A 115,343-nucleotide genomic window follows, 5' to 3' on the forward strand; every position below is an offset into this window, starting at 1 on the left:
TAAAATGCGTAAATTAGCGTTATATTTGTAAGACAAAACATGCTGTAAGGGTTTACATACTATAAATTATAGGACAAATATACAATTAGGTAAAACTGCGCTAATACCACCGTATTTGATATAATTGTAGATATAGCGACACGCCAGTGTTCTATATCGTCAACAATTATGTCATAGCAGTATTACAGAAATGGTCGTTATATATGCTACATTATAGGACAATTGTAGCTATGATAACCTTTAGGCTTATTTCGGCAACGATATTATGTAAAAAGAAATTCTGCTAATAACTCCAACACTTTATCTCACCGTCAAATAAAATCATCTGCTAGATAATTTTATTCGCCACATATGTCAAACAGTTTTACAGGATATTCAATAATATATACGTCACTAAAAATTTTACGGGCAGTTCGTCAGCTTGCCGCAAAAGCTAAAATTTCCCTGCGAACCTATTTTTACATATTTTTTATTTGTGTAAATCCAATAAAAGTTTTCTTTTTAGAACATCTATATATTTAGTCTTAAAGAAAAGAAATCAACTTCAGGAGATTCACGAACTTCACTGTTAAAAATACCAATGCGTGAGCTAAACAAAAATCAAAACTTCAAAAACTTTAGAAACAATTAATGCGCCTTTTGTTTAGCTAAAATTCTATTAGGCTGGATACTTGATAGTCCAACAAAGATTAATATAATAAACAGTAATAAAAATGAAATGTATTTAACTTCTCTAATTGTAATTAAGTCTATTCGTGTTTAATATAAAGAAAACCGTAACCTGAAACTACTATTTTGCTTTTAGAAAAATTTATATGACTAATAATATCAGTTTCTTCAAATTCTAATTCGGTAGTCCATGTCTGTCCCGCATCTAAAGTCGAAATTACCTGATTTTCAGTAGATACTGCGTACCATTCATCTCTGCTTCTGATATAAAAACGTTTTATACCAGAACCTACAGTTGACCACGTTTTCGCTAGGTCTGAACTTCGCAACAAATTATTTTCAGAATCGATTGTAAGGATTAAATCAGTATCAAAAAAATTACCTCGGTAAAGGGTTCTTGCTGTGTTAACAGTTACAGAATCTATTACTTCCCAATTTTGATAATCATCAGATCTCATTATTAAATTCGTATCAGGTTCATCATACTTCCATCTTTTTCGATATACTCCAATACCGTAAATTTTACCATCAGAAGGAGCTTTTTTAATAGATCTTATTGATCCATAATATTGCGCTCCACGCATACCTTCATTTAATAACCAATCTGTATATTGTTTTTTGTAAGTAGTACCAAAATCAGAGGAATACCCATAAGTATACATAAGATTTGAATAAAATACTTGATTCTCGTCTAGTAATATTCTCATATATAAACCACTTCCTGGATCTTGTACAGCTGCGGCCTCATAAATATTCTTTTCCGTTTCGAATTTATTCTCAAATAATTGAAGGCTATACCCGTTGGAAACAGCTGCATTTCCCGTCATGCTATCGATTTCAAAGTTGCTAATACTACCATTCATTATATTAGGTACTTGGGTGGAAATGAATTTCTCAGGAGAAGGTGAGATTTTAAATAGTCTATTCGACGAACCGCTGCCGGAAATAAGGTCACCTAAAACGTATATATCATCTTCTTCTTCTAAAACCACTGCTTTCTTAAATTCACGATTTCTATCGAGAACAAGTTTGTTCCAACCTTTTTTAAGTACGTAAATGAAGGCACTTTCGCTAAGTTTTCCATCTACTTCCACGACGATTTCTGATGGTCCCTCCTCTTCGGGTTCTAGCATAAGTTTTATTTCCGTAGAAGATAATGAACTCGGTGCAATCAATTTATTGTTGACAAAAACTTTCGTTTCGAAATCGATTTGAATAAAATTAGCTCCATTGATAACTAACTCGTCACCCATGAATAAGTATTCTTTAGAAAGGCTGCTTATTGTAGGAATAATGGCTTCTGGCTCTTTATCAATTGGTACAGGAGCTTGAGTATCTGGGTCATCTTTTCCGCATCCTGTAAATAATACTATAAAGAGGGTTATAAAAACTAAGTTTTTAAGTTTCATATTGAGGAATCATTTTATATCCTTAAATAACTATAAATATACCCTATTATTGCTTATTAATGAGTAAACTTTTATAATATCGTATCTATTGATATTAGCCTATGCAATATACATTTCCTCCCTCCTACCGTCGTCGCATAAAAAGTGTTTATTCATGTCTTGTTATTTTTTTTAAAGGTATTCATGAACCTCCTGCGTCGGTTTCATTACCTTTTAGAAAAGATTTTTTACAAGAAATTTTTCTAGAAGTTACTGTGCGGCTTAATCGATTTAGTCGTAAATTTACCACTACTTTTAATGCGCCATCATACTCGTATCGCACTAAAATAGGTCCATACAATAAACAGTATTTGTAAAGGTATTCTAAACCACAAATAAGAAACACCATTACCGTCTAACGTTCCTTTTTGGTAATTCACATTATGTAAAGAAGCATATATGTTTGCCGGTAACATTAAAAGGAGGAAAACAATTAGTGTCCAACCAGATATCACTTTAAATTTTGGGATTAAAAGACCTATGGCAAGTACAATTTCAAAGATTCCCGTTAGGTAGACCATATTTTCTTTAAAAGGAATAAAGGGAGGTATCATCATTGACATGCCTTTGGTAAACACAAAGTGTCCTACAGCGGTGAACACAAGCATTAGGGCCATGGCAATTCTTGCTGCTAAGGCAAAGTCGTACTCTTTTCTTATAAACTTAATGGCAATAAGTGAGCCAATAAACGTGACAAAGAGTATAATTAAGGGTTTCATAATTTTTTAAATTGCTATGGCACAAAGATTAGAAAAGGATAATCAAAAAAAATGAACCCAAGTTAAGAAATGCGTTTTCGTATTCTACTTAAGGCTTGTGGCGTAACCCCAATATAGGAGGCAATATATTTTAGTGGAATTTGCTTTACTAATTTTGGTCTGTCTGAGAATAAGTCCAAATAGCGTTCTTCGGCTGTTTTATTTAAAAATGAAAGTTCTCTTTTCGATTTTATTAGAAACATTTTTTCAGCCATTTTTCTTCCAATAAGATTTCCGTTTTTAGTTTTTTTATAAACTTCCTGCAAATCGTTAGTAGAAATTTTCCACAAGATGGTTTCTGTTAACGTTTCTAACTGATATTCTGATGGGCTCTGGGTTAAAAAAGAGTCGTAGGCGGTAACAAACTCATTATCAAACACGAATCCAAAAGTTAAATCAGACGTTTCTTTTGGAATATATAGTCGGATTATACCTTGTGAAATAAAGGATAAGTACTTTTCCGTTTTACCAACTTCTAAGACTACTGTATTTTTCTCAAGCGCTACTTTTTGCAGTTTAGAAGCGAAAAACTCCCAATCAGAATCGTTCATTGGCGCTATCGTATCAATAAACTTTCTAATTTCTTTCATTTTTTTGCTTGTGTCTAACCCTTAACTATCCGTTATTATTCGAATAGCTGTATGGCATAAAACTACTAAATCTTAGGTAAGGTTTTTAGTCAAACTACATTCACCTCAAAAACAATTGGCCACACAAAAGTTATACAGTTCCAAAATACCCTGTAGTATCACCTTTTCTTTGGATAGGGCTTGCACTACTGCCGGACAATCATAAAAGTAAGCCATTAAGCGTTTCTTTTTAAACCCAAAAATGCCATGCGTAACCCGTACCAGTTCCCTAGAACCCGGTTTGTAGAAAAAGGGTATGGAATCCAAATAAGAATTGTCATCATCTAGGTATAACTGCTCTAGGTACCAAAGCTTAGGGCTGCGTTTTAATACTCTTAAAAATACCTTGGGAGCAGCAGCATCCGTATAATATCGGAACTTAAAAAAGTTGCTTTCTTCCCGTAAACGCATAGAAATATAGTGTTCATTGGCAAATCCGTAACCTAAAATGGCATCTGGGCTAAATTTTTTGGTTCGGGATTTTTCTTTTTGCCTAAACCGTAGGTTATCATAAAGGGCTACAAAAGGTTCTGGGGAACGGTCTTTAATAAAACCGTTTAAGGTATCTCCGTTTTTTGTTAAGATATACCCTGCTACAAACCCTTTGGGTTGTGCATATACCCAACCACTACCCCAACCCAAAACCAGCAGCAAGAGCTGTACGCCAACTATTTTTTTCATACCCTTTATGTAATTGCCAAAACATAGCACAATAGTTGTACCAAGATGGGTTGCGCAAACCTGGCTTTTAACCTACGCCACGCAACACCTCCAACGGCGAGCTTTTTAAAACAGGACGTATATTACTTAAACCAATGGCTACTACCAACAATACCAATGCAGGCAAAAACACCAATAAGGGCCAAATAGTGGGTGCAAACGTTTCCTCAAACAGGTAAAATGCCAAAGCGGCGCTGCCCGCCAAGGCCAATACTAAGCCTACCAAACACCCTAAAACACCTAAAAAAAGGTATTCTAGTATGGCTATGGTAACAATATGCTTGTTTTTTGCTCCCAAAGTACGTAGTAGTACGGCCTCGCGTATGCGCTGGTATTTAGAGGTGCGTACAGAACCAATAAGCACTATAATTCCGGTAAGTATGCTAAAAAAGGCCATAAAATTAATAACCCAAGACACCTTATCCAGTATATCCTCTATGATGGTGTATACCTGCCGTAAATCTATCAATGAAACATTGGGGAACGATGCTACCAAGTCGCGCTGCAAATAGGCAGAACGTTCCTCGTTAGGAACATGGGCGGTAAGTACATTAAATTGCGGAGCATTTTCTAGCACCCCAGCGGGGAAAACAATGGAAAAATTGAGTTGCAGGCGGGTCCAATCTACTTGTCGCACACTGGCCACCACGGTTTCCATTAAAACGCCCTGCACGTTAAATACCACTGCATCGCCCACTGCTAATTGGGCATCCCTAGCAATGTTATCAGATATGGATATTGGAATGGTGCCTTGCTCGTAATTGGCTATCCACTCCCCTTTTTGCAACTTTTCACTCCCTATTAAACTGTCCCTATACGTAGTTCTAAATTCATGGTTTAAAATCCACCCCCTAATGGTACTGGTGGTGTCTTTTCGTATCTCGTTAAGGCCAACCCCTTTTATACTGTGCATGCGCATGGTAACCAAGGGAATATTGTTGATAATATCAATCTTATTTTTATTGAATACCCCTACCACGGCATCCAACTGCTTGGTCTGTATATCCAAAGCCACCAGATTGGGACTTTTGGCATTGTTTTCTATACTGGTTTTGGCCAATAGCATATCCTTGCTCAAATACAACGTGCTAATTAAAAAGGTACCCAAACCAATGGCCACCAACAATACCATGGTTTGGTTGTTGGGCCTAAACAGGTTTAACAAAGGCTGCCGTAGGGTGTAACTCGCTTCTTTTGGAAAAAAGTACTTTACCAATTTCATGGTAAACAGCGCAATACCGGCCAAAATAGCAAAGGTAACCACTACCCCAACCACAAAAGCCAAAGCATACGCACCGTCTTGTAACAACCAAAACGAAAAACCATACAAAAAGCCAAAAATTAAGATACCCAAAACCCATCTGGCCAAAGTAGATTGTACCGTACCGCTATCATCAATACGCAATACGGCTAAGGGGGATACGTATAAGGTTCTCAACAAGGGCAATAACGCAAATAAAACGGACATAAAAACACCGAGCAACACGCCTAAAATCAAGGGTTGTGGTAGTAATTCTATGGTTACATTAAATGGCAATAAGGATTGCAATATATAGGGAAACATACTTTGAACGCCCACACCCAAGGCCGTACCCAATAAGCCACCTAATAAACCAATACCCGCAATTTGGATACCAAAAATCAAAAAACTTAGTTTACGGCTGGCTCCCAAACATTTGAGCACTGCCACAGCGGGTAACTTTTCCTTAATATAGATGTTCACAGAACTGGCAATACCCACGCAACCCAATAATAATGCAATAAAAGCCACCAAATTCAGGAATTTACCCACATTATCGTACCGCCGTCCTAACCGACTACTGGTACTGGTGTGGGTATCAATATCGGCATTTTCCATATCCAACATGGGGTCCAACGTTTTGTCCAATAGCGCCAAATCTACCGTTTCGTCCTTAAAAAAGTATTGGTATTCTTTACGGCTACCAAATTGGAGCAATTGGGTCTGTTCTACGTAGGCATAAGGAATAATTACCGGTGGCGCAACGGAGGTAGAAATAGCCGTTGTACCCGGTATGGCTTTTAGAGCACCGGCAATGGGTAAGGTAACCTCCCCTATCTTAATAGAATCTCCGGGAACCACATTGTATTGAAGCATTAAGGTAGCATCTACCAAGGCTCCGCCTTGCTGTTGATAGGTGTTTCCTGCAGTTGGAGGCTCCGAATCAATTTCGCCATAAAAAGGAAAATCGCCAGCAATACCCCGTACGCGTACCAAACGGGTACCGCCATTTTTTGGAAAAGCCACCATGGAAACAAAATTCACTTCCATGGCTTGCGGACCTAACGAATCAATTAGCTGCTGGGCCCTCTCCGTGGGTTCTTGGTCCGTATCTATTAGATAATCCGCGCCCATAAGGCTTTTAGATTGCCCTTGTATATTGTTTTTAAGGTTACCGCTAAATAGTTGAATGGAGACAACGGCCGCAATGCCTAAGATAATAGATGCCATAAACAACAGTAAACGGACTTTACTGGCCTTGGCATCTCGCCACGCCATTTTAAAAAGCCATGCCGTGTTGGCTTTTTGGGTTGGTTTTAGGGGGATGTTGTTCAAAATGCCGCTACTGGTTGGTTACTAACTACTTGGCCGCCTTTTAAACGTAAAATTTGCTGTGTTCTACGGGCCAAATCCATATCGTGCGTAATTATTACCAATGTGGTACCCGCATCCTGATTTAATTCTAACAAAAGCTTAATAACGGTTTCACCTGTTTCTTCGTCCAAATTACCCGTGGGTTCGTCTGCAAATAAAATAGAAGGTCTGTTGCTAAATGCCCTGGCCAAGGCCACCCGTTGCTGCTCCCCACCAGACAATTGGGATGGGTAATGGTCTAACCGATTGCCCAAACCTACTTTTTCTAACAACTCTTTTGCTATTTGGGAGGCCTTTTTATCTCCTTGTAAATCTAAAGGCACGCTTACATTTTCCAAAGCGGTTAGCGTAGGTAACAGCTGAAAATTCTGAAATATAAAGCCCACTTCTTGATTGCGAAGTTGCGCACGTTGGTCTTGGGTCAATTGTTGCAAATTGTGCCCGCAAAGGGTAACCGTACCGGCATCTGCCGTATCCAAGCCTGCACATAGACCTAACAAAGTGGTTTTACCACTACCAGATGGGCCAACTATGGCAAAGGTTTGTCCTTTGGCCACCTCAAAAGAAACGTCTTGTAAAACCGTAAGTTGTTTTGCGCCACTAGTGTAGTTTTTTTGCAGCCCATTAATCTTTAATATCTTTGAATTATTCATGTTAACCCCGTTATACGCCAATGTCTAAAACTAAACAATCATACACAGATACACCACTCCAAACCAACCCAAACTTCTTAAAATTCTGTTATTTACTTGCCGTTTTACTGCTGTTTTCTTGCAAGGAAGCCCCTAAAGGAGAAAAAAGGGAGGTAGCGGAGCCCAAAGAGGTTACGGAAGAAACGGTTGCCACCACGAACAACAAAGTTATCTTGTTCTTTGGTGATAGCCTTACGGCCGGGTATGGTCTGGACGATACCAAAGATGCCTATCCTGGGGTAATACAAACAAAAATAGATTCTTTAGGTTACCCGTACGAGGTGGTCAACGCCGGTTTAAGCGGCGAAACTACCGCAGGCGGTCTAGGGCGTATTAATTGGATATTGGCACAAGACATAAGTGTTTTTGTACTAGAATTAGGTGCCAATGATGGGTTAAGGGGTACCGCCCTATCTGAGACCAAATCTAATTTGCAAGGAATAATAGATGCGGTACGTAAAAAAGATGCGAATATTCCCATCATATTAACCGGGATGCAATTACCACCCAATATGGGAAAAGACTACACTACAAAATTTAGTCAACTATTTAAAGACTTGGCCGAAAAGAATGACCTGGTGTTGGTGCCTTTTTTACTAGAGAATGTTGGTGGCGTAGCCCAATTGAATCAGGCCGATGGTATACACCCCACAGCAGCAGGACACCAGATATTGGCCAATAATGTATGGCTTTACCTAAAACCGATTTTGGAACAGTAGTTTAAAAACGCCTACATTTTGGCTTTTGATTACGGATTAAATTGCAATTGCTATTAACCATAATGGTGCAACTAAAATATTGTGGGTAAAGCGTTTAAATCTATAAAAACCACAAATTATATGCCTTTCCCAACAAAACTGCAGCCAGCAACGAATTATTTATTTTATTTGTAAGTTTTGTATTACAAATAATCGCATATAGCCTATAATGATTAAAATTCCCCGAGTCATTTTTGCCTTACTCCTATGTTGGAGTTCTTATACATTGGGGCAAGCTACAAAAGATTCCATAGTCTTCCACCCTATTGGAGGCAAAGCGTTCCAAGGTTCCTCTACGCAAATTTATCAAGATAGTAACGGCTTTATGTGGATAGGAACTACCAATGGTATTTACAAATATGATGGTGGTAATTTTAAGTTGTTTGATGCCACAATTGACGGTAAAGTAGGTCTTACCGACGGATACATCAAATGCTTTATAGAGGACGACAAACAAAACCTAATTATAGGTACGTTATTCGGCTTAAACATCTATGATAGAAAATTGGACGTAGTTAAACCCTATACGTTTAAAGAGACAGCGCAATTTCTACAATCCAAATACATAAACGCTTTATTTCAAAAAGAAGAACAACTATGGATTGGAACTTTTAGAAATGGACTTTATAGACTTAATACAGAAACTGGAAATATTACCAAAATAACCCTCCCCAACCCCAAAAAAAGTGTAGATGTAGGCATTTACGGCATTCACGAACATCAAAATAGTAATAAATATATCGTAGTAGCTAGTGGAGCCGTATATTCCGTAAATAAAGACAAAGGAGATTTGGTATTCGAAACAAACGAGTACATTCAAAAGTCTTTCTTAACTCCAGATGGCAATACGCTTGTATTAGGTACCAGAAGCGGCAAATTATTGCTTTTAGACCTGCATGCAAATAGAAATCTAAACGCCAAAGAAGTAGCAATTACACCCAACCATACCATACTATCTTTAGCAACGGATAGGTATGGAAATATTTGGTGTGGCACCGAAAATAAAGGAGTTGTAATTTACCATCCTAAAACAGGTACCACTAGTAGATATATAAACGATTTAACCAAACCCTATGCCTTGCAAGGGAATTCCATTTGGAGTTTGTATTATACCAAAGACAATACCATGTGGCTAGGTATTTTTAAAAATGGGCTTAGCGTTTATGACTCCAATTACTTCAAATTTGAGCACGTAAAAGCAAATCCGTTTAAACAAGATTTACTCAACAATAATAAGATTAATTGCTTTTATGAAGATCAAACTGGTAATGTATATATTGGAACAGATGGTGGTGGTCTTAATTATTGGGATAGACAAACAAACACCTATACACACTACAATCTAGACAACAATAACTTTTACACCAACGTGGTTCTTTCTATTTTACCAGATGGCCACGGCAATTTATTGATAGGTTCTTGGGCAAACGGATTAGGTATTTTCAATTTAGAAACGAAGAAATTTAGAGTATTGACCAAAGAAAATTCGTTTTTGGATTCGAACCACATATTCGATATGACCAAGGATAAAAAGGGACGTATTTGGATTCCCACTTTTTATGGTGGATTGCATTGGTATAATCCGGTAACCAACGCTAGCGGTACTATACCTCTTAAGAGCAACAAAGGTATTGGTGATGCCAACAGTATTTCTAGAGTATTAACTGCAACGGATGGTACTATTTGGGTAGGTACCCAAAATACCGGACTTTATAAAATTATAGAAGCAGAAGACGGTAACTGGATTATAAAACAATTTCAAAAAGGAGGTGATAATTCACTTACCAATGATTTTATCAATTCAATTTACCAAGATAGGGACAGTACTATTTGGGTGGGAACGGAATCTGGTTTAAATACGTATAATGCTAAAGATGATATATTTACCCCAATTAACATCGAAAATACCCTAAAAGGTAGTCCCGTAAGAGCCATAATACAAGATGCTGACGGATACTTTTGGTTAAGTACGGACAAAGAATTGTTACAATATAACAACACTACCAAAGAAATCTTTAGGTATACTATTACAGATGGTTTGCAAGCCAATGAATTTAATAGAAGTGCTGTTTATAAGACCAGTAATGGCCAATTATTATTTGGTGGTAGTGACGGATTTAATTTGTTTTTTCCTTCAGAAATAAAAAAAAGTACAAAACAACCGCCATTGTATATTTCTAAGCTTAAAATTTTTAATCAGCTTGTAACGCCTAATGACGATTTTGCTGTGCTGGAAAAAGATATTAGCCAAACCGATTCTTTAAAATTATCCTATAAACACAATGTAATCGATTTTGAATTTAATGCCATTACCTATAAAAATGCAGCAAAAGTTAAATATGCCTATTATTTAGAAGGGTTTGAGAACGAGTGGAATTACGTAGAGAATAGAAACACGGCAACGTATACCAACTTAAATCCAGGAACGTATACCTTGCATATAAAGTCTAGCAATGCAGACGGTATATGGGTAGAGAATGCCGTAAGTGTGTTTATAAAAATTACGCCCCCATTTTGGGAAACCTGGTGGTTTCGTATAAGTATAACATTGGTATTAATTGGATTGGCCTATGCCTTTTATCTTCAAAGAACCAGACGTATAAAAGCGTATCAGCGGCGGTTAAAAAAAGAGATTAAAGCTAGGACCTTTGAATTGGAACAGCAGCAACATAAATTAATAGAAACCGCCAACCAACTTTCTGAAAGAAATGAGGAAATTAAACGGTTTACCTATGCCCTATCTCATGATTTAAAAAGCCCTCTTGGCAACATTACCTTGCTCACCCGTTTTATTGCAGATGATTTGGGGGATAAGAAATCCAAAGACACGGAAAAGTATCTAGAATTTATAGATGAAGCATGTACTACGCTACAGACCTTGATTGCAGATATCACTGAAATTGCCAAACTAGGACATATTAAAAATAAGAACGAAGCGGTAGATACACGACAAATTGCCCAAAAAGCAATAGCTATGATGGTTAGTCGTGTACAAGAACAAGACGTTAAAATTCTAATAGCCGAGAATATGCCGGTTCTTGTAGGTGATGCTAACCGATTCTTTCAAGTGTTCGAAAACTTGTTGGATAATGCCGTAAAATATATGGGTGATCAAAAAAATCCGTCTATTACCATTGAATCCCATACTACTGTTGATGAAATAAAGATTACAATAACGGATAATGGTTCTGGAATGGATAAAAATGCGCTCAACAAGTTATTTACGCCCTTTGAACGCTTTAATTCCAGCACAAAGGGTACCGGTTTAGGCTTGTTTATGACCAAAAAAGTTGTGGAATCGCACGAGGGGACTTTAACCGCTAGTTCTGCTGGTAAAGGAAAGGGCTCAACATTTGAATTAAGCTTTCCGCTTAGCCGTTTGCACTGCGCTTAAGGTAGTCCCTACTCCACACAAAGTTGGCTTTTTTTAAAGAACAATCATTTGGTTCTGCAAATGAATTGGCTTAAGTATTAGATGTTCTATTCCTGTGATTTACTAATGGATTATATCAGGTTTTATACTTTTGTTTAATAATTAACAAATAATATTAAACAATATCCGTACTTTTATAAAAAGAAATTTAATTGAACTGGGAACCAATAAGCCGTTCCACTGGAATTAAAAGCTATGAAAGAAAAAGATTTAGTATTAGAAGCATTAACGGGAACCAACGGGTATTTAAACGGACATACACATGAGGAAATAGGAGACGACCATCTTTATACTGGTGTGGAAACGCCTTTGAAAGCGAATGCCTTTGAACTTAGCAATCAAGAAAAGAAAAACCGTATTGCGGAATTGTTTGCAGAAATAATGGACGTTATGGGATTGGACCTCACGGACGATTCCCTACAAGGAACCCCTATGCGCGTAGCCAAAATGTATATAGATGAAATTTACTCTGGTTTGGACCCTGCCAACAAACCTAAAGTGGCCTTGTTTGAGAACAAATACCAGTACAACCAAATGCTGGTAGAAAAAGACATTACCTTCTACTCTAATTGCGAACACCATTTTGTACCTATTATAGGTAAGGCCCACGTGGCATACATATCTTCTGGTAAGGTAATTGGTTTATCTAAGCTGAATAGAATTGTGCAGTACTTTGCCAAAAGACCACAAGTACAGGAAAGACTTACCAACCAGATTGCACTAGAACTTCAAAAAATATTAGATACAGAAGACGTTGCCGTTATAATAGATGCCAAACATTTATGTGTTTCATCTAGAGGTATAAAAGATGATACTTCTGCTACGGTAACATCCTTTTATGGAGGTACATTCAACACCCCAGAAAAGATTCAAGAATTATATAACTATATAAACAATTAAAGCGGCCCTGAGCCACCTTAATTGTTTACAAATTATGCGCAGGCCTACCCTTTTTGTAGGTCTGCCGCTTTTTTAAAAGCCTCCTTTGCAGGTGCCTCATAACCCAATTTATCATAGGACTCCCCTAACTTTTGCCATACTTCTGGCTTATTGGGATACGATTCTGATAACAATTGGTATATCAATAAAACACCTTCATGTTGGCCTTGAAACGTCATGTTCTCCGCGGCTTGCATAAAGTGTTGGTCAAAAGGAATATGGGCATAGATTGGGTCCCTTAAAATTCTGGCAGATTCTGCACGCAGCTCTTCTATTTTCCCTGCAACGAATAAATCTGTTAAATGTGCCATGGGGTCGGCAATAAAACCTTCCAAATTGTTTTGTATTATAAAATCCACCACAGGATCTTGATTTTGTTGGTATTCCTTAAACGTTGGCTCAATAGCGATAACTGGCACCGTTGCATCTGCGTTTTCCCATTGCGGCATATCTTGCCACCAAGCAAAAGACAGATAGGCTCTAACTTTGGAATTGGGTAATTCTATTTTCTTATTGTCTCCATAAAAATTCTTGTTTTCTGCCGTTGGCTCGCCAATCATAATAGCATTGGTATAGTTTTCTATCTCATTGGTTAAATTTTGACAAGCCGAAAACGTTTGCCTACCGGTAATGAAAAAGAACTTACCCTTTTGGTTCAATTTAGGCCTAGCCAATATGGCCTGTATTAACCCTTTGTTATTATAGTTATTACCACCGCCGTTTAAACGAACATCGTAAATAAATTTAGTTACCTCATGTGTATCTGCAAAAGCGAATAATCGCTCATAAAAATCCTTGATAGTTTCTGTTTCATGATTAAAAACAGAACTCTGGCGAACGTAAAGTGTTTTGGATTCTTCCAAATACTCAAAGTTAAAATAAGTGTCGTTCAACTGTTTTAAATAGAGTGGCGTTTCGGACTGATTTCTTGCGCTTACCCAATTTTGGTTTGGTATGGTAAGTAAATAATCTGTAGAGCGGTCTTTGTACGCTATGTGTGGTAAAGTATAGGTAAAGCGTTTGCCTTCTTTTTCGAAAGTCATTTCCGTAGCGTCTGTATAGTTGGGTACCACCCCTTGGGCATGTAATACAGCAGGTACCGTTAAAAAGCGTAGCCCGTATGCCTTGAAATAACTGTTGTTCTCTACAGGCACAACAGGTCGTATCCGTTCTAAAGCTTCTGTAATTGGTGTTTCTCCAACTTTAATCACCTTAGCTCCTAGTATTTTTTTATGTTCCTTAGTAGTACCTTCTACAAAAACCCCATCTTTAAAATGGTATAGGTTAAGCGGTAACACTCCTTCTTTACCAAGGGTACTAAAAGGCACCTGGGTATGGCCGTATTGAAAAAGAGATACAGTTCTAGAGAACCCTACTTTAATTTCATGTGGCTCCAAGTTGGGTATTTCTTTATACAATTGCGCAACGGCCTTGTCCCAATTTTCTTTTGTTACTTTTTTAAATAGAAATGGAAAGTTGGCATGTACTTGGTCTTGAAGAAAGGTTAAATCTTCTTGCCATTGTGCAGATGTTAGTGTTGTTTCTGTTTGGGATTGTCCTTGGGCAAATACCAAAAGAACTAATACGATGATTGTTTTTTTCATGATGATTCTGATTTGTTAGTACATCACAAAAGTGCATCTTCTTATACATTACCAGCAATACAATTTACTGAATTGTAGAATTTAAGGCGCGAAATGTAAATAGTTAGAGACTGTATTTTACTTAATTAAAAGCTTCAAATGACGGTTGTAAAAACTTAAATACCAATATTATATTATTCTTTAGACTTAGCTACAACGGCTTTTGGTAAACTAAAGTGAAAGGTAGACCCCAACCCTTCTGTGCTCTCTAACCAAACCTCGCCTTTGTAATGTGTAACTATCTTTTTAACTATAGATAAGCCAATACCAGAGGAGCTTGCGGTATTATCTAGTTTGGTGAAAATTTTAAATATGCGGTCAAAATAGGCTTGGTTTATTCCTTTGCCATTGTCTTTAACATAGAACTCATAAGCCTCTGGCCTATCAAAATATCCGATAGCAATTTTACCCTTTTCTTTGTCGGAATATTTTATGGCATTCTGAATTAAGTTTTGGAACACTTGTCTAATACGCCATGTATTTCCATAAAGTTTAGGTAAAGGTTCTTGAACTTGCAACGTAATGTGTTCTGGAACCAAAAGGGTCTGTAGTACTTCATTTATAATTAAATCCGTACTAACCCAAGTGTCTTCTTCAGAAATACGGTCTACTGTAGAGTAGTCTAAAATACCTTTAATGAGCAAATCCATTTTCTCTACATTAAAAAGTACTTGTTTAAGGGTTTGCTTGTCTGCTCTATCCAAGCTCTCCCTCTTATCTTGCATATACCAAGAAAGTAAGGTATGCATATTTATTAAGGGTGCCTTCAAATCATGCGAAACCACATGGGCATATTCGTTCAAGGCTTGGTTTTGTTCTGAGAGCGATTGTAATAACTCTTCTTTTTTAGCCTCTTGTTCCTTAATTTTCTCTTCTTGTTCTTTACGCTGTATTAAATTGACCAACATGTTGGCATAAACAAAAAGAATATCTTTTTCGTTATCGTTGTATTTGTTGATTCTTCTAACCGAATCAAAACCAATAAACCCAATAAGTTCATTGTTTTTAATTTTAGGTATGGTTATAAGGCTCTGTATTCCTTGTGGTTCTAAAATAGCCCTTAGCCCCATTTCTCCGTCGTCTGGCAGTTTGCTAACATCTTCTACCCAAAAAGCCTCTCCTTTACGGTGGGCTGCTAGCCATTGCGGTATAAAATCTACCGGAACATTTTTTAGATTATCTATCTCTGGTGTTATGCCATCTGCACACCACTCATAGGTATTGGTGGTTGTATTGGTTTCAAAGTCATAAGAAAAAATATAGCTCCTATCAGATGCTACAAACTCTCCTATTTGTTTTAACGATTTATTGATTAGTTGGTCAATATCCGATAGGTCAGAATTAATATAAGTAGTAGAAATACTGATAAGTAGTTCTTGAAAGCGCAATTGGCGTTCAATGATTTGGTCTTTTTCTTGCTGACTTATAAGATTCTCGTTCATAAACCGATAGTGCTTAGGTTATTAAAAATACTACAAACCAAGATATTAATACAACTGAATTACCAGAAAGCTTTGTTAATTGAACAAAACGCAAAAAACCTGCGGTAAATTGTATCTTTTAAGAATGAAAACCAATTCTTTTACCGAACGTTTATACGACTATCTCAACAACGAGGAAGATGCACGTGCCTGTAGTGCTATTAGTGAAGATGCCTGCAAAGAAACACCCAACAACTATTTTCTGATTCTTTTGAGCAATACCCTTACCAAATTAGGTGACACCCTTAGCAATCCTAAAACTGTATTAACATGGGTAATGAGTTATGTTAACGCTCCAGTATACCTAATTAGTTTTATTGTACCTATACGGGAATCTGGCTCCATGTTGCCCCAGATTGTAATTGCCAGTTACGTTCGTACGCAAGAACGGCGTAAATGGATCTATGTAATAGGAAGCGTATTACAATGCCTGAGTATTGCCGCCATAGGTTTTGTCACCTTATACACAGAAGGTGTTACCGCAGGATACACTATAATTCTATTGTTGGTTCTTTTTAGTTTATCGCGTGGCTTATGCTCCATAGCATCTAAAGATGTATTGGGAAAGACCATTCCGAAAAAAAAGCGCGGTAAATTAAAGGGCTATACCGTTTCCGTATCAGGAGTATTGGTTTTGTTAGCAGGTTTATACATTATTTACAGGTCTAAAAGCGATGCAAACGTTACGTTTTATGCTGTTTTGTTATTTTTTGCCGCTAGTTTATGGCTATTTGCAGCACTGGTCTATGCTTTTATAACAGAAGAAAAAGGTGCTACGGATGGCGGTAAAAACGCTTGGAAGGAAGCATGGCAAAGAATGAACATAATAAAAACCGACAAGCATTTTAGAAACTTTGTTATCGCTCGATCCCTTTTATTGTGTTCGGCACTTACCGCACCTTATTATGTATTATTGGCACAAGACAATTTAGGTAAAGAAAGTTACTTGTTAGGGTTATTTATTTTGGCAAATGGTCTTGCTTCTATTATTAGCGCACCTATATGGGGTAGAATGGCAGATACGTCTAGTAAAAAAGTTATGGCCATAGCAGCATCTTTCGCTGCCATTTTAGGTATTGCCATGTTCTTTATCATCGCCTTTTTGCCCACTATTAAAAGTAGCTTTTGGCTGTATCCAATCGCTTTCTTTCTTTTAGGTATTGCCCATAGCGGAGTAAGGCTAGGAAGAAAAACATATATAGTGGATATGGCAGAAGGCAACCAACGTACAGATTACGTCTCCGTAAGCAATACATTGATTGGCGCCATACTATTATTAACCGGGGGTATTAGTGCATTGGTAGCCTTAATTTCTACCAAAGGTGTAATACTTGTTTTATCCGTTTTTGGAATTTACGGTGCATACCGTAGTTATAACTTACCTAATGTAGAATCCAAATAGATTTTATCAGAAGTAAATTACTTGTCCACACAATTTAAACGTAAGTTATTTTAAGTGTAGCTTTAACTATTTAGTTGTGATAAAACTTAAGATTTATCTAGATTTACACGAACAGCGTTCATTCCACGTTGGCCTTTTTCAAGCTCAAAGGTAACCTTGTCATTTTCTGTGATTTCGTCATTTAAACCACTTACGTGACAAAAATACTTTTCGTTATTTTCAGAATCAATTATAAATCCAAAACCTTTAGAGTGGTCAAAGAAAGACACTTTTCCTTTACGGATAGGGTCAAATTTATCCTCTTCGGTTTCTTCTTTCTGTGGAATTCCCAAAACTATTTCAGAGGCATCAATTTCTTCCTCTTCTGTTGGTTCTGGTGGTGTATCGGTAAGGTTACCAAATTTATCCACGTAAGCAAAAGGTATACCACCGTCGCTATCCTTAGATTCGGCACGCCTTGCTTCTTTCTTTTTTAGCTTTTCTTCTCGTTTTTTAAGCTTCTTTTTTTCTTTTTCCCTTTTATTAAAGGTTTGTTGTGATTTTGCCATATTCTGTGTTAGCCGATAAGGTAAGGCTTTCTATACTAATTTCCTTGTATTATCATAAAAAAAGCCCATCTGTTTCCAGATAGGCTTTTTGTTTTTGGTTCTATAGGGTTAGATGACCTTTACGTTCACTGCATTTAATCCTTTTCTACCTTGCTCTAAATCAAACTCAACTTGGTCACCTTCGCGAACTTCGTCAATTAATCCAGAAACATGTACAAAGTGTTCTTTGTTAACACCCTCTTCAACTATAAATCCAAATCCTTTGGTGTCGTTGAAGAATTTTACTGTTCCTTTACTCATGTTATTGTACTTAATATTAAATTGGCCGCGAATGTCGTACTAATAAATGATTATAGCACTATAAAAGACAATAATTCTTTAAAATAATAAACACTTGGTTGGTTGTGCACATAAAATTGTAGAAATAACTAATCCATTCATTATCTGGCGACTAGTACTTAAAGCTAGAAATTGTGAATATCTATTGCTTTTTTATACCAAATTGGCGTACCCTAAAACCTATATTTGGCACCCCAAAAATTATGAATTATGAGTGCAACTTGGTACGAGTGTAAGGTAAAGTATAGAAAACTAGATGAGGCAACTGGAATGCAAAAGGTAAAAACCGAACCCTTTTTGGTAGATGCAATATCTTATACGGAGGCAGAAAGTAGAATTACCGAAGAAATGCAAGCGTATTTAATGGATAGTGAAGAAATTAAGATCACCAACATTAAAGTGGCCAATTATGCAGAAATACATCCATTTGAAAATACGGACAGATGGTTTAAATCTAAGGTTGCCCTAATTGCATATGATGAGGAGAGCGGCAAAGAGCGGAAAACCAACATGTATTTATTGGTTCAGGCCAACGATGTTAAGGAGGCCTATGATAATACAATTGAGGTAATGAAAGGAACTATGGGTGAGTATACCATACCGGCCGTTTCCGAATCTCCTATCATAGATGTTTTTCCTTATTTTTCTGGCGATGAGGACGAAATAGAACGACTTGAAAAATTTAACGCAGCTAAAAATTCCGTACCAGAAAAATTAGAAATGGACGAGGACTTAGAAATGGCCGATGTGCTGGCAACTGTAGATGAAGAAGAATAAATTATTAAAACGATAATTAAAAGACCGCTAACCTAAAATTAGCGGTCTTTTTTATGCAATAAACTATCTTCGCGCGCATTATGTGGATGTATCTTGGATTATTAGCGGCCTTATTTTTAGGATTACACAACCTTTGTAAGAAACATGCCGTACGCAATAATGAGACTTACACCGTGCTGTTGGGCACTTTGGTTGCAGGCTTTTTGTTGCTTTTACCATTGTTCATAGGTTCTCTTTGGCAACCAGAATACCTGCAACAAATACAGCTTTATGTAACTCCATTATCTATTAAAGAACACGGATACATAATTATAAAAGCAATGATAATGGCTGCTTCTTGGGTTTTGGCCTACCAAGCGCTTAAGCATTTGCCTATAACCATTGTAACCCCAATACGCTCTGCAGGCCCTTTCTTTACTTTTATTGGCGCGATTTTAATTTATCAAGAACGACCAAATTTTTGGCAATGGATTGGGTTCTTTCTAATAATTTTATCTGTTTTTCTGTATTCCCAGATTGGTAAAAAAGAAGGAATAATTTTTAAAAGCAATAAATGGATATACGCCATTGTGGCCGCAACTTTTTTAGGAGCAAGTAGCGGATTGTATGATAAATTTTTAATTCAAAGTCTAAATCTTAATCCCCCTACCCTACAGTTTTGGTTCTGCACGTATACCATGCTCTTTATTGGTGCCATTGTACTTTATAAAAGAAATAAAAGTATTGCCGTTAAGCAAAGTTTTCAGTTTAGATGGACCATACCTGCGGTTGGCGTATTGTTGCAAATGGCAGACTATTTTTATTTTAAGGCCTTACAAGACCCCGAAGCACTAATTATGTTGTTATCTGCTATCAAAAGAAGCCAGATATTAATTGCGGTAGTTTTAGGTGGTCTACTCTTTAAGGAAAAGAACAAACGAAAAAAATTGGTACCCCTATTTGGAATTCTCATTGGGGTGTTCCTTATACTTTATAGCAACAAATAGTTTATCTACACTAATCCTAAGAGAATGCTAAACCTTAAATAAAAATGAATGTTCATTCTTTTTTATGGCTAAATTTGCTTAGAAAACATTAGGAATGGCACGGTTACAAAAAAGTTTAGAAAAGAAAGATAGACTACTACAAGCTACAATAAGCCTGGTAAACAATAATGGATTTCATGCTGCGCCAATGAGTAAAATAGCCAAAATGGCACAGGTATCACCTGCTACCATTTATCTATATTTTGAAAACAAACAGGACTTGGTAAATCAAGCCTACTTAAATGTAAAAGCAGATTTTACCTCTTATATATTTAAATCGGAAACCGCACACCTACCCCTTAAAACAGCCTTTGAACGTATCTGGCGCGCTATATTTAATTACAAGCTAGCCAACCGTGCAAACGCTTTATTTTTAGCACAGTGTGACAGCACGCCCATGATAGATAAAACTATTAGAAATCAAGGAATAAAACATTTAGAACCCTTATTAGAACTTTGGGAAAAGGGAAAAAAAGAAAATCTAATAAAACCATTAAGCAATTACTTGCTCTATGGCTTTACAATTAATCCTATTGCCTTTTTAATATTAATGGATGAACGTGGCAGTTACCAAATAAACAATACAATAATAGACCAAGCGTTTGAAACGGCTTGGCAAAGCATAAAAGTTTAACTAAGAGAAATGATTTATTATGATAGATACTATTTTATTTAAAAGTAGACCGGTTGGAGAACCTACTTTAGACAATTTTGAATTTACCCAAGAAGAAACGGCTGAACTTAAGGATGGACAGCTTAGGGTTAAAGCAGCATATATTTCTGTAGATCCTTATCTAAGAGGTAGAATGAGTGCCGCCAAGTCTTATATACCTCCCTTTGAAGTAGGCAAGCCCCTACTATCTGGTATGGTTGCCGAGGTAATAGAATCTAAGAACGAAGGGTTTAAAAAAGGAGAATTTGTTTCAGGGATGCTTCCATGGAAAACCGAACAAGTAGTAGCTACTGAAGGATTGCAGAAGGTAGACCCAAATTTAGCTCCCTTAAGCGCTTATTTGGGCATAATTGGAATGACAGGACTAACAGCTTATTTGGGCTTACATGAAATAGGCAAACCAAAAGAAGGTGAAACTCTGGTCGTATCGGGAGCGGCTGGTGCAGTTGGTAGTGTTGTTGGGCAAATAGGCAAAATATTAGGACTTAGGGTAATTGGTATTGCAGGAAGCGATGAAAAAACAGCAATGCTAAAATCTAAATTTGGGTTTGATGCCACTATCAACTACAAGACCACGGAAAATATGCAACAAGCTATAGCGGAAGCCGCTCCTAATGGCGTTGATATCTATTTTGATAACGTTGGAGGTCCAATTTCAGATGCGGTACTATTCAATATCAATCGTTTTGCACGTATGATTATCTGCGGTGCAATTTCTGTATATAACAACACAGAAATACCAACCGGTGTGGCAGTGCAACCCTTTTTAGTAAAGAATAGCGCACTAATGCAAGGATTTATAGTTTCTAATTATGCAGCTAAATTTCCAGAAGTAGCAAAACAGTTGGCAAATTGGTTGCAACAAGAGAAATTAACGTATACCGAAACTGTTGTAGAAGGCTTCAAAAATACACCACAAGCGTTTTTGGACATGATGAATGGAAAAAACAAAGGAAAAATGGTTGTAAAGGTATAGGAGTTGTTGGTATTCTTAAAATAAAAAAGCCCGCAAACTGCGGGCTTTTTACGTATTATAAAAATTCTATTTCTTTTTGGTGCTTACAAAACCAATTGGTTGTAGCAATACTTCTTTTTCTGCAATATTAAGTCCGGCATCACCACCTTCTGCCGTAAGCGTATTTGGGTCTACTCCTTCGGTACCTTTGGGTAAATCATAAGATTCTCCAACGCTTGCAGCTCCATAACCCAAATCTTTCATAGAGCCTGCTGTTATCCTACTTAAAGGATTTTCGCCCAAGTTTAAGAAACCTGTCATTAATTCATTATTTAATACAGACTCTCTCCAATGGCCAAATGCAGTCCCAGGACCACCTACATTTTCTATCGGTAATTCATTTAAACCACCTTCTGCATTCCAAAATACATTGGCTTTACGTCCTGCAAAGTAAGGTTCTTCTAAAGTACCTTGTAATAATTCTCTATCCCCAGCATTCCATAAAGTACCTACGCCCAATACGTGTCCCATCTCATGAACAATTACTTCTTCGAACAAATCTATTTGGTCTAAGAAGCCCAAATCATCCACATCAAAAAACATAACACCAGATAGCGTTAAAAAGTCGCTAGTACGCACAAATCTAGGACCTGCTTGTCCTAAAATACCTCCAGGGCCATCAATTGGTGCCAACGCCACTTCAATGATGATATCATCAACGGTTTCGTTATCCAATACTGGTGGCAAGCCATTAAAAGCAGATGGTAATGTACCTGTAAAAGAAGGTACGTCTTTAATAATAATACGTTCCCATCTTGCCGCTGCTGCTTCAAAAACGTCTATTTGACGTTCAGTAGGTGGTACAATATACTTTAAGGTTATATTGAAACGGCCACGATCCGGGCCAGGTGCCGTGGTTGTTTTTCCTATTAAATTATCGGTATTGGTTCCTTCTATGTAAATATAATCATCTGGGTTTGGTGCAATGGTTAAACTAGTTTCCTTGGCCGCTTCTACAAACGTTTCTGGTGTTTCTTCTACTTGCTCTTCCGCGCAAGAACCAAAAAATAAGGTAACAGCCATTGTTCCTATTCCCATGTAAGAAAATAGTGTTTTGTTTTTTTTCATAATTAGTCATTAAAGTTAGTAATGGATTCTAGTGCAGTAGAACCGTTCTCGTTTTGTTAAATATAGTTAAAATAGTCTAGTTACAACTTCTTGTTAACCATTACCATCATTGCATTGCATCAATTTTAAGTGTATTACCGTCAATACCTTGCAGCCATTGCTACTACATTTAAACAAAAAATTAGATGGTTAACGTATTAAAAAATCAAACCGCCTTGATAACGGGTAGCAGTTCTGGGATAGGCAAAGGTATAGCAGTTGCAATGGCCAAAGCTGGCGCTTCCGTAGTCCTTATTTACCATAATAATAAAGAGGGGGCAGAAGAAACGGCACAACTAATTAATTCGTTAGGTGCAAAGTGTATTGTATTACAAGCAGATGTGAGCAAAGAAGCAGCAGTAAAAAAGTTATTTACCACTGCCATTAAAGAGTTTAACACTGTTGATATTGTAGTGCCCAATGCAGGCATCCAAAAAGACTACCCATTGCATAAAATGCCATTAGCGGCTTGGCAACAGGTATTGGATATAAACTTGACCGGGCAATTTTTATGTGCCAAAGAAGCCATAAACCTATTTCTAAAACAGGGTATTAGAAAAGATATATCCAAAGCGGCCGGTAAGTTGATCCACATAAGCTCCGTTCATGATGTAATTCCTTGGTCCGGACATGCCAATTACGCAGCGGCGAAAGGGGGTTTGGATATGCTAATGCGAAGTATTGCTCAAGGATATGCGGCGAATAAAATACGGTGCAATGCCATAGCGCCCGGGGCAATTAAAACCAAGATTAATGAAGACGCAAGAGATACGAAGGAAGAACGAGAAGCCATGCTAAAATTAATACCGTATGGGCGTATTGGCGAACCGGTAGATATTGGTAATGTAGCTTGTTGGTTGGCAAGCGACTATTCTGATTACATAAATGGTGAAACAATATATGTAGATGGGGGTATGACAACCTACCCAGGATTTAAGGGTAATGGTTAAAAAACCTTTAAATAACGGTTAACGATAACATTAAACCTATTCGTGTTAATAGCAATTTTTGATCTAGAATATCTTCGAAGAAACAGACACTTAAAAATAACGCTATGACACTTATTGAAAACGAAATTACGCCTTGTACGAGTTTCTTATCCAGAGAGAAATTTGAGGATAGATTAGAAGATTTTTTAGTAAAGGAAGACCATCCTTGTATTATGGCACAGACCGTACATAAACTGGATAAAATGACCTACCACCTTTATGACGATATGCGCAAAAATAGTACTGCAGGTAAGTTACTTAAGCATTTAGAAGATTATTTGAACAATTATGATTTTAATACGAATAAATTCGAGTCTTTTTTGGCCGTATTCCCTTTAAATGGATTTAATAATGAAGAAGAATTTGAAAACGCTTTATGGCAATTGCTACAAAACATTCACTTACAAGACAATGAGCCCTGGGACCCCAGCGTATCCAGTAATCCGAACGACCCGAATTTTAGCTTCAGTATCAAAGGAAAAGCATTTTACATTGTAGGCATGCACCCATCTAGTTCTAGAAATGCCAGAAAGAGCCCTTATGTAATGCTGGCCTTTAATCTACATTGGCAGTTTGAAGAATTACGTAGGCAAGGTCTATATGACAATGTAAGGGATACCATTAGACAACGAGATTTAGATAAAAACGGTAGTATAAATCCAGTATTGAAAGATTTTGGTACGGCCAGTGAGGCCCTACAATATTCTGGTAGAAATAATGGAGCCAATTGGAAATGTCCGTTTCATAAAATTTAATTGATGAATAGAATAGCACCCAGAACCGGTACTGCCTTTTTATTACATAAAGGGCAGTACTTAACGGTAATAGACATTAATGGCCAACAGGTTTCTGATATGGTGGTCTTTAATGCAGAAGATACCGGTGAATATATTTCGTCGGGAAAATCAATAGATTTTGAGGAAACCATTCGATTTACTAAAGGTAACTTTATATGGAGCAACCGCAGCAATAAGCTTTTAGAAATTGTGAAAGACGATGTTGGCGTACACGATTTTCTACTGGCACCTTGCAGTAAAGAAACATTTGAAATAATGTACAAAGACCATGATACACAATTTAGCTGTAGAGATAATTTATATAAAAATTTGAGGCCATTTGGTATTCAAAGCGATGCCATACCAACCGCTTTTAATGTGTTCATGAATGTTAAAATCAGTAATCACGGGGCCGTTTCTGTGGAAGCCCCTATATCCAATAAAGGAGATAAGATAATTTTTAAAGCCATGAAAAACCTAATTGTAGCCTTGACCGCATGCAGCGCCAAGGATAGCAATGGCGGTTCTTTTAAGCCTATTGGTTATAAAATTACCACGGACTTGGATTAATGGATTGAGTTAAGCTATTTTTTAAATGCGTTCATACTTAAATACGGCTAACTCTAAATTTGAGGCATACTAAACCGATTAATTTTTACACAAGAATGTCATTAATAACAATACTCTTAAACATATTTTTACCGCCATTGGCAGTAGGGTTAAAACATGGAATTGGATTAACCCTGCTTATTAGCATCTTGCTAACGGCCCTGGCATGGTTGCCTGGTGTAATACACGCCTTTATGGTAAATAAATAGGAACACTCACTTAATTACTTATATATCCAAAAAAAGGACTCAATTATGAGTCCTTTTTTTATGCCATTTATTCGAATTTGATAATTAGAGAAAAGAAAAAACCGCTTACCTAAAAGATAAACGGTTGACTGGTTTAAGTAATTAAAAAATAATGTATTAAGTGGTTACCGCCATTTTAATTTTTGATTTATATTCCACAGGAGAACAGTTGTATTTTTCTTTGAATATTTTAGAGAAATAACTTCTACTGCTAAAACCAATGGTATAAACAATTTCGGAGATGGTAAAATCTGTTGTTTTTAAAAGCATCTCAGCCTTATTAATTCGTTCGTTTCTTATAAAATCGTTAACCGTAGTTTTGTGCATCAATCGGAAACCTTCTTGAAGTTTCGCTGGCGAAATACCTACCTTAGAAGCCAAATCCACCACTGTTTTGTTGGTTTCTGGATAATTTTGAATAAAATCCGAAACTTCTTTTACCATTTTACGATCTCTACTATTTAAAGAACCAAGCGCTTCGTCTTTTAATAGACTGTCTCTTTGGTGTTGCTGTATTTCCATGGCCAATATGATATGCACCAAGCCTTCGGTCATTAGCGCCCTAACCATACCATTCATCTTAAGGTTGTTTAGTTGTCTAATACTATCCGCAATCTTTAAATTATAAGACCCTACAAAACGATAGTCCTCTTTCTTGTCTTTTATAAAAGTCTCCTTTAATTGATATTTTATGGTTTCAGGATTATCTGCCTCTTGCATACCATAAACACCAATAATACTTACATTGGTTGGTTCATTTGCTTTAAACTCCAAAACGTTGATAGGAGAAATACTATTTGCCATGATAGCTGTTTGGAATGGCTCCAAAACAATAGTCTCACTATGCTCACTAAATTTATGGCTTAAACTACCATCTACACAGTAAGCAAAAAAGAGTGAATTTTGGGTTTCTGTACCCAATAATACTTGAGTATCTTCTTTAAAGGTAACATTGAATTCTAAATAGTTGATTCTTCCCTTTAAAGCTACACCTACTATTTGCCCTTTTCCAAGCACATTATTAAAGGTAAGTTGCTTTTCCTTAAAATTGGAAACAGCTTCGGCGTTTAATTGTTCCTTAAGTTCTAATAATCCTTTGTTAAGCGTATTTGAATGTATTGTGAAGGTATTCATACTGTTGTTTTTAAAGGTTAATGACTTTTTTCTACTAATTGGTTTTTTACCACGGGAATTGTAGGTTGCGGAAAGTATTTGGATTTTTCGATAGTCCTCCCTACTCGGGCGAACAATCTTGATGTATTGGAAGGTTGATTTTTCATGACTTTTCTTTTTCTTAAAATTCGATGTTGTAAAAATCGTTTAAGTAAAAGCAAAAAGCATTACACAATTTTTAGCTTGTGTTATAAGATTTTTAGATTGGTCTTAAAGTATGCTAAAATTATGTTAAGAAAGAATTCTTGTTAACATTTTATTAAGATGTGACTGGTAATTCTATAGTAAAGGTGGCCCCCTGACCTAGGGTACTGGAAGCGTAAATTTTACCCCTATGTTTGCCCACAATTTTTCTGCAAATAGCCAATCCAATTCCTGTACCTGTGTATTGGTGCTTTTGGTGTAAGCGCTGAAAAATATCAAATATTTTTTCTCGCTTATCATTGTCAAAGCCCATACCATTATCCGCTACGGTAATTAGATGATAATCTGTGGTAACTATTAGACCATCGTTCATAGCAACTTCTTGTTGAATAAAGTCTGATTCTATCTTAATGGTAACGCCACGTTCCTTTACCCTATATTTAATAGCGTTACTTATAAGATTGCTAAACAACTGTTCTAGTTGAAAGGGAATACCTCTTACAACTGGCAATTCTCCCAGAATGATTTCAGAATTGGTTTCTTCTAATTTTATGGAATAATCATTTATTAGACCAGTTAATACATCGTTTAAATCTACTTTTTCAAACACCTCTCCCCTTTTATCGATTCTGGAAAAAGAAAGTAAATTGTTTATAAGAACACGCATACGCGAACAAGCATCCATGGCTCTATTTACATAAGCCAATTTGCGTTCCGGTAGCGCTTCTTCTTGATTTCCCTCTAAAATTCTAGATAAGTACATCTGTACCTTACGTAAGGGTTCTTGCAAATCGTGACTGGCTACCCTATTAAAAGATTCAAGTTCTGTATTCTTTTTTAGAAGGCTATTATTTTGGTTTAATAGGCGTTTATTTAAACGCACTTGCTTACTAATATCTTGGATTACACCAATCATTACCCTTTCTTCTTGAGTATCATCAAAAACGCCATGTGTATACAAGTGAATCTCTTTACCCGATTTTTTAATGCCCCTAAAGTTAAAATCTAACGGCTTTTTTAAGTCAAACGCGTTTTGTACGTGCTCTTCATACTCCGCCAAATCATCCTCATGCACAAACATTTTAAATTTCTCGGCAGACATATCCATGTCTTCCTTTTTATAACCTAAAATACGGTATACGTTATCAGAAAGTACACTTTGGTCTTTATCCAAATTCCAAATGTAACTACCCATAGATGCAATTTTCTCCGCTTCGTTAAGAAGGGAGTTGCTCATTTCCAATTCGGTATTCAATCGTTCTAGGTTTGCGGCATACATCTTATTTTCCGTAACGTCTGATACCAATACCTTTACATTGTTTTTAGAGGGGAAATACCTTACCCAGAAGTAGCGTTGCTCTTTAAATATTTTAAAATCTAGAATATCGTTAGCTGGTACTTGTTCATTAAAACAATTGATTAGACGATCTAGTTCTCCTGTAGTTTTTAAAAAGGGGAACGCTTTGGAAACTAAGACTCCCCGCAATTTTTCTGCTTTAAAATTGGTGATATTTTCATTGGCTTTACTCGCATATTCAATTTTAAAATCTATAACCTCCCCATTTTCATTGTATACTGGCAAATAAAGATTGGCAATTTCTTCTGTAGCCTCTAGCACACTTTCTAAAAATTCGGTTGTATTTACAATGTGTTTGTTATCTTTTATAATACGCGTAAACGCCAGAATAGAAATTAATAAGGATATAAAACCGGCGGCAAAAAATAGAATGGCATAGATACGGTTGCTTTGTTTTACCTTCTCTTCGCTTTGTGTAACGTTGCGTTGCTGTTCTGCTATTATTTTGTCTTTAGTGGCGTCTATAGAAGATAAAATGGTATTCATCTCTTTAAAAATACGCCGCACATCTAAACTATTACTGTTTTCAGCGCTTACAACTAAATCTAATTTGGTATAGGCTTTGAGCAAACTATCTTGTTGGCCTTGCAACCTAGACAAATGATTTATTTGTGTTGGGTTATCCTTGAAATCTATTTCTAGATCCGATATAATTCGTTGACAACTATCTAACAAAGCCTGAAATTGCAAAACAGGTACCTTTTCCTTTACAAAAGAAGATTGTAACTGGGCAATTTGTAGCTCGTTATAGGTATTAAAAAGCTTCTCTGCCTTAATTTGTTCTTTAAATTGTGCAGACGATTTTGCCCGATCACTATCCAATTTAAAATACCTGTTGTAAGAAAAAATAAAAACGGCCAATAAGACAGCAAATGCAACCAACATTGCAAATGTAGAAGCCTTATTGGAACGTTGTAACGCTCTATTTGGCATAATTTAGACCCTTAAAAGAAAGTTTTCTTTATTTAAAGAAGAAGTATGGTATTGCCAATTCATTTTTAGTACCCGTTGTATGGCGTTCTTTAACTCAGTAAAAGAACTAGGTTTGGTCAAATAAATGTCTGCACCTTTTATAAACGTATCTTCAATGTCTTTTTCTGATGAAGATGTAGAGTAAATAGCCACTACAATATCTTTTAGCAAGGGTGAGGATTTTATTTGCTGTAGACATTCCATACCATTCATAATGGGCATGTTTAAATCTAGGAATATTAAATCTGGTTTGTTGGCCAAATTAGCGTTTAAAAACTCCATAAGTTCCGCGCCATGACAGAAAGTAGTTAATTCCGTATTCATTTTAAGGTCGTTAATGGCCTCTTCAAAAAACAAACGATCGTCTACATCGTCATCTGTTAAATTAATTCGTAATCTGTCCTGTAACATCGTGGTGGTTAATTAGGATTAATACTATTTCTTTTTTGAATAATTCTTTGAAAGGCCGATGGTGTTAAACCAGTGGTCTTTTTAAATTGACTTGATAAATGTGCTACGCTACTATAATTTAAATCGAATGCTATTTCTGTTAATGATTTATCTGTTTTTAGTAATAGATCCTTTGCCATTTCTACCCTTCTTAAGATTATAAAACTTTCTATGGAAGAATAGGTTGCCTCTGAAAATAAACTAGACAAATAGGCATAAGAGTAATCCAATTCTTCTGACAAATAATCGCTTACATTTTTTGTTTGTACCTCTTTATGTTCTAAATAAAAATTAATTAAAAGCTTAACCCGTTGTACTAGACTTAGCTTTTGATCATCTACAATAGAAATGTTGAATAAACTCAATTGTTCTTGTAACTCTACTTTCTGTGCTAAGTCCAATGCTTCTTTTAATCTTATTTCATTTAGATTCACCAAATAATAATCAATACTTAAATTCTTTAAGACAAACTCTATTACAGATTTATAGGTCTGTGATAGGTCGTATTTAAGATGTAATGTCATACACACTAAATTAGCTACACGCTTTTGTAAACTTAGAACAAAACTATAAACAAGATTCTGATTTTAACAGAAAAAATGTTTAACGCTAAGTAAAACTAAATAAACAAAAGTAAAAGGTTAAACAAAATTATCGTTATAATAAACGATATATGAAATTATACCTGAACTCAACCTATTGTTATTCTCGTTACTTCTATGATGTTGTTTAATTTTCTTACACATCTGTATTAAGATACAAATTTTGTTTAAGCTTTAAGAATTTTAAGAGAAAGGCTTTCATAAAAAAAAGATTGCACGGAAGTGTTGTGCAATCTTTTTCAAACCAAACTAACCAAAAAACTGTATTCTCTATTTATTCTCTTTCAAGCAATTTCTTTTTTACACTTACAAATTTGTAGCAAATAGATAAACCACTTTAGCCCTATTAACCAAATAGTTAACTCATTTGCTTCTTATTATAAAAACGCAAATGAGCACCCAAATTTGGCTTTTGCGCTAATAAGTATTACTAAAAAGAAGGAATTTGTGCCGTATTTAAATAATTAGGATATGGGTTTTTTATCATTTAATCAGCAGAAAATTATATTGTTCCATTCTAATGATTCTTTTGAGATTAAAGCATTGGAAGAAAAAGTTAGTGGCGGAAAAGTAAGACTTATAAATTTAGCCAAAGAGCCTATTTTACCAATTATCTGGCAAGAAATTGAAGCGGCCCTACGTGATAAGATTTACATTAAAGAACAGGATATTGTTGCAGTAGATAAAAACAGCGTAAGCATTTTAAACGGAATAAATGCTTTAGAATCCTTTTTAGCTACTAAAAATCAATTCAGTAAGACAACTACCAAAACATTAGAAGCCAGTTATTCTGAAATAGCATAAATACTAAGGGAATAATTTGAATAATCTGGTTTGCTTTTGGGCAAATTAATCCATGCTTCATAGTAACTTTAAGACAGCCAATTAAATTCTTAATACTAATTGGACCTGGTATAATACGTTCACTACTATAAAAAGCGTAGTGAAACTTAACCGCAAGAATATCTACACTTTATCCATATTGATTATTCCATCCAACTAAATTTATAAACCCACTTAAAACTGTTTCTCAGGTTTAATATAGCAATACCTACTATATCTCTAAAAAGAGTATTTAGTTGACAACCGCTAACTTAATTTATAGGCAAGTATACAACATAAAAAAAACCGCCCTATCACAGACGGTCTTTTCTCCTTCACAAAATAATATTTTTAGAACGCATTCTCTAAATAATTTGCACGATTATAGCTTTGTTCAATTTTATTTTTTTGATTGGTCAACACGTTAATTGTACTTGCTGGTAACGTTGTTTCCTTCAGTACGTCCTCATAATCTTCTAAGGCTACTTTTTCGCCATTTCTAACTTCTTCTAGCATAGCCTCTTCATCCGCATTGGAGAACAACGCTTTGGTATCCATCCACGCTCTATGTACTGCTCCTTTAAAGGAACCGGTATATTTGGTCACGTCCATTCCCTTGGCTGTAAGTTCATGCTCCAATTCGGCTTTAAACTGATTGCGCTCATTGGCTTTCTGTTCAAATAGACGTTGTAAAGCTTTACTTTCTACTTGATTTGCAGCTTTGGTAAATCCTTGCTCTGCATCATAGGCCCTAGCTAAAAGACCGTTTAATTTTTCTTCTGTATTCTTTTCAAAAACTGACATAGTGTTATTTTTTTTGTTCAAAACAAAGTTGAGATTATTTACAATTAGACGTTAGTTCATTTACACATTGGTTTGACTCTTTAAACTAGGACACAAACTTTTAGCTAATTCAGGTTATACAAGGTTTAACATCTAGCAAATACGCTAAGGTTTTCCGTATTAAAGCAAAACTTTACAGGTAGCTACTTATACTTTTGAGGCGAATTAAAACAATAAAAACAGATCGTATGAGAAAGACATTTTTATCTTTAGTAGTAGCTACCCCAATTTTGTTAGGAAGTTGTAAAGTAGACCAAAAAAAAGAAGCAGAATTACCAGAAGTGGATGTTGATATAGAAACAGCAGCCGGACAATTACCATCTTACGATGTGGATTGGGCAGATGTAAACGTAGGTACAACCACTAAGACCATGGAAATACCCAAGGTAGTGGTAGTAATGGAAGAGGAAGAGGTAGAAGTACCGTACTTAGATGTAGATATGCCAGAAGATTATGGCGAGAAAACTGAACGTACACTACGCGTTGAAGCAGAAATTGCAGACACCACCCATAATTTGGATATTGAAAAAATATATGCCAATGAGGATAATTTAATTGTGGTTTCGTCCCTGGAAAAAGGTGAACAGAGTCTAGGCAATAAAACGATGCGTATTTCTGACCAAGTAACATTAAATGCACCAGATTTAAATGTAAAGTATTACATAATTGGCGAAAGACCAGAACAAGTATTTAACTCCTCCTATACTTATGTAAAAGACATGGAGACCTTAAAAAATAAATTGGAAGGTTACCAAGTAATCTATGAGAGTTAATATATTTTGACACCCTCAATAAAAAAAGACCGTTTGTAAACGGTCTTTTTTTGTTTTAACAATTAGAAAAATCTTAATCTACCCAAATGGTTTTTGTATTGGTAAATTCTCTTATGCCGTAACTAGACAATTCTCTCCCATAACCACTATTTTTTATTCCTCCAAAAGGTAATCTAGGATCTGATGCTACTAGTTTATTTACAAACGCATTACCAGCTTCTAATTGTAAGGCAATTTTTTCACCTCTCTCCTTATTACCAGTTAATACCCCTGCCCCAAGTCCAAAATTGGTGGCATTTGCCAAACTAATAGCCTCTGCTTCATTTTTTGCTTTGATTACGGAAGCAACCGGTCCAAAAAGCTCCTCGTCAAAACCAACCATCCCTGGTTTTAAATTGGTGAGAATTGTTGCAGGGTAATAAGCCCCTTTTCTATCCGGTACTTCACCACCCAAATGTAACGTGCCTCCTTGCGATACGGTTTTTAAAACTTGTTGGTGCAACTCATCCCTTAAACCCACTCTGGCCATTGGGCCATAAAAGGAATTTTCATCCTTAGGTTCTCCAAGAATGGCATTTTCCATACGTTTGGTGAATTTTTCCAAAAACGCATCATACACTTCTTCTAAAACAATAAAACGTTTAGCTGCGATACATGTTTGCCCATTGTTTTGTAATCTACCAAATACCGCAGTTTCCACGGCAGTATCCAAATCCACATCATCTAAAATAATGTAGGCATCACTACCGCCTAATTCCAATACCGATTTTTTTAAGTGTTTGCCAGCTATTTTTGCTACAGACCGCCCAGCAGGTTCACTGCCAGTTAAGGTTACTGCAACTATGGTATCGTTGGCAATAACGTCCTCAATTGCGGAAGACCCAACATTTAGATTAGCAAACAAACCTTCTGGAAAACCTGCTTTTTCCATTGCAGCTTCTATGGCATAGGCACAACCCTGCACATTAGAAGCATGCTTTAACAAAGCTGCGTTACCCGCCATTAGCGCTGGGGCCAAAAAGCGAATTACTTGATAGAAAGGAAAGTTCCATGGCATTACGGCCAGTACCACACCCAAAGGCTGAAAAGTAACATAACTTTTTGTGGCTTCCGTTTTAACTTCCTCCTTAGCTAACAATTTTTCAGCATTATCTGCATAATAACGGCATACCCAAGCACACTTCTCTATCTCGGATTGGGATTGTTTTAAAAGTTTACCCATTTCATCTGTAGCTAATTCTGCGTAAACTTCTTTATTCTTTTCAAGAACATCGGCCAGTCTATGTAAATATTTGGAACGCTCTGGTAAGGTTTCTCCTTTCCATTTTAAATACGCATTATTAGCCTGCTTTATTTTCGAGATAACTTCTTCTTTTGAATGTCTAGGATATTCCTTAATCAGCTCTTCTGTTGCCGGATTAATACTTTTCGCTACTTCCATGATTCTACATTTATCTTCAAAATTAAGCACAACAATTGGTCTAACAGGCTCCGTTTAGCAAATTGATTAGCCGTATTGCGCTCAAGATATTTCACTTGGTAAGTGTCCGTAGAATTTTTTAAAGGCTACGGTAAAATGTTGCGGATTCTTATAACCTACCTGTTGGGATATTTGCGCTATACTCAACTCTTTAGCCAACAACAAACCGTATGCCTTTTGCATACGTAGTGTGGTTAGTTGTTTAAAAATGGTTTTTCCGTAAACTTTTTTAAAATCGGTTTTTAATTTGGTGGTATTTATACCTGCAAATTGAGCCAACTCTGGAATGGTTACGGACCGGTGCAAGTTATAGGCTAAATAGGCATTTACCTTAGCCATCAAAGTGTCTAATTGCTTTGGTGGCCGTGCTGTAATTATGGGCCGCTGTTTTTTTTCGTTTTTATGGAATAGTAAACGTAAAAGCTCAACCGTTTTGGTTTGAAGATAGGCCTTTTTTAAGTCGCCCTCCAAAGTAACCGTATCAAAATCATTTAAAACATTGCAAATGGCAGCATCAAAAGGTTTGTTCTCTTTCCAATAAGTAGTTAGTTCGTTAGACATGTAGAGTTTATTTAAAGAAGAAAGTAGTTCATTGTCATCTTCAAATAAATGGGCCATAAATGCTAATTGAATAGTTAATATGTAACAAGCAATGGTTTTACCAGCTGCATTAACAGATAGGTTACCGGCTGGGTTTACAATTAAATTATAAAAACCCTCTTCTACAGCAACTACCTTTTTGTTGAATTTTAAGTGATTGCTACCAGATACTTGAAAAACAAACTTTAATGCTTTTTGCTCTTGTACTAGTTGGAGCCGTAACTGTTCTTTGGGTTGATAATACAAACCCAATAAGACACAACCATTTAACTGATATCTTTTTTGAATTCCATTTTCTCCAATAAAAGCAAGTTGTGTTCCATTTTCCTCGAATTTTTTTAATAAAAATTGAGGCGCATTAGTGCCTTTAAATTGCATTTTTTCCTTTTTACCCATTATAAAACTTCCTTTTGGGTCATTTTAACTTCCGTTTGCGTTATCGTTTGCTTTTAGTTGCCTTTTACTTTTGCAAACCTAATTATTTTAAATCGTTCTAAATAAAAATAACGTGCGTTTTTATTATTTAATCCTACTAGCCCTTTTCAATTGCATTTTTATGCAAGCCCAAATAAACCGTACTATTTCTGGTAAAATAAGTGCTGCCAACGGCGAACCACTTTTTGGAGCCACAGTGGTTATAATGGGTACCCAAAAAGGAACGCAAACAGATATTAACGGGAAATATATACTTGAAAACATTACAGAAGACACCTTTGTATTACAAGCTTCTTACATAGGTTATTATAACAAAAAACAAAATGTAACCTTTCTTGCAGAAGAGAATAATATAACGGTAGACTTTGCCTTAGTAGAACGAACCAATAATTTGGATAACGTTACGGTAAATGGAAAATCTAAGAAAACTGCTTTAGAAACTGAAGGCTTTGCTGTTACTGCGGTACAGACGGAAGAAGCGAGTATACGTAACATACAGACCAATGAACTATTGAACACCACCGTTGGTGTAAAAATTAGACAAAATGGTGGTTTAGGCGCTAATGCAGAATACAGCTTAAACGGATTGTCTGGGAGTGCTGTGCGTATATTTATAGATGGTATACCAATATCTATTTATGGTAATTCTTTTAACCTTAATAGCATACCGCCTTCTTTGATAAAAGAAATACAGGTGTATAAGGGAGTTGTGCCAGGCCATTTGGCAAGTGACGCCCTTGGCGGAGCCATTAATATTGAACTCCACAGCCAAGCAAGAAACACGTTAAACGTATCTGCTTCTTATGGATCGTTCAACACCCTACAGACCAACGCGAATGCCGTTTATAGGATGGACTCTTCTGGTTTTACGGTTAAAGCATCCTTATTTCAAAACTATTCTGATAATGATTATGAAGTTTCTGGTCGTAGCGTTGTAGTAACAGGTCTTGGCGGGGTACAAACACCAATTACCGCAAAACGCTTTAATGATGCCTACCGTTCTGTGGGCGGCATTGCCCAATTTGGTTTTACAGATGTTTCTTGGGCAGACCAATTCTTTTTGGGTATCACTGCTTCAGATGATTATAAGGAGGTGCAACATGGCGCTTTTATGACCATAACCCCTTACAAAGACCGTTATTTAGAGTCCGATGCCTTGTTGGGTAATCTTACCTATAAAAAGAAAGATTTGTTTACCAATGGTTTGGATTTAAATATTATAGGACTTTACGGTAAACGCAACAGACAGGTGGTAGATACGCTTGCAGCCGCCTATGCATGGAACGGGCAGCGGGCCATAGACTTTAGAGGAGATGAGTATGAATACACTTGGGGCTCACAGCAAGAAGGTGGTCCTACCCTAGCAAAAATTAAAAGAAACGTGGCTTCGGTAAGAAGTGGAATTTCTTATGCTTTTAATAAAAACCATAAGATGCTGTTCAATCATGTTTTCAGCAGTATTGATAGGGAAGATAGTGATGCCCTAAACACCTTGTTAGAAAATATATTTGTGGGTACAAGAGACTTGCGCAAGAATATATTTTCATTAACCTATGATGTTTCTGCGTTTGAGAATCGATTTAAAGCGAGCTTATTTGGTAAGTATTATCAGCAAAAAAATATTAGCAAAGACCCAGCAATAACAGAAGATGAAGAGGGTAATTCTACAATAGTTGAAGAAGTTGTAACCAATAATACTACTAATGAAGGTTATGGATTTGCAGCGTCTTACGCTATTTTACCAGAGGTAACCTTGCTTACCTCTGCGGAAAAAGCCGTGCGTTTACCCAATGAGACCGAAATATTTGGCAATGATGGGGATAACGTCGTCGCCAATTCTAGTATTAATCCCGAGCGTAGCGATAATTTAAACGTGGGGTTCCGCTTTGGTTCTTTCAATATCAAAAAGCATCAGTTTTCTGTATACACCAATTTTTTTACCAGAAACATTAAAGACCGTATTGGCCTACCAATAGAAACTTCTTTAAACGTGAATGATGAACTAATTGTTTACGTAAACCAAGGTAGTGGTACCTCTAAGGGTATTGATGCCCAATTAAGCTATACCTACAATAACAATCTGGCATTAAATTTTAACGTGTCCAAATTCGATTTAAAAATAGAGAATAGAGGCACTGAGATAGATGTGCCAAACACACCCTTCTTAACCATGAACGGTAGCGCCAGGTATCGTTTTAATAATGTAATCCAGAAAAACGCACAATTAAACCTTTTCTATAACCTATACTACACAGACGATTTTTCCTATTTGGTTCCTCAAGGTTCTAACACCACGGGAGACGATTTCTTTAGGGTTCCTGAACAGCTGGTCCAAGATTTAGGGTTTAGTTATATGTTTCCTAAAAAGAACATCATTTTAAGCTTTGATGCCAAAAATATATTTGATAAGCCGGTTTACGATAATCTATCTGTTCAAAAACCAGGAAGGGCTTTCTATCTAAAATTAAACTATAACCTAAATAATTTTTAATACTTACAAATACACTATACAAAATGAAACGTACTAATTTAAATTTTAAAACAGTTGTTTTAGCCATACTTACTGTCGGTCTTTTTACCGCTTGTAGCAATGAGGATGATGGTCCAGGAACAACACCAGACCCAGACCCAGACCAAGAAGACGCCAGATGGATTACGGTTGCAGCTGCTCGTATGGGAGAAAATCCTGGAGATGGTAACGGCGGTACGCTAATTTATGCTTTAGATAGTGAAGATGCTAAAGACCCTTCCGTTTCTATTGCTCCTTTTGATAATGGCTTTATTGTACCCTCTAATAGAACGGCCAGATTACAAGCTTCTGAAGATGGAAGTACTATTTTTAACATAAGCTACGCAGGCGATACTGGCGGTAATTACACCAAATATTTGGTAAATGGTGGGCAAGATTTTGAACAAACAGGTTCCGAAATAAGTATTGCTCCTTATGTAGGATCTGCCCCCAGATGGATTAAATTATTTGATGGCGATAAAACGGGTGCCGCTGTTTATGTATCTACGGAAAATATGTATGATGATAATGATACCCCGGATGACGAGACAGATGACACTTATATAAATACGGTTTCTACTATGGGGGTAGTAACTTTAGATTTGGAAAATTCTGCTATTATTAATTTTGAAGAATCTACCTTTACTTTAGATGCTGAAGATGCTGCAAACGGCTATTATATTGATAGGATAGATATGCCAACTTTAAACACAGCTGGAGACAAATTGTACATAGGAGCACGAGTTAGAAAGTTAGATCCGGCAACTGGAGAAAGAGAGAGCGATTATGAAATTCTAGGTTCTAAAACCATTGTTCTAGACTATCCATCGTTAACAAATCCTACAATTATTACATCAGGAATTAGCAATGGAAACACTAACGGTTACCGTAGTATCAATTCTTTTGAGTACAATGGAGCGGTATACCAAGCCAACCAAAGTGACCCAAATGGTTCTTATATTCTAAAAATTGGTGCAGACAACCAGTATGATGATTCTTATGTTTTTAATCTGGATGATGCTTTAGGTGTAGAAGGTGCATATGTTTTGGCATGGAGACCTGCTGCAAATGGTAAGGCTGTATTAGCTTATAGGCATAACGGTTCTGAAGAGGGTGTTGCTGGTGCGCAAGGCTTCTTTGCGTTGGTAGATTTAAATGCCAAAACAGCAACAACACTTACAGACATTCCTTACGACCCAGATTTCTACTTATTCCAATATCAAAGCTTTGCGGTAGATGGTAATGAAATTTACCTTACACAAGCCCCAGTGGGCAAAAACGGAAATATCTATGTAGTAGATACAGAAACTGGTGCCGTTACCAAAGGTGCAGAATTGGTTAACGTAGAAGGAAGCCATTTTATAGGCGCTTGGTAATAGCCATTTAAATAATAACCTATTAAAAAAGGGTTTCTAGTGTATAGCTAGAAACCCTTTTTTTTGTCAAGTTTAGATATTATTTTACTTCAAAATCGCCGTTAGAACGAACGTAAATTACCGTTTCAACATCGGTGCTTAAAAATGGTGATGCGTTTTCTTCTGCACCAAAATAAGAACCTGCTTCCAATTCATTTTTAGAATCCTTTTTAGAAAATTGATGGGTTATTTTACCAGAAATAACCACAGCTCTAAAGTTTGGACTTAAATTTTTGATACGTCCTTTAAAGCCTGCTGGTAATTTTAATAGTGTTGCTCGTAACTTGTCAGCATTATGACTTCCCCATAAAAAAGCGGTTTCTACATTACTCTTTTCAGAAACCCACTCCATATCCTTGGCATGTAACCAAACTAAGTTGGATTCATCCATGTTAATGGGGCGTTCTCCATTATCAAAAGCCTCATCTGTAGGTTGTACCAAATACGGCCCTTCTTGTATATCTAAAAAAGCCATATTTTCTTCTCCATCTGCAGCGGTTACGTGTCCTTCACCGGCAGGCTGCTGCCAATAGCTACCTGCGGGCAACCACATTTCTTCTGCCTTTGGGTCATCGTTATGTAGCAATCCCTTAATAACCACTGCTCGATAGGTAATATTATGAATATGCGGTGGGGAAGAAAATCCTTTCTTGAATTTTACTAGAAAACCGGAAGGTTCATTCTTGGTACGGTCTCCCCATAATTGCCCTGCAGCAGGACTTTTATCGCCCCTAGCCGGGTTTAACCAACCCCAATTTATCTGGTCTTCTGTTACTACCTCATTTTTACTTTTTGTAGTATCCGTGGTTGGTGTTTGGGCAATAGCCGTACCCGTTAACGCTAAGACAAAAATGCCTAATAGTATATTTTTCATTTTTAGTATTCCTATTTCCATGTCACAATATCGGACTTCTCCCTTCTTACCTTAGAACGTTCAGGATTTGCTTTTCTATAGCCAAAAGCGACCATAAAGGCTAAGCCATATTTATTGGTATCAATACCAAATTTGTCTCGTAATAGTGGCTCTATATCTGTTTGATGAAACCCTTCTATTGGACAACTATCTATACCCACTAAGGCAGCAGATGTCATCATATTTGCCAAGGCGATGTAGGTTTGTTTCGTAGACCAGTCAAATAATTTTTTATCGGTGTCCAAGTTAAAATCGCGTTCTTGAAATTCTCTATAGAATTTGGAATACATTTCTACCACATCTTCTGGAAATTGCTTCACTTTACGCATCATATCATCTATATATTGTGCATCGTGCTTTACCATGGGGGCTTTCATGGCCAACCCGAGTACAAAGTGGCTTGCCGTGTCTAATTTTAAAGGAGCGCCCCATGCAAAGGGTTTTAAAGATTCGCGCAAATCTTTGTCTTGTACCACTACAAAATGCCATGGTTCAAAACCAAAAGAACTGGGCGATAAATGTGCAGTATCTAAAATAAAATCAAAATCTGTATCTGGTATTTTTTTAGTCGAATCAAATTCTTTTGTTGCATGTCTAAAATTGAACGCTTGTAAAATGTCCTCTTTTGCTATCTGAAATGTATCCATGAAAAATGTATTATTTAAAATTGAGGACACGAAATTAAGGATATAACTATCATTTTAATTTGTACAAAAAGAGGTTTGCATGGTACATTTAAAGGTTGTTACATAGTATTAACAATAGTTTAAGGTATTTTTAAACTATTTTTGTGTCCAAAATAGCGTTATATGGAAGTTTTACAGGCAATAAAACCTTTAGATATACAAGAAGTGCGACTAGATATGTGGGAACAACGGCCCATTAAAAACAATTTTTTTGAGTTGGTTTTGATTAAAGATGGAAACGGGTCTCAGTGTATTAATTACAATGAATACAAGTACACCAAGGGCGATATTTTTCTACTACCACCGTTAAAATGCCATTCTTTTACCATAGTAGAACCTACTACATTTATCTTTCTTAAGTTTTCTGACGCATTTTTTAAAACCACTAGCAAAATAACCATAGACCGCAATGCTTGGTTTAAAGAAGCTGCATACATTCTTTCTAATTACAACCAAATACCGGGAGATATTATCACCTCTAACGTAGACCGAAAGTATATTACTAATCTTGTTGATATGATTTTACAAGAGTCTCGTAATTTTTCTGAGGATTCCCATAACCTTATTACCAGCTTAATGACCAGTATTTTGGAATTATTGATGCGTAATATTAAGAAAAGTATCTTTTTAGACAGTACTTCTAATTCTCTGGGCGATGAACGTATTGGTAAGATGCTAAACTACATTAATGAACATTTGGATAAACCTGCTCTCTTAAAAGTTGAAAATTTAGCAGCAGTTTTTAATATGTCTTCGACTTATGTAAGCGAATTTTTTAAGAAGCAAATGAATCTATCCTTACGGGAATACATTATAAAGGCCAAACTTAAATTAGTAGAAATTAGGCTTCTAAATAGTGATTATACGTATACGGAAATAGCAGACGAGCTGGGTTTTACAGATGTGAGCCATCTTTCTAAAACCTTTAAACGCTATTCTGGTTCAACACTAAAAGAATTTAAACAAAACGGAGAATACCAGTTGTTAAAACGTAGCGTTTGTAGCGCTTAAAATCGTATTCCCAAAGCATTAAACAAATGGCTCATGGTCCATGCCGGACCAATCATTAGAAATTGTAAATCTTTTAAAAAAGACGGCTTTTTACCTTCATGATTGTGCCCAATAAATTGACCAATCCAAGCTACTACAAAAATACCGAGCATTAGCGCCCAAAGCGGTGCAAAATTTAGTTGTGCAATAGCATAAATGCCCCAAAGTACGCCAATAGAAAACAACAGCATCCCAACAAACAAAACTATAGATAAGCGTAGATAATAGAGCAATCCAAAAATAATCAGTAAAGTTCCTACGTGAGAAAAAGGTCTTAAGAATGTGGGTAATTCCGATGTTAGGGTATCTGGTAACGGAATACAAGCCAATAGCCCTATTAAGCTAAAAAAGATAAGCGGCACGCAGATGTAATGTATACTAATATTTAATTTGGTTTGGTGGCTTTCGGCATATTCAGATAATAAAGCATCTATAGTTCTCATTGGTAATTTTTTTAGTTAGTAATTAGGTAATGTAACAAACTGGCGCATTTGCTGGTATTCTTCTACCCCCTTTTCCGTTAAATGTGGAATTATGAGCTGCCATAGTAAGGATATACTACTTGTTTGGTTTACTTTATAGTTGGGGTTATTAATTGCGATTTTTTGAGATTGCCAAAAAGTGCTCAACATCCAAATAGCGTATATCACTTGGTCAAAATCTACGAGACCATGTGTTGCTTTCATTCTTCCTGTTTCTATGTAATAATCTAACAGTTTACGGGCTGCCTTAAAACGCTCTAAATTCCCTGCCTCATAACGCTTGGCAATAGTTGGATGGGTTTTAATGATGTTTACCAAATCGTTAAAAAAGAAGGCATATTCTTGTTGCAACGCATCAAATTTGCCCATCATTTCTTCCAAATGAAACAAGGTTAGATAGGTGTTTTTAGGCAAGATATAATCAAGGGTCACCGTGTACATATCTTCATATAGCGCTTCTAACAAATCCGATTTGGTATTGTAATGGTACTTTAAATTACCTGCACTTATTCCCATGTTGTCTGCCAACTGTTTCATAGAAACATTTGACATTCCCTCCTTATTAAACAATTGTATTGCTGCTGCCTTTATGTTGGCTTTCATTATAGATTTTTAAATCAATTACGTAAATATATAAAATATTAGTAAACGTTTACTAATTTATATCCACAGGCCACATTGCCTAGCTTAAACCTTTAAGATTAGCAGGGTAAAATTTTAATGGTTATATCTACAAGATTATAAGATTACATCTTGCAGACCCTTTTCAATATTCTTGTAGAGGTAATTAAAAGGTGACTTGTTTTTATCCCTGCTGACGTTTATGTGGCTGTCTTTATACCTACTATCCTTGTTTTTGGTATTATTAGGCATAAAAAGATTCAACAAGGTATTCAACACCTTTTTACGTTTATAACTGTCTGGATGCAGTAAGTAAACACTAACATCCTCATAGGCAATTTTTAAATCTATGGTAGAATTATCGTTTTGTCCGTAAATAGTAAAATATAAATCTGTCATCTGCCCTTCTACCTCTGTGTAGGCGGCTGGTATGGTAAACGCATTAACCTTAGCAAAATCTAAATCGCGCAGTTTGCCTTTAAACGAAAAAGTATCCTCTTGGTCATTTGGGTCAAATGTCCAGTCTGCTACAAATGGGGCTGCATTCATAAACTTACTTTTAAAATGCACTTGAACCGGTGCTCTATAACTATTCCCCAAATTAGTTATGGTGGCGTCCAACGCGTTAAAGGTTAGCTCCCCTCCTCCGTTATTGGGCTTGCTCTTTTCTATGTAAATGATGTTAGCCGCATTTAAGCTAAAAGTATCTACGGCAATACCAATTGGAGCCTCTCTCAAAAGAGAACCATAAAGTGGTTTAATACTAAAGTCGTCCGCTATTAACTTGTTCCTATAAATAGTAACCTCTGGGTTATTAAACGTGATGGAATTAGATTTTAAGGCCAATTCTTCATTTATGCTTTCCAAGCGTAGATTTTTAAATAAAATGGTATTTACTTGGACGGAATAATGGTCTCTTTCTTTTACCAATTGCGCATCAAAGCGTTCTTTGGATAATGCTGTCTTGTAATTAACATTGTAAACATGCGTATGGTTGGTAGTTCCATTTATAGAATCTATTGTAATATTTTCAAAAGGAGTGGCTTTAATAAAAACGGGACCAGATACTATCTGATAACTTTCGCCAGTAAAAGGAAAACGTTTGGCCAGGGTTTTATCCGAGACAAGAATATTTTTAATGGTAAGATTAAAGTCTGTTAAACGTAACAGCTCTTCTTTTTTGTCGGCATCAAATACCGTAAGTTTCGTATTGGTTAGGATAAGTTCTTTTAAATTAATTACAAAGCCTATTTCTTCTTTAGTAGCCTTAGTGGCGTTAACCGCATCTTCGTTTTGCTTTAGCTCTATTAATTGGCCATCTAAGCCATTCATTTCTATATATTCAATAGGAAGCTTTCCTGTCAATAATAAGCGTACATAACCAATATCCTTAATTATTATGTCTGTCAAGGATAAGTTACCGGTGAATCCAGAATTGGTTTCTTTAGAAAGTAAAATAGTAGGTTGTATAAACTTGGCGGTACCTTGAAAAAGTTTAAGTTCCAAGCCCTTATAATTCACTAGAACCCCTTGGGCCTCTTTGTTGGCTAAAAATTGCTGCAACCTAAAGCGCACGCCTTGGTCCACTGCAAAATAAGCAAGCACTATTCCTAGCAACGGAATAATGAAAAACCGAATTAGTTTGTTTCTAAAAAGCAAGAATTTTGTTTTAACTAAAGATACCTAAACCGGTATTACTTTCCCTTTTTCTTTTCGGGTTTTACTAGTTTATCATTTTTCCAAGTTCCGCTGGTTATAATCTCTCCAGTTTCCCCGTAAAAAATACCCGTTCCGTTACGTTTATCATCTTCCCAATGTCCCACATATTTTTCTCCATTGGGCCAGAAATAGGTTCCCTCTCCTTCTCTTTTGTCTTGGTTATAATTACCAATATAGTATTCCCCATCTGGCCAGTAAAATGTACCTTGGCCATGTCTAAGGTTTTGCTGCCATTGACCTTCGTAACGGCTGCCCGTCTCTAATAATGCAATACCATACCCGTTGGCTTTACCGTTTTTTACCTGACCAACATAATGTAGAGCACTCCCTTTTTTACTTTTAAAAGTTAAGTATTCACCAGCAGCGGAGTTTTGCAATTGTTGTTTTAAACGGGTAATCTGTACTTTGGCTTTCTGCAACGCAAAGGCCATAGAATCTAATTGCTTTACGGGCAATTGGGTATTAGAAAAGCGCATTCTTAGACTATCTAATAAAACGGAATCCAATTCTTTTTTTGGTACCACAGGTCCACCACCTAATGCCCTCATTTTTTGGGTTAAGGCAATTCTCATTTTTAAATCTTTATCGTAACCCTTGGGTTCTTTTTCCAGTTCTTTGGTGTAAGCCTGTAACGCATTTTCATAATCACCATTAACCAGCATGGTATCTATACGAAGTACAGCCTCTCTTTCGTTCAGGGCCTGTTCTAATGCCGTATTCGTCTTTTGTTCTTCTTGAAGCTTATTGCTTAATGTTGTGGATTTTACATAGAAAAACGTGGCCATTCCTAAGGATACTACCGTTAGGGCTATTACCGCAAATAAAGTTCTTTTCTTCATGGTTTAGTCATCTAAATGAATGTCTGGTAATTTTTTTCTGACACGTCTAAAATCTGGCGAATAATACATATGAAAACGCATAGTCCACGCCTGTTTGTATTCACCGCCATTTTCTAAGGCCTGCCCTTGACTGTACATGAGGCCTGCCGCTACGGTTAACCTAGGTGTTAAAATATAACCTACGGTAGTGGTAAGTCGTAAATCTTCCATAGGACTAGCAACCACAGCCTTGCCACTTTGCATTATTAATTCTGCTTCGGGAGAAACGTAAAGCGTCTTAGGTTCTAATTTATGACTGTTCAAAGGTATTTTAGCACGAAACATATACCGCCATCTATTTCTAAAAATATATTCACTGTCTTCTGCAAAACCTTGTGTCCATCTATGTTCTATACGTATTCTATGATAGATCATAGCACTATACAAGGGCATTGCAAATTGGTATTGGTGCCAAATACGCCATTCTGGAACCACATTTCTATCTATGGAGTCTTCATCCGTATTAAAGTTTACCCTTAAAACTCCACCTAGACTAAAATTTACCTTTTTGTTGTAAATATAGCCAAGGGCATGTCTATTATAGATTTGGGCTACCTGACCAACAAATGGGGTTGCTTCTGTTTCTTGAAACCTAAAATGCGTTTGAGCGTCCCAAAAAAATCGTTTCCCAATCCTTATTTTCCCGTACGTATTTACCCAAACTTTAGAGGTTGGATCTTTATACTTAGATTCTTTGGGTAAGTACACTTTATCTTCCTCTTCCTGTGCAACGGTAATAGAACTACCTAGTAATACCAATACCAAACCAAAATATTTGAAATTAAAACTTTGCATTACTACTTGGATTTTTTGGTATTAACTTCTTCAAAAAGTTGTAAGACTTTTTCAGGATTTTTTTCTCGTTTTAATTTTCGTTCCAGTTTATGTGTATCTAAGTTTCTTAGCTGAAGCATGCGGTTATAAGCAAATGTCATTTGGGTGTGGAGTGCCGCTGCATTTTCACAATTTAATTCTTGTTGACTCTGCTTATAGAAATAAGGTACAAGCACCTTTTTATAAGCACTCGTTATTCGCTTTTTAATTTCTTCGTTCATTACAGTAGCCATAAACGGATTCCATATGGGATCTAAATAGGCCTCCTCTATGGTCTTGACATTTTCTGGTAATTTGCTAATTTGATTTGCAATTTGCAGTAGTGTTTCCGTACAGGTTATTTGATCCTCTGCAAATGTTTTTTTATCCGCTATGGTTTCTAAATTTGCATAAACTCCTAAATTGGTTTCTAAGAGTTCTTGAATAGCGGTCAAAGCCCTTTTTTGGTTGTTATTACCATATTGTTCTAAACTATCTTTTACCAGTAGAATGGCCTCTTGTTGTTTTAGCCACTGATCTTCAATTGCTAGCAATTGTTGTTCGCCCTTTTCTTCACGAATTAAACGCTGTAGCTTTTTATTGATTTCGGTTATACTTATAGCGGTGAATTCTGCCATCTGCGAAAAACCCTTATAGCTATTTAATGCTATGGTTTGTAGCTCATAAGACTCTGGTTGAAATTCTTTAACCACTGTCTTGTCTTTAGTAGTAGCTTTTACTTCAAAAGGAACCTTTGGTGCTCCATTCTTCCAGAGACTAGCGTATAATTGCGTAACGGATAGGTTATCTATTATCCCAGTCTCATTCAAAGTTTTTAATTCACTGAAAGGCTCAATAAAATTTTCATTGAGATAGGATAAAACATTGTACTGAAAATAAACATTGTCATCCGTTCTCTTTAAAATATTTAAATGCGCATTAGATAGTAGGGAATCTAGCGTAGGTTTATATGTAGAAGCCGTTTCAATTGCCTGTTCTATGTAATCTATATCAGATTTTTCCAATGGAAAGTAAGGTGCCTTAACTTTAAATTTAGGTTTAAAACCGTCATAATTCAAGGCCAAGAAAAAGTTGTTGATTTTTTGATACCGATTTGCATTTTCTGCCAGCAATCGTTGCATTAAACCTTTAGAAAAGTCTGCATCCGCATTCTTTTGGGTTAAATTGACCAAATTTAAATAACCTGTGTTTAGGTCAATAATTTCAGTTTCAGCTGTGTTGTTTTCAAAAACAGGAAAAACATTGGACGTGTTCCCTTCCTTTTGAATTACTTTGAGCAACAAACCATTTTCAAAAATCCAGCTTTCTTCCGTACCGGCTCCAGCAGCAGAAAATAACTCCCAATTATCGTGGGCAATACCATCTCTTAAAAAACGACCTACTAAGGTGCTGGTACTATTGGCAATACTAAAATCTTTAATAGGCAAACCTGCCTCATAGCCAATAGAGCTGGAATAGCGTTCTTCCTCTATTTCTGAATCTTTTATTTTTGAAACTTTGTAAATCCAGTTTCCTTGTAGCTTTCCTTCTAAAAAGTCTCCACTTACTTCTTCTTGTAGCCCACTTACTAGAACACGATATTGGTAATCTTCTACTTCTGTTTGCTTATTGGAATTAAATGCTCCAAAAGAAAAGGTCCATCTACCAGTAGGTACACCTGCGCTAAAATTTCCTTTTATAGTAAATGATTCGTCTTCCTTTTCTAACAATGCATCTAAACTAGACCGCTTAAGCATAAATGGTCCTTGAAATACGGTATCGCCGTCTTTAAGCATATAGCTAAAATTGGCATTACCTTGATAGCCGTTTACGGTATAGGGACCTGTGTACTCTTGAAGCTTTTGCGCACAAACAGGTAATGTAAAGCCCACAAAAAGCGAAAAGGCACAAATTTGAAAAAGAACTTTATTTAAAAGATTCATTAGTGTTAGTTTGATTCTTTAGATTGGCAAATCTGTTTTTATCTACGCATTAAATGCCATTTTGGACGTTTTGAGCCCTAATATTTTAAGATAATTATGGCAATCGCATAATAATGACTTTCTAATTATAAAAAGACAAAAGAAAAGCCCCAAAGATGGGGCTTTTCTTAAGCTTCTCCCCTAGCGGGATACTCATTTTTGATAATATACTTTATGCCTTTTAGCAAGGCATCAAATTCAGGTCTTGCAAATGGCATTGTCTGTATGCTTGCACTATAAAGCGTTTGGTCTGCTTTAACTAAAAACAGTCCAGGCTCTATAAACATTTCCGGTTCTTTTTCCTTTACTCCCTTAGAAATATAGAGGCCCCATTCTCTTGCCCCTTCTATAGGCATTTCATAACCAATGGGGATGTCTGCAATTTCCCATTCTTCGTACGTCTTCATTGCGCGTTCTTTAGTGTCTGAACTTATGGCAATTACATTAACCCCTATTTCTACAAATTCATCCAGCATAGATTGTAATTCTTCTAAGTATGATTTGCAGACTGGGCAGTGTTTTCCTCTATAAAATATCACCATCGTAAAATGGTCTGGTTCTTGATCTTCCAAACTATAACTGGTGCCATTGACCAAATTGATTTTTAGCGAAGGAACTTTATTTCTTGGTTTTATCATTTTATTTGTGGGTATTTATCGTATCTAAAGCTTCTCCAATCAACGTATTACCAGATAAAATCTCGAACGTTTGGTTAACAGGGGCATCATCATGTAGAGATCGCACCAATGTTTGTGCCACATCTGCTCTTGTAATTTCTCCTCTTCTGTTTAGCTTTTCGGCAATACTAATAGTCCCCGTAGCCTTATCATTGGTTAAAGAACCCGGTCTAACAATTGTATATTTTAAGTTGCTTTGTTTTAAATATTCGTCTGCGTTGTGCTTTGCTTTTAAGTAATCTTTCAATTCTTCTGCTTGCTCTGGCTCATCTGCACCCATAGAGCTTAGCATAACAAACTTTTTTACGTTGTCTTTGGACGATTGCTTAATCAAATTTTTGGCGCCCTCTTGGTCTACACCAACAACATTTTTACCACCAGAACCTGCGGCAAAAAGCACTTTATCTATATTCTTTGTGGTATGTGACAAATCGTTCTCCAAATCGCCCAATACGGTTTCAATATTGTCTTTTTTAAACTGCTCCATTTGAGCCTCTTTCCGAACCATGGCAACCGGTTCAAAATATTGTGATTCTTTTAAAAGCTTTACTATTTGTTTTCCTGTTGTGCCATTGGCACCTGCTACTAATACTCTTTCCATTCTATAAATCTTCCGTTATTATTTGTTCTTTTTCAACACCTATTTCTAGCAAATCTTCTTTTACTGAATTTATCATGGGTACAGGTCCGCAGATGTACACATACTTATCTTTGTCTTTTAAATTTTTCTTTAAAAATTCCTTATCAATTCTCCCGTGTGCGTGCTTAGGATTATGCTCTTCGGACAATATGTTTACAAAGTCTGCACCCAACCATTGGTTAAATTTAGAATCTAGGATAATGTCCCTTTCGCGCTTGTTGGCGAACAACAGTTTGTTCTCGTCCAATTGATTTCTATCTGCCAAATCTTTAAAAATAGAAATGAATGGTGTTACCCCTGCCCCACCTGCAATAAACGTTCCCGGTCCTTTATAAGAAATAGCACCCCAGGCATCACTTATTTCTAGTTGGTCTCCTTGTTCCAAGGTTTGTATTTTGTCTGTTACCCCATTATGGTCAGGATAGATTTTGATGGTAAATTGTAAAAATCCATCTGATGGCAAACTGGTGAACGTAAACGGTCTTTTCTTATTGGAATAGCCATCTTTTAGAACGGCTACTTCCGTTGCCTGCCCAGGTGTAAATTCAAAATTTGCTGGCCTATCTGTTTTAATTTGTAAGACATCATGGGTTACAAATCCCGTGTCTTGTATACTTACGGTGTGATTCATCATTTTTTCTTTTTCATTTTAACATCCACAAGATAATTTTGAATCCTTGTAATCTTTAACCACTTTCCTTTTATCCTTGACCCAAATGAAAGAAACGGTAACTAGAACTTGAATTTCCATTATTTTGCATGTAATTGGGTTAGGTATAAAAATTTTCTAAAGGAAAATAGAGCTATGAAAGTAATTATAACGGGTGCAACAGGTATGGTAGGAAAATCTGTGCTATTAGAAAGTATAGAAGACCCTAGAGTTTCTGAAATACTGTTGATCAGTAGAAATAGTTTGGGAACGCCATACCGTAAAGTAAAAGAAGTTTTACATACTGATTTTACTGATTTTTCATTAATAGAAGACCAGTTAAATGGGTACGATATATGTTGCCATTGCATGGGGGTTTCTTCTGCAGGACTGAATGAAGAAAAATTCAATCATTACACCTTTATAATGACAAAAGCCTTGGCAGATATTCTACACAACCTAAATCCGAATATGGTTTTTGCTTATGTGAGTGGGCAAGGAACAGATAGTAGTGAAAAAAGTAAATCCATGTGGAAAAGGATTAAAGGAAAAACAGAGAATTACTTATTGGCAAAAGGGTTTAAAGATGCCTATATGTTTAGGCCTGGTATTATTTTGCCCGAAAAGGGCATTACCTCAAATACCAAATGGTACAATCTATTTTATAGAATCTCTAAACCCCTATTTCCCTTGATGAAAAAATTAAAAACCGTGACCACCACCACAAAAATGGGCAGGGCAATGCTCAATTGTTATTTCTTTTCTCAACAAACCAAGCACCTAGAAGGCAGTGCTATTAACGCACTTGCGGAATATAATTAGTCTTAACTTGATACATAAACACGGTAGATAGCATCCCCATAATCATCAGAAATTAATAAGGAACCATCCTTTAAGAATAAAAGGTCTACCGGTCTGCCCCAACGCGTTTGATTTTCTTGGTTTAACCACCCTTCTATAAAAGGTTCATATTTTACCGCCTTATTACCTTCTAGTGTAACTTTAGTTATACGGTACCCAGACTTTTTACTTCGGTTCCAACTACCGTGCTCTGCAATTAAAACCTGTTTTTGGTATTTATCTGGAAACATGGAACCCTCTACAAACTTAACGCCTAAAGGCGCTACATGTGCATCTAAATTTTGAACCGGAGGTACAAACTCATCACAAGAGCGCTTGGCTCCAAATTCTGGATCCGGAATGGTGCCGCCATGACAAAAGGGATAACCAAAGTGCTGGCCCACTTCAGAAACCCTATTTAGTTCACAAGGAGGAATATCATCTCCCATCATATCCCTACCATTATCCGTAAACCATAATTCTTGGGTATCTGGGTGCCAGGTAAACCCAACAGAATTTCTAACGCCCCTTGCAACGATCTCTCTGTTACCACCATCTTTGTCCATACGGGTTATAGTAGCAAAACGTTCGTCTTTATCCGTATCATCACAAATATTACAAGGTGCTCCTACAGGAATATATAGCTTATCGTCAGGGCCAAAGGCTATATATTTCCAACCATGATGAAATTCATCTGGGTAATCTTCATAAATAACCACGGGCTCAGGCACAGCATCTAAGTTGTCTTCAATATTATCGTACCTTAATAATCTATTTACTTCTGCAACATATAATGCCCCGTCTTTAAATGCAATACCATTGGGCACTTCAAGAGTTGTATCCAAAACTATTGTACGGTCCGCAACAAAATCATTATCACTATCTACCAATGCATACAATTTATTTTCGGTTCGTGTACCCACAAATAAGGTTCCTTTATCACCCATGGCCATAGACCGTGCGCCGTCTAACCCTTCTACAACTGTATGTACCTTAAAGCCATCTGGCATAATTAAACTATCTAATGGTAAGTTAGAAGTGTATACTTTTTCTTTGGTTACCTGTTCTTTTTGCTCCTTTGCTTTCTCTGCACAACCTATTAAAAAGGCCCCTGTAACAAAAAGTATACTTAGATATCTTAGTTTTTTCATTTAAGTGTGTATTTTTTTAATCAATAAATTTAAGCTTATTCATAAAAAAAGCGGTCTTTTTAAGACCGCTCTTTGCTTTTTAGTAAACCAATTTAATTTTTTAAAGATTCCATATCAATTACAAACCGGTATTTAACGTCTGCTGCCACCACCCGTTCAAAAGCATTGTTAACGTCTTGCATGTTTACCATTTCTACATCTGAGGTAATGTTGTGTTCTCCACAAAAATCTAACATTTCTTGCGTTTCTTTAATACCACCTATTAGAGAACCAGCTACACGCTTTCTACCCATTATTAGTCCACCGCCATTTACAGAACCTAAAGGTTCTACCGCTCCCACTAAAACCATAGTGGCATCTATTTTAAGCAAATTTACGTATGGATTTATGTCGTGCCCAACAGGTACCGTATTCAAAATAAAATCAAAACTATTGGCATGCGCACTCATTTGTTCTTGGTCTTTACTTATCAATACTTCGTGAGCACCTAATCTTTTAGCGTCTTCCGCTTTGTTAGGAGAGGTAGTAATCATTACCACATGTGCCCCCATGGCATTGGCAAATTTAACCCCCATATGGCCTAATCCACCAAGACCTACAATACCAACTTTATCTCCTTTTTTAACGTTCCAATGGTTCAAGGGAGAAAAGGTAGTGATTCCCGCACAAAGGAGTGGCGCAGCACCTCTTGCATCTATATTCTCTGGTATTTTAAGTACAAAATCTTGATTTACCGTTACCCCTGTGGAATAGCCTCCAAAAGTATGTCCACCAAGATGCTTATCTGGACTATTATAAGTAAAAGTGGCGCCATTTATGCAGAATTGCTCTAAATCTTGATGGCAAGAATCGCAATTTTTACACGAGTCTACCATACACCCAACACCAACCAAATCTCCTTGCTTATATTTGGTTACTTCGCTACCAAGTTCAACAACCCTACCTATAATTTCATGGCCCGGAACAACGGGGTATTTAGAATTTTTCCAATCGTTTCTTACCTGGTGTATGTCACTATGACAAATACCACAGTATAAGATATCTATTTTCACATCATTGGCACCTACTTCCCTCCTATCAATTTCCATTAATTCTAGGTCTGCGGTGTTTGTACTTGCTCCGTATGCTTTATGTTTAGTTGTTTTCATAAATCTAATTGTATTTAACTGTTTTGTTCGTGTTCATAAGTTGGATAATCTAAATATCCTTCCTTTCCTGGCGTATAAAAAGTGTCCTCGTCCCAATCACTTAATTCGTAATTATTTTCAAATCGATGTACTAAGTCTGGATTACTAATAAAAAGCTTACCAAATGCTACCAAATCTGCCAAACCTTTCTCTAAAACGGCATTGCCCTTGGCTTGGTCAAAACCAGCATTTATCATTAACGTGCCCTTGTAAATTGGTCTAAAATGTTCCGCAATATTGGTTATTGCATAGTCTACATCAGAAACATCATTAAAAGGTTCTGACAAATGCACATAGGCCAAATTGTAATTGTTTAGACGGTCTATAACATATTCAAAAGTTGGGATGGTATCTTTATCTACCGTTATTCCAAAAATATTATGGCAAGATGGATTAAATCTTGCTCCTATTCGGTTTTCTGGCACAACGCTTTTTATAGCATCCAAGACTTCAAAAAAGAATCTTGACCTGTTCTCTATACTACCACCGTATTCATCTTCTCGGATGTTAGCCGTACCATTAAAAAATTGATGAATTAAATAACCATTGGAAGAATGTATTTCAACACCGTCAAAACCAGCTTCCATGGCATTCTTTGCCGCATTTTTAAAATCTTGAACCGTTTGCTTTATGTCTTCAATACTCATGGCCTTTGGTGTAACCGTATCCTTAAAGCCATCTGGCGTATAGGTTTTTGCATTTGGGTTTATAGCAGACGGCGCTAAGGGTAAGTTGCCGTCATGAAAATCTGGATGGGACATACGCCCTACGTGCCACAGTTGCACAAAAATCTTACCTCCGTTCTCATGTACTTTATCCGTTACTTTTTTCCAACCGGCTACTTGTTCTTTTGTGTGTATACCCGCTGTATTTACATAACCAATGGCTTGCTTAGAAATTTGTGAGCCTTCTGTAATAATTAATCCTGCTCCAGACCGCTGCGCATAATAGGGAACATGTAAATCTTGCGTGGGTACGTTTTCAGTATTGGCCGCCCTACTTCTAGTCATGGGCGCCATAATAACACGATTTCTTAATTCTATATCGCCCAAAGTGTAGGGCTTTAGTAAAGGTTGCATAGTTGTCATAGTAATTTGTTTTTGTCGAAATTACTGGACAAATAAGTTTCTATGGTTGACCTACATCAATATTTAGCCCTTCCTCCGTTAATGTTTTCCTAATTCTACTTAGACTTTCTGGAGATAGACCAAGGTAGTTGGCTATATGATAATTGGGCACCCTACTTTCTATGTTGGGATAGGTTTTGCAAAAATCCAGATACCGCTCTTTTGCATTCTCTTGCAAGGTAGATAGCACCCGTTTACGTTGAGAAATAAATCCTCTAGTAACTAAAATTCTAAAGTACCGTTCAAAAATTGGATGGTCGTGATATAATTGTTCCAAATCATTAAAACTTATAGACCATAATTTGGCGTCTTCTATAGCTTCAATATATAGTTTAGAAGGAATTTTATTGTAAAAGGCATCAAAATCGCCAACCCACCAATCTTCTATTGCAAATTGTATAATATGCTTGTGCCCTTTTTTATCTAGGTAATAAGCAATTAAACAACCAGACTCAACAAAGAATTCGTGTTGTATGTAGGTGCCAGGATGTATTAAATTTTCCTTTTTTTTAAGTTCCAAGGGTTGTAATACACTGGTAAATGCCTTAAGCGCATGGCTGGTTGGGGTAACATATTTTTCAACATGTGTAATTATCTTGGAATACATGTTGTAAAGATGTATAAAATTTATAGGCTTGGCAAGGTAAACCAACAATACTACATATCTCCCAAAATATAGGCAGCCACCTTTTGCTCCATTAAATTAAACTTTTTTAAAGATAATTTTACCTGTTCATAGGCTGCTTCTGGATCTAGTAGCTGTTTTTGTAGATTGTTGAACAACAATAGCTGATCCTTGGCTAGCTGGTTAAAGCCTTGTTTTATCTCTTTAATTTTGTCAAAACCTTGCGGGCTTTTTGGTTCAAATTGATACGAATTTAACTTACGCACCATTCGTAAAACACAACGGTGATTTCGCTCTAAACGAAACACCAATTGGTCATAATCATTGTTAGCAGTTTGTACATCCATAACGGTTTAGTTTTTTGTGAATAGCCTGTCCTTTAAATTTACAGAAAATTCTTTCAAATTAGACATGATATTTATCATATTCCAATACTTTAACACTGTCTACCTTTGATTTTAAACAGTTATAACATAGCCCTAACAGATTTTTAATCTTGATATGTTTAACTTAACTATAAACTTTAAAATAAAGAATCATGAATATTACGTTTGAGTACCACGATGTAAAATCGAGTGAGCGTTTGGAAAGCTTAACCCGTAAAAAACTAGAACATTTAGAAGAGAAGTTTGATTTTATAGTGAAAGCTTCTGTTTTTATAAAACATGAAAACACTACATCTCCATTAAAAGGAAAAATATGTGGTATACAACTTAGTGTTCCAGGGCCTAGATTATTTGCGGAAGCCGATGAAGAAAGTTTTGAAAGCGCCATTCATAAAACCATCCACGAATTGGATAGGCAACTTAGCAAGAAAAAAGAAAAAATGAAGGCACATCATTAATAGCAGTCTATACTCAATAAGCAATAAAAAACCCCGGTACGATGAATACCGGGGTTTTTGTTGTGAATTGATTCAAATGTATTCGATTAACCTTTGGTCTCTCTCATAGCTTCTTCCTTAAGTTCATCGTTAGCTATGATAGCTAACTCTACCCTTCTATTCTTTGCTTTACCTTCTGCGGTATCGTTAGATTCTCTTGGTTGTGTTTCGCCATACCATTTAGTAGAAAATCTAGAGGGACTAATACCTTTGGCAATTAAATAATTGGTTACAGATTCTGCCCTTCTTTGAGAAAGGGACATATTATAATCTTCTGCGCCCGCACTATCTGTATGCCCTTCAACTAAAATATTAGACTTTGGATACTCAGTTAAGATATTTGCCATTTTATCCAATGTGGTAGCAGACATGCCTTTAACATCAGACTTATTTGTGTCAAAATACACACCAGCGTCTTGGGTAAATGTTACGTTAATACCTTCTCCTACACGCTGTACTTCTGCACCTGGAATTTCTTCCTCTATACGTTCTGCCTGCCTATCCATTCGGTTACCAATGTAACCACCAGCAGCACCACCAATTGCAGCACCAATAATTGCACCAAGGGCAGTATTGCCACCCTTACCTACATTGTTACCTATAACTCCTCCAATTACCGCACCACCAGAAGCACCTATCACGGCTCCTTTTTGCGTATTGTTGGCATTTCTAACAGTACTACAGCTAACTACTAAAACCAAGGACATGGCCAGTGCTGCTGCTTTTATTTTATAATTTTTCATGCTGTTTTTATTTATAATTGTTTAGTAAAATTGTAAACCAAGGTTACCATCTCACCTCCAGCGTTTACACGTGATTTTAAGGTCATCTGGTTTTCCGTAAGATTGGCTATATCCAATCTATACCCAAGTCCGCCAGAGATATCCTTGTTTTTTTCGTCTATGAACTTAAACTGTAACTGACTTACAGAATTGGTAGGCTCTACAATAGTCCATTTAATAAAACGGTCACCACCTTGACAAAGACTTCCACCTTGGATAGTGTAACGCCCTGTATTGTTATTGTCCCTAAAAAACCACTGACTGCCTTCAAAACATATTGCTTGGCTATCATTAAAAAGAACAGATTTGAACATGCCGTCGGTACCCTCATAGGATACGTTATTCAATATCCAGCTGCCACTTAAGATGTTCTGTTGTTGTCTGGATGATTTAGATACGGAACATGAAACCACTAAAAGGGCAAATATGGCCATACCAATGTATTTTCTTGCTTTCATAAGATTAGATTTGTTATGCTATATACGTTTGTTATACAATTTGGATCTTTAAACATTGTTAATAAATGTTAAAGTGATATAGCTTAATTCTGAAGGCAAAGGAACATGCTAATTGTAATACCTACTGGTTCAAAACCTTTAATTCTTATCTCTATTGATTATGCACATTAATTCGAAGCCTTGTAAATACGGTAGCTTACCCTAAAATTTGTTCTGTTATTCAGAAGTTTGTGTAAATTTGATTTGACTAATTTTTAAAATAGTAAAATGAGTGCTATACCAAGTGTTGATTTGAAGGATTTTACCTCTAATGACCCTGAGCGAAAAGAAAAATTTGTAGAAGAAATAGGTGCCGCATTTGAAAATATTGGCTTTGTAGCACTTAGTGGCCATTTTTTATCGGACCAGTTGGTAGATGATTTATATGAGGAGATAAAAAAATTCTTTGCTCTACCGCAAGAAATCAAAGATTCTTATGAAATTGAAGGAATTGGTGGTCAAAGAGGCTATACTTCTTTTGGAAAAGAGCATGCAAAAGGTAAAAAAGAGGGAGATTTAAAAGAGTTTTGGCATTTTGGGCAATATGTAGAAGATGATCCGAAATTAGAGGCGGAGTATCCAGATAATGTTGAGGTTAAAGAACTGCCTAATTTTAACGCTGTAGGTAAAGAAACCTACAAAATGTTAGAGAAAACGGCCAAATATGTTTTAAGAGCTTTAGCGATACACTTAAATTTAGAAGAGACTTATTTTGATGCATATATTAAAAATGGTAATTCTATTTTAAGGCCTATACATTACCCGCCTATAAAAGAAGAACCCAAAAACGCTGTTAGAGCCGCAGCTCACGGAGATATAAATTTAATAACTTTGTTAATGGGAGCCCATGGCAAGGGACTTCAAGTTAAGGACCATGAAGGCAATTGGGTAGATGCTATTGCTAAACCAGACCAGTTAATGATTAATGTAGGTGATATGCTTTCTAGGTTATCTAACAATAAATTAAAATCTACCATACACCAAGTGGTAAACCCACCTAAAGAGTTATGGGGAACTTCAAGATATTCCATACCGTTTTTTATGCATCCTGTTAGCGATATGCCGCTTAACTGTTTAGAAAATTGCATTACCAAAGATAACCCTAAACAATTTGAAGATATTACCGCGGGTGAATACCTGTATGAGCGTTTGGTAGAATTAGGATTGGTAAAAAAATAAGATGGATTTACAGGACCAATTAAAAAACCTTTTTCCAGACCACGAACCGGAACCAGCGGCAAAGAAACCAGATAAACCCGATTTTTGGTTGCAAGAACAGCCGTTGATCTGCAAGTACGAAAAACGAAAGGGAAAACCCATTACTATTATTGAAGGGTACAATGGAGCGCCAGAAGATTTTAAAAAATTGGCCAAAGCAATAAAACAATTGCTTAGCGTTGGAGGAAGCCATAAAAACGAAACTATAATTGTGCAAGGCGATTATAGAGACAAAATAATGGGTTTCTTAAAAGAAAAGGGGTTTCAGGTAAAACGAGTTGGGGGCTGATTATCAAAAGCTTAAGAAAGTCCAATTTTAATCGATTATCTGTTAAAATTATCGCTTTCCGTAATAGGTTTTAGAGCTATTGTTTTGCATTTTTTTCTTTAAGCCTTACATTTAATTCTCTTAACCAACGAAAACAACGAACTTAAAATGAAAAATTTATTACACATTACCAATGGTGATAGCTTCACACAAAGGCTCCAAGGGCTATCCGTAGATGGTGATATCATTACATGGCGAGAAATGTTATGTGAAGGTAAAACCGTGAGTACGGTTGGTAGTGAAACATTCTGGAAAACCCGTTTTGAATTCTTAAATGAGAATTATAAGGTAAGTAAGTCCTGGTTTATTGAAAAAACGCTCAAAGAATACCGTTCTCTTTGTAACCACAAACAACAAGACCAAATTGTTCTTTGGTTTGAGTATGATTTGTTCTGCCAAGTAAACATGCTAGCTGTAATAAGTTGGTTAAAAACCCATAGAAGACACGCAGAAATATCCTTGGTCTGTAGTGGTAAAGAAAATAGCGGTGAAAAACTTTATGCGCTGAACGAACTGAGTGATGAAAGGCTTCTAGAACTTTATGCCAACAAAATTATCTTAACCCAAGATGATATTGAATTTGCAGATTATGTATGGCAATTGTACTGTAGTGACAACCCCATAAGACTGGAAAATTTAGGGGATTTTGAAAATTATCAATTTAATTATTTAGAAGATGCCATTCAGTTACACCTTAAACGTTTTCCAAGTATTAAAAACGGGCTGAACGAACTGGAAAATAGAATCCTTTCTATTGCCGCTAACGAAAAACCAAAATCGAAAAAGGCCTTTTTGGGCACCTTGTTACAAGTTCAGAACGATTATGGTTTTGGAGACTCACAATATGATCGCATGCTAAACAAGCTTAAACCATTGATTTCTTCTTTTAACCCAGCAAGATTATCAAAAATGGGGAAAGAGGTTTTAGCTGAACAAACCAATTTTTACGCTAATCTTAGGGAAGGAAATGATTATTTAGGAGGAGCCCTCAAATACAACTTTCTTTACAACACGGATAATAAACGAATTCTTAAACTTTAATAATATTTATGCCCATAGCGGATTCCGAGCTAATTTTAAATCCGGATAATAGCATATATCATTTAAACATCTTACCGGAAGATGTTGCAGATAACATAATTACGGTTGGGGACCCAGATAGGGTCTCTGCTGTTTCTAACCTTTTTGATACTATAGAGTTGAAAAAAGGAAAGCGTGAATTTGTTACCCATACTGGTTATTTTAATAAAAAAAGGATTACGGTTATATCTACCGGCATTGGAACGGACAATATAGACATTGTTCTAAACGAGTTGGACGCCCTAGTTAATATAGATTTTAAAACACGGGAAATAAAACCCAATAAAAAAAGTCTTAATATTATAAGAATTGGCACCTCTGGCGCAATCCAAGAACACATACCAATAGATAGCTTTTTAATTTCAAAAAAAGCCATTGGTTTAGACGGGCTCATGCATTTTTATGAGTTGAACAATAAAGAAGAGTCTAGCTTTACAAATGCCTTAAAATCGCACTTAAATTGGCCCCTTGCCATCTCCCCTTATACCTATAGCTGTAGTAACAAGTTGGCTAACCTATTCAAAGATGATACAGTATATGAAGGTATAACGGTGACAAACGCCGGTTTCTATGCTCCACAGGGTAGACAATTACGAAAAAAACCTGTGCTATTAGATTTTCACGAAAAGCTAAGGGGTTTTTCATTCCAACAGCAACAAATAACCAATTTAGAGATGGAAACAGCAGGTATTTATGGCTTAGCTAAACTATTGGGGCATAAAGCTGTATCCATGAATGCTATTTTAGCAAATAGGTACAATGGCAACTTTAGTAAAACACCACAGAAAACAGTAGACAATCTAATTGCGTATTGTCTAGAAAGACTTACTTAACATTTGTTTAAAAAGTAAGCTATTTCAATTTTATATTTTTGGCAAAAGACCTACATGAAAAAACAGCCGCTAAAACATAGAGACATAAACTGGCTCTATTTTAATGAACGTGTGTTATTAGAAGCGCAATGTAAAGACACACCATTGCTAGAAAGGCTTAAGTTTTTGGCCATTTTTTCTTCTAACCTTGACGAGTTTTTTAAAGTTAGGGTATCCCAATTAAGGCAATTAAAAGATGTTGAAAAAAGCCTAAGGAGAAAATTGGCCTTAAAAGGCAACAAAACGTTAAAACAAATTTTATCCACTGTAGCAGAACAACAACGCCTCTTTGGAAAGGTTATTGAAGAAACGTTGACAGAGCTAAGGGATAAAGGTGTTTTTTTAAGGGAAATTCAAGAATTAGACCCAGAACAACATCGATTTCTACAAGAGCTTTTTAACAGAGAAATAAAAGAGCAATGCCAATTGCTAGATTTTTCAAATCCAAGATTAATTAAGGACGGGGCGCTATACTTGGTTATAGAAACGGCTTCATTACCTCTACAAATAGTAGAAATACCGTCTAAACAAATAGGTAGATTTATAGCGCTACCCGGCATACAACACAATTACATCTATCTAGATAATGTGGTTAGGCTTTTTCTATCAGAATTGATACCAAACGAAAAAGTATTAGGCTCCTATTCCATAAAAATTTCTAGAGATGCGGAATTGTATCTAGACGATGACTACACGGACACACAATTGGTAGAAAAAATATACGATAGTTTAGGGCAACGTAAATCCGGACAACCTACTAGGCTATTGTTTGATGCGGCAATGCCAGCAGCGATGCAACAACAGATACAAAAAGCCCTGGACCTAGGACCGGTAGACATGGTTGCTGGTGGGCGCTACCATAATCTCTCCGATTTTTTTGAATTTGATATTGAAAGTGCAGGGCCAGAATTAAAATATAATCCTTTGGAGCCACTACCCCACCCGGTTTTAAGTACTTGTAAAGACATGTTTAAGGCTATACAGGGAAAGGATCAATTGGTTCATTTTCCATATCAACAATTTGATACCGTTGAACGCTTTATAGCACAAGCGGCTCAAGATGATAAAGTAAATAGCATAAAAATATCGTTATACCGTATTGCTAAAACATCGGCCTTAACAGATTCTATTTTAAAGGCCCTTGAAAACGGAAAAGAGGTGCTCTTGTTTGTAGAAGCACAAGCTAGGTTTGATGAGGCCAATAATATAAAATGGGGGCGTACATTTGAAGATGCTGGAGCAAAAGTACTGTACAGTGTGCCTAACATAAAAGTACACTCCAAAATAGCGCTCGTAACACGTATAGTTAATGAACAGGTAGAACACTATGCCTATATTGGAACGGGTAATTTTAACGCAAAAACAGCTCGTATCTACTGCGATCACGGCCTTTTTACAGCACATAATAAAATAACTAGCGAACTAAATCAAGTTTTTGAGGTATTAGAAAGAAAATTAATCATTCCTAAAACTAAAAAACTGCTGGTGTCACCATTTAGTACTCGAAATACGTTCATGGAGCTCATTCAAAATGAGATTACCAATGCAGAAAAAGGTTTGCCCGCAAGAATTACTGCCAAAATGAACAGTCTAGAAGACACTAAAATGATTACCGCTATAGAAGCAGCCAGTAAAGCAGGTGTAGAAGTTAGACTTTTGGTAAGGGGTTTTTGTAGACTAATACCTAAAGAACCACATGAGGTGAAGGGTAAAGAAAAACCTATTTATATTACAAGTATTATAGACCGTTTTCTTGAGCATGGTAGAATCTATTTGTTTGAAAATGGAGGAAAGGAAAAAATGTATATTGGTTCTGCCGACTGGATGACACGTAATTTAGATCGTAGAATTGAAGTTTTAACCCCTATTTTAGATAAAGATGTGTTTGAAGAATTGAAGGATATATTACAGCTTCAAATGGCAGATAATTTTAAAGCAAGGGTTCTAGATGCAAATGACACCAATAGAAAGGTACAGGTAGATACAGATAGAAGTATCCGGTCTCAATATGCCATTTATAACTATTTAAAAAACAAGTACAATGCAGAAAGTTAGAATAATAGGCGTACCAGAACATTTTAATCTGCCTTGGCATTTGGCTATAGAAGAAGGAGCTTTTGAGGAAAGAGGTATAGACCTTGAATGGACAGATATACCAGAAGGTACTGGTAAAATGGCTCAATTACTCAAGAACAATGAGACCGATTTAGCCATTATCCTTAGCGAAGGGATAGTAAAAAGCATTACGGAAGATGCAAATGAAGCTAAAATCGTTCAAAAGTTTGTGCAATCACCATTGCTTTGGGGCATACACGTTGGTGCAAATAGTAGCTACACTAAATTAGAAGAGTTAGCCAACACTAAAGCTGCTATAAGTAGGTTTGGTAGTGGCAGCCATTTAATGGCTTTTGTAAACGCCAAAAACCTAGGCTGGAAAACAGATGAACTAAATTTTGAGGTTATCAATAATCTAGACGGTGCCATAGCAGCTTTAACAAATGGTACGGCAGATTATTTTATGTGGGAACATTTTACAACTAAACCACTTGTAGATAGCAATATATTTAGACGATTGGGAGACTGCCCTACCCCATGGCCTTGTTTTGTAATAGCTGCAAGTGCTTCGTTTTTAAAAGAAAAATCCAACTTAATAGCTCATATTCTAGAAGTAATAAATACTTATACCGTAGAATTCAAAACTATTCCAAGTATAGACAGAACATTAGCCAATAGGTACGGTCAAAAGTTGGAAGATATTCAGCAATGGTTATCAAATACTAGATGGAGTCAAGAACAATTAACACTAACGGAATTACATAAAATTCAAGACACGCTATTGCAACTTAATATTATAGAAGAAAAATTACCTTCGGGAAATCTTCTTTTTTAAGGCTTAAAAATGCTTGCTAAATAGTTTACGAAACAACCGATCAGACAATGGTTTTTGCGCAATATCCTTTACATTAGGGTCTGCTAAGGTTTTGCGTACCATCTCTTCATTCTCCAAGGCGGTAATCATAACAATAGTAATATTACTTTTAAAACGCTCATCTAACTGAGTCTCGTAAGCTTCTAAGAACTGCCATCCATTCATAACGGGCATGTTGGTATCTAACAACAATAACCAAGGGAATTCCATATCCTGGTCAGGATTTTCTAAAAACTCCATAGCCTCCTTTCCATTGGCAACAGAATGTATAACTATAGATGAGTCGATCTGTTTTATAAAAAACTTATTAAGAAAGTTGGTCGTTTCATCATCATCGACCAATAATACAGATTTTAATTTCGCCACCTTTTTTAGGAATTTTCTTATAGCATAGTAAGATACAAACCTACTATAATTATTTATTTTTTAAAAACAATTAAAAAAAATCATTACCAATCAATAGTATTTTTTTCAAGTTGTTTAAGTATCGTGTTGGTTTTACTAAAATGCTTGTTTCCAAACCAGTATCCTCTATTGGCACTTAATGGTGAAGGATGACCACTTTCCAAGATATGGTGTTTATCCCGATTTATAAGTTTTTGTTTCTTTTTGGCAAAACCACCCCACAATAAAAACACCACGTCCGCTTTTTGGTCAGAAATCTTTTGAATAACGGTATCGGTAAAGCGTTCCCAACCTTTACCTTGGTGACTACCCGCTTCTCCAGCTCTTACGGTTAATGTAGCATTGAGCAATAAAACACCTTGTTGGGCCCAGTGGGTTAAATTTCCGCTTACAGGATACGGTTTACTCAAATCTGCCTCTTGTTCTTTAAAAATGTTTACCAAAGAAGGCGGATGGGCAATACCATCATTAACGGAAAAGCATAGACCATGTGCCTGTTTTGGACCATGGTAAGGGTCTTGACCTATTATAACAACTTTTACTTCTTCAAAAGGGCAAACATTAAACGCTTCAAATATTTTGCTGCCTTGCGGATAACAGGTGTTGTTTTTGTACTCACCTTTTACAAATTCCACTAAATTTTTGAAATATGATTTTTCAAATTCTTCATTAAGAACAACTTTCCAACTTTCTGATATTGCAACTTCCATTTAAATTATCCTTTAGATGCACATTTTTAAGTTCATAAGGCTTACTAATGTAAAAACGAACCAAATTGATAACTAAAATAATGTAGGCTTATCTACCTTAATTATTAATCTAGTTAGCACTCAAAGTTAGTAATTACGCTATATTTACTACTAAGTATTAAGCAAATAATAATGGAGATATCCTATCAAATTAAATATTTAAAAAAACGATTTCCCCTTCGTATTAGTAGAGGAACCAGAGACGGGCAACACAATTTATTTATCCAGGTAACGGATAACGGATTAACAGGTCTTGGTGAAACTTCTCCCGGAGCCTCAGAAGGAGCAGCTACCGCAGAGTTGGCACAAGAAAGCTTGGTAAAGTTTTTAGCCAATCCACACGACCTAAACGCTATTTTTAGCACTTATGACAAGGCAATAGAAGCTAAGGTTGCTCCTTGTGCATTGGCTGCCTTAGATATGGCTCTATGGGATTTAAAAGCCAAAAAAGCCCGTATGCCGCTATATCAAATGCTAGGGTACAAAAAACCCTCAAAAGCTACCTCTATAACCATTGGCATTATGTCTCCTGAAGAAGTAAAGGAGAGATTACCTCTTATTTTGGAACAAGATGCTATTAGAACTTTAAAAGTAAAGTTAGGCAACCCAGCGGGTATAGAAGCGGACAAAGCCATGTATAATGAGGTATTGAATTATCATAAAAAATACCCTATTGCTATACGCGTTGATGCCAATGGCGGATGGTCTGCCAAAGACGCTAAACACATGATGGGTTGGCTAGCACAAAGAAATTGTGACTATGTAGAGCAACCTTTAAAAGAAGGTGAAGAAGAAGACTTGCCCTATTTGTATAAAAATAGGGCCTTGCCCATTTTTTTAGATGAAAGTTGCCGTTTTGCAAGCAATATCCCCAATTGGGCACATACAGTTGATGGTGTTAATATGAAATTGATGAAATGTGGAGGTATTACCGGAGCGCTACGCATAATTGCTACAGCAAACGCCTTTGGTCTTAAAACAATGATTGGTTGTATGGGCGAGAGTTCTATTAGTATTGCGGCTGGCGTAGCAGTTTCAGGAGCACTGGACCATATAGATTTAGATTCACATTTAAATCTAAATCCAGACCCTTGTACTGGAGCTCCATTAGTAGATGAAGTAATTACGCCTTTAGAAATTGCCGGTCATGGCGGACAATTTAGAACGGATTTATAATTTAAAAAGCTAAGAATTAAATGTTTTCAAATAAACAACCTATATGCATCTTCATGGAAGGCGCATTAGATAAAGACGCGGGTAAAATGGGTTACGGACTTATGCGGTTTTCCAAACACCCTATTGTCTGTGTAATTGATTCTAATTTTGCCGGCAAAATGGTCAAGGATAGCGTAGACTTACCCTATGAGATTCCAGTAGTAGCCAATATAGAAGAGGCTTTAACGTATAAACCAGAAATAATGGCTTTAGGCATTGCACCAAGTGGTGGTAAATTTCCAGATGCTTGGGACCAACCAGTAATTACAGCTCTACAGAATGGGTTATCATTAATAAATGGCTTGCATGACGATTTAAATGCTCGTTTTGGCTCGTATTTAACAACAAATAGGATATGGGACGTAAGAAAACCTAAATCTAGTTACCCTATAGCATCTGGTAAGGCAGCTACCCTAAAAGCCAAACGCGTTTTAATGGTTGGCACCGATATGGCAGCAGGTAAAATGACAGCAGGACTAGAACTATACGCGGCTTTAATGGAACAAGGCGTTAATGTAGGCTTCGTCCCTACCGGGCAAATTGGAATTACACTTATGGGTAATGGAATTCCTCTAGATGCGATAAAAGTAGATCAAGCAGCGGGTGCCGTTGAGGAGGCTGTTATGGAACAGGCAGATAAAGACATTATTATAATTGAAGGCCAAGGTTCTCTGGCCCATCCCGGAAGCACCGCTACCCTACCCTTAATGCGCGGATCACAACCTACACATTTAATTTTATGCCACAAGGCCGCACACACGCACTTAAGACCTCCGGTAGAACATGTAGCCATACCAGCATTGGATGCATTTATTCAGCTAAATGAAGCGGTGGCAACAGTTTGCGGATCTTTACAAACAGCCAAGACCATAGGTATTGCTTTAAATACGGTTGGTTTGTCAGAATCCGAAGCAAAAGATAAAATAATGGCAACGGAAAAAACGACTAATCTGCCAACTACAGATGTGGTTCGTTTTGGTGTTGAGAAATTGGTACAGACCTTGGCATAGCCTTTAATACATGTGGGGTAAAAGTGCCAAATAGCGTATCTTTGCCCCGCTAGAAAAAGAATATGCAAGGCGTACACCAAAAGACACTACAAGATTTAGAATTTCCTACGGTTCTACAGCAATTGGCAGCAAGATGCAATACCGAAAAAGGAAAAGAAGCTGCCAAAACGGTGGGCATAATTGAGGACAAGAAACAGCTCTTGGACTATTTAGGGCAAACCTCTGAATATTTAGCTTCGTTTACTAATGAAAATAGGATTCCAAATCACGGTTTTGATAGTATAGATAAAGAACTACAACTGCTGAGAATAGAGAATACAGTTCTAGAACTTTCTGGATTTAGAAGAATATCCCACTTGTGCAATACCATTGGGTTGCACAAGAAATTTTTTAAAAAGTTCAAGGAATACTATCCCTTACTACACGCATACATTGATCCTATTGAGGAAAACACATTTATACCCAATGCTATTGCAGGGATTATAGACCGTTTTGGCGAAATCAAGGATACTGCCTCGCTAGACTTAAAGCGTATAAGAATGGATATCAATACTGTTCGCGCAAAAATAAATTCAAGTTTTGGAGCTGCCTTGTCCAGATACAATTCATCTGAATTTTTGGACGATATAAAAGAGTCTATCGTAGAAAACCGTCGTGTATTGGCGGTAAAGGCCATGCATCGTAAAAAAGTGAAGGGTACGGTTATGGGTAGTTCCAAAACGGGAAGTATCGTCTATATTGTACCAGAAGCTACCTTACAGTTTAGCACGGAACTTTCCAATTTAGAATACGAAGAGAAAGAGGAAATCCGTAAAATATTATTGGAACTTACCAATAGCATACGACCAGAAACCGAAATTTTAGCCTTATACCAAAAGATTCTAACGCATATAGATATTACTGCTGCTAAAGCAAAATATGCTGCGGAAATGGATGCTGTACTGCCAAATATAAATACAGCAAGAACACTTTTTTTAAGAGAAGCTTTTCACCCTTTATTGTTGCTGAACAACAAGTTAAAAAAGGAAAAAACGTGGCCACAAACTATTGAATTGCAACAAGAAAACAGAATCATTGTAATTTCTGGACCCAACGCTGGCGGTAAAAGTATTACCCTTAAAACCATTGGCTTGTTGCAAGTTATGCTCCAATCTGGTTTTCTGGTACCGGTGCATGAGCGTAGCTCTATGTGCTTTTTTGATAAGGTTTTAACGGATATTGGCGATAACCAGTCCATAGAAAACCACTTGAGCACGTATAGTTACCGTCTTAAGAATATGAACTACTTTTTAAGGCAATGCAATAAAAACACGCTTTTTTTAATAGATGAGTTTGGAACCGGGTCTGATCCAGAATTAGGCGGTGCTTTGGCAGAATCGTTTTTAGAGGTGTTTTATGAAAGAGAGGCATTTGGGGTAATTACAACCCATTATGCCAATTTAAAGCTATTGGCCAATGAATTGCCGCATATGACCAATGCCAATATGCAATTTGACAATAAAACCTTAGAACCCACTTTCAAATTGATAATGGGCGAAGCGGGAAGCTCCTTTACCTTTGAGGTAGCCCAAAAAAATGGCATTCCATACAGTCTAATTAATAAAGCGAAAAAGAAAATTGACCGGGGTAAGGTGCGCTTTGACGCCACCATTTCCAAATTACAGAAAGAACGTTCTAAAATGTCTAAAACGGAATCCCGTTTGCAGGATAAAGAAGCAAAAGCCAAGGAAGAAGCAGAACGACTAGAAAAACTAAATGCAAAAATCAAGAATAAGCTAGAAAACTACCAAGAATTGTACGATCATAATCAGCGTATGATTTATCTAGGTAACAAGCTTAACGATGCTGCAGAGCGTTATTTTCATGATAAAAAGAAACGTGCGCTCATATCTGAAATGCTCCGTATAGTGGAAACAGAAAACAGCAAGCGTAAAAAAGCGACCGCAAAAGAGGCCAAAGCAAAAAAGGCAATTAAAAAACAAACCGCTAACGAACTAGAGCAAAAAATTGTGAAGGTTCGTGAAGAGAAAAAAGAACAAAAAGCAAAGGCGGTTAAGCAAGAAAAGGCCAAGCCAAAAGCAATCCTAAAACTAGGAGACCGCGTGCGTATGCAAGATGGTAAAGCCGTGGGTACCATAGATACTTTAGAAAAAGGCAAAGCCGTGGTAAATTACGGCCTATTTACCACCAATGTAAGTGTAGACCAATTGGAGTTGGTAGAACGAAAAAAATAAGCAGATGGAAGCAAAAAAAATTATTCTTTTTGACGGCGTCTGCAACTTATGCAATGGCGCGGTGCAATTTATCATTAAACGGGATAAACGTTCTGTATTTAAATTCGCTTCGCTTCAAAGCGAAATTGGTAAACAACTAACAAAAGAGCGTGGAATAGATACCGAATTACTAGATTCCATCATCCTAATAGAGCCGGGCATTGCCTATTACAGCAAATCTACAGCTGCTTTGGAGATTATGAAATCTTTTGGAGGTATTTGGAACCTAACTCGCCTATTTACAGTACTTCCGGAAGGTTTTAGAGATATCGTATACGATTTTATCGCTAAGAATAGATATAAATGGTTTGGTAAAAAGGATGCCTGTATGATTCCAACACCTGAGTTACAATCCCGATTTTTAGATTAACTCATCCAAACCCAGTTTTCCCTCACTATTAACCACCACCTTACTCATTTTTGGTTTTAAAAGCCATTTACCACCATTAGGTTTAAGCAACTTTTAAATTACCAATCATGAAAAAACTATGCTTATTCCTACTTCTTATACCAATTGTTCTATTTTCTCAAGAACACGAATTACAATCAAATATTGACTCCGTAACCATTTACCTGAGTGGTGCCCAAGTACATCGTAACGTTAAATGTACCTTAAAAAAAGGTGCTAATGCGATTAGCATTAAAGGCGTATCCGCGGATTTGGATGAAAACACCCTACAAATTGCTGGTCTTAAACAAGCTGCTATACGAAGTATGAAATATGAAATCAATTATTTAGATACGGCAACAAAAAGTCCACAAATAGCTTCACTTTCCAATAAACTTGAACAATTTAAACAGGAACAAGCTTATCTAGAAAACGCAAGTCAAGGTTTACAAAAAGAGGTAAAACTAATTGAATTGAACAGACGTATATCTGGTGACAATGAGAATTTAGACCTTAATCGTTTAAAAGAAATAAGCGCCTATTACCGGGAAAGAACGCAGGCAATTTATAATGAAATCTATTCGAATTCCATTAAAACAAATAAATTAAAAGACAGCATTCAACTGTATACTAATGAGCTGGTTAAATTACAAGGAAGTCCTAAAAAAGCAGTAGGCGAAATTAAACTTATCCTAGACTCGCCTATTACGTTAACTACCAATCTTAGTATTTCTTATCAGGTAGAAAAAGCTGGTTGGGTACCCACATATGACATTCGTTCTACAGGGATAGATAAACCCTTACAATTGATATATAAAGCACATGTATACCAAAATACCGCAGAAGATTGGGAGAATGTAGAAATAACTTTAGCTACCAATAAACCCAGCAGCAACATTAGTAAACCAAAATTGGAAACCAAATATTTAAACTTTTCTAGTTCTTATACCAAAAAGTATAATTCTGCCACTAAAAAAAACGGCTACAGCTACAATCCTATGGTAAAACGAGTGTTTGGCACTATTACAGACCCAGAAGGAGAACCGCTACCGGGAGTAGCTATAGTAATAGAAGGCACCAACCAAGGTACCCAAACTGATTTTGATGGGAAATACACCTTAGATATCCCTAATGGTCGTAGCTTATCCTTTTCCTATATTGGATTTAAGCCTGTTGACCTACCCATCTATTCCTCTATCATGAATTTGCAACTAGAAGAAGATATACAAGCGTTAGACGAGGTAGTTGTTATGGGTTACGGTGTTAGTGGTAGGGCATCCAGCGTACAAATAAGAGGAGCTGGCTCCATGCCACAAAAAATACAAACGCCCGAACCATTGTATATTATTGACGGAATTCCGGTAGAAGGCTTTACCGAAGGAGATTTAGATGCCAGTGAAATTGCTTCTATAGAAACCTTAAGAAATGAAAATGCTACCGATTTGTATGGCTCTAGAGCCGCAGACGGTGTTATCATCATCAACACGCATAAAAGTAGTACCCAAACCGATGGAAAAAATACCGTTTTCCGCATTCCAAAATCGTATACGATTAAAAGTAATATGGAAATAACCTCAGTAGACATCAACCTTTACCAGTTAAAAGCTACCTATCAGTATTTGGCGATTCCTGTAATTGATACCAATGTATTTTTAACGGCTTCTTTTACAGATTGGGAACAATTTAATCTTTTACCTGGCGAAGCTAACATCTATTTTGATGGTCGATACGAAGGAAAAACAGTGATAGACCCCTATCTAACCAAAAAAGAAATGACGGTTTCATTAGGGATAGACCACAACATTCAAATAGAACGTAATCAAGAACGCAACTTTAAATCCAAATCCTTTTCTGGCGGAACCAGATTGGTAGATAGAAGATATAGAATCACTATAAAAAACAACAAAAATATACCCATCAATCTAAAAGTAATGGACCGTATTCCCTTATCTGAGAATAGAGATATTAAGGTAGATGATATAGTTACTGGGGATGCATCATACGATGCTAAAAAGGGAATTTTAAGCTGGAACAATTTCATAGAGGCCAAAGCCACCACAACCAACGAATTTAGTTTTAGGATTAAGTATCCAAAAGGGAAATTCATATCGCTATAAATCCATAAAATGCGCAATTTTAACACGTTAAACAAAATAAATAAAATATTGTATTTCAAATTAATAAACATCATCACCTAAATTAAAAAATAAGCAATTCAATTGAGTTCGTTTTTAGTGTGATTGGATTAAACTTAGCAAGATAATTGGCCTTACTTGCAATATGAATTCCACTAAAAAAAAGCATAAAAAGAGTTGGTTTAAAAGAAAAAGGACTTGGATACCGTTAACGATTATCCTTGTCCTTTTAACTTTTAGATTGGCACTACCCTACATTGTTAAAGACTACGTAAATAAGGTACTGTCTGAGATTCCCGGTTATCATGGGCATGTAGCAGCTATAGATATTGCGCTTTACCGTGGCGCCTACGTAATACACGATTTAAAGTTGAACAAAGTAGCCGCTACATCACAAGTTCCTTTTCTTTCCATCAAAAAATCCGATATCTCCATTGAATGGAATGCCTTGTTTAATGGGGAAGTGGTGAGCGAACTTACACTCTACCAGCCTGAGTTTATCTATGTATTTGAAGACCAACAAGCTAAAGGAGTTGACCCCGAAGTAGAGGATTGGACCAAAGCACTTACAGATATTGTACCGATTGATATTAACCGTTTGCAACTCGTAGACGGAACTGCGGCATTTATTGAGTTACAGGCCGACCCGAATATAGATTTACATTTAAAAAACATTGATTTAGTTGCCTACAACTTGCGTAATGTGGTTCAAAAAGAACGAAACCTGCCTTCCGAGGTCCATGCCACCGCCACATCTATTGGCGATGGTAATTTAGAACTAGACGGGCGTTTAAATCTTGTGAAGCAAATACCGGATATGGATATTGCTTTTGAACTCACCAACGCCAATGCTACTGCTCTCAATGATTTCACCAACCACTACGCTGGTATTGATTTTAACAAAGGTACCTTCGAGGTTTTTGGCGAAATAGCTATAGCAGACGGCTACTTAAAAGGTAGCATAAAACCAATTTTAACCAATGCCAAGTTATTGGGCAAAGAAGATGGTTTTCTTAATAGCCTATGGGAAGGATTTGTAGGGTTTTTTAAATTTTTATTTAAAAATCAAAAACATAATACGCTTGCCACCAAAGTTCCCATAGAGGGCAATTTAAATAATGCTGGGGCTAAAATATGGCCTACGGTAACCAATATTTTTAAAAATGCTTGGATAAAGGCTTATAAAGGCGTTTTAGACGATGATATTGATTTTAAAGATGCCGAGGAAGCCGTAGACAACAAAAACAAATAAGGGAAGCTTAAAATGGCTTATTTTAAATTGTTTAGGATAAAGTCTAAAGTGGAATTTGTATTTCTGTTGGCATCAAAAGAATGGCTTTGATGCGTGATTGGTTTTGCTAAGCCTAATTTTTGCAAGTATACTATTTTGTCCTCGAACTCTTGTGCTACCTTTCCGGTTAAAAATACATCAAAACTTTGCTGCTTTTTATACCGTTTGTACATTTTGCTTAATCCACTTAAATACAATCGGTCTTTGGTAAATCCACCTCCACGGTGTGCCCGCAGTGTAATGTTAAACGCAGCTTCCCTGTCCAATTTATATTGCCCATGTATCAAATCAAAGGTATCTGCAAAACTGCAACCTTTAATTAAACTATCACTAGCTAAAACTCTATAAGCCAATATTTTTAATCGCTCCAGAGTAAGAGCTCCGCTCATATATTCACTCAAAACCGCCATCCCCTCCTGTGTTTCTACATTTTTTGGCAAACCGTTGGCAAAAATGCGCAGCGGTTGCTCGTTGCCATTAAAAGTAGTAACCAAATGCACGCCAATTTCATGGTTGGCCAAAGTTTCCATTCTGTTCTTGCTAAACTTTGCATTTCTCTTTAGCAGTAAACTTTTATCCCGATTCCGTACCATGGCCTCTGCAGCAATCTGATTACTGAATTTGATATGCAATGGAAACTGGTATTGAGACATGAACGCTTCAAAATAAGCCTTTGCCTCCAAGGCAGAATAGCTAGAAATCATGTCTTCTCGCGGCGCTTCATCCTGAAAGTGTAAAATATACCGTGCGTTTTGAACATCTCTTTCCCTAGGGGTACCATACAAGCGTAGCGAGTTGTAATAGAAAGATTGCCCTTTCCCTATTGTTTCTATACACTGTATCATATTGGCATAGTAATACACAATATCTCGATACATTTTCTGTATTTCTTCGTCCTTAATACGTTCTAAACGTTGTGAAAAGAACAAGCGTTGCAACTTGTAGGCATCGAATTTTAACTTAGGATACTTAAATTGGGGCTCCTCGGTATATTTTGAACTAAAAAAACGTTGCTTCTCTTTTTCTATGTTAGCGGGATTTACATAGCTCAACAACTCAATTTTTCGTACCAATCGGTCTAAATTGGAGTCTATATCGAATACATTAGGGTAGTCATTGCGTAATGCGTGTAATTCTGCTGCACTCATCTTAAGTATGCTTTATTAATCGCCAAATGTATAAAGTCTTTCATTCTAAAAAACATTAGGCAAAAAAATATCAGCAAAACCTTGGTCCTACTGATATTATTTATTTTATCTAGAACTAAACTATTATTTCACGTCCTCATAATTATCGTCCCATTCTTTTACATCGGGCTCTCCTAGCTTACCAACAGATTTAGCTACAAGCATAGAAACAGTTGCATCTCCTGTAACGTTAACAACCGTTCTACACATATCTAAAGGCCTATCTACAGCAAATATTAAGGCCAAACCAATTGCTAATTTGTCTGAAGGAAAACCAATAGCCTCAAGAACAATTACCAACATTACCATACCCGCCCCAGGAACTGCTGCTGAACCAATAGAGGCTAGTAAGGCCGTTAGCACAATAGTTAATTGATTGGCCAAAGTCAACTCAAACCCTAATGCCTGAGCTATAAAAACAGCCGCTACACCCTGGTATAAACTTGTACCATCCATATTTATGGTAGCACCAACCGGCAAAACAAAACTAGACACCTCTTTATCTACCCCAATATGCTCCTCTACCCTTTCCATAGTAACTGGTAAGGTTGCAGCACTAGAACTGGTAGAAAATGCAAGTAATTGAGCTGGACTCATTTGCTGTAAAAACCAGAAAGGATTTTTTTTAGTGATGGTTCCCACCAAAATGGCATAAAATACAATCATTAAAAACAAGCCACCCACAACTACACCGGCATATTTTAAAAGTGCCAATAACAAATCTGGATCACTGGACGAAACCACAACAGCGGCCAAAAGTGAAAACACGGCATAAGGCGCCGTTAACATGATCAAGTCTACCATTTTTAAGACTACATCATTTAAAGAATCAAAAAAGTCTTTTAAGGGCCTTGCTTTTTCCTCACCAATCAATAACATAGAAATTCCAAGAAAAATAGTAAAGAAAATAACTTGAAGCATAGCACTATTATTCCCTAAGGCATTAATTGCGTTATCTGGCACCATATCTACCAAAAACTGCAACGGACCGCTATCTTTTTGTCTGGAAGCCTCCTCTAATTTAGAGGTGACCCCAGCATCATTGGCATAGGTTTCGGTTAGTTTAGCAACCGTTTCTTCAGAAATACCGGAACCAGGATTCAGCATGTTCACCAACACCAAACCAATGGTAATGGCAACAACCGTAGTTAAAATATAAATACCAATTGTTCTTAAACCAATATTTCTAAACTTAGAAATATCTTTTAAATCGGAAATCCCCTTTACCAAAGAGGCGATAATAAGCGGAATAGCGATGAGCTTGAGTAGCTTTACAAAAATTGCCCCTAAAGGCTGTATCCAGTCAGACACAATGTCTTTTCCCGTAGGAACTTTGGTCATTACAAATCCAAAAACAATACCCAGCAACATTCCTATAAGAATCTGCCAGTGAAGTTCCAGTTTACGCATATAAAGTTGGTTTTGGCTTGGAAGATACCAATTTGCCCAAAATGCCCCAAATAATGCGGTTTAGATTTTATTGCCTTTTGCCAACAAAGTGTAATCTGCCAATACCAATGCCGCCATTGCTTCTACAATGGGCACCGCCCTAGGCACTACACATGGATCATGCCTGCCTTTGCCTTGGGCAGCAACCTTGTTACCCTCTTTGTCTATAGTATCGTACCCTTGAAGCACCGTGGCAACGGGTTTAAAAGCCACAGAAAAGTAAATATCCATACCATTACTAATACCACCTTGTATACCACCACTTTTGTTGGTTTTAGTGGTACCATCCGTATTATACTGGTCGTTATGTTCACTTCCTTTTTGGGTTACTCCTTCAAAGCCGCTACCATATTCAAAGCCCTTTACCGCATTTATGGACAGCATAGCTTTACCCAATTCTGCATGGAGTTTATCAAAAACAGGTTCACCTAGTCCAATTGGTACGTTTTGAATAACGCAAGTTATAACCCCACCAATGGTATCCCCTTCTTTTTTGATGGATTTAATGTATTCTTCCATTTGGCTTGCCATTGTAGGGTCCGGACAACGAACTGGATTTTTCTCAATTTCAGAGAAATCTAATTGCTGATAAGGTGTTTCCAATTTTAAACGCCCAACCTGACTAACGTAAGCAGTTACTTTTATATCCTTCAAAAATTGCTTGGCAACAGCGCCTGCAACAACTCTGCTCGCTGTTTCCCTAGCCGAAGAACGCCCGCCACCACGATAATCCCTAAAACCATATTTATGGTCATACACATAATCTGCATGACTAGGGCGGTATGAGTCTTTAATGTGGGAGTAATCTTTAGACTTTTGATTGGTGTTATGGATAGCAAAACCAATAGGTGTACCGGTAGTTTTACCTTCGAACACACCAGAATATATTTCTACCGTATCTGGTTCCTTACGCTGCGTTACAATTGCAGATTGCCCGGGTTTTCTTCGGTTTAATTCCTCTTGTATGGCTTTTTCATCCAATACAATACCAGCAGGGCAACCATCTATAATTCCACCAAGGGCTCTGCCATGGGATTCTCCAAATGTTGTTATTCTGAATAAGGTTCCAAAAGAATTTCCGGCCATTGTCTAAAAATTAAGCGGTAAAGGTAATTTTTATCACTCTTTTAAAAAAGGGAAACAGCACTTAAAGATTTGGCAACATATAAATACCAGTCATGACATTAATTTAACAGAATTCTCATATATACTTCATTTTAAAGTAATATTAAGTTTATTCCTACACGTTTAATTTGCAAGTAAACTTTTACACTTTGAAAAAGAGGAAGATAGAAATAGCCGTAATTTCTGATGTTCATTTAGGAACATACGGCTGCCACGCAGATGAACTCATAACCTATTTAAATAGCATTAAGCCCAAAAAACTTATTCTAAATGGTGATATTATAGACATCTGGCAGTTTAAAAAACGGTATTTTCCATCGGCACATTTAAAAGTTCTAAGAAAAATAATAGGAATGGCTTCTAAAGGTACAGAGGTCTATTACATTACCGGCAATCATGATGAAATGTTACGAAAGTTTGCCCCAACAGCTATGGGGAACTTTAATATCGTAAACAAAATGGTTTTGAATTTAGACGGTAAAAAAGCTTGGATTTTTCACGGCGATGTTTTTGATATCTCTATTCAAAAAGCAAAATGGTTGGCTAAATTAGGTGGTTGGGGGTATGACTTGCTGATCTTGATGAACAGCTTTGTAAATTGGTGCCTAATTAAAATTGGAAGAGAAAAATACTCACTCTCAAAAAAAATAAAAAACAGTGTTAAAGGCGCGGTAAAATACATCAATAATTTTGAAAAGACCGCTGCAGAGTTAGCCATAGAAAATGACTATGATTATGTTATCTGCGGACATATACACCAACCTAAAAAAGAGATTATTGAAACCAAACAAGGTAGTACCACCTATTTAAACTCTGGGGATTGGATAGAAAATTTAACTGCCTTGGAATACTCCTTTAAACGTTGGCGAATATACCATTATAGCCATGATAAGTTATCTCCTTTCTTTGTAGATGAAGACCTTAAGGAAATGGATATGAACGAACTTATAGCATCTATAACCGAGCAAGCCGAAGAAAACGGATACAACTACCCAGAAAATCCAACCAACCCTAAAGATGGTGATGATGATTTGTTAGATAACCAAGGCTTCTTTAAGGATAGTGATGGGATGTAGGGCCTCTCTACCCGTGCCATCTTTAATTTGATGCCTACAACTGGTGCCATTGGCTGCAATTATAGTTTCAGAAGATGACTTTCTTACAGCCGGGAACAACTTAAGCTCTCCTACCTGCATACTTATCTGGTAATGTTCTTTCTCATACCCAAAAGATCCAGCCATTCCACAACAACCAGATGATATAATGGTTACGGAATAGTTCTCTGGTAGGTTCAAAATATCAAAAGTTACCTTCTGGTTAGAAAGTGATTTTTGATGACAATGACCATGCATTTTAACCGTACGCTTTTCCTTGGTAAACACATCTGACGACAAACTTCCGTTTTGTAACTCTTGAGACAAAAACTCTTCTATAATAAAACTGCTATTGGATAATTTTACAACCTCATCTTTATCTTCAACCAAGCGCTTGTATTCGTCTCTAAATGAAAGTATTGATGATGGCTCAATACCAAGTATGGGTATATTATTGGCAACCATAGGCATTAAAATTTTGGTGTTTTTCTCTGCCAAATTCTTTGCCTGCTTTAGAAATCCTTTAGATAAATATGTTCGTCCGCTATCACCATAAAACAGCTGTACTTGGTAACCTAGCTTAGTTAGCAAAACAATAGCATCTTTACCAACATTAACATCTAAGTATTTGGTAAACTCGTCTATAAACAAAACCACTTTTTTTCCATTAGGGTTTTGGGTTTGTTTGGTTAAGAAAGCATCAAAATTAAAACGATACACTGGCGGTAGCTGACGTTCTTGGGCCACCCCAGTAACCGATTTAATAAAAGTACCAAGTGGCGATTTATAAACCGCATTTACAATTCCTGAAACCTTACTGTTAACCGCGTTTATTTTTGTATTGTGGGCAAATAATTTAGAACGTAGCGTATAACCGTTGGTCTCTTGGTATTGAAACTGAAATTCTGACTTTAATGTTGCAATATCCACATTACTGGGGCATTCACTAGAACAAGCCTTACAGCTTAAACACAGGTCAAAAACCGCTTTAAGTTCCTTGTGGTCAAATTTATTTGGCTTTTGGGATTGTGTTAAAAATTCTCGCAAAACGTTAGCCCTACCCCTTGTAGTGTCTTTTTCTTGCTTGGTAGCATGGAAACTGGGGCACATGGCACCTTTCATCTTTTCTGTTTTTCTACAATCACCACTGCCATTGCATTTTTCTGCCGCCCTTAAAATGCCTTGACTATCAGAAAAATCCATAAAGGTTTCTATAGTTGGTTCTTTGCGGTCTACTTGGTAGCGCAAAGACTGATCCATAGGATAGGCATCAACAATTTTACCTGGATTCAATATACCATTAGGGTCAAAAAAAGATTTTACCCTTCGTAATAATTCATAATTCTTTTGACCTATCATTAAAGGAATAAACTCTGCTCGTACTATTCCGTCTCCATGTTCCCCACTAAAACTACCATTATATTTTTTGGTTAAATGGGCAACATCTGTGGTAATTTGCCTAAATAGTTTTACATCTTTAGACTGTTTCAAATCCAATATAGGCCTCAGATGTAACTCTCCTGCCCCTGCATGTGCATAGTAAACGGCTCTTTGGTCATAGTTTGCCATTATTTGGGAAAACTCTAAAATAAATGCTTTCAAATCTTCTAAGGCAACTGCGGTATCTTCTATACAAGCCACCGCTTTTTTATCACCCACCATATTCCCTAAAAGGCCCAAGCCCGCCTTTCTAAGCTCTATAGCTTTTTGAATATCTACACCATATAACACGGGTTGGGCATAACTTAAACCCGATGCCGTAATAGTTTCTTGCAGCTCTGCTATTTGCTTATCTAATGCTTCTTTGTTGTGCGCCCTTAGTTCTAGCATTAATATGGCTTCTGGATCCCCTTCAACAAAAAATCGATTGGCCAACTGCTGACGGTTGTTTTTTGTACAATCCAAGATAACCTTGTCCATCATTTCGCATAAATGCAAACTATGGTTCATTACAGGGACTACATCAGATAAACAAGCCTCAAGACTTTTGTAGTGGGTGCAAACCATGGCTGCAAAAGTTGGGGGTAAATCGTCTAATTGTACCGTTATTTCCGTTGTAAAAGCCAATGTGCCCTCACTACCCACTAATAATTTGGCAAGATTAATTTTGGAGTTCCCATGCCCAAACACCTGGTTGTCCAATAGCTCATCTACCGCATAACCCGTGCTTCTTCTATGAATTTTAGGATTAGGAAATTCCCTTTTTATTTCTTTTTGGGTATCCTCATTGCTTAGCTCTCCATATAAATTGGAATAAATTGCCCCTTCTAGTGTGTTTTCTTGGGTTTTCAACAAAAACTCCTCCTTATCCAATTCTTTAAAAACAGCCTCACTGCCATCAGACAAAATGGTTTTTAATTTTACCACCTTATCCCTAGTCACACCATACTGAATGGAGGTTGTTCCGCTAGAATTATTACCTACCATACCTCCTATCATACAGCGGTTAGATGTAGATGTATTAGGGCCAAAAAAGAGGCCCATTGGTTTTAAGTACAGGTTTAATTCATCTCTAACCACGCCTGGTTGTAACGTAACTTGTTTCTTTTTCTCGTCTACGCTAAGTATTTGATTAAAATATCTAGATGTATCTACTACAATACCGTCACCAACACATTGCCCCGCTAAAGAAGTACCTGCGGTTCTAGGTATTAATCCTATTTTATTATCTTTTGCAAACTGTAACAGTTTTTTTAAATCATTATCATTTTTAGGAAAAGCTACCGCTTTTGGCAGTTTTCTGTACACAGATGCATCCGTGGCATATAAAGTTCTAATAAGAGCATCATACTGAAAATCACCCTCAAAGGCGTCAGCAATTTTTTTTAAGATAATTTTATCCAAATTGGAACAATTTTTGGTCCGTTAGACTTGTTTTAAACGAATAGCTAAGGTAAAGCTATTTTATATTTTAAACTTAAAGAGAAACCTATGAGAATTACCACATTTTTCTTTGCGTTGTTTGCAATTGCAACAACAGCAGTTAGCGCGCAGAGTATTTCTGAACACACACTAGGGTTGCGTTTGGGAGATAGCGATGGCTTTGGTGCCGAAATTTCCTATCAAAAATCTATTGGACGTACCAATAGGGCAGAATTTAACCTTGGTTGGCGAGATAGCCGTGAGTATGATGCTTTTAAATTGGCCGGTGTTTACCAATGGGTACACAACATAGATGGCGGTTTTAATTGGTATTATGGTGTAGGTGGCGGACTTGGAAATTCTGATTACGAGCCAATACCAGATAGAGACCGTGATGACGGCTTATTTGTATTTGCTGCTGGTAACCTAGGTATTGAATATGATTTTGATATTCCCCTACTAATTTCATTGGATATAAGACCAGAGATAGGATTGGTAGGTTTTAACGAATTTGATAACGATTTTTTATTTGATATAGCATTGGGCTTACGTTACCAATTTTAGATTTTAAAAATTACGTTAAAAATAGAAAGTGCCTTTAGGGGCACTTTTTTTATGCAGTGGTTTGTGTACCTTTAGCCAAAATTAAATATACACATGAAAAAAATCCTATCTATTTTTTCCTTAGGACTTTTAGTATTTTCCTGTTCTACCAAACCCGAAGGTTACACAATAAGCGGTACACTTACTGGAGAGGTGAAAAATGGAACACAAGTATTTCTAAAAACTACGGACTCTTTAATGAGGGGGCTAGTTGAAATTGATACGACTACCGTAGAAAATGGCACTTTTACTTTTACAGGTACGGCAGACAGCCCACAAATGTATTACCTATTCTTTGATGGGTTAAGAGGAAACACCCCAATAGTATTAGAAAATGGGTCCATTTCTTTTGAAGCACAAAAAGATAGTTTGGGTTATGCCGATGTTAGTGGCACCGAACAAAATGAGATTTTCATGAAATACATGGACGAGTCTAGAAAAATGGGCGAAATGAGCCAGTCCATGAACGAAGAATTCAAAAAAGCGAATGCCGCTAGGGATACGGCGATTATAAAATCGTTACGCGAAGAATACATGGAGCTACAGGAAAAAGCCAAAACTTTTGAGCTAGATTTTGTTAAGGCGAACCCAAATGGGTTGATCAGTGCATTAATTTTGGATAAACTGTTAAATACAAAAGCGCTCCCTGTTTCTGAAATAGAAGAAATGTACAACGCTTTAACCCCAGCAATAAAGGCAACAAGACCTGGAAAACGAATTGGCAAACAATTAGAAATTGAAAAAACCACGGCCATTGGTTCTAAGGCACCCAACTTTAGTGGCCCAACCCCAGATGGTGGTGAGCTAGCTTTTAATCAAGTAAAAGGCAAACTTACCCTTATAGACTTTTGGGCGGGTTGGTGCAGGCCTTGTCGTATGGAGAATCCTAACATTGTAGCGGTTTACAACAAATACAAGGACAAGGGTTTTAATGTAGTAGGTGTTTCCTTGGACCAAAAGAAAGAAATGTGGTTACAGGCCATTGAAGACGATGGCTTGGCATGGAACCATGTATCTAACTTACAACGCTTTCAAGATCCTATAGCAAAAGCTTATAATATAAATGCCATACCAGCTGCTTTCTTGGTTGATGAAAATGGGGTAATTGTTGCTAAAAACCTACGTGGACCTGCCTTAGAAGAAAAAGTTGCGGAACTATTGAATTAAATTCAAGGTTAACTTCTCCTAAAATAAAAACCCCGCGGAAAGCAATTTCCCGCGGGGTTTCTCATTCTCATCTAGTCTATTTTAGAACTTATTGTTCATATCTTCAAAATCTCCTGTTACAGAGGCATCTTCTTCAATAGTAACAGTCCCCGTTATATATGCTCTGTTAGCATCTCCTAGAAACTCCAATTTTGCACCTTTCTTTAAAGTAAGGTTTCCGTATACCGCAAAATCCCCTTCTATTCGTAAAGTGGCATTTTCTTCTACCACAACATCCTTCCTACTATTATTTCTACCTACAATGAGTGTTCCTCGCATATCAAATGCTCCTGCAACATCAACTTTCACATCGTTCCTAACAGTCCATGAACCACATAACAACAAGGTTCCTTCTACAGTTACACTGTTAAATCTTTTAGACCCATTATAACGTAAGTCTTGGTTGCTGGCCACGTTTAAAGTTGAACTACCAGAATACCTAGAAGTATCGGTACAAGCTTCTTCTAAACTTTGGGCAGGCTTATTCATCTTAATAATTTGTAAGCCACCTCTACCCGATGCTGCAAAAATATAATCGTCCTTGGTCTCCACATAATTGATACTACCATCCAAAGCAATGATACCAACAACATCTACTCCATTTTCCTCTTCGGATAAGCAAAGACCAGCACCACCATTGGCCATTAACAAAACGTTTTCGTTAAAAGCGGCCGAATTAGTAACCACATCACCCACGGCAACATTTTCTGGACTAATTGGTATGGCCACTCGTTCCACTAAGTTGCCTGTTTGGGAATTATATACGCCTGCACCGTTTTCTCCTTCTGCAACCACTATAAGGTCTCCATAATAATCTAAGGTACGTTTGTCTGCTTCTCTAAAATCTCCAGAAATTGCAATATTGCTTACTTCGGCAAAATCTGAATTAAGGATGCGAACACCATAACTGGCATCTAATAGCGCATATTGACTTCCATTATAAGCCAAAGAACGTAAATCCTCATAAGCAGCTTCTTTAACAATAGTTAAGTCTGCTTTATTATATTCACGCAGATATCCTTCTTTACCAGACGTTACTATGACACTGTTAGGTTGTATCAACACATCCGTAGCGTTATAACCTTCTTGAAAGGCATAAGAAATACCGGCATCAAGATTAAATCTATTATTGCTTACTTGAATTTTAGCTAAAAAAGAGTTTGCCGTAGCGGTAGCAGATTGTTCAGCATCTACGCCACCTGCCACATATACAAAGCCATTATCATATTTAATGGCATTGATATCTGCATTGGTATAATACAATCTAGAAGTAACCCTAGGTTGATATGGGTCTCCTACATATATAATATCCAGTGCACCTGCATAATCATCTTGTGCAGTATTGTAAGACACATAAACATAATCATCTACTAAATGTATATGTGAAGCGGTTAAATTTTCGGCACCGGCATAGGAAGGTGGTGTAACTTGTGCAACTAAAGACAAAGGATAGTCACCGGCTTGTTCTTCTCCTTCTCTTGCATATTTTCCAGAATTGGAACTTTCTGCATAGATGTCTAAAACACCGCTAGACTCAAAATCAATACTGTTTTCTAAAACTGTAGCACTAGTTTCAAGACTTACATTATCCTTATTTTCTTCGTAAACTGTAGTAGAATCACTACAAGAAATTACAATTGCAGCCAATACTGCAAGGGGGAATAGTAATTTTCCTTTCATAACAAGTAGGTTAAATAAGATTTGGTCAAATTTGAACGTGCAATTTGTTAAATTATTTCAATAACAAATTCTGTTTTCGATGAAATACGCCTTAAGTGTAGGTAGATGGCTAAAAAGTATCGGTAAATAAAATCCTAAATTTTACCAGTTTTAGCCAAAACGAACAAAATAACTATAGGTATTGCTAGTAAGAACACCATTAAAGGATCAGTGGTTAAAAGACTTGGCCTAAACAACAGTGTGGTAGCATACCCCCCAATTGCCCCGCCAAAATGTGCTGTATGCCCAATATTGCCCAACCTACTTTTCATCCCATAAATGGAATAAAGCAGATAAGCAATACCAAATATATAAGCTGGCAAGGGTATGGGTATAAATAACAAACCCAATTGCATATTAGGTTGTAATAAAATTGCAGCATATAAAATTCCTGTAACTGCCCCACTTGCTCCAACCGCACTATAATACGTTTCGTTCTTATGAAAATATAATGCCAATAAACTACCGGCCAACAAACTAATTACGTAAACGATAAAAAATTTAGGTGGCCCAAACCAAGCTATTACAACATCCGCAAAAAAATATAGGGTAAACATGTTAAAAAACAAATGTGCAATGTCTACATGAAGAAAACCAGAAGTGAACATGCGTTCTTTTTGACCGGCTTGTATAGCACCAATCTGAAACTTATAGCGATCAAAAAACAATTGGTCTTTAAACCCTCTCAGAGACACCAATACATTGGCCACTATTATAGCAATTGTTGCAATGTGCAAATTGAGCATAGTTCTAGGCTTTGGGTCAAATATAGCTATATTTGTGCATTCTTATTTTGTATGCAATTACTGATTTTTATTATAGCCTATCCTTGGATATGGCTGGTTTCCAGACTACCTTTTAGAGCACTTTATGCCCTCTCGGATTTTGTGTTCGTGCTCCTTTTTTACGTGATAGGTTATCGTAAAAAAGTAGTCTTCAATAATTTACAATTGGTTTTCCCAGACAAGCCAACAGAAGAACTATTAGTCTTACAAAGAAAATTCTATAAACATATGTGCGATATGTTTTTAGAAATGGTAAAGACCATGGCTTTAAGTAAAGCCGAAGTAAAGAAGCGGTATGCGGTACAAAATATTGAATTGATAAATAAATTAGAAAAAGACCGCAGTGTACTAGTAGTTTGCGCACATTACGCCAATTGGGAATGGAACGTGAGTATTAATAATTATGTAAAAGCTAAAGGCTATGCGGTTTACCAGCCCGTGTCTAACAAGTATTTTGACAATTTTGTTAAAAGTGTCCGTGCCAAATGGAACACAACACTTATTACACAGAACCAGACCGTAAAAACCGTGGTAAGGGATAAAAGAGATGGAATTAAAGGTGTTTTTGGAATGGTAAGTGATCAATCGCCCCAAGCGCATAAGGCACAATATTGGACCGACTTTATGGGAATCACGGTCCCTATTTTCAATGGTGCGGAAGTAATGGCAAGAAAATTAGACTTGTCCGTGGTGTTCTTAAAGGTAAGCAAGGTTAAAAGAGGTTATTACAAAGCAGAATTTATACCCATAGCCGAAAGTGGTAAAGAAACACCGGAAAATTACATAACGGATACGTTTTTAAGACTAACGGAACAGCAAATAAAGGAACAACCAGAATACTACTTTTGGACGCACAAACGCTGGAAGCACAGAAATAAACAACCTGCGCATTTTGCCAAAGTATCCTAAAAAAAAGCCCCATTTAAGGGGCTTTTATCTTTAAATACCGGCAATAATCTTAATCTCCGATATTATCTTATCTGCCAACCCATCTGCTTCAGACTGGCTTTTTGCTTCGGTATATACGCGAATAATAGGTTCTGTATTAGATTTTCTCAAGTGAACCCAATTCTCTGCAAAATCAATTTTTACACCATCTATATTGGATATTTCTTCGTTTTGGTATTTTTCATACATGGTCTTTAACAAACCATCTACATCTAATTCTGGTGTTAACTCAATTTTTTTCTTACTCATAAAATAACTAGGATAACTGGCTCGCAATTCTGCGACCGTGCCTCCCCTTTCTGCCATTAACATTAAAAATAATGCCGTGCCTACTAAGGCATCCCTACCATAATGACTTTCAGGGTAGATAATACCACCATTACCTTCACCTCCAATAATTGCTTTGTTTTCTTTCATTTTGGTAACTACGTTAACCTCTCCCACCGCAGCAGCTTCATAGCTACCACCATGTTTTACCGTAATGTCTCTTAAAGCCCTAGAAGACGATAAGTTAGAAACCGTACTGCCCGGTGTTTTACCTAAAACATAATCTGCACAAGCAACCAAGGTGTATTCCTCGCCAAACATTTCCCCGTCATTGCTAATAAATGCCAAACGGTCTACGTCTGGGTCTACTACAATACCAAAATCTGCTTGTTCTTCTACCACTTTTTTACATATATCTCCTAGATGCTCTTTTAAAGGTTCTGGATTGTGTGGAAAATGACCTGTAGGTTCACAATACAATTTTACCACTTCTACATCTAAAGCTTCCAGTAACTTTGGTATTGCAATACCGCCGGTAGAGTTTACCCCATCTACCACTACTTTAAACTTTTTGGCTTTAATAACATCGGCATCAACTAAGGAAAGATTTAATACTTCATCCACGTGAATATCAAAATAAGCGTCGTTTTTTGTAACCGCTCCCAAATCATCTACTGTAGCAAAATCAAAATCGTCCGCTTCTACAATTGCAAGTATTTTGGCTCCCTCTTCCGCATTTAAAAATTCACCTTTTTCATTCAATAATTTTAGTGCATTCCATTGTTTTGGGTTATGACTGGCCGTTAGAATAATGCCCCCATCGGCTTTTTCTAAGGGTACCGCAATCTCCACGGTTGGCGTAGTGCTTAAATCCAAATCTATGATATCTATACCCAAACCTACCAAAGTTGAAACCACTAGATTCTGAATCATTTCACCAGAAAGTCTGGCATCTCTACCAATTACAACGGTTAGTTTTTCTTTTCCTGAATAGTCTTTTAACCAAGAGCCATAGGCAGCTGCAAATTTTACCGCATCAATTGGTGTTAGGTTATTGTTTGGAGCACCACCAATGGTTCCTCTTATACCAGATATAGATTTTATTAATGTCATTTGTTAAGAAAGTTTGTGCAAATATAAAATGATGTTACGTAGTTCGTGTTTCTTCTTTGTAAATTCGGTTATTGATCATATAAAATAGGTCTATGAACTTTTTGGCCCATGTTTACCTATCGTTTAACCATCCAGAAATTACCATTGGTAATTTTATTGCAGACCAAATACGGGCAAACAAATACAAACACCTACCTGTTAACATTCAAAAAGGGATTGTATTGCATAGGGCAATTGATACCTTTACGGATAGCCACCCCACCCCAAAGAAAAGTAGTAAACGATTGCACAAGAATTATGGCCATTACAGCAGGGTAATAGTAGATATCTATTACGATCACTTTTTAGCCAAAAATTGGACCAATTACAGCTCTATTCCTTTAGATACGTTTGTAGATGATTTTTATGGTCTTTTACATGACAATTATGAAATACTTCCAAAAAGCACACAACGGATGATGCCGTACATGATTGCAGATAATTGGTTGCTAAACTATAGTAATCTAGACGGAATATCTAGAGTTTTAAATGGTATGAACAAGCGCACCAACAATAAAAGTAAAATGAACCTAGCCATAGCAGATCTACAAACCCATTACAATGCTTTTGAAGCGGAATTTCTTAGTTTTTTTAACGAATTGATTACCTTTTCAAAAAATAAATACCACCAGTTATGCCAAGAATAATCGCCGTTTTACTACTTAGTCTAGTATTCCATGCCTGTAAAACCTCCCCTAAACACGTAGCACCTACTGGATTGGTAGTAGAGAACGCCATGGTAGTAGCGGCAAGGGAAGAAGCTGCACAAATTGGCGTAGAAATAATGCAAAAAGGAGGAAATGCTTTTGATGCCATGGTTGCCACCGAAATGGCGCTGGCCATAGCCTACCCGTTTGCAGGTAATTTAGGAGGTGGTGGTTTTATGGTCTATAGAAAAGCAGATGGCACCGTTGGGGCATTGGATTATAGGGAAAAAGCGCCTTTGGCAGCCCATAAAGACATGTATTTGGATTCCGTTGGTAATGTAGTGCCAGATATGAGTACCGTTGGCGCTACTGCCGTTGGTGTTCCTGGCACGGTGGCTGGGGTAATTGCTGCCCATGAAAAATTTGGCAAACTTTCTTTAAAGGAGATTTTTGAACCGGTGATAGCATTGGCCAATAAGGGCGTTATAGTAACAAAAAAGCAAGCCAAGCGTTTAGAAAACACTCGAGAACAATTTATTGCTGTTAACGGAGATAGTACCAAGTTTGCTTCAATTTTTAAAGTAGGCGATACCATAAAATATCCAGCTTTGGCAGCTACACTTACTAAAATTCAAAAAGATGGGAAAGCCGGATTTTACAAGGGAGAAATTGCCGAAAAGTTGGCCAACTTTATCCAAAGCAATGGTGGTTATATTACCACGGAAGATTTAGCCAAATATGAAGCTAAGTGGCGTAACCCTATTGTTTTTAACTACAAGGACCTTAAAATCATAAGCATGAGTCCACCCAGTAGCGGTGGAATTACCATGAACCAGATTTTTAAAATGATGGAAGACCATGATATCAAAGCCTATGGCCATAATTCCGCAAAGAACATTCGGCTCTTTACAGAAGCTGCCAGAAGAGCCTATGCCGATCGCAACTATTTTTTAGGAGACCCAGATTTTGTAACCATCCCTACACAAGAGATGACTTCTGAAAATTATCTAAAAAAGCGAATGGCCAATTTTTCTTTTGATAAGGCTACCCCATCTGATAGTATTTCTAGAGGTAATATTAAAATTATTGAAAGTGATGAGACTACCCATTACTCTATTGTAGACACAGAAGGTAACGCAGTTTCTGTAACTACTACTCTCAATGGCGCTTACGGATCTAAATTGTATTCAGACGAATTGGGTTTTTTCTTAAACAATGAAATGGACGATTTTAGCGCTAAGCCAGGCATACCAAATATGTTTGGCCTAATAGGTGCAGAAGCCAATAGTATTGCCCCCGAAAAAAGAATGCTAAGCAGTATGTCTCCTACCATTGTAGAAAAAGATGGCAACTTATACATGGTAGTAGGCACTCCGGGAGGTTCTACCATCATTACAGCAGTTGCGCAAACCATTTTAAATGTATACGAACACGAACTTAGTATGCAAGAAGCCGTGAACGCTCCAAGATTTCACCATCAGTGGTTGCCAGATATGATTATGTTTGAAGAACAAGGGTTTTCTAATGAATTAAAGGCTCAATTAAAATCAAAAGGATATTCCATTCTAGAAGGCAGAACGCGTATTATTGGAAAAGTAGATGCCATAAAAGTTTTACCAAATGGTAAATTAGAAGGTGGTGCAGATAAAAGGGGTGATGATAAAGCGGTAGGTTTTTAAGCTTTGCTTGTAACGGCTATAAACTATTGTCTCATGGTTTCCGCAGTCTAGTCTAGATATAACTAACAGGAAATCTTTTAAAATCAAAAGCTTAGATTTTATTAGCACTGTAGATTCATGGGTTTGTTTTTTACGAGGTTTAATATTTTATATTTGTAACAATTCACAAACTTTATGTTATGATATTTAACAAAGATGTTGCTTTAGATGGTATTTTAGATGCCCTATTTACTCCATATAAAAAAAGTGTCCCTGATGTAAACCATATTGTTACGGCCATGTTAAATCAGGGGATCATTAATAAAGAAGAAGACATTTTAAACGACCATATTGCCTTTAGAACATTGGGCGTTCCTAATCTTGGAATAGCCTCTTTTGAAAAGATTTTTCTGCACCATGGTTATAAAAAAATGGAACCTTATTTTTTTGAACAAAAAAAGTTAGATGCCTTTTGGTATGCCCCACCAAGTCCAGAATATCCCAGAATATTCATTAGTGAACTACGGGTAAAAGACCTTTCAAAAGAAACACAAGCAATAATTCATAACTACACAGATGCGGTTACTAAAGACCCCATTGATTCTATTGATTTGGATGATGTAAAAGCCGTTGGCGACTTTTTCTATAAGCCTTTGTGGGAACTACCTACTTTAGAAGACTACAACGCATTGGCTAAAGAGAGTGAATATGCTGCTTGGGTTATTTACAACAGATATTACCTAAATCATTACACCATTAGCGTTCATGCATTACCAACACCCTACAACAATCTTAACACCTTTAATACATTCCTTGAAAAAAATGGAATTGTATTAAATGATTCTGGATCAAAGATTAAAATTAGTGCGGATGGATTGCTTAAACAAAGTAGCTCTGTAGCTAAAATGATTCTGGCAACTTTTGCTGACGGTACAACTAAAGAAATAAGTGGTAGCTACGTAGAATTTGCGGAACGATTACCCTTACCCCAATTTGCCCATTTGCCGGCAGAAGAATTGACCACCGCTATGCGTAGAGAAGGATTTGAAGCCGCCAATGCGGATAAGATTTTTGAGAGCACCTATAGTGAACAAACCAGCAAATCTTAAATCAATACGCTATTTTAGTAAAAAAAAAGATGCGTAAATTTTTTAAATGGATTGGGGTTTTACTTCTAGTATTACTTGTTGTTTTAGGCATTTTAGGCTTAATCATACATGAAAAACAACCAGCGATCAATCCTTCTAAAGAAGCAGATATTTTAGCACAGGAAATGCTAACCAGGCTAAACCATACGGCATATAAAAATACGCGACATTTAGAATGGAGTTTCCAGAATGGAAAAAATAAATATCAGTGGGATAAAAAAAAGGGATTAGTACAAATGACTATGGGCGACACCAAACTATTACTAAACCTAAGTTTTCCTCAAAAATCAAAAGTACTTGCGCCTAAAAACCTTCAAAAAACAGAAAAACAAGAACTTATAGCAAAAGGTATAGCTAATTTTAACAACGATTCTTTTTGGCTAGTAGCTCCTTATAAAGTTTTAGATAAAGGCACAAAACGCACAATGGTAGAATTAGAAGATGGCTCAAAAGGTTTAATGGTTACTTATATGGAGGGTGGGTCTACCCCAGGTGATAGTTACTTATGGATTTTAGATGAAAATGGCTTTCCCAAAAGCTTCAAAATGTGGGTAAGTATTATTCCCATAGGCGGACTAGAAGCCACATGGGACGACTGGCTGGTAACCGAAAGTGGGGCCTTTTTACCCAAATCTCACAAATTAGGACCTTTTAATCTAAATATGGGAAATGTAGCCGGGCACAACTAACCCTTATTTTCGCCATATTTGTAGTATTATGACACATAAATTCACATTAGGTTGTATTTCATTGCTTTTGATTAGTCTTATGAATTGCAATTTACCCGTTAGAGAAGAGGACCCTAAAAGAACAGATCTGTCCGATAAACCTGTGGCTCAATTACCGGTAGATAGTCTTAAAATAAACGGTAAAACATATTTATCTGTCTATTCAGAGGTCTATAGCTACTCAGAACATACTACGCATAATTTAACCTCTACCATAAGTTTAAGAAATAGAGATGCTAAACATCCCGTATATATAGAAAAGGCAACTTTTTATGATACTAAAGGGAAAGCATTACATGAGTACGTAACCAAACCTTTTGCTCTAGCTCCAATGGAAACCGTACACATTGTAATCAATGAAAAAGACGAAGAAGGCGGTACGGGGGCCAATTTTATTTTTGAATGGGCTACAGAACAAAATACCATCACCCCTTTATTTGAAGCGGTCATGATTTCTACCCAAGGCCAGCAAGGACTTTCTTTTGTAACCTATGGCCAACCTATAAATTAAGTAGTTCCCTGCCCCACTTGTCGTTTTAGTTCTTCCATAGATTCTTGCAATTGGCGCAATAACCCACGATCTGTTGTAGCATCTACATTAAACGTAAGTTTGCTACTAACCTCCCAAATCTCTTGAATTTGAAAAGGCTTTATTTCATAAGGTGGGTAAGCCTCATTTAAGGAGATTAAAGTAATATTATTTGAATTAGGCCTTTTTTCTATTTTCTTTACCATGACAGAATCATGTAAAACCACTACATACATTTTATTGGCACTTATGTAATCTATATGCTCTATTGCTTTTGCCAACACCCATTCTCCTGGTCTTAAATTGGGTAACATACTATCCCCTTCTACTTGGAAACCCCTGTAGGTTGCATTTCTAAATTCCGGAATAGGCAAATCAAAAGCTGGTAGTTGCTGGTACCAGCTAGTATCTTGAATGTTCTGAGGATAACCTGCAGCGGCTTTGGCATTTACCAACACCATGTTATCTTGTTCAGAATTGTCTACGGTTACCACTTTAGGTATTACACTTACCTTGTTGGTGTCCAAGTGCTTATTTTCACTATCCCCATATAACCAAAGGGGATTTATTTTAAACTGGCGTAGAAGTTCTGCCACCACTTTGCCAGACAATTTGGTACGCCCTCTCTCGATATCTGCCGTGGTATTTTTTACACCAATCATAGCAGCGAATTCAGCTTGGGTGTAGCCTAAATCACGCCTTAATTCTACAAAACGCTTTAAGGTAAGTTCATTTTCCATATCCAAATATACTAGATTAGGAATATTTCCAAAAATAAATTTGGATATTTTCCATTAATTGGAATTTTTCCATATTTTTGGATAAAAACCTAAAGCTGTGAATTTTGAACGTATTAAGGAAAAATTGAACATCCTTGCAGATGCCGCCAAATATGATGTTTCATGTGCCAGCAGCGGCAGTAACAGAAAAAATACCAATAAGGGTCTTGGCAATAGCACTGGCATGGGTATTTGCCATAGTTATACCGAGGATGGTCGATGTGTTTCACTTTTAAAAATACTCTTGACCAATCATTGCATATACGATTGTGCTTATTGTGTTACCCGTAAAAGTAACGATGTAAAACGTGCTGCCTTTAAAATTCAAGAAGTGGTAGACCTTACTATTAATTTTTACCGCAGAAATTATATTGAAGGTCTTTTTTTAAGTTCCGGAATATTTAAAAGTCCAGACCACACTATGGAGCGTTTGGTTCAAGTGGCCAAAAAATTACGATTAGAAGAAAATTTCAACGGTTATATCCATTTAAAATCCATACCCGGTTGTAGTGATGAATTAATGTATGAGGCTGGCCTGTATGCCGATCGGTTATCTGTAAACATTGAAGTACCCACAATCTCTGGTCTTAAACTATTGGCCCCAGAAAAAAAGCACGAAGATTTTACCAAACCCATGCTAAAGGTTAAGAACGAACTTATCCGTTACAATAATGAAAGAAAAATAATAAAAAGCACTCCAAAATATGCACCTGCTGGACAAAGCACGCAAATGATTGTTGGAGCCACGGGAGAAACAGATAAAGACATCATGTATTCTGCCACTTATTATTACAAGCAATTTCATATGAAGCGGGTTTACTACTCTGGTTATGTACCTGTAATCCAAGATGAACGCTTACCAAGTGTTACTAGTCAGGTGCCCATGTTAAGGGAAAACCGTTTGTACCAAACAGATTGGTTATTGCGGTTTTACGGTTTTTCCATAACCGAAATACTAGACAAAAATCATCCTAATTTAGATCCAGATGTAGACCCAAAATTATCGTGGGCCTTAAGAAACTTGCATCTATTTCCTGTAGATATTAATACGGCAGAGAAACATATGTTGTTGCGAATTCCAGGGTTGGGGGTAAAATCTGCCCATAAAATTATACAAGCTAGAAAATACAGAAAATTAAATTGGGAGCACCTTAAAAAACTTGGGGTTGCCCTTAACAGAGCCCAATATTTTATTCGTTGTACGGCCAAAGACCAAGTTAGGAAAGACTTGCCCGCAGAGCGAATTAAAGGTTTAATTTTACAAAATTCAACGGGAAAGTTCCGTAGTAATTTTAGTACCCAACTTTCGCTATTTAATTAATACAGTTAATTCTATTATCATGAATTCTTTTGCAACCACCCTTGTATACGATGGAAGTTTCAACGGCTTTTTAACTACCGTATTTATAGCTTTTGAAGAAAAACTCCATGTAGCCGATATACAGAAAGAATACCAAGCCCAAAGCGGATTGTTTTCAAATACGGAGACCGTTTTTACCGACAATTCCAAAGCGGAACGTGTTTGGAACGGGCTAAAGAAAAAAAATTACAACACGCTAACCTCCATTTATTTTGCCTTTTTAAGTGAAAATGAAGGGATTGAATTCATTCTTTATTGTTTTATCAAAACAATGATGGCACAGCAAAACTTTAAAGGCATAGATTATGGAGACGCCTCCGCCCTACATATTAGCCAGCTAGCGAAAAAAGTGGGTAGGGAAAAACACAGAATGGAAGCTTTTGTACGGTTTCAACTAACTAAAGACCAAATTTATTTTGCCAATATAGAGCCAGATTTTAACGTTTTGCCCTTAATATCCAAGCACTTTAAAAACAGATATGCAGACCAAGAATGGTTAATATATGACACCAAAAGAAAATATGGTATCTACTATGATTTACATAAGGTAGAAATGGTTGATCTGGAATTAAATGAGATTCATTTTAATAGAACTAGAAAAAGTGAGGTATTCGAAGAAAACGAGTACCAGTACCAAAACCTTTGGACCAATTACTTCAATAGTACCAATATAAAATCTAGGATAAACAAAAAATTACATCAACAACATGTACCAAAAAGGTATTGGAAATATTTAAGCGAAAAAAAGGATGCCGTTTAGCATCCTTTCTTGTTATTTACCTTTTTCGCCAACAAAGCCATCACTTTTAGATTTGAACAAAACATTAAAACTTGTTAAAGATCCATATACTCGTGTAATGTATTGCTGCAAATCTATTTTTTCTTGATCATCTAGATTTTTACTGCTGTTAATTTTTTGTTCCATCACACGCAACCTATCCCTTACCATAACTATTTTATGAAAAAAAGTGTCTATCGGCATTTCTTTGTTAGAAGTTGCTCCGTTAGGTTCCAAAATTAATTTTCCACCTTTCCATTTATCTGCTAAAGCTACTTTCTCGTGGGTATCACTCCATTTCTCCAATATTTTAACTAAAGAGCGCTCTACCTCAAAAAAACTTACCGTGTCAACTTCGCCCTCTACGGCTTCAATGGTTTCAAAATCACAATCTAAATCAATAGTTTCAAGACCTTTTTCTAAAAAAGTTACCCAATAATGTTTGGAAGTTACGTTGGTAACCACTCCCTTACCGTAGTCTGGATGGTCTATCCTAGATCCAATTCCTAATATTTTCATCGTTCTAAAATCTAATTCAATTATTTGTCTAAAAATAAGACATCAATTAACAAATAAGCAACATATACCAACTTCCAATTTAAACTTCAATTGCTTACTTTAGCATCTTGTGCTATGATTAACTACGAAGAAAATATTGAAGTTCGCGGAGCCCGCGTTCACAATTTAAGAAACATTGATGTTACCATTCCTAGAGATAAATTGGTTGTTATAACCGGTTTAAGCGGAAGTGGTAAATCTTCATTGGCTTTTGATACAATATACGCAGAAGGCCAAAGGAGATACATAGAAACTTTCTCTGCCTATGCCAGACAATTTCTTGGTGGTCTTGAGCGGCCAGATGTAGATAAGATTGATGGTTTGTCTCCGGTAATTGCTATTGAACAGAAAACAACATCCAAATCTCCTAGATCTACGGTGGGCACCATAACCGAAATTTATGATTTTTTACGTTTGTTGTTCGCTAGGGTCGGAGATGCCTACAGTTACGCAACTGGCGAAAAAATGGTTAGCTACAGCGATGAGCAAATTAAAACGTTGATTACCGAGAGCTATGCCAACAAGAAAATCAATGTATTGGCCCCAATAATTAAATCTAGGAAAGGACATTATCGTGAACTTTTTGAACAAATTGGCAAACAGGGGTTTGTAAAAGTTCGTGTAGATGGAGAGGTCAAGGATATTGTTAAGGGCATGAAAGTAGATCGTTACAAAACCCACGACATAGAAATTGTAATAGACCGTTTAAAGGTAGGACAAGGCGAGGATTTTGATAAACGATTAATGGAGACCATTAATACCGCAATGTACAGTGGTAACAATGTGTTAATGGTATTAGAAGAAGGAACTGATGAACCTAGATATTTTAGTAGGGACTTAATGTGCCCCTCTTCTGGCATTAGTTACCCTACTCCAGAACCCAATACGTTTTCTTTTAATTCTCCAAAAGGAATGTGCCCAGAATGCAATGGCTTAGGACATGTTTTTGAGGTAAATGAGAAAAAAATTATTCCAAATAGTAAGCTTTCGATTAAAAGCGGTGGTTTTGCGCCTTTGGGAAATTACAAGAAATCATGGGCCTTTAAGCAGTTAGAAACTATTGCTCAGCGCTACAATTTTAACTTGGATACACCAATTACGGATATTCCACAAGAGGCAATGGACGTAATTTTAAATGGTGGTAAAGAAAGTTTTTCTGTCAATTCTAAAACGCTAGGTGTTAAACGCGACTACAAAATTGATTATGAGGGAATTTCGAATTTTATAAAAGCGCAATATAACGAAGCCAATAGTACGTCTATAAAGCGGTGGGCCAAGGAATATATGGATAAGGTACCTTGCCCTACTTGTGAAGGAGCACGTTTACGCAAAGAATCTTTATATTTTAAAGTCGGTGAAAAAAATATTGCCCAATTGGCACATATGGACATTGCTGAGTTGGCTAACTTTTTTACCACGTTTGAACAATCTTTGAGCGGTAATCAGAAAAAAATTGCCGAAGAAATTGTTAAAGAAATACGAACCCGTATTCAATTTTTATTGGATGTTGGTCTAGATTACCTTTCTCTAAACAGAGGATCTAAAACGCTTTCTGGTGGCGAAGCTCAAAGAATTAGATTAGCAACACAGATTGGTTCTCAATTGGTTGGCGTTCTTTACATTTTAGACGAACCCAGTATTGGATTACACCAACGGGACAATGAACGCTTAATTAATTCTTTAGTTTCGTTGAGAGATATAGGAAATTCAGTTATTGTGGTAGAACATGACAAGGATATGATTGAGGCCGCAGACCATGTAATAGATATTGGGCCCAAAGCAGGCAAACATGGCGGTACAATTATTTCTGAAGGTCCACCAAAAGAATTAAAACTACACCAAACCCTTACAGCCCAATACATCACTGGGAAAATGGAAATTCCAGTTCCAGAAAAAAGACGTAAAGGCACGGGTAAAAACATTACACTTACAGGATGTACCGGTAACAACCTTAAAAATGTAACGGTTAAATTCCCATTAGGTAAAATGATTGGTGTAACCGGTGTTTCCGGCAGTGGAAAGTCAACTTTAATAAACGAGACCCTCTACCCTATCATGAACGCACATTACTTTAATGGCGTTAAAAAACCAATGCCCTACAAATCCATAAAAGGATTGGAACACATAGATAAGGTCATAGATATAAACCAATCACCTATAGGCCGTACACCAAGATCTAACCCAGCCACATATACCGGGGTTTTTAGTGAAATACGTTCATTGTTCGCAAAGACAACAGAGGCAACCATACGTGGTTACAAACCTGGTAGGTTCAGCTTCAACGTTGCCGGCGGACGCTGTGAAACCTGTATGGGTGGTGGTCTAAAGGTAATAGAAATGAACTTTTTGCCAGATGTCTATGTGGAGTGCGAAACCTGTAACGGCAAACGGTTTAATAGAGAAACTTTAGAAATCAGGTATAAAGGAAAATCCATAGCAGACGTTTTGGAAATGACAATTAATGAAGCTGTAGATTTCTTTGAACATATTCCTAAGATTTTCAGAAAATTAAAAACTTTAAAAGATGTAGGTTTGGGCTACATAAGTTTAGGGCAACAATCTACCACACTTTCTGGTGGAGAAGCCCAGCGTGTAAAATTGGCCACTGAACTATCTAAAAGAGATACCGGAAATACCTTTTATATTTTGGACGAGCCCACCACTGGTTTACATTTTGAGGACATCCGTGTGCTGATGGAAGTTTTAGATAAATTGGTAGACAAAGGAAATACGGTATTGGTCATTGAACATAATCTAGATGTAATAAAAATGGTAGATTACATTATAGACATTGGATATGAAGGTGGCAAGGGTGGTGGCGATGTTGTCGCCAATGGCACACCGGAACAAGTTGTAAAAAACACTAAAAGTTATACGGCTAAATTCTTAAAAAAAGAACTAGAACTAGCCAAAAAGAATATTGCAAAAGCAAGTTAAGATATGCGTACAGAAAAACACCACAAAGGTTGGAACGAAATTAAAACGAATGACTCTTGGGCCCTTTTTAAAATAATGGGCGAATTTGTAAATGGATTTGAAAAAATGAGCCAAATAGGGCCATGTGTTTCCATTTTTGGAAGCGCTAGGACAAAACCGGGGGCTCCTTTTTATGAATTAGCGGTAGATACCGCCAAGAAAATTGCAGAAGCCGGTTATGGTGTTATAACCGGTGGTGGTCCAGGTATAATGGAAGCAGGTAACAAAGGTGCAAATTTGGCAGGCGGTACTTCTGTTGGTTTAAACATAGATTTACCGTTTGAACAGCATGACAATCCTTTTATAGACCCGGACAAAAGTTTAGATTTTGATTACTTTTTTGTAAGAAAGGTAATGTTTGTGAAGTATTCTCAAGGTTTTGTGGTTATGCCAGGTGGTTTTGGAACGTTAGATGAACTTTTTGAGGCTATGACCTTAATCCAAACCAACAAAATCCATAAATTTCCTATTATATTAGTGGGAACCGATTTTTGGTCGGGCTTGGTAGACTGGATAAAGAATACTATGTTAACGGTTAAAAATATAAGTCCGCAAGATTTAGATTTAATAAAGATAGTAGATACAGCGGATGAAGTGGTAGAAATCATAGACGCTTTTTACAAAGGCAATACCCTTAGCCCTAATTTTTAATTCCAATTTTTGGTTATACGTTTGGTAAGACAGTTTTCATTTATAGTTTTTTGTTTGGTTGCTATGGCGGTTACTGCCCAGCATACCAATAATATTAGTGCTATTTTAAAAGACTCTACCAAGGTAATATCCATTAAGCAAAATTTTAGGTATTTCAACAACTCTCAGGATACGTTGAATACGCTATATTTTAATGATTGGAACAATGCCTACAGCAGCAATACCACAGCGTTATCTAAGCGTTTTGGTGAAGATTTTGACCGTAGGTTACACTTGGCAAAACCCCACGAAAGGGGCTTTACCAAAATAACTTACATAAAAGATAGTGCAAACACCAACATTTCTTGGGACAGAACCGTACACGCTGATATTTTAAAAATTGAATTAAAAAAGCCACTACCCCCTAACCAAACTGTTGAACTCAACTTTAGGTATTTGCTCCGTTTACCCGAAGCAAAATTTACGGGTTATGGACACAGAAATGACGGCGGGTATTATTTAAAAGATTGGTATTTAACACCTGCTGTTTATGATGGGGAATGGCACCTATATCCCAACAAGGGTTTAGAAGATTTATATACGGAGGTTATGGATACCAGAATAGACTTAACGTTTCCTCCTAACCTATATTTTGCCAGTAATTTCAAGTACCAAAATGTTAGCAAGTTTCCACAAGGACAAAATGTGGCCCTTTCTGCCATAAAGCGTAAAAATGCTGTAGTTATTCTTGATAAAACAAAGGCGTTTACTACTCATATTACCCCTTATCTTCAAGTTACCACAGATTTAGATGCTGTTAGGTATGATGAAATTGCCCAAGGTATATCCATAAACCGTATCAATAAATATATTACGGACAATTTAGGGCAATATCCTCATGGCAACCTGCTGGTAAGCTCTTATGAGTATAAGAAAAATCCACTTTATGGTCTAAATCAACTACCTTCTTTTATAAGACCTTATGATGAGCAATTTCAATTTGAAATGGCATACCTAAAGACCAGTTTAAATAGCTTTTTGGAGGAAACGTTGTTCATGGATCCTAGAAAAGAAAGATGGGTTAATGATGCTATTGCAAATTATTTGACCATAAAGTTTGTAGAGGAGTTTTATCCAGACCAAAAATTGATTGGGAAACTTGCCAATATTTGGGGAGTAAAGGGTTTTCATTTGGCCAAAATGGATTTTAATGAGCAGTATACGTTACTACAAATGTTACCCTCTAGGAGCAACATTGATCAAAGCCTTACCACACCAAACGATTCGCTCATAAAATTCAATCAAAAAATAGCCAATAGATACAAGGCCGGGTCTGGTTTGGCCTATTTGGCCAATTATATTGGAAAAGAACGGGTAGACAGTACAATTATAGATTTTTATAATGTTCATAAGTTAGCTAGTAGAACCAATGTAAGTGATTTTGAGGCGGTTTTAACAGCTTGCTCAGATGATGATGTGTCGTGGTTTTTTAATGAGTACGTGAAGACCAGAGCTAAGATTGACTTTAAAATAAAAAATCTTAAAAAAACAGAAGATTCTGTAACCTTTACCTTAAAAAACAAGACAGGAACAAATGTACCTATTAGTCTATTTGGTTTAAAAAACGATACGGTTGTTGCTAAGTATTGGTTTAAAGATATAGATACGAGTAGAACCATTACCCTACCCAGAGCTGGTGCGGAGAAATTGGTATTGAATTACGACCAAAAAATTCCAGAATTTAATCAAAGGGATAATTGGAAAACCTTAAACGGTTTTTTTAGCAGCAATAAAAAATTAAAGTTTACTTTTTTCAAGGATACGGAGAACCCATATTACAATCAAGTCTTTTACGTGCCCATTGCCAATTTTAATATTTATGATGGGCTAACTCCAGGTTTAAGACTTTACAACAAACCTTTTCTAGAGCGTCCTTTTACGTATGACATCTCGCCTACCTATTCCTTTGCAGAAAAAACAATGGTGGGCAGGGCAAGCCTTAGGTATAGAAAATATCATGGTAAATCTGGTCTATATGTATCCAATTACGGCGTATCTGGTGGCACTTCGCATTTTCAAGAAAACTCTAGATTTAGCACCTTAACGCCATTTATGAGTTTTGCATGGCGCCCAGAAGATTTACGTTCCAACAAAAGGCAAATACTAACCCTAAGACATAGAAACGTATTTAGAAATATAGGTGAGAACGTTTTGCGAAATGATGACATAGATCTAGATCTAGAAAATAATCCAGATTATAGTGTATTTAACGCCCGTTATTTAAATTACAACAACAATTTAATTAATTATCGGTCTGGAACTATTGACTTTCAGCATGCTGCACAGTTTACAAAAGTATCGGTTGAATTAGAGTATAGACGCTTATTTGAAAGTAACCGACAATTAAATCTACGCTTTTTTGCAGGTAAATTTATTAGAAACAAGACCAATTCAGATTTTTTCAGTTTTGCGTTAGACCGCCCTACGGATTACATGTTTGACCTAAACTACCTTGGCCGCTCAGAGTCTTCTGGCTTAACCAGTCAACAGATAATTATTGCAGAAGGGGGCTTTAAAACACAATACGAAGATCAATTTGGTAGCGATTGGATTGCAACCTTAAACGGAAGTATTAATGTCTGGAGGTGGATAGAACTGTATGGCGATGTAGGATTTATTGCAGATAGAGGTGAATCTGCATGGTTTGCGTATGACTCTGGAGTCCGTCTTAATTTAGTAACGGATTATTTTGAATTATATCTACCGGTTTATAGCAATAAAGGTTGGGAAATTGCCCAGCCAGAGTATGAAAAATCTATTCGATTCATAGTTACGGTAAGTCCAAAAACATTGATTGGTTTATTTACCAGAAAATGGTTTTAAATTATATTATTCGCAATAAACCCTTATCAAACCAAGGTTGAATTATTGAATGCTTATTTTATAGAGGTATATATTATAATTTTATCATTTTATTAGGGTTCATTCTACTAGTTTTTCATGTCAAAATTTATTACTTTCGCAAAAAAGTACCATATACATGAATACAGACCCAAAAACCAGTAGCGAAATTTCTTTTGATGATTTTAAAAGTCAAATCCTAAACGATTATCGCGTGGCGGTAACCAGTAGGGAATGTAGTTTATTGGGAAGAAGGGAAGTATTGACCGGGAAGGCAAAATTCGGAATATTTGGCGATGGCAAAGAATTACCGCAATTGGCCATGGCCAGGGCTTTTCATGATGGTGATTTTAGAAGTGGATATTACAGGGACCAAACATTTATGATGGCTTTAGGAGAGTTAACCCCAAAAGCTTTTTTTCATGGACTATATGCTACCACTGATATTGAAAAAGAACCCATGAGCGCAGGTAGGCAAATGGGCGGCCACTTTGTGACACATAGTATACAAGAAGATGGTTCTTGGAAAAACTTAACAGAACAACCCAACAGTAGTGCAGATATTTCTTGTACTGCTGGCCAAATGCCTAGGTTATTGGGGTTAGCGCAAGCATCTAAAATATTTAGAAACGTAAAAGGTATTGACCAAACCAACTTTTCTAATAATGGAAATGAAGTAGCTTGGGGTACCATTGGTAATGCCAGTACTAGTGAAGGTCATTTCTTTGAAACATTAAATGCAGCAGGGGTTTTACAAGTGCCTATGGTAATCAGCGTTTGGGACGATGATTACGGCATCTCCGTACCTGCAAAATATCACACTACAAAAAGTGATATTTCAGAAGTCTTAAAAGGCTTTCAAAGAGACGAGGAAAATGAAGGGTATGAAATATTAAAAGTTCGTGGTTGGGATTATACCGCATTAATACATACCTATGAAAATGCAAGTGACATTGCCAGAGAAGAGCATGTACCCATTTTAATACACGTTACTGAACTAACACAACCGCAAGGACACTCCACCTCTGGGTCTCATGAACGCTATAAAAGTGCCGAACGTTTAGAATGGGAAAAGGAAAATGATTGCAACAAGCGTTTCAAAGAATGGATATTGGCCAATAATATTGCAGACGAAACTGAACTTAAGGAATTAGAAAAGTCTTGCAAGCAAGCTGTTAGAAGCGCTAAAAAGGAGGCATGGTCAGAATTTTTGGCCCCAATAATTGCCACTAAGAAAGAATTGGTACAACATTTAGATAAATTAGCCGCAGAAAGCAGCAATAAGGTTTTTATTCAAAAATTAAAAAATGATTTAATTGCGATAGAAGAACCAATTAAAAAGAATATTGCGAGTATTGCTAGAACGGCATTACGTTATGTTATTGGAGAAAACACACCTTCTAAGCAAAATTTTGTTGATTGGTTAAACAAGTATCTGGCAAACAAGCAAGAAGAATATAGTTCTCACTTATATAATGGATACAACCAAAAAGCTACAGATGTAAAAGCCATTATACCACAATACGATGATGAGGCAGAAATGGTAGATGGTAGGATCATTGTGAGGGATAATTTTGACAAGCTTTTTGAAAAATATCCGAACACTTTAGTATTTGGAGAAGATGTTGGAAATATTGGTGATGTTAACCAAGGATTAGAAGGTCTTCAAGAAAAATATGGAGAACTTAGAATAGCAGACACTGGTATTAGAGAAACCACTATTGTTGGCCAAGGTATTGGATTGGCCTTGAGAGGTTTAAGACCTATAGCCGAAATACAATATCTAGACTACATTCTTTATGGCCTGCAAACATTAAGTGATGATTTGGCTACATTAAGCTACCGTACGGTAGGTAAACAGGTGGCTCCGCTTATTATCCGTACCAGAGGACACCGTTTAGAAGGTATATGGCATTCTGGCTCGCAAATGGGAGGCCTGGTTCATTTATTAAGAGGAATGAATATTTTAGTTCCTAGAAACATGACACAAGCAGCTGGATTTTACAACACCCTTCTAGCCTGTAACGAACCTGCTTTAGTAATTGAAAGCTTAAACGGATATCGTCTAAAGGAGAAAAAACCTAACAATTTGGGTAATTATAGGACGCCAATCGGTAAAGTGGAAACCATTAAAACAGGTAAAGATATTACGGTGCTGTCTTATGGTTCAACTTTACGTATTGTGGAGCAAGCTGCCAAAGAATTAATGGCTTTGGGTATAGACGTAGAAGTTATAGATGCCCAATCGTTATTGCCCTTTGATCTTGAACATGATTGTGTTAAGAGTCTTGAAAAAACCAACAGGCTTCTAATAATAGATGAAGATGTACCTGGTGGCTGTTCAGCTTATTTAATGCAAGAAATTTTAGAAAAGCAAGGAGGTTACCAATATCTAGATAGCGCCCCACAAACCTTAACTGCAAAGGCTCACAGGCCAGCGTATGCTACGGATGGTGATTACTTTTCTAAACCGAGCTTAGAAGATATTGTAGAAAAAGTGTATGCTATTATGCACGAAGCTTCCCCTAAAAAGTTTCCAAAATTGAGATAGAACACTTTTTGGCTACTAGTATTATTGGGGTTTTGTTTTTAAAATAAACCATTTGTTATTAAATTTGGTAAAGACCAATTAAAAACCCCTCTACTAATGAAAAACGCTTTTACCAAAGATTTAGGTTTAGCTTTATTAAGAGTTGTTCCCTCCCTTATGATGATGTCTCATGGGCTACCAAAACTACAGAAGATGCTTTCTGGAGATTTTGCCTTTGCTAATCCCTTAGGAATTGGGGAAGCACCCTCATTATTTCTAGCAGTTGTTGGAGAATTTATTGCTCCAATCTTTATCATTCTAGGATTCAAAACCAGGTTTGCAACTATACCTGTAATCATTACTATGTTGGTAGCGGTATTTATAGTACATGGTGCAGATCCGTTTGGCAAGAAAGAATTGCCATTTTTGTATGCAATTGTTTTTATAGTAATTGCATTGGTTGGCCCTGGTAAATTTGGTATTGACAAGAAATAATCTGCTAAAAAATGGTGTTTAATAACTCCTTAAGCAAATCTGCTTGAGACAGGTTACTCGCGCCTAAACCTTTACCCTTTAAATCTAGTTCTCGTAAGCCAGAAATAATGGAACTAATTTTTTTCATAGGGTAATTTCTTGCTGCAGTTTGGTATTCTTTTACAAAAAATGGACTTATTCTTAGGGCACTTGCAACGGCTTTTTGCGAGTGGTCTTTTAAGCCATGATATTCCAATAGTTGGGCAAAGAAAGAATTTAATAAAGACACGGTTAACAAAAAGGGATTGTCTTTTGGATTTTGTGCAAAATAGGCTACAATTTGCGCAGCCTTTTTAAAATCGCGTTCCCCCACTGCTTTTTTTAATTCAAAATTGTTGTAGTCTTTACTTATACCAATATGGGTTTCTATATGGTCTGCAGATATTTCAATGTCTTTGGATAATACCAAGAACAATTTTTCCAATTCATTATTGATTTTACTTAAATCTGTACCTAAAAACTCCACCAGTAATGCTGCAGCTTTAGGTGTAATTTTATAACCTTTGCCGGCCAGTACTTTTCTTATCCAATCTGCAACTTGATTCTCGTATAACTTTTTACTTTCTAATAGCACACCATTTTTGGCAATGGTTTTATATACTTTTTTTCGTTTGTCTAGTTTTTTATACTTGTAATTAATAACCAATACGGTAGATGGTTGTGGATTGCTTGCGTAAGCATCTAGTTGATCTATAGTCCTAGATAAATGTTGGGCTTCTTTTACCAAAACAACCTGGTATTCTGCCATCATAGGAAAACGCTTGGCATTTTCTACAATTTGATCTATAGTTGTGTCCTTACCATACAAGGTCATTTGATTAAAACCTCTTTCGTCTTCCGTGAGCACGTTATTGGCTATATAATCTGTTAATTTATCTATATAATAAGGCTCCTCTCCCATAAAAAAATAGATTGGTTTTATATTTCTATTTTTAATGTCAGAGACAATCTTTTTTACTTCTTCCATTTAAAAAAAAACTGGACTTTTGCGCTATGCAAGTTTTAAATTTCGATTCATTTCAGTTTCGGTTTAAAAATACCGAAAATAGACTCCATATTTTTGACATTATCCGAAAAAAATTTGTGGTACTGCAACCAGAAGAATGGGTTAGACAGCACGTTGTACATCATTTAATAGAAATTAAGAAATACCCCGTTTCCCTAATAAATGTAGAAAAGCAATTAATTATCAATGGCTTAAAAAAAAGATATGACGTGGTTGTATTTAAACCAAACGGTAAAATAGCCTTGTTAGTAGAATGCAAAGCACCCATGGTTACTATTGACCAAAACACATTTAACCAAATTGCTATTTATAATTTAAATGCAGATGCCGATTATTTAATGGTAACAAACGGATTGCAGCATTACTACTGTTTAATGAACATAGAAACGGAAAATTATACTTTTCTAAAGGATATTCCTGATTTTAGCCGTTAATTTGCACCCGTTTTGAATATCGCAATCGTCATATTAAACTGGAATGGTGCAGCCCTTTTAAAAGAGTATTTACCCAATGTAATCAACTACTCTAAAGAAGCTAGGATCTACGTGATAGATAATGCTTCTACGGATAACTCCGTTGCACTAATAGAGACTGATTTCCCCACGGTTAACTGCATCGTAAACAAGGAGAATTTTGGTTTTGCCGGAGGTTACAACCAAGGCCTTAAACATATTGATGCCGATCTGTATTGCTTACTCAATTCTGATGTAGCCGTTAGCAAAGGTTGGCTATCCCCTATAATAGAAACATTTTTAAACAAACCCCAAATAGCTATTGCCCAACCTAAAATTTTAGATTTAAAACAACCAGAATATTTTGAGTATGCTGGTGCGGGAGGCGGTTTTATAGATGCCTTTGGATATCCTTTTTGTAGAGGTAGAATTTTTCAGACCATTGAGAAAGACCAAGGGCAATATGACGATTCTATTGAAATATTTTGGGCAACTGGTGCCTGCATGTTCATTAGGAAAAATGTATTTAACGCCTTAAAAGGGTTTGATGAGGACTATTTTGCACACCAAGAAGAAATAGACTTATGTTGGCGTGCTAAAAATATAGGTCACAAAATTTATTATATAGGGGCTAGTCATGTTTTTCATTTAGGTGGGTTTACCCTTAAAAACAGTAACCCCCACAAGACCTTTTTAAACTTTAGGAATTCGTTATACTCCATCACAAAAAATTTACCAACCAATAAGGCAATTGGTATTGTTTTTATACGACTAATCTTGGACGGTATAGCGGCAGCACGGTTTTTACTACAACTTAGAGGCCTACATGCATGGGCTATTTTACGCGCGCATTTTAGCTTTTATGCCAACTTTCACAAGATGTATAAAAAGCGGGAAAAAGCTAATTTTATATTAAAATACCATTTCGTGAAATCCATAGTTTGGTCTTACTTCGTATATCAAATAAGGTATTTTAACAATTTAGTAAAAGATTAACTAAGGCTAAATGTTAATACCTGTCAATTTGCATAATTTTGGATTGACTAGCGAAAATTTAAATTTAAAATAATTATGAAAAAAATAGTACTAGGTACTTTAGGAATTGCCCTTTTATTAGGGTCCTGTGTTTCACAAAAGAAATACGCAGATTTAGAAGCAAAGCATAAAGAAACACAAGATTTATTAAACTCTGCAACGGTAAAGCTTAACGATTGTTTGGATGAAAAAGCAACGGCTACATCCAAAATGAACGCATTAGAAGAGCAAAACGCTTTCTTAAAGGCCAACAATCAAGAGTTGATCAACAACATGGGAGATTTAACTACGTTGACTGCAAAAGGTGCAGAAAACCTAGAAAAATCCTTAGAAAGCCTAAGAGAGAAAGATTTAACCATTCGCAAGTTACAAGATGCTGTTACAAGAAGAGATTCTGTAAACCTATCTTTAGTACAAAGCCTTAAAGGTGTTCTTGGAAACCTTGATGATGAGGATATTGAAGTGTCTGTAGAAAAAGGTGTAGTTTTTGTTTCTATCTCTGATAAATTATTATTTAGAAGTGGAAGTTACAATGTAACTGCAGAAGCTAAGCAAGTACTAGGAAAAGTTGCAAAAGTGGTAAACAATAAGCCAGATTTTGAATTCTTGGTAGAAGGCCATACAGACAACGTACCTTACCGTAAAGGTGTTTTATTAGACAACTGGGATTTAAGTGCTAAAAGAGCAACTTCTGTTGTAAGAATTTTACAGAACGATTTTGGTGTGGATCCAGCAAGAATGACAGCTGCAGGACGTAGCTACTACGTACCATTGGTAAGCAATGATTCTTCTGCTAACCGAGGCAAGAATAGAAGAACAAGAATTGTTGTACTTCCAAAGTTAGACCAATTCTATAGCATGATCGAAGAAGGAATGAAAGATCCTGCAATTGGCGGAAGCGGAAAATAATTTAAGGAAATTACCTTATAACTTTATTAGCGGCTCATAAATATGAGCCGCTTTTTTTTATAGAATATCTAGATTACCCTTACCTTCCCTAATCACAACTGGCTCGCCTTCAGATAAATCTATAATGGTAGAAGCAATGTTATCCCCATAGCCCCCATCTATTACTATATCTACAAGGTTGTTCCACTTTTCTAAAATTAATTCTGGGTCTGTGGTGTACTCCAAAATATCATCATCATCTCGTATTGAGGTAGATACTATTGGGTTACCCAATTCTGTTACTATAGTCTTGGCAATAGTATTATCTGGTACCCGTATACCCACTGTTTTCTTTTTCTTAAAGTCTTTTGGTAAATTATTACTTCCGGGGAGAATAAAGGTGTATGGTCCTGGTAAGGCCCTTTTTAAGATTTTAAACGTGCTTGTATCTATCTGCTTTACGTAATCTGACAGGTTACTTAAATCTGGACAAATAAAAGACCAATTGGCTTTTGCCAATTTCACACCCTTTATACGAGCTATTTTCTCTAAAGCCCTTGAGTTGGTAATGTCGCAACCCAATCCATAAACCGTGTCTGTTGGGTAGATTATCAACCCTCCTTTTCTTAACACGTTTACAATTTTAGCTATTTTCCTAGGGTCAGGATTATCATTATATAATTTAATAAATTCAGCCATTTGTATTCTTTTTCCTACTTTTTTTATACTTATTCCTACATAAAACCGTTATGGTATTCCCAATACTCCCATAATGCATACAATTAAAGGTCGCATTTTACTAGCATTTGCAGCGCTTTGTTTATTAACTACACCTGTAATATTGTTCTATTTTAGTTCATCAGAGAAAATAAACTTAGCGCATAATATTAAAGAACAAGTAGATGTTTTTAATATTAATAGACTTAAAGTACTTAATGTTTACAATCAAATACTGGAGTCTGATTCTAAGTTAGATGCTTTTTATTTAGAAAGCAGTACTAACAATATAAAAAAATACCAACAATTTTATGCCAATGCATTAAATGCCCTAGTTGCACTAAAAGAAAATCAACAATTAACCAGTCAGGTGGTTGAGCTCCGGTTAGAAACCATAGAACAGCGACTTACCTTATTAAATACCAATGTAAACGAATTGATTCGTTTAAAAAGAAAGCGAGGTTTTAAAGATTACGGATTGGAAGGTAATATGCGTAGCCAAATTCATCAATTGGAAAATGTAACCAGTATAAGCCTTAGCGAAAACCTTATGTTGAGAAGAAGGGAAAAGGATTTCTTTTTACGGGGAGATTTGCACTATGCCAATCTGTTAAACCAACATGCAGACAGTCTAATAGAAAGAATGGCCGCTAACTTTGATGAGAACCATAAAGCTATAATTGTCCTAAATCGATATAAAGAAATATTTAACGACATAGTTAAAATAGAATCTGCCATTGGCAACGAAAATGCTGGTTTAGTTTACAATATCCATGAACTATCCAATCAATTGGATCAAGATGTTGAGAGTTTACATGGAGTTTTAAAAGAAGATCTTACGCTATTATCCAAGGGTATTCGAAATTTTATAATACTCTTTCTATTGATAACTATTTTATTCCTAGTTGCTTTTGCCTTTATATTTTCAAATTACATAACCAAACCCATTAAGTTGCTAATTGAAGATATGAATCGTGTAATTGCGAATAAGTTTAAAACAGAAACTGCTATACAAACCAAAAGCAGTACGCAAGAAATACTACAGCTTAAAACAAGTTATACCAAACTTACTGAAACTATTAAGGATCAAGTAAATGCCTTAAACATAAAAAACGCTGAGCTAGAACGTTTAAATGGTAAACTAAAGGAATCTGAGGTAGAACTTAAAGATGCCTCTCAAATAAAGGATAAATTTTTCTCAATTATTTCTCACGATCTTAAGGGTTATACTAGTAACATTGTATCTATGACGCAAGTTTTGAATGCCAATACCAAACTTACAGGAGAAGAAAGACGAGTTTTTGGTAGTCATTTACAAGATACCGCGCAAAACCTTCAGTTATTGTTAGATAACCTTTTAAACTGGGCAAAAAATCAAATGAACGATAAAAATCTAAATAAGCGTTCTTTTGATATCAATAAAGTTTTAGAAAAAAATGTAGAACTAATTCGTGAGGTAGCCATCCGAAAAAACATTACTTTGAACATAGACCATAAAGCTATTTTAAAGGGATACGCCGATAAAGATATGGTAGATTTTGTTGTAAGAAACTTATTGAGCAACGCACTTAAATTTACCCCAGAAGGAGAAAGTATAACTGTGGCCGCAACAGAAAAAGAACATGAGCTGGCCATTACCATAAAAGACACTGGCGTAGGCATGACCAAAACCCAAATTAAAGAACTTTTAAACGCCAATACACAGGCAATAAGCACAAAAGGAACAAACAACGAAGAAGGCAATGGTCTTGGTTTTGGAATATGCTTGGATTTTATAAAACGAAATGGTGGTAAAATAATTATAGATTCTAAAGTTGGGGTTGGTAGTAGTTTTACCTTTACCATTCCTACCCAATTATCTAGAACTAGCATTTTGAACTAGATCTAACCTATAACTTCCAATTTGGCAAAACGTAGCAGTAGTTTCTTGATATTTCCACTATCAAACCGTATTTCTGCTTTTTTATCGTTACCCACCCCCTCAATATTCAACACCTTACCCCTACCAAATCGGGTATGGTTTACTAAGGCACCTTGCACCAAGTTGTCTGGTACGCTATTCGTGTTTGCAGAACTTTCACTTAAGTTGGGTTTAAGTTTACGCAAACGCCTTAACTGGTTTTCATTAGGTTTTGGTGCACTTGGTGGTATTCCTGTCTTTGGTTTTACCTGCCTAAGCTTGCTTTTATCAACATCTCCCCAAATATTATCTTTTAGCATAGACTTGTAGCGGTACCCATCGTTTACAGGGACCAGACTCTCAATGTATTGTTCATCTATTTCTTCTATAAAACGGCTAGGCTCTGCATCTATTAACTTACCCCATCTATACCTGTTCTGGGTATAGGTTAAATAAGCTTGCTTTTCTGCTCTTGTCAAGGCTACATAAAACAGACGTCGCTCCTCCTCTAGTTCACTTCTGGTGTTCATGCTCATGGCAGAAGGAAACAAATCTTCCTCCATACCAACAATATACACATATGGGAACTCTAAACCTTTGGCCAAATGTATGGTCATAAGTGCCACCCGGTCATCATCTTCGGTATCCTTATCCATATCCGTGGCTAGGGCTACGTCTTCCAAGAATTCTGTTAAACTACCTGTGGCGTCGGCAACTTCTTTTTGCCCTTCAACAAAATCTTTAACACCATTTAATAGTTCTTCTATATTTTCCATACGGGCAATACCTTCTGGAGTGCCGTCTTTTTTAAACTCTAACAGCAAGCCTGTCTTCTTGGCAACATGCTCTGCCAAGGCAAAGGCATCCGCAGCTTCGTTCATAATTTGGAAGCTTTTTATCATGGTCACAAAATCGCCCAGTTTACGTTGTGTGCCAGAATTTATCTTAAGGTTTATTCGGTCCAAATTCTCCATCACCTCAAAAATAGACCTTCCGTAGTGGTTGGCTGCCACCGTTAATTTATCTACAGTTGTAGAACCAATGCCCCTAGCCGGAAAATTGATTACCCTTTTTAAGGCTTCTTCATCTTTTGGATTGATGATCAAACGTAAATACGCTAAAACATCCTTTATTTCTTTTCGCTGGTAAAAGGATAGGCCTCCGTAAATACGATAGGGAATATCTCGTTTACGCAAAGCGTCTTCTATGGCCCTAGATTGGGAATTGGTACGGTATAAAACGGCAAATTCTCCATTGGGTAATTGCTGTTGCATCTTGTGTTCAAAAATAGAACCCGCTACATACCTGCCCTCTTCCGCATCTGTAGGACTGCGATGTACTATGATTTTGTTACCTTCATCATTGGAGGTCCAAACAACTTTTTCTAACTGATTTTTATTCTTTTCAATAACCGAATTGGCAGCGTTGACAATATTCTTGGTAGAACGATAGTTCTGCTCCAAACGATATACCTTGGCGTCTGAATAGTCTCTTTGAAAGTTAAGGATGTTGCTGATATTAGCCCCCCTAAAAGAATAAATACTCTGGGCATCGTCTCCCACTACACAAATGTTATGGTAACGATCGGCCAATGCCTTTACAATCAAATATTGTGAGTGGTTGGTATCTTGGTACTCATCTACCAATATATATTTAAATCGGTCTTGGTACTTCATCAAAACCTCTGGAAAACGATTTAACAACTCATTGGTGCGTAACAACAAATCATCAAAATCCATAGCCCCCGCCTTAAAGCATCGATCTACATAATTTTTATAAATTTCGCCAAGACGTGGCCGTTTTGCCATGGCATCTGCCTCTATTAACTCTGGGTTGTTAAAATAGGCCTTAACCGTTATAAGGCTATTCTTAAACGAAGAAATCCGGTTTTGTACCTGTTTATATTTATAAATATCTTTATCTAACCCCATTTCTTTGATAATGGAGGCAATTAAACGTTGTGAATCTTGAGTGTCATAAATGGTAAAATTGCTTGGAAAACCCAATTTGTCTCCATCATAACGCAAAAGCTTAGCAAAAACAGAATGGAATGTTCCCATCCAAAGATTTTTAGCTTCTGAATTACCTACTATGGCAGCTATACGATGTTTCATTTCTCTTGCTGCTTTATTGGTAAAGGTCAAGGCTAAAATGTTAAAGGAATCTACACCTTGTTCCATTAAATGGGCAATCCTATATGTTAACACCCTTGTTTTACCAGAACCCGCACCTGCAATGACCATTAACGGTCCCTCTTTATGCAAAACAGGACCTCTCTGGGCATCGTTCAATTCATCTATATAAGACATGTCTTTCTTAGCAATTTTAAACCAAACGTGAAATTAGCCATTCTTAAGCGGTTACTAAAATGTTGGTTGCATTAGTTTTAAACAGCAAGCATTACCTTAATTATTTTTTGAATACCTTAGAAGGCATGAAAATGAACTTCTTACTTTTTTTCATGGGGCTATCCGTTATAACTTCTTATGCCCAAGAAAAAACAACTGGCCCAATAATTGAAAATTATGGTGCGGTCTGGGCGGTTGAAAATGCCGATTATAAAGTTGATAAAACGTTAGCTTTAAAAGTGGTTTTTGATATTATGGGCAGTCCAGAAGACACGTCCGCCTTAAATAGAAGCATAGAAACAGCTGCTCGTTTTTTAAATATGCACGCACAGGCGGGCGTATCAAAAGAAGATTTAAAAGTAGCTTTAGTTGTGCATAATACCGCCTCTAAAGACGTAATGGACAACCCATTTTATGAAAAAAAATATGGAACTAAAAATCCAAATAAAGAATTATTAGCTGCTTTAATGGATAATCAAGTTCAAATTATATTTTGTGGACAATCTTCCAATTCTAGAAACATACCCAAAGAGCAGCTTATAGATGGTGTTCAATTATCATTATCTGCAATGACTGCTTTAATACAATTACAAGACCAAGGCTATAGACTTGTTAAATTTTAAGTATCAATTTTATGAAAAAACTGTGCATTAGTTTTTTAGGGCTTTTGGCTGCCTTTAGTTACGGACAATCCGGTCTAGAAAAGTCATACAAAGACGTTGAAGAAAAGGTGATAGCGTGGCGGCATGATATTCACCAAAACCCAGAACTCAGCAACCGAGAGTTTAAAACTGCAGAAAAAATTGCCAAACATCTTAAAAGTTTAGGTATCGAGGTGCAAACTGGTGTTGCACATACAGGTGTTGTTGGGGTTTTAAAGGGTAAAAAGCCTGGAAAAGTGGTTGCCCTACGGGCAGATATTGATGCGCTACCGGTTACGGAAAGAAATAATTTACCATTTAAATCCGAGGTAAAAGCGGAGTTTTTAGGAGAAAATGTAGGAGTTATGCATGCCTGTGGTCATGACACGCACACGGCTATTCTCATGGGAGTGGCTGAGGTTTTGGCCAATAATAAAGATAAAATAAAAGGAACGGTTAAATTTATATTTCAGCCTGCAGAAGAAGGGCCACCACCAGGAGAAGAAGGTGGAGCTTTACTAATGGTTAAAGAAGGGGTGTTAAAGAATCCAGATGTAGATGCCATTTTTGGTTTACATATAAATTCTGAAACCCCAGTTGGCACAATCAGATACAAGAGCGGTGGTACTATGGCCGCAGCCCAAAGCTTTACGATAAAGGTTAAAGGAAAACAAAGCCATGGCTCGCAACCATGGTCTGGTGTAGACCCTATTTTAATAAGTGCAAAAATAATTGATGGTCTACAAACCATAATTAGTAGAGAGTCTGAGCTAACTAATGAAGCGGCGGTAATTACGGTAGGTAAAATTAAAAGCGGGGTTCGTTTTAATATTATTCCAGAAAGTGCCGAAATGATAGGTACTATTAGAACGTTGGATTATGATATGAAAGACCATATTAACAAACGTATGAAAGAGATGGTTGCTACCATTGCTAAAGCCTATGGTGGAGAAGCTACTTGTGAAATAAAAGACGCTACGGATATTACCTATAATGATCCTGCGCTAACGGCCAAGATGATTCCAACATTAGAAAGGGTTGCCGGTAAAGACCAAGTAGTAACGCAAAAAGCAATTACCGGGGCAGAAGACTTTTCGTATTTCCAAAGAGAAGTACCTGGCTTTTTCTTTTTCTTAGGAGGAATGGCACCTGGGACTACAGAATCTTACCCGCACCACACGCCAGATTTTTTAATAGACGATGCTGGAATGCAATTGGGTGTTAAAGCTATGACAGAACTA

103 protein-coding genes (1 of these 103 running past the window's edge) are annotated in these 115,343 nt (G+C 36.6%); 53 read left to right on the forward strand and 50 right to left on the reverse strand.

Translation table 11 applies throughout. The annotated features are described in order from the left end of the window. Positions 1 to 749 precede the first annotated feature (749 nt). From BUL40_RS04945 to BUL40_RS04970, 6 genes are all read right to left on the reverse strand, one after another. The gene (locus tag BUL40_RS04945) at positions 750 to 2,078 is read right to left on the reverse strand and encodes an IPT/TIG domain-containing protein (protein WP_080318317.1); all 1,329 of its coding nucleotides are present in this window, start codon (positions 2,076 to 2,078) and stop codon (positions 750 to 752) included. A 305-nt stretch (positions 2,079 to 2,383) separates the two neighbouring features. Beyond that, entirely contained in the window at positions 2,384 to 2,836 is a 453-nt protein-coding gene (locus BUL40_RS04950; protein ID WP_080318318.1) for a DoxX family protein, read from the reverse strand. A gap of 62 nt (positions 2,837 to 2,898) precedes the next feature. After that, positions 2,899 to 3,465 carry a Crp/Fnr family transcriptional regulator gene (locus BUL40_RS04955; protein WP_080318319.1) on the reverse strand — a complete coding sequence of 189 codons (567 nt, stop codon included), beginning with the start codon at positions 3,463 to 3,465 and terminating at the stop codon, positions 2,899 to 2,901. 105 nt (positions 3,466 to 3,570) lie between these two features. Next, positions 3,571 to 4,185, reverse strand: coding sequence for a hypothetical protein (locus BUL40_RS04960; protein ID WP_080318320.1), 615 nt, complete (start codon positions 4,183 to 4,185; stop codon positions 3,571 to 3,573). Positions 4,186 to 4,252: 67 nt separating this feature from the next. Further along, positions 4,253 to 6,742, reverse strand: a complete 2,490-nt coding sequence (locus tag BUL40_RS04965) for an ABC transporter permease (protein WP_080318622.1) — start codon at positions 6,740 to 6,742, stop codon at positions 4,253 to 4,255. Between the two features lie 53 nt (positions 6,743 to 6,795). After that, the gene (locus tag BUL40_RS04970; protein WP_080318321.1) at positions 6,796 to 7,491 is read right to left on the reverse strand and encodes an ABC transporter ATP-binding protein; all 696 of its coding nucleotides are present in this window, start codon (positions 7,489 to 7,491) and stop codon (positions 6,796 to 6,798) included. A 20-nt stretch (positions 7,492 to 7,511) separates the two neighbouring features. On the opposite strand from BUL40_RS04970, the gene BUL40_RS04975 reads away from it, so the two are divergent. The 3 genes from BUL40_RS04975 to folE all read left to right on the forward strand — a co-directional run bounded on the left by BUL40_RS04975 (position 7,512) and on the right by folE (position 12,621). Then, the gene (locus BUL40_RS04975) at positions 7,512 to 8,249 is read left to right on the forward strand and encodes an arylesterase (protein WP_080318322.1); all 738 of its coding nucleotides are present in this window, start codon (positions 7,512 to 7,514) and stop codon (positions 8,247 to 8,249) included. A gap of 208 nt (positions 8,250 to 8,457) precedes the next feature. Beyond that, on the forward strand, positions 8,458 to 11,682 hold the full coding sequence (locus BUL40_RS04980) for a ligand-binding sensor domain-containing protein (protein ID WP_080318323.1): 3,225 nt from the start codon (positions 8,458 to 8,460) through the stop codon (positions 11,680 to 11,682). Between the two features lie 234 nt (positions 11,683 to 11,916). Next, positions 11,917 to 12,621 carry a GTP cyclohydrolase I FolE gene (folE, locus tag BUL40_RS04985; RefSeq protein WP_080318324.1) on the forward strand — a complete coding sequence of 235 codons (705 nt, stop codon included), beginning with the start codon at positions 11,917 to 11,919 and terminating at the stop codon, positions 12,619 to 12,621. 44 nt (positions 12,622 to 12,665) lie between these two features. Here the strand turns inward: folE and BUL40_RS04990 are convergent, their stop codons facing one another. Both BUL40_RS04990 and BUL40_RS04995 read right to left on the reverse strand, forming a co-directional pair. Beyond that, a complete protein-coding gene (locus BUL40_RS04990; RefSeq protein ID WP_080318325.1) occupies positions 12,666 to 14,264 on the reverse strand; it encodes a hypothetical protein in 1,599 nt (532 codons plus the stop codon). 173 nt (positions 14,265 to 14,437) lie between these two features. Then, positions 14,438 to 15,745, reverse strand: a complete 1,308-nt coding sequence (locus BUL40_RS04995; protein WP_080318326.1) for a sensor histidine kinase — start codon at positions 15,743 to 15,745, stop codon at positions 14,438 to 14,440. A 124-nt stretch (positions 15,746 to 15,869) separates the two neighbouring features. Here BUL40_RS04995 and BUL40_RS05000 point away from each other — a divergent pair, with 124 nt between their 5' ends. Continuing rightward, complete coding sequence (locus BUL40_RS05000) at positions 15,870 to 17,186, forward strand: MFS transporter (RefSeq protein ID WP_176465449.1); 1,317 nt, start codon at positions 15,870 to 15,872, stop codon at positions 17,184 to 17,186. 86 nt (positions 17,187 to 17,272) lie between these two features. Here BUL40_RS05000 and BUL40_RS05005 read toward each other — a convergent pair whose 3' ends face one another. Both BUL40_RS05005 and BUL40_RS05010 read right to left on the reverse strand, forming a co-directional pair. Further along, the gene (locus tag BUL40_RS05005; protein WP_080318328.1) at positions 17,273 to 17,734 is read right to left on the reverse strand and encodes a cold-shock protein; all 462 of its coding nucleotides are present in this window, start codon (positions 17,732 to 17,734) and stop codon (positions 17,273 to 17,275) included. Positions 17,735 to 17,842: 108 nt separating this feature from the next. Continuing rightward, on the reverse strand, positions 17,843 to 18,034 hold the full coding sequence (locus BUL40_RS05010) for a cold-shock protein (protein WP_010516783.1): 192 nt from the start codon (positions 18,032 to 18,034) through the stop codon (positions 17,843 to 17,845). Positions 18,035 to 18,283: 249 nt separating this feature from the next. Between BUL40_RS05010 and BUL40_RS05015 the strand changes: the two genes are divergently transcribed. The 4 genes from BUL40_RS05015 to BUL40_RS05030 all read left to right on the forward strand — a co-directional run bounded on the left by BUL40_RS05015 (position 18,284) and on the right by BUL40_RS05030 (position 21,524). Further along, positions 18,284 to 18,850 carry a DUF4494 domain-containing protein gene (locus tag BUL40_RS05015; protein WP_010516781.1) on the forward strand — a complete coding sequence of 189 codons (567 nt, stop codon included), beginning with the start codon at positions 18,284 to 18,286 and terminating at the stop codon, positions 18,848 to 18,850. An 80-nt stretch (positions 18,851 to 18,930) separates the two neighbouring features. Continuing rightward, positions 18,931 to 19,836 (forward strand): DMT family transporter, encoded by a 906-nt coding sequence (locus BUL40_RS05020; protein ID WP_080318329.1) that lies wholly within the window; start codon positions 18,931 to 18,933, stop codon positions 19,834 to 19,836. 94 nt (positions 19,837 to 19,930) lie between these two features. Further along, complete coding sequence (locus tag BUL40_RS05025; protein ID WP_080318330.1) at positions 19,931 to 20,509, forward strand: TetR/AcrR family transcriptional regulator; 579 nt, start codon at positions 19,931 to 19,933, stop codon at positions 20,507 to 20,509. Positions 20,510 to 20,528: 19 nt separating this feature from the next. Continuing rightward, positions 20,529 to 21,524: an NADP-dependent oxidoreductase gene (locus tag BUL40_RS05030; RefSeq protein WP_080318331.1), complete on the forward strand. Its 996-nt coding sequence runs from the start codon at positions 20,529 to 20,531 to the stop codon at positions 21,522 to 21,524. Positions 21,525 to 21,590: 66 nt separating this feature from the next. Here the strand turns inward: BUL40_RS05030 and BUL40_RS05035 are convergent, their stop codons facing one another. Then, a complete protein-coding gene (locus tag BUL40_RS05035) occupies positions 21,591 to 22,631 on the reverse strand; it encodes a leishmanolysin-related zinc metalloendopeptidase (RefSeq protein WP_080318332.1) in 1,041 nt (346 codons plus the stop codon). 185 nt (positions 22,632 to 22,816) lie between these two features. Between BUL40_RS05035 and BUL40_RS05040 the strand changes: the two genes are divergently transcribed. The 4 genes from BUL40_RS05040 to BUL40_RS05055 all read left to right on the forward strand — a co-directional run bounded on the left by BUL40_RS05040 (position 22,817) and on the right by BUL40_RS05055 (position 25,253). Next, positions 22,817 to 23,620 (forward strand): SDR family oxidoreductase, encoded by an 804-nt coding sequence (locus tag BUL40_RS05040; RefSeq protein WP_080318333.1) that lies wholly within the window; start codon positions 22,817 to 22,819, stop codon positions 23,618 to 23,620. Between the two features lie 104 nt (positions 23,621 to 23,724). Then, positions 23,725 to 24,414: a guanitoxin biosynthesis heme-dependent pre-guanitoxin N-hydroxylase GntA gene (gene gntA / locus BUL40_RS05045; RefSeq protein WP_080318334.1), complete on the forward strand. Its 690-nt coding sequence runs from the start codon at positions 23,725 to 23,727 to the stop codon at positions 24,412 to 24,414. A gap of 3 nt (positions 24,415 to 24,417) precedes the next feature. Continuing rightward, positions 24,418 to 25,005 (forward strand): DUF1989 domain-containing protein, encoded by a 588-nt coding sequence (locus BUL40_RS05050; RefSeq protein ID WP_080318335.1) that lies wholly within the window; start codon positions 24,418 to 24,420, stop codon positions 25,003 to 25,005. 95 nt (positions 25,006 to 25,100) lie between these two features. Then, positions 25,101 to 25,253: a YqaE/Pmp3 family membrane protein gene (locus BUL40_RS05055; protein WP_010516766.1), complete on the forward strand. Its 153-nt coding sequence runs from the start codon at positions 25,101 to 25,103 to the stop codon at positions 25,251 to 25,253. Positions 25,254 to 25,409: 156 nt separating this feature from the next. On the opposite strand, the gene BUL40_RS05060 is transcribed toward BUL40_RS05055, so the two are convergent. The 4 genes from BUL40_RS05060 to BUL40_RS05075 form a co-directional block, all read right to left on the reverse strand. Next, positions 25,410 to 26,426, reverse strand: coding sequence for a helix-turn-helix domain-containing protein (locus BUL40_RS05060; RefSeq protein ID WP_080318336.1), 1,017 nt, complete (start codon positions 26,424 to 26,426; stop codon positions 25,410 to 25,412). A gap of 298 nt (positions 26,427 to 26,724) precedes the next feature. Continuing rightward, positions 26,725 to 28,899, reverse strand: a complete 2,175-nt coding sequence (locus BUL40_RS05065; RefSeq protein ID WP_080318337.1) for a sensor histidine kinase — start codon at positions 28,897 to 28,899, stop codon at positions 26,725 to 26,727. Between the two features lie 3 nt (positions 28,900 to 28,902). Beyond that, a complete protein-coding gene (locus tag BUL40_RS05070) occupies positions 28,903 to 29,349 on the reverse strand; it encodes a response regulator (protein WP_010516760.1) in 447 nt (148 codons plus the stop codon). A gap of 8 nt (positions 29,350 to 29,357) precedes the next feature. Beyond that, on the reverse strand, positions 29,358 to 29,912 hold the full coding sequence (locus BUL40_RS05075) for a helix-turn-helix domain-containing protein (RefSeq protein WP_010516758.1): 555 nt from the start codon (positions 29,910 to 29,912) through the stop codon (positions 29,358 to 29,360). Positions 29,913 to 30,461: 549 nt separating this feature from the next. On the opposite strand from BUL40_RS05075, the gene BUL40_RS05080 reads away from it, so the two are divergent. Beyond that, on the forward strand, positions 30,462 to 30,794 hold the full coding sequence (locus tag BUL40_RS05080; protein WP_080318338.1) for a hypothetical protein: 333 nt from the start codon (positions 30,462 to 30,464) through the stop codon (positions 30,792 to 30,794). A 369-nt stretch (positions 30,795 to 31,163) separates the two neighbouring features. Here the strand turns inward: BUL40_RS05080 and BUL40_RS05085 are convergent, their stop codons facing one another. Then, positions 31,164 to 31,616 (reverse strand): ferritin-like domain-containing protein, encoded by a 453-nt coding sequence (locus BUL40_RS05085; protein WP_080318339.1) that lies wholly within the window; start codon positions 31,614 to 31,616, stop codon positions 31,164 to 31,166. A 227-nt stretch (positions 31,617 to 31,843) separates the two neighbouring features. Between BUL40_RS05085 and BUL40_RS05090 the strand changes: the two genes are divergently transcribed. Beyond that, the gene (locus tag BUL40_RS05090) at positions 31,844 to 32,428 is read left to right on the forward strand and encodes a hypothetical protein (RefSeq protein ID WP_080318340.1); all 585 of its coding nucleotides are present in this window, start codon (positions 31,844 to 31,846) and stop codon (positions 32,426 to 32,428) included. Positions 32,429 to 32,501: 73 nt separating this feature from the next. On the opposite strand, the gene BUL40_RS05095 is transcribed toward BUL40_RS05090, so the two are convergent. Further along, positions 32,502 to 33,869 (reverse strand): NAD-dependent succinate-semialdehyde dehydrogenase, encoded by a 1,368-nt coding sequence (locus BUL40_RS05095; protein WP_080318341.1) that lies wholly within the window; start codon positions 33,867 to 33,869, stop codon positions 32,502 to 32,504. Positions 33,870 to 33,950: 81 nt separating this feature from the next. After that, complete coding sequence (locus BUL40_RS05100; RefSeq protein WP_080318342.1) at positions 33,951 to 34,904, reverse strand: helix-turn-helix domain-containing protein; 954 nt, start codon at positions 34,902 to 34,904, stop codon at positions 33,951 to 33,953. Positions 34,905 to 35,064: 160 nt separating this feature from the next. Here BUL40_RS05100 and BUL40_RS05105 point away from each other — a divergent pair, with 160 nt between their 5' ends. Beyond that, positions 35,065 to 37,434, forward strand: a complete 2,370-nt coding sequence (locus BUL40_RS05105; protein ID WP_080318343.1) for a TonB-dependent receptor — start codon at positions 35,065 to 35,067, stop codon at positions 37,432 to 37,434. Between the two features lie 23 nt (positions 37,435 to 37,457). Then, positions 37,458 to 38,828, forward strand: coding sequence for a hypothetical protein (locus BUL40_RS05110; protein ID WP_080318344.1), 1,371 nt, complete (start codon positions 37,458 to 37,460; stop codon positions 38,826 to 38,828). 79 nt (positions 38,829 to 38,907) lie between these two features. Here BUL40_RS05110 and BUL40_RS05115 read toward each other — a convergent pair whose 3' ends face one another. Beyond that, positions 38,908 to 39,741, reverse strand: coding sequence for a DUF4437 domain-containing protein (locus BUL40_RS05115; RefSeq protein WP_176465450.1), 834 nt, complete (start codon positions 39,739 to 39,741; stop codon positions 38,908 to 38,910). Between the two features lie 11 nt (positions 39,742 to 39,752). Further along, positions 39,753 to 40,427 carry an NAD(P)H-dependent oxidoreductase gene (locus BUL40_RS05120; protein ID WP_080318346.1) on the reverse strand — a complete coding sequence of 225 codons (675 nt, stop codon included), beginning with the start codon at positions 40,425 to 40,427 and terminating at the stop codon, positions 39,753 to 39,755. A gap of 162 nt (positions 40,428 to 40,589) precedes the next feature. Here BUL40_RS05120 and BUL40_RS05125 point away from each other — a divergent pair, with 162 nt between their 5' ends. After that, the gene (locus tag BUL40_RS05125) at positions 40,590 to 41,477 is read left to right on the forward strand and encodes an AraC family transcriptional regulator (RefSeq protein WP_080318347.1); all 888 of its coding nucleotides are present in this window, start codon (positions 40,590 to 40,592) and stop codon (positions 41,475 to 41,477) included. Here BUL40_RS05125 and BUL40_RS05130 read toward each other — a convergent pair. The 9 genes from BUL40_RS05130 to BUL40_RS05170 form a co-directional block, all read right to left on the reverse strand. Beyond that, a complete protein-coding gene (locus tag BUL40_RS05130) occupies positions 41,474 to 41,959 on the reverse strand; it encodes an Mpo1 family 2-hydroxy fatty acid dioxygenase (protein ID WP_080318348.1) in 486 nt (161 codons plus the stop codon). The genes BUL40_RS05125 and BUL40_RS05130 overlap by 4 nt on opposite strands. 15 nt (positions 41,960 to 41,974) lie before the next feature. Further along, a complete protein-coding gene (locus BUL40_RS05135) occupies positions 41,975 to 42,601 on the reverse strand; it encodes a TetR/AcrR family transcriptional regulator (RefSeq protein ID WP_080318349.1) in 627 nt (208 codons plus the stop codon). Positions 42,602 to 42,736: 135 nt separating this feature from the next. After that, positions 42,737 to 44,278: a hypothetical protein gene (locus BUL40_RS05140; protein WP_141239640.1), complete on the reverse strand. Its 1,542-nt coding sequence runs from the start codon at positions 44,276 to 44,278 to the stop codon at positions 42,737 to 42,739. Between the two features lie 35 nt (positions 44,279 to 44,313). Then, positions 44,314 to 45,177 carry an MORN repeat-containing protein gene (locus tag BUL40_RS05145; protein ID WP_080318351.1) on the reverse strand — a complete coding sequence of 288 codons (864 nt, stop codon included), beginning with the start codon at positions 45,175 to 45,177 and terminating at the stop codon, positions 44,314 to 44,316. A 3-nt stretch (positions 45,178 to 45,180) separates the two neighbouring features. After that, positions 45,181 to 46,011, reverse strand: coding sequence for a DUF2490 domain-containing protein (locus BUL40_RS05150; protein WP_080318352.1), 831 nt, complete (start codon positions 46,009 to 46,011; stop codon positions 45,181 to 45,183). A gap of 2 nt (positions 46,012 to 46,013) precedes the next feature. After that, positions 46,014 to 47,972, reverse strand: a complete 1,959-nt coding sequence (locus tag BUL40_RS05155; protein ID WP_080318353.1) for a hypothetical protein — start codon at positions 47,970 to 47,972, stop codon at positions 46,014 to 46,016. A gap of 167 nt (positions 47,973 to 48,139) precedes the next feature. Continuing rightward, entirely contained in the window at positions 48,140 to 48,649 is a 510-nt protein-coding gene (locus BUL40_RS05160) for a redoxin domain-containing protein (RefSeq protein ID WP_080318354.1), read from the reverse strand. A 1-nt stretch (position 48,650) separates the two neighbouring features. Further along, complete coding sequence (locus tag BUL40_RS05165; protein WP_080318355.1) at positions 48,651 to 49,289, reverse strand: SDR family oxidoreductase; 639 nt, start codon at positions 49,287 to 49,289, stop codon at positions 48,651 to 48,653. Position 49,290: 1 nt separating this feature from the next. Then, positions 49,291 to 49,962, reverse strand: coding sequence for an FAD-binding oxidoreductase (locus BUL40_RS05170; protein WP_244901823.1), 672 nt, complete (start codon positions 49,960 to 49,962; stop codon positions 49,291 to 49,293). Positions 49,963 to 50,133: 171 nt separating this feature from the next. On the opposite strand from BUL40_RS05170, the gene BUL40_RS05175 reads away from it, so the two are divergent. Continuing rightward, a complete protein-coding gene (locus BUL40_RS05175) occupies positions 50,134 to 50,799 on the forward strand; it encodes an NAD-dependent epimerase/dehydratase family protein (protein ID WP_080318357.1) in 666 nt (221 codons plus the stop codon). 2 nt (positions 50,800 to 50,801) lie between these two features. On the opposite strand, the gene BUL40_RS05180 is transcribed toward BUL40_RS05175, so the two are convergent. The 5 genes from BUL40_RS05180 to BUL40_RS05200 all read right to left on the reverse strand — a co-directional run bounded on the left by BUL40_RS05180 (position 50,802) and on the right by BUL40_RS05200 (position 55,254). Next, positions 50,802 to 51,968, reverse strand: coding sequence for a PQQ-dependent sugar dehydrogenase (locus BUL40_RS05180; protein ID WP_080318358.1), 1,167 nt, complete (start codon positions 51,966 to 51,968; stop codon positions 50,802 to 50,804). A gap of 92 nt (positions 51,969 to 52,060) precedes the next feature. After that, positions 52,061 to 53,116 carry an NAD(P)-dependent alcohol dehydrogenase gene (locus BUL40_RS05185; protein ID WP_080318359.1) on the reverse strand — a complete coding sequence of 352 codons (1,056 nt, stop codon included), beginning with the start codon at positions 53,114 to 53,116 and terminating at the stop codon, positions 52,061 to 52,063. Positions 53,117 to 53,130: 14 nt separating this feature from the next. Continuing rightward, positions 53,131 to 54,243, reverse strand: a complete 1,113-nt coding sequence (locus BUL40_RS05190) for an alkene reductase (RefSeq protein ID WP_080318360.1) — start codon at positions 54,241 to 54,243, stop codon at positions 53,131 to 53,133. A gap of 40 nt (positions 54,244 to 54,283) precedes the next feature. Next, positions 54,284 to 54,889: a Crp/Fnr family transcriptional regulator gene (locus BUL40_RS05195; RefSeq protein WP_080318623.1), complete on the reverse strand. Its 606-nt coding sequence runs from the start codon at positions 54,887 to 54,889 to the stop codon at positions 54,284 to 54,286. A gap of 50 nt (positions 54,890 to 54,939) precedes the next feature. Continuing rightward, complete coding sequence (locus tag BUL40_RS05200) at positions 54,940 to 55,254, reverse strand: hypothetical protein (RefSeq protein WP_010516716.1); 315 nt, start codon at positions 55,252 to 55,254, stop codon at positions 54,940 to 54,942. A 191-nt stretch (positions 55,255 to 55,445) separates the two neighbouring features. Here BUL40_RS05200 and hpf point away from each other — a divergent pair, with 191 nt between their 5' ends. Continuing rightward, a complete protein-coding gene (gene hpf / locus BUL40_RS05205) occupies positions 55,446 to 55,751 on the forward strand; it encodes a ribosome hibernation-promoting factor, HPF/YfiA family (protein WP_080318361.1) in 306 nt (101 codons plus the stop codon). 86 nt (positions 55,752 to 55,837) lie between these two features. On the opposite strand, the gene BUL40_RS05210 is transcribed toward hpf, so the two are convergent. Further along, a complete protein-coding gene (locus BUL40_RS05210; protein WP_080318362.1) occupies positions 55,838 to 56,533 on the reverse strand; it encodes an OmpA family protein in 696 nt (231 codons plus the stop codon). An 11-nt stretch (positions 56,534 to 56,544) separates the two neighbouring features. Beyond that, the gene (locus BUL40_RS05215; RefSeq protein WP_010516713.1) at positions 56,545 to 57,030 is read right to left on the reverse strand and encodes a lipocalin-like domain-containing protein; all 486 of its coding nucleotides are present in this window, start codon (positions 57,028 to 57,030) and stop codon (positions 56,545 to 56,547) included. 267 nt (positions 57,031 to 57,297) lie between these two features. Between BUL40_RS05215 and BUL40_RS05220 the strand changes: the two genes are divergently transcribed. From BUL40_RS05220 to BUL40_RS05245, 6 genes are all read left to right on the forward strand, one after another. Beyond that, the gene (locus BUL40_RS05220; RefSeq protein WP_080318363.1) at positions 57,298 to 58,248 is read left to right on the forward strand and encodes an isopenicillin N synthase family dioxygenase; all 951 of its coding nucleotides are present in this window, start codon (positions 57,298 to 57,300) and stop codon (positions 58,246 to 58,248) included. Between the two features lies 1 nt (position 58,249). Continuing rightward, the gene (locus BUL40_RS05225; protein WP_080318364.1) at positions 58,250 to 58,576 is read left to right on the forward strand and encodes a translation initiation factor; all 327 of its coding nucleotides are present in this window, start codon (positions 58,250 to 58,252) and stop codon (positions 58,574 to 58,576) included. Positions 58,577 to 58,723: 147 nt separating this feature from the next. Continuing rightward, positions 58,724 to 59,656 (forward strand): DUF1835 domain-containing protein, encoded by a 933-nt coding sequence (locus BUL40_RS05230; protein WP_010516710.1) that lies wholly within the window; start codon positions 58,724 to 58,726, stop codon positions 59,654 to 59,656. 8 nt (positions 59,657 to 59,664) lie between these two features. Beyond that, positions 59,665 to 60,528, forward strand: coding sequence for a nucleoside phosphorylase (locus BUL40_RS05235; protein ID WP_080318365.1), 864 nt, complete (start codon positions 59,665 to 59,667; stop codon positions 60,526 to 60,528). Positions 60,529 to 60,582: 54 nt separating this feature from the next. Continuing rightward, on the forward strand, positions 60,583 to 62,622 hold the full coding sequence (gene ppk1, locus BUL40_RS05240) for a polyphosphate kinase 1 (RefSeq protein WP_080318366.1): 2,040 nt from the start codon (positions 60,583 to 60,585) through the stop codon (positions 62,620 to 62,622). Next, positions 62,609 to 63,457, forward strand: a complete 849-nt coding sequence (locus tag BUL40_RS05245) for a substrate-binding domain-containing protein (protein ID WP_080318367.1) — start codon at positions 62,609 to 62,611, stop codon at positions 63,455 to 63,457. The genes ppk1 and BUL40_RS05245 overlap by 14 nt, the downstream gene beginning before the upstream one ends. Before the next feature lie 3 nt (positions 63,458 to 63,460). Here the strand turns inward: BUL40_RS05245 and BUL40_RS05250 are convergent, their stop codons facing one another. Continuing rightward, the gene (locus BUL40_RS05250; protein WP_010516702.1) at positions 63,461 to 63,862 is read right to left on the reverse strand and encodes a response regulator; all 402 of its coding nucleotides are present in this window, start codon (positions 63,860 to 63,862) and stop codon (positions 63,461 to 63,463) included. An 83-nt stretch (positions 63,863 to 63,945) separates the two neighbouring features. Continuing rightward, positions 63,946 to 64,611, reverse strand: a complete 666-nt coding sequence (locus BUL40_RS05255; RefSeq protein ID WP_010516701.1) for a uracil-DNA glycosylase — start codon at positions 64,609 to 64,611, stop codon at positions 63,946 to 63,948. A gap of 171 nt (positions 64,612 to 64,782) precedes the next feature. Here BUL40_RS05255 and BUL40_RS05260 point away from each other — a divergent pair, with 171 nt between their 5' ends. From BUL40_RS05260 to BUL40_RS05285, 6 genes are all read left to right on the forward strand, one after another. Next, positions 64,783 to 65,826: a dipeptide epimerase gene (locus BUL40_RS05260; protein WP_080318369.1), complete on the forward strand. Its 1,044-nt coding sequence runs from the start codon at positions 64,783 to 64,785 to the stop codon at positions 65,824 to 65,826. A 53-nt stretch (positions 65,827 to 65,879) separates the two neighbouring features. Continuing rightward, entirely contained in the window at positions 65,880 to 66,875 is a 996-nt protein-coding gene (locus BUL40_RS05265; protein WP_080318370.1) for a DUF1611 domain-containing protein, read from the forward strand. Between the two features lie 62 nt (positions 66,876 to 66,937). Continuing rightward, complete coding sequence (locus BUL40_RS05270) at positions 66,938 to 69,109, forward strand: endonuclease MutS2 (RefSeq protein ID WP_080318371.1); 2,172 nt, start codon at positions 66,938 to 66,940, stop codon at positions 69,107 to 69,109. 4 nt (positions 69,110 to 69,113) lie between these two features. Continuing rightward, on the forward strand, positions 69,114 to 69,518 hold the full coding sequence (locus BUL40_RS05275) for a thiol-disulfide oxidoreductase DCC family protein (protein ID WP_080318372.1): 405 nt from the start codon (positions 69,114 to 69,116) through the stop codon (positions 69,516 to 69,518). A 107-nt stretch (positions 69,519 to 69,625) separates the two neighbouring features. Further along, positions 69,626 to 71,653 carry a mucoidy inhibitor MuiA family protein gene (locus BUL40_RS05280; RefSeq protein ID WP_080318373.1) on the forward strand — a complete coding sequence of 676 codons (2,028 nt, stop codon included), beginning with the start codon at positions 69,626 to 69,628 and terminating at the stop codon, positions 71,651 to 71,653. 163 nt (positions 71,654 to 71,816) lie between these two features. Further along, a complete protein-coding gene (locus BUL40_RS05285; RefSeq protein WP_080318374.1) occupies positions 71,817 to 72,923 on the forward strand; it encodes a DUF748 domain-containing protein in 1,107 nt (368 codons plus the stop codon). 17 nt (positions 72,924 to 72,940) lie between these two features. On the opposite strand, the gene BUL40_RS05290 is transcribed toward BUL40_RS05285, so the two are convergent. The 3 genes from BUL40_RS05290 to aroC form a co-directional block, all read right to left on the reverse strand. Further along, positions 72,941 to 74,110, reverse strand: a complete 1,170-nt coding sequence (locus BUL40_RS05290; RefSeq protein ID WP_080318375.1) for a flavohemoglobin expression-modulating QEGLA motif protein — start codon at positions 74,108 to 74,110, stop codon at positions 72,941 to 72,943. Positions 74,111 to 74,233: 123 nt separating this feature from the next. After that, positions 74,234 to 75,559 (reverse strand): dicarboxylate/amino acid:cation symporter, encoded by a 1,326-nt coding sequence (locus BUL40_RS05295; RefSeq protein WP_080318376.1) that lies wholly within the window; start codon positions 75,557 to 75,559, stop codon positions 74,234 to 74,236. Positions 75,560 to 75,619: 60 nt separating this feature from the next. Beyond that, complete coding sequence (aroC, locus tag BUL40_RS05300; protein WP_080318377.1) at positions 75,620 to 76,684, reverse strand: chorismate synthase; 1,065 nt, start codon at positions 76,682 to 76,684, stop codon at positions 75,620 to 75,622. Between the two features lie 188 nt (positions 76,685 to 76,872). Between aroC and BUL40_RS05305 the strand changes: the two genes are divergently transcribed. Further along, positions 76,873 to 77,799, forward strand: a complete 927-nt coding sequence (locus tag BUL40_RS05305; RefSeq protein ID WP_080318378.1) for a UDP-2,3-diacylglucosamine diphosphatase — start codon at positions 76,873 to 76,875, stop codon at positions 77,797 to 77,799. On the opposite strand, the gene BUL40_RS05310 is transcribed toward BUL40_RS05305, so the two are convergent. After that, positions 77,758 to 80,661: an FAD-binding and (Fe-S)-binding domain-containing protein gene (locus BUL40_RS05310; RefSeq protein WP_080318379.1), complete on the reverse strand. Its 2,904-nt coding sequence runs from the start codon at positions 80,659 to 80,661 to the stop codon at positions 77,758 to 77,760. The two genes, BUL40_RS05305 and BUL40_RS05310, sit on opposite strands and share 42 nt — an antisense overlap. Positions 80,662 to 80,748: 87 nt before the next feature. Between BUL40_RS05310 and BUL40_RS05315 the strand changes: the two genes are divergently transcribed. Both BUL40_RS05315 and BUL40_RS05320 read left to right on the forward strand, forming a co-directional pair. Further along, positions 80,749 to 81,243, forward strand: a complete 495-nt coding sequence (locus BUL40_RS05315; RefSeq protein ID WP_010516681.1) for a hypothetical protein — start codon at positions 80,749 to 80,751, stop codon at positions 81,241 to 81,243. Positions 81,244 to 81,336: 93 nt separating this feature from the next. Continuing rightward, on the forward strand, positions 81,337 to 82,449 hold the full coding sequence (locus BUL40_RS05320; protein ID WP_080318380.1) for a TlpA disulfide reductase family protein: 1,113 nt from the start codon (positions 81,337 to 81,339) through the stop codon (positions 82,447 to 82,449). An 81-nt stretch (positions 82,450 to 82,530) separates the two neighbouring features. On the opposite strand, the gene BUL40_RS05325 is transcribed toward BUL40_RS05320, so the two are convergent. Continuing rightward, positions 82,531 to 84,168 carry an LVIVD repeat-containing protein gene (locus BUL40_RS05325; RefSeq protein WP_080318381.1) on the reverse strand — a complete coding sequence of 546 codons (1,638 nt, stop codon included), beginning with the start codon at positions 84,166 to 84,168 and terminating at the stop codon, positions 82,531 to 82,533. Between the two features lie 134 nt (positions 84,169 to 84,302). After that, positions 84,303 to 84,953, reverse strand: coding sequence for a rhomboid family intramembrane serine protease (locus BUL40_RS05330; protein WP_080318382.1), 651 nt, complete (start codon positions 84,951 to 84,953; stop codon positions 84,303 to 84,305). A gap of 51 nt (positions 84,954 to 85,004) precedes the next feature. On the opposite strand from BUL40_RS05330, the gene BUL40_RS05335 reads away from it, so the two are divergent. Continuing rightward, entirely contained in the window at positions 85,005 to 85,901 is an 897-nt protein-coding gene (locus BUL40_RS05335; protein WP_080318383.1) for a lysophospholipid acyltransferase family protein, read from the forward strand. 30 nt (positions 85,902 to 85,931) lie between these two features. Here BUL40_RS05335 and glmM read toward each other — a convergent pair whose 3' ends face one another. Then, positions 85,932 to 87,320 (reverse strand): phosphoglucosamine mutase, encoded by a 1,389-nt coding sequence (gene glmM / locus BUL40_RS05340; protein ID WP_080318384.1) that lies wholly within the window; start codon positions 87,318 to 87,320, stop codon positions 85,932 to 85,934. A 92-nt stretch (positions 87,321 to 87,412) separates the two neighbouring features. Here glmM and BUL40_RS05345 point away from each other — a divergent pair, with 92 nt between their 5' ends. The 5 genes from BUL40_RS05345 to BUL40_RS05365 all read left to right on the forward strand — a co-directional run bounded on the left by BUL40_RS05345 (position 87,413) and on the right by BUL40_RS05365 (position 92,051). Next, on the forward strand, positions 87,413 to 88,006 hold the full coding sequence (locus BUL40_RS05345; RefSeq protein ID WP_010516673.1) for an acyl carrier protein phosphodiesterase: 594 nt from the start codon (positions 87,413 to 87,415) through the stop codon (positions 88,004 to 88,006). Beyond that, positions 87,994 to 89,685 carry a gamma-glutamyltransferase gene (ggt, locus tag BUL40_RS05350; RefSeq protein WP_080318385.1) on the forward strand — a complete coding sequence of 564 codons (1,692 nt, stop codon included), beginning with the start codon at positions 87,994 to 87,996 and terminating at the stop codon, positions 89,683 to 89,685. The genes BUL40_RS05345 and ggt overlap by 13 nt, the downstream gene beginning before the upstream one ends. 179 nt (positions 89,686 to 89,864) lie before the next feature. Further along, positions 89,865 to 90,773: a DUF1338 domain-containing protein gene (locus tag BUL40_RS05355; RefSeq protein WP_080318386.1), complete on the forward strand. Its 909-nt coding sequence runs from the start codon at positions 89,865 to 89,867 to the stop codon at positions 90,771 to 90,773. Between the two features lie 29 nt (positions 90,774 to 90,802). Then, complete coding sequence (locus BUL40_RS05360; protein ID WP_080318387.1) at positions 90,803 to 91,501, forward strand: hypothetical protein; 699 nt, start codon at positions 90,803 to 90,805, stop codon at positions 91,499 to 91,501. A 79-nt stretch (positions 91,502 to 91,580) separates the two neighbouring features. Further along, entirely contained in the window at positions 91,581 to 92,051 is a 471-nt protein-coding gene (locus BUL40_RS05365) for a DUF3124 domain-containing protein (protein ID WP_010516665.1), read from the forward strand. Here BUL40_RS05365 and BUL40_RS05370 read toward each other — a convergent pair. Beyond that, positions 92,048 to 92,809, reverse strand: coding sequence for an XRE family transcriptional regulator (locus tag BUL40_RS05370; protein WP_010516663.1), 762 nt, complete (start codon positions 92,807 to 92,809; stop codon positions 92,048 to 92,050). The two genes, BUL40_RS05365 and BUL40_RS05370, sit on opposite strands and share 4 nt — an antisense overlap. A 97-nt stretch (positions 92,810 to 92,906) precedes the next feature. On the opposite strand from BUL40_RS05370, the gene BUL40_RS05375 reads away from it, so the two are divergent. Next, positions 92,907 to 94,169, forward strand: a complete 1,263-nt coding sequence (locus tag BUL40_RS05375) for a putative DNA modification/repair radical SAM protein (RefSeq protein ID WP_080318388.1) — start codon at positions 92,907 to 92,909, stop codon at positions 94,167 to 94,169. Between the two features lie 19 nt (positions 94,170 to 94,188). Then, positions 94,189 to 94,968, forward strand: a complete 780-nt coding sequence (locus BUL40_RS05380) for a TIGR03915 family putative DNA repair protein (protein ID WP_080318389.1) — start codon at positions 94,189 to 94,191, stop codon at positions 94,966 to 94,968. A gap of 12 nt (positions 94,969 to 94,980) precedes the next feature. Here the strand turns inward: BUL40_RS05380 and BUL40_RS05385 are convergent, their stop codons facing one another. Further along, positions 94,981 to 95,505, reverse strand: a complete 525-nt coding sequence (locus BUL40_RS05385; RefSeq protein ID WP_080318390.1) for a hypothetical protein — start codon at positions 95,503 to 95,505, stop codon at positions 94,981 to 94,983. 114 nt (positions 95,506 to 95,619) lie between these two features. Between BUL40_RS05385 and uvrA the strand changes: the two genes are divergently transcribed. From uvrA to BUL40_RS05410, 5 genes are all read left to right on the forward strand, one after another. Beyond that, positions 95,620 to 98,481 (forward strand): excinuclease ABC subunit UvrA, encoded by a 2,862-nt coding sequence (gene uvrA / locus BUL40_RS05390; protein ID WP_080318391.1) that lies wholly within the window; start codon positions 95,620 to 95,622, stop codon positions 98,479 to 98,481. 3 nt (positions 98,482 to 98,484) lie between these two features. Further along, a complete protein-coding gene (locus tag BUL40_RS05395; RefSeq protein WP_080318392.1) occupies positions 98,485 to 99,171 on the forward strand; it encodes an LOG family protein in 687 nt (228 codons plus the stop codon). A 63-nt stretch (positions 99,172 to 99,234) separates the two neighbouring features. Further along, positions 99,235 to 102,033, forward strand: a complete 2,799-nt coding sequence (locus tag BUL40_RS05400; protein WP_244901824.1) for a gluzincin family metallopeptidase — start codon at positions 99,235 to 99,237, stop codon at positions 102,031 to 102,033. Positions 102,034 to 102,190: 157 nt separating this feature from the next. Beyond that, entirely contained in the window at positions 102,191 to 104,602 is a 2,412-nt protein-coding gene (locus BUL40_RS05405; RefSeq protein ID WP_080318393.1) for an alpha-ketoacid dehydrogenase subunit alpha/beta, read from the forward strand. Between the two features lie 96 nt (positions 104,603 to 104,698). Beyond that, a complete protein-coding gene (locus BUL40_RS05410) occupies positions 104,699 to 105,076 on the forward strand; it encodes a DoxX family protein (RefSeq protein WP_080318394.1) in 378 nt (125 codons plus the stop codon). 4 nt (positions 105,077 to 105,080) lie between these two features. On the opposite strand, the gene holA is transcribed toward BUL40_RS05410, so the two are convergent. Next, positions 105,081 to 106,082 carry a DNA polymerase III subunit delta gene (gene holA, locus BUL40_RS05415; protein ID WP_080318395.1) on the reverse strand — a complete coding sequence of 334 codons (1,002 nt, stop codon included), beginning with the start codon at positions 106,080 to 106,082 and terminating at the stop codon, positions 105,081 to 105,083. 26 nt (positions 106,083 to 106,108) lie between these two features. Between holA and BUL40_RS05420 the strand changes: the two genes are divergently transcribed. From BUL40_RS05420 to BUL40_RS05430, 3 genes are all read left to right on the forward strand, one after another. Continuing rightward, complete coding sequence (locus BUL40_RS05420) at positions 106,109 to 106,555, forward strand: type I restriction enzyme HsdR N-terminal domain-containing protein (RefSeq protein WP_080318396.1); 447 nt, start codon at positions 106,109 to 106,111, stop codon at positions 106,553 to 106,555. 12 nt (positions 106,556 to 106,567) lie between these two features. Then, positions 106,568 to 107,569, forward strand: a complete 1,002-nt coding sequence (locus BUL40_RS05425) for a glycosyltransferase family 2 protein (RefSeq protein ID WP_080318397.1) — start codon at positions 106,568 to 106,570, stop codon at positions 107,567 to 107,569. A 75-nt stretch (positions 107,570 to 107,644) separates the two neighbouring features. Then, positions 107,645 to 108,517, forward strand: a complete 873-nt coding sequence (locus BUL40_RS05430) for an OmpA/MotB family protein (RefSeq protein WP_010516645.1) — start codon at positions 107,645 to 107,647, stop codon at positions 108,515 to 108,517. Between the two features lie 57 nt (positions 108,518 to 108,574). Here BUL40_RS05430 and BUL40_RS05435 read toward each other — a convergent pair whose 3' ends face one another. Next, positions 108,575 to 109,195, reverse strand: coding sequence for an L-threonylcarbamoyladenylate synthase (locus BUL40_RS05435; protein ID WP_080318398.1), 621 nt, complete (start codon positions 109,193 to 109,195; stop codon positions 108,575 to 108,577). 73 nt (positions 109,196 to 109,268) lie between these two features. Here BUL40_RS05435 and BUL40_RS05440 point away from each other — a divergent pair, with 73 nt between their 5' ends. Next, on the forward strand, positions 109,269 to 111,095 hold the full coding sequence (locus BUL40_RS05440) for a sensor histidine kinase (protein ID WP_080318399.1): 1,827 nt from the start codon (positions 109,269 to 109,271) through the stop codon (positions 111,093 to 111,095). Between the two features lie 2 nt (positions 111,096 to 111,097). On the opposite strand, the gene BUL40_RS05445 is transcribed toward BUL40_RS05440, so the two are convergent. Next, positions 111,098 to 113,422 carry an ATP-dependent helicase gene (locus BUL40_RS05445; RefSeq protein ID WP_080318400.1) on the reverse strand — a complete coding sequence of 775 codons (2,325 nt, stop codon included), beginning with the start codon at positions 113,420 to 113,422 and terminating at the stop codon, positions 111,098 to 111,100. A 131-nt stretch (positions 113,423 to 113,553) separates the two neighbouring features. Between BUL40_RS05445 and BUL40_RS05450 the strand changes: the two genes are divergently transcribed. Together BUL40_RS05450 and BUL40_RS05455 are read left to right on the forward strand one after the other, a co-directional pair. Then, the gene (locus BUL40_RS05450) at positions 113,554 to 114,084 is read left to right on the forward strand and encodes a DsrE family protein (protein ID WP_244901825.1); all 531 of its coding nucleotides are present in this window, start codon (positions 113,554 to 113,556) and stop codon (positions 114,082 to 114,084) included. 11 nt (positions 114,085 to 114,095) lie between these two features. Next, positions 114,096 to 115,343, forward strand: the 5' portion of a protein-coding gene (locus BUL40_RS05455; protein WP_080318402.1) for an amidohydrolase. The gene runs 30 nt beyond the window's last position; 1,248 of the gene's 1,278 nt are visible here — the first part of the coding sequence; its start codon is at positions 114,096 to 114,098; its stop codon lies off the right edge, out of view.

This window comes from Croceivirga radicis, from assembly GCF_002072105.2.
GTDB lineage: Bacteria > Bacteroidota > Bacteroidia > Flavobacteriales > Flavobacteriaceae > Croceivirga > Croceivirga radicis.

What these genes read in the sequence shown, in the direction of transcription:
- BUL40_RS05235 (WP_080318365.1), top strand. Translation starts at nt 59,665, where the DNA reads ATGCCCATAGCGGATTCCGAGCTAATTTTAAATCCGGATAATAGCATA.
- BUL40_RS05450 (WP_244901825.1), top strand. Translation starts at nt 113,554, where the DNA reads ATGAACTTCTTACTTTTTTTCATGGGGCTATCCGTTATAACTTCTTAT.
- BUL40_RS05170 (WP_244901823.1), bottom strand. Translation starts at nt 49,962, where the DNA reads ATGATGAATCACACCGTAAGTATACAAGACACGGGATTTGTAACCCAT.
- BUL40_RS05365 (WP_010516665.1), top strand. Translation starts at nt 91,581, where the DNA reads ATGAATTGCAATTTACCCGTTAGAGAAGAGGACCCTAAAAGAACAGAT.
- BUL40_RS05110 (WP_080318344.1), top strand. Translation starts at nt 37,458, where the DNA reads ATGAAACGTACTAATTTAAATTTTAAAACAGTTGTTTTAGCCATACTT.
- BUL40_RS05435 (WP_080318398.1), bottom strand. Translation starts at nt 109,195, where the DNA reads ATGGCTGAATTTATTAAATTATATAATGATAATCCTGACCCTAGGAAA.
- folE (WP_080318324.1), top strand. Translation starts at nt 11,917, where the DNA reads ATGAAAGAAAAAGATTTAGTATTAGAAGCATTAACGGGAACCAACGGG.
- BUL40_RS05000 (WP_176465449.1), top strand. Translation starts at nt 15,870, where the DNA reads ATGAAAACCAATTCTTTTACCGAACGTTTATACGACTATCTCAACAAC.
- BUL40_RS05100 (WP_080318342.1), bottom strand. Translation starts at nt 34,904, where the DNA reads ATGGGTAAAAAGGAAAAAATGCAATTTAAAGGCACTAATGCGCCTCAA.
- BUL40_RS04945 (WP_080318317.1), bottom strand. Translation starts at nt 2,078, where the DNA reads ATGAAACTTAAAAACTTAGTTTTTATAACCCTCTTTATAGTATTATTT.
- BUL40_RS05015 (WP_010516781.1), top strand. Translation starts at nt 18,284, where the DNA reads ATGAGTGCAACTTGGTACGAGTGTAAGGTAAAGTATAGAAAACTAGAT.
- BUL40_RS05040 (WP_080318333.1), top strand. Translation starts at nt 22,817, where the DNA reads ATGGTTAACGTATTAAAAAATCAAACCGCCTTGATAACGGGTAGCAGT.
- ppk1 (WP_080318366.1), top strand. Translation starts at nt 60,583, where the DNA reads ATGAAAAAACAGCCGCTAAAACATAGAGACATAAACTGGCTCTATTTT.
- BUL40_RS05070 (WP_010516760.1), bottom strand. Translation starts at nt 29,349, where the DNA reads ATGTTACAGGACAGATTACGAATTAATTTAACAGATGACGATGTAGAC.
- aroC (WP_080318377.1), bottom strand. Translation starts at nt 76,684, where the DNA reads ATGGCCGGAAATTCTTTTGGAACCTTATTCAGAATAACAACATTTGGA.
- BUL40_RS05345 (WP_010516673.1), top strand. Translation starts at nt 87,413, where the DNA reads ATGAACTTTTTGGCCCATGTTTACCTATCGTTTAACCATCCAGAAATT.
- BUL40_RS05090 (WP_080318340.1), top strand. Translation starts at nt 31,844, where the DNA reads ATGAGAAAGACATTTTTATCTTTAGTAGTAGCTACCCCAATTTTGTTA.
- BUL40_RS04960 (WP_080318320.1), bottom strand. Translation starts at nt 4,185, where the DNA reads ATGAAAAAAATAGTTGGCGTACAGCTCTTGCTGCTGGTTTTGGGTTGG.
- BUL40_RS05190 (WP_080318360.1), bottom strand. Translation starts at nt 54,243, where the DNA reads ATGACAACTATGCAACCTTTACTAAAGCCCTACACTTTGGGCGATATA.
- BUL40_RS05315 (WP_010516681.1), top strand. Translation starts at nt 80,749, where the DNA reads ATGAGAATTACCACATTTTTCTTTGCGTTGTTTGCAATTGCAACAACA.
- BUL40_RS05020 (WP_080318329.1), top strand. Translation starts at nt 18,931, where the DNA reads ATGTGGATGTATCTTGGATTATTAGCGGCCTTATTTTTAGGATTACAC.
- BUL40_RS05160 (WP_080318354.1), bottom strand. Translation starts at nt 48,649, where the DNA reads ATGATAAAACCAAGAAATAAAGTTCCTTCGCTAAAAATCAATTTGGTC.
- BUL40_RS05185 (WP_080318359.1), bottom strand. Translation starts at nt 53,116, where the DNA reads ATGAAAACAACTAAACATAAAGCATACGGAGCAAGTACAAACACCGCA.
- BUL40_RS05295 (WP_080318376.1), bottom strand. Translation starts at nt 75,559, where the DNA reads ATGCGTAAACTGGAACTTCACTGGCAGATTCTTATAGGAATGTTGCTG.
- BUL40_RS05165 (WP_080318355.1), bottom strand. Translation starts at nt 49,289, where the DNA reads ATGGAAAGAGTATTAGTAGCAGGTGCCAATGGCACAACAGGAAAACAA.
- BUL40_RS05115 (WP_176465450.1), bottom strand. Translation starts at nt 39,741, where the DNA reads ATGAAAAATATACTATTAGGCATTTTTGTCTTAGCGTTAACGGGTACG.
- BUL40_RS05120 (WP_080318346.1), bottom strand. Translation starts at nt 40,427, where the DNA reads ATGGATACATTTCAGATAGCAAAAGAGGACATTTTACAAGCGTTCAAT.
- BUL40_RS05130 (WP_080318348.1), bottom strand. Translation starts at nt 41,959, where the DNA reads ATGAGAACTATAGATGCTTTATTATCTGAATATGCCGAAAGCCACCAA.
- BUL40_RS04990 (WP_080318325.1), bottom strand. Translation starts at nt 14,264, where the DNA reads ATGAAAAAAACAATCATCGTATTAGTTCTTTTGGTATTTGCCCAAGGA.
- BUL40_RS05260 (WP_080318369.1), top strand. Translation starts at nt 64,783, where the DNA reads ATGGAGATATCCTATCAAATTAAATATTTAAAAAAACGATTTCCCCTT.
- BUL40_RS04975 (WP_080318322.1), top strand. Translation starts at nt 7,512, where the DNA reads ATGTCTAAAACTAAACAATCATACACAGATACACCACTCCAAACCAAC.
- BUL40_RS05080 (WP_080318338.1), top strand. Translation starts at nt 30,462, where the DNA reads ATGGGTTTTTTATCATTTAATCAGCAGAAAATTATATTGTTCCATTCT.
- BUL40_RS04950 (WP_080318318.1), bottom strand. Translation starts at nt 2,836, where the DNA reads ATGAAACCCTTAATTATACTCTTTGTCACGTTTATTGGCTCACTTATT.
- BUL40_RS05225 (WP_080318364.1), top strand. Translation starts at nt 58,250, where the DNA reads ATGGATTTACAGGACCAATTAAAAAACCTTTTTCCAGACCACGAACCG.
- BUL40_RS05180 (WP_080318358.1), bottom strand. Translation starts at nt 51,968, where the DNA reads ATGAAAAAACTAAGATATCTAAGTATACTTTTTGTTACAGGGGCCTTT.
- BUL40_RS05030 (WP_080318331.1), top strand. Translation starts at nt 20,529, where the DNA reads ATGATAGATACTATTTTATTTAAAAGTAGACCGGTTGGAGAACCTACT.
- BUL40_RS05430 (WP_010516645.1), top strand. Translation starts at nt 107,645, where the DNA reads ATGAAAAAAATAGTACTAGGTACTTTAGGAATTGCCCTTTTATTAGGG.
- BUL40_RS05385 (WP_080318390.1), bottom strand. Translation starts at nt 95,505, where the DNA reads ATGAAAATATTAGGAATTGGATCTAGGATAGACCATCCAGACTACGGT.
- BUL40_RS05050 (WP_080318335.1), top strand. Translation starts at nt 24,418, where the DNA reads ATGAATAGAATAGCACCCAGAACCGGTACTGCCTTTTTATTACATAAA.
- BUL40_RS04995 (WP_080318326.1), bottom strand. Translation starts at nt 15,745, where the DNA reads ATGAACGAGAATCTTATAAGTCAGCAAGAAAAAGACCAAATCATTGAA.
- BUL40_RS05265 (WP_080318370.1), top strand. Translation starts at nt 65,880, where the DNA reads ATGGAAGGCGCATTAGATAAAGACGCGGGTAAAATGGGTTACGGACTT.
- BUL40_RS05380 (WP_080318389.1), top strand. Translation starts at nt 94,189, where the DNA reads ATGAATTCTTTTGCAACCACCCTTGTATACGATGGAAGTTTCAACGGC.
- BUL40_RS05150 (WP_080318352.1), bottom strand. Translation starts at nt 46,011, where the DNA reads ATGCAAAGTTTTAATTTCAAATATTTTGGTTTGGTATTGGTATTACTA.
- BUL40_RS05105 (WP_080318343.1), top strand. Translation starts at nt 35,065, where the DNA reads ATGCAAGCCCAAATAAACCGTACTATTTCTGGTAAAATAAGTGCTGCC.
- BUL40_RS05275 (WP_080318372.1), top strand. Translation starts at nt 69,114, where the DNA reads ATGGAAGCAAAAAAAATTATTCTTTTTGACGGCGTCTGCAACTTATGC.
- BUL40_RS05360 (WP_080318387.1), top strand. Translation starts at nt 90,803, where the DNA reads ATGCGTAAATTTTTTAAATGGATTGGGGTTTTACTTCTAGTATTACTT.
- BUL40_RS05175 (WP_080318357.1), top strand. Translation starts at nt 50,134, where the DNA reads ATGAAAGTAATTATAACGGGTGCAACAGGTATGGTAGGAAAATCTGTG.
- BUL40_RS05085 (WP_080318339.1), bottom strand. Translation starts at nt 31,616, where the DNA reads ATGTCAGTTTTTGAAAAGAATACAGAAGAAAAATTAAACGGTCTTTTA.
- BUL40_RS05215 (WP_010516713.1), bottom strand. Translation starts at nt 57,030, where the DNA reads ATGAAAGCAAGAAAATACATTGGTATGGCCATATTTGCCCTTTTAGTG.
- BUL40_RS05270 (WP_080318371.1), top strand. Translation starts at nt 66,938, where the DNA reads ATGCAAGGCGTACACCAAAAGACACTACAAGATTTAGAATTTCCTACG.
- BUL40_RS05145 (WP_080318351.1), bottom strand. Translation starts at nt 45,177, where the DNA reads ATGAAGAAAAGAACTTTATTTGCGGTAATAGCCCTAACGGTAGTATCC.
- BUL40_RS05060 (WP_080318336.1), bottom strand. Translation starts at nt 26,426, where the DNA reads ATGAATACCTTCACAATACATTCAAATACGCTTAACAAAGGATTATTA.
- gntA (WP_080318334.1), top strand. Translation starts at nt 23,725, where the DNA reads ATGACACTTATTGAAAACGAAATTACGCCTTGTACGAGTTTCTTATCC.
- BUL40_RS05325 (WP_080318381.1), bottom strand. Translation starts at nt 84,168, where the DNA reads ATGAAAGGAAAATTACTATTCCCCCTTGCAGTATTGGCTGCAATTGTA.
- BUL40_RS05010 (WP_010516783.1), bottom strand. Translation starts at nt 18,034, where the DNA reads ATGAGTAAAGGAACAGTAAAATTCTTCAACGACACCAAAGGATTTGGA.
- BUL40_RS05440 (WP_080318399.1), top strand. Translation starts at nt 109,269, where the DNA reads ATGCATACAATTAAAGGTCGCATTTTACTAGCATTTGCAGCGCTTTGT.
- hpf (WP_080318361.1), top strand. Translation starts at nt 55,446, where the DNA reads ATGAATATTACGTTTGAGTACCACGATGTAAAATCGAGTGAGCGTTTG.
- holA (WP_080318395.1), bottom strand. Translation starts at nt 106,082, where the DNA reads ATGGAAGAAGTAAAAAAGATTGTCTCTGACATTAAAAATAGAAATATA.
- BUL40_RS05065 (WP_080318337.1), bottom strand. Translation starts at nt 28,899, where the DNA reads ATGCCAAATAGAGCGTTACAACGTTCCAATAAGGCTTCTACATTTGCA.
- BUL40_RS05035 (WP_080318332.1), bottom strand. Translation starts at nt 22,631, where the DNA reads ATGAAAAAAAACAAAACACTATTTTCTTACATGGGAATAGGAACAATG.
- BUL40_RS05210 (WP_080318362.1), bottom strand. Translation starts at nt 56,533, where the DNA reads ATGAAAAATTATAAAATAAAAGCAGCAGCACTGGCCATGTCCTTGGTT.
- BUL40_RS05220 (WP_080318363.1), top strand. Translation starts at nt 57,298, where the DNA reads ATGAGTGCTATACCAAGTGTTGATTTGAAGGATTTTACCTCTAATGAC.
- glmM (WP_080318384.1), bottom strand. Translation starts at nt 87,320, where the DNA reads ATGACATTAATAAAATCTATATCTGGTATAAGAGGAACCATTGGTGGT.
- BUL40_RS04980 (WP_080318323.1), top strand. Translation starts at nt 8,458, where the DNA reads ATGATTAAAATTCCCCGAGTCATTTTTGCCTTACTCCTATGTTGGAGT.
- BUL40_RS05355 (WP_080318386.1), top strand. Translation starts at nt 89,865, where the DNA reads ATGATATTTAACAAAGATGTTGCTTTAGATGGTATTTTAGATGCCCTA.
- BUL40_RS05095 (WP_080318341.1), bottom strand. Translation starts at nt 33,869, where the DNA reads ATGGAAGTAGCGAAAAGTATTAATCCGGCAACAGAAGAGCTGATTAAG.
- BUL40_RS05335 (WP_080318383.1), top strand. Translation starts at nt 85,005, where the DNA reads ATGCAATTACTGATTTTTATTATAGCCTATCCTTGGATATGGCTGGTT.
- BUL40_RS05290 (WP_080318375.1), bottom strand. Translation starts at nt 74,110, where the DNA reads ATGAGTGCAGCAGAATTACACGCATTACGCAATGACTACCCTAATGTA.
- BUL40_RS04970 (WP_080318321.1), bottom strand. Translation starts at nt 7,491, where the DNA reads ATGAATAATTCAAAGATATTAAAGATTAATGGGCTGCAAAAAAACTAC.
- BUL40_RS05025 (WP_080318330.1), top strand. Translation starts at nt 19,931, where the DNA reads ATGGCACGGTTACAAAAAAGTTTAGAAAAGAAAGATAGACTACTACAA.
- BUL40_RS05410 (WP_080318394.1), top strand. Translation starts at nt 104,699, where the DNA reads ATGAAAAACGCTTTTACCAAAGATTTAGGTTTAGCTTTATTAAGAGTT.
- BUL40_RS05155 (WP_080318353.1), bottom strand. Translation starts at nt 47,972, where the DNA reads ATGAATCTTTTAAATAAAGTTCTTTTTCAAATTTGTGCCTTTTCGCTT.
- BUL40_RS05395 (WP_080318392.1), top strand. Translation starts at nt 98,485, where the DNA reads ATGCGTACAGAAAAACACCACAAAGGTTGGAACGAAATTAAAACGAAT.
- BUL40_RS05255 (WP_010516701.1), bottom strand. Translation starts at nt 64,611, where the DNA reads ATGGAAGTTGCAATATCAGAAAGTTGGAAAGTTGTTCTTAATGAAGAA.
- BUL40_RS05125 (WP_080318347.1), top strand. Translation starts at nt 40,590, where the DNA reads ATGGAAGTTTTACAGGCAATAAAACCTTTAGATATACAAGAAGTGCGA.
- BUL40_RS05195 (WP_080318623.1), bottom strand. Translation starts at nt 54,889, where the DNA reads ATGTATTCCAAGATAATTACACATGTTGAAAAATATGTTACCCCAACC.
- BUL40_RS05245 (WP_080318367.1), top strand. Translation starts at nt 62,609, where the DNA reads ATGCAGAAAGTTAGAATAATAGGCGTACCAGAACATTTTAATCTGCCT.
- ggt (WP_080318385.1), top strand. Translation starts at nt 87,994, where the DNA reads ATGCCAAGAATAATCGCCGTTTTACTACTTAGTCTAGTATTCCATGCC.
- BUL40_RS05005 (WP_080318328.1), bottom strand. Translation starts at nt 17,734, where the DNA reads ATGGCAAAATCACAACAAACCTTTAATAAAAGGGAAAAAGAAAAAAAG.
- BUL40_RS04965 (WP_080318622.1), bottom strand. Translation starts at nt 6,742, where the DNA reads ATGGCGTGGCGAGATGCCAAGGCCAGTAAAGTCCGTTTACTGTTGTTT.
- BUL40_RS05400 (WP_244901824.1), top strand. Translation starts at nt 99,235, where the DNA reads ATGGCGGTTACTGCCCAGCATACCAATAATATTAGTGCTATTTTAAAA.
- BUL40_RS05405 (WP_080318393.1), top strand. Translation starts at nt 102,191, where the DNA reads ATGAATACAGACCCAAAAACCAGTAGCGAAATTTCTTTTGATGATTTT.
- BUL40_RS05370 (WP_010516663.1), bottom strand. Translation starts at nt 92,809, where the DNA reads ATGGAAAATGAACTTACCTTAAAGCGTTTTGTAGAATTAAGGCGTGAT.
- BUL40_RS05135 (WP_080318349.1), bottom strand. Translation starts at nt 42,601, where the DNA reads ATGAAAGCCAACATAAAGGCAGCAGCAATACAATTGTTTAATAAGGAG.
- BUL40_RS05200 (WP_010516716.1), bottom strand. Translation starts at nt 55,254, where the DNA reads ATGGATGTACAAACTGCTAACAATGATTATGACCAATTGGTGTTTCGT.
- BUL40_RS05420 (WP_080318396.1), top strand. Translation starts at nt 106,109, where the DNA reads ATGCAAGTTTTAAATTTCGATTCATTTCAGTTTCGGTTTAAAAATACC.
- BUL40_RS05075 (WP_010516758.1), bottom strand. Translation starts at nt 29,912, where the DNA reads ATGACATTACATCTTAAATACGACCTATCACAGACCTATAAATCTGTA.
- BUL40_RS05445 (WP_080318400.1), bottom strand. Translation starts at nt 113,422, where the DNA reads ATGTCTTATATAGATGAATTGAACGATGCCCAGAGAGGTCCTGTTTTG.
- BUL40_RS05285 (WP_080318374.1), top strand. Translation starts at nt 71,817, where the DNA reads ATGAATTCCACTAAAAAAAAGCATAAAAAGAGTTGGTTTAAAAGAAAA.
- BUL40_RS05280 (WP_080318373.1), top strand. Translation starts at nt 69,626, where the DNA reads ATGAAAAAACTATGCTTATTCCTACTTCTTATACCAATTGTTCTATTT.
- BUL40_RS05320 (WP_080318380.1), top strand. Translation starts at nt 81,337, where the DNA reads ATGAAAAAAATCCTATCTATTTTTTCCTTAGGACTTTTAGTATTTTCC.
- BUL40_RS05230 (WP_010516710.1), top strand. Translation starts at nt 58,724, where the DNA reads ATGAAAAATTTATTACACATTACCAATGGTGATAGCTTCACACAAAGG.
- BUL40_RS04955 (WP_080318319.1), bottom strand. Translation starts at nt 3,465, where the DNA reads ATGAAAGAAATTAGAAAGTTTATTGATACGATAGCGCCAATGAACGAT.
- uvrA (WP_080318391.1), top strand. Translation starts at nt 95,620, where the DNA reads ATGATTAACTACGAAGAAAATATTGAAGTTCGCGGAGCCCGCGTTCAC.
- BUL40_RS05330 (WP_080318382.1), bottom strand. Translation starts at nt 84,953, where the DNA reads ATGCTCAATTTGCACATTGCAACAATTGCTATAATAGTGGCCAATGTA.
- BUL40_RS05055 (WP_010516766.1), top strand. Translation starts at nt 25,101, where the DNA reads ATGTCATTAATAACAATACTCTTAAACATATTTTTACCGCCATTGGCA.